The organism is Pseudoxanthomonas sp. UC19_8 (assembly GCF_042700505.1).
GTDB lineage: Bacteria > Pseudomonadota > Gammaproteobacteria > Xanthomonadales > Xanthomonadaceae > Pseudoxanthomonas_A > Pseudoxanthomonas_A winnipegensis.
In genome coordinates this window covers 981007-1095295 of record NZ_CP170559.1, presented here as the reverse complement: position 1 = coordinate 1095295, position 114289 = coordinate 981007, and the positions used below count along the sequence as shown (strand labels likewise).

Below are 114289 nucleotides of genomic sequence, written 5' to 3'. Positions count from 1 at the left end.
CTGCGATGCGACTTCATGCGCCATGCCGGAGTTGGCACGCCGCCTGCATGACTCCGGGCAGACCGGGCATCTCGCCCCGTCCACCTCCCCCGGAAACCCCATGCGCCTGTCCTCCTCCCGCCGTCTGCTGCTGCTCGTCATCCTGATCGCCGCCGCCCCGCTGCTGGCCTGACCCGCGCCAGGGCGCGATTTGCGCCCACCTGCGCCCGCCGGCTATAATCCGCCGGCTCTGAAAGGCCGCCTGGCCTTGTAGAGACCGCCCACGCCGGGCGTCACCGGCGAATACACACCTGCTGCCACAGCCCGTGCCGGGGTGCCTTCCTTACCAGGAGGGTTCGGCCACGGACGCCGCAGGGAGGCCCAACCCCGGAACCATCAGTGCCGCATCCCAAACGCGCGGCCGGTTCCACTGCCTTGGAGTTTTTCACGATGTCCCAGATCACCATGCGCCAGATGCTGGAAGCCGGCGTGCACTTCGGTCACCAGACCCGCTACTGGAACCCGAAGATGGCCCCGTACATTTTCGGTGCCCGCGGCAAGATCCACATCATCAACCTGGAAAAGACCCTGCCGCTGTTCGTTGACGCGATGAACTTCATCAGCGCCATCGCCCAGAAGCGCGGCACCATCCTGTTCGTCGGCACCAAGCGTTCGGCCCGCGAAGCCATCAAGGAAGAAGCCGAGCGTTGCGGCATGCCGTACATGACCCAGCGCTGGCTGGGCGGCTCGCTGACCAACTTCGCCACCGTGAAGAAGTCGGTCGCCCGCCTGAAGGAGCTGGAAGCGGCCGAGACCGACGGCACCTTCGAGAAGCTGGTCAAGCACGAAGTGCTGGGCCTGCGCCGCGAGCGCGACAAGCTGCAGGCCTCGCTGGGCGGCATCAAGGAGATGAACCGTCTGCCCGACGCCCTGTTCGTCATCGACATCGGCCATGAGGACATCGCCATCAAGGAAGCCAAGAAGCTCGGCATCCCGGTGGTCGCCGTGGTCGACTCGAACTACGACCCGGCCCTGGTGGACTACGCCATCCCGGGCAACGACGACGCCATCCGCGCCGTGCAGCTGTACGCCCGCGCCGCCGCCGACGCCGTGCTGGAAGGCAAGGCCGCCGCGCCGAACTCGGCCACCGTGCGCGAGGAAGAGTTCAGCGAAGGCAACGCCGAGGCCAAGCCGGCCCGTCGTGGCCGCAAGAGCGACGAAGCCGCCGCCTAAGGCGTCACGGCCGTGCAACGCCGGCGCGCCACTGTGCGCCGGCTCAGGGCGGCGGGGCGCAGGCTCCGCCGCTGTCGCTTCAAGGACCGGCGCTTGCGCCGTCCACCCCATTCCCAACTGAGGTCATCACCGTGGAAATCACCGCTTCCCTGGTCAAGGAACTGCGCGAGCGCACCGGCGCCGGCATGATGGAGTGCAAGAAGGCGCTCACCGAGAACGAAGGCAACATCGACACCGCCGCCGAGTGGCTGCGCAAGTCCGGCCTGGCCAAGGCCGACAAGAAGGCCGACCGCGTCACCGCCGAAGGCCGCATCGCCGCGGCGCAGGACGGCGGCAAGGCCGTGCTGGTCGAGATCAACTCCGAGACCGACTTCGTCGCCAAGGACAGCAACTTCGTCGCCTTCACCGACGCCGTCGCCCAGGCCGCCCTGGCCTCCGGCGCCGCCGATGTGGACGCGCTGAAGTCGGCCAAGCTGCCTTCCGGCGAGACCGTCGAGGAGTCCCGCGCCGCCGCCATCGCCAAGCTCGGCGAGAACATGCAGATCCGTCGCCTGGTCGCCGTCGACAGCGCCAACAACGTGGCCGCCTACGTCCACGGCGGCAAGATCGGCGTGTTGGTCGAGGTCAAGGGCGGCGACGCCGACCTGGCCCGTGGCCTGGCCATGCACGTGGCCGCGATGAACCCGCCGTACAACAAGGCCAGCGACGTGCCGGCCGACTTCGTGGCCAAGGAAAAGGAAATCGAGCTGGCCAAGATGTCCGAGAAGGACAAGTCCAAGCCGGCCGAGATCCTGGAAAAGATCATCAGCGGCAAGATCAACAAGATCGTCAGCGAAGTGACCCTGTACGGCCAGCCCTACGTGCTGGACACCAACCAGACCGTCGAGCAGGCCCTCAAGGCCGCCGGCGCCGAAGTGGTCGGCTTCAAGCGTCTGGCCGTGGGCGAAGGCATCGAGAAGGTGGTGGAAGACTACGCCGCCGAAGTGATGAAGCAGGCCGGCCTGGCCTGATCGCCTCACGCTCCAAAGCAACACCCGAAAGGCCGCGGACACCGCGGCCTTTCGCTTTTTTGGCCCCTGTAGAGCGGAGCTTGCTCCGCTGGGCCTTTCCCACGAACCGAACGAAGAGCAGCGGAGCAAGCTCCGCTCTACAAGGCGACCGCGACTGGGCCGGAAGAGACAGCTGCTTCAGCCAGGCAAGTTTCCGCTAGGCCGGATTTGCACCGGGCCGTCTCGCCTGTCCGGGAGCCTCAGCCCAGGCGAATCTTCAGCCGAACGCCGCCTCCAGCGCATCGGCGAGGCGTTCGACGGCGACGACTTCCATACCCTTGATCGCGCTGGACTTGGGTGCGTTGCCCTTGGGCACGATGGCACGCTTGAAGCCGTGGGTGGCGGCCTCGCGCAGGCGGTCCTCGCCGTTGGGCACCGGGCGGATCTCGCCGGACAGGCCGACCTCGCCGAAGGCGATCGTCTTCTCGGCCAGCGGCGTGTCGCGCAGGGACGAGAGCACCGCCAGCAGCGCCGGCAGGTCGGCCGCGGTCTCCTGCACGCGGATGCCGCCGACCACGTTGATGAAGACGTCCTGGTCGCCGACCATGATCCCGCCATGGCGATGCAGCACCGCCAGCAGCATCGCCAGGCGGTTGCCTTCCAGGCCCACGGCGACGCGGCGCGGGTTGGACAGCGGCGAGGCATCGACCAGCGCCTGCACTTCCACCAGCAGCGGACGGGTGCCCTCGCGGGTGACCATCACGCAGCTGCCGGGCTGGCGGGTGCTGCCGCCGGACAGGAAGATCGCCGACGGGTTGGGCACTTCCTTCAGGCCCTTGTCGCCCATGGCGAATACGCCCAGCTCGTTGACCGCGCCGAAGCGGTTCTTGAACGCGCGCAGCACGCGGAAACGGCTGCCCGATTCGCCCTCGAAGTACAGCACCGCATCGACCATGTGCTCGAGCACGCGCGGGCCGGCGATGCCGCCTTCCTTGGTGACGTGGCCGACCAGGAACACCGCCGTGCCGGTCTCCTTGGCATAGCGCACCAGGCGCGCGGCGCTCTCGCGCACCTGGCTGACCGAACCGGGCGCGGCGGTCAGCGATTCGGTCCACAGCGTCTGCACCGAGTCGGCCACGAACAGCTTCGGGCGCGCGGTGGAGGCGTGCTGGAGGATGGATTCGATCCCGGTCTCGGCCAGCGCGTGCAGGCCGTCCAGCGGCAGGTCCAGGCGCACCGCGCGGCCGGCGACCTGGGCCAGCGATTCCTCGCCGGTGACGTACAGCACCGGCAGGGTCGCGGCCATCCGCGCCAGCGCCTGCAGCAGCAGGGTCGACTTGCCGATGCCCGGATCGCCACCGACCAGCACCACCGCGCCTTCGACCAGGCCACCGCCGAGCACGCGGTCGAACTCACCGATGCCGGTGGACACGCGCACGTCCTCGCTGCTGCGCACGTCCTTGAGCGCGGTGATCTTTGGCGCCTCGGTCTTGCCAGCCCAGCCGGTGCGGCGCGCGGCGGCCGGCGCGGCGCCGGCGGCCGGCTCCAGCACGACCTGGCTCAGGCTGTTCCAGGCGTGGCATTCGGTGCACTGGCCCTGCCACTTGCTGTATTCGGCGCCGCATTCGCCGCAGACATAGGCGGTGCGGGCCTTGGAGGCGGCCTTGGCCATGGAGCGTTCCCTGGAGAAAAAACCGGGCGCCACTGTAGCCGGGCCGCGTCTCGGCCGACGAGACCGGCGCGGGCCGGCACGGCGCGCTTTCCACGTACCTTAGCCCGTGAAGCCTTCTCCAAGCCGCCCACCCGTGAGCCGTCTCCGCCTGCCCCGTGGCCCGCTGCGCACCCTGCTGCTCCTGCTGCCGCCGGTGCTGCTGGCGGTCTGCGGCTGCGTGTACGTCGCCCTGAGCCTGCCGCGGAACGCCAATCACGTGCTGGACCCGGATGCGTACTTCACCGGCCCGGGTCTGGCGCTGGCGCGGGCGGTGGACCACCTGGATACGCACCGCATCGACCAGCTGGTCCGCGAACAGGGCCTCGACCCGAACACCGTCTTTGACCGCAGCGGCCGTCCGCTGCTGGCCTGGCCGGTGCTCACCGCCAACCCGAAGGGCCTGAAGCTGCTGCTCGACGCCGGCGCCTCGCCGAATGTGCGCGGCCAGGCCGGCACGGCCGCGGCGTTCGAGTCGGCGCTGGTGCCGGCGGCAGAACGGTCCGATCCCGACTACCTGACCGAACTGCTGATGCGCGGCGGTGACCCCAACACGCGCAACGCCGAGGGCCAGCCGCTGCTGTACGTGGCCTTCAAACACGGCCGCTGGGCCAACGTGCAGCACCTGATCCTGTCCGGCGCCAACCAGGACACCGTCCTGGACGGCGCCGACCACTACGACACCGTGCTGAGCTGGTACGCGCGCAGCGGCCGCTTCGATCGGCTGTACTGGCTGCTGGAACACGGCGGCGACCCGACCATGCGCATGCACGACCTGGAGGGCGCGCGCCTGCTCGGCACCGCGCAGTCCAACGACGGGCGCATGCCCATCGTGGAGGACGCCTTCTACCGCGACGTACCCGAGGCGATGCGCGACTGGCAGCGCGCCTGCCAGGCCTGGTTGCTGGACAAGGGCATCGGCCGCCCGCCGATACCACCGACCCTGCGCCCGCGCCAGCGCGATCCGCTGCCTTCCGACCAGGAAGCGGGACCGGGCAGCATCGCGCTGTAGCCCGCATCGCGCGCCTTGCCTGCGGACGGCGCGCGATCGACGGACCGGCGCATGCCGCACTCGATGCGCCAGCCGCTGCGCCGCGACCGCAGGTGGTCCGCGCGTCGCCGCGACGCACCCTGCGTGGCACCATCCCCGGATGGCCTCACCGACCGACCTGCTGGCCGCCCTGCCCGCCACCACGCCCGAGGCCGCGCTGTGGGTGGCGCTGAGCGGCGGCCTGGATTCCACCGCACTGCTGCACGCGCTGGCCGCCACTTGGCCCGGCCGCGTGCGCGCCGTCCATGTGCATCACGGCCTGCATGCCGACGCCGATGCCTGGGAAGTCCACTGCGCAGCGCTGTGCGCACGGCTGCAGCTGCCGCTGCGGGTCGAACGCGTCGTCGTCGAACTTGCCGGCAAGGGACTGGAAGCCGCCGCACGCCGCGCGCGCCACGCGGCCTTCGCCCGCGTCCTGCGACCTGGCGACCTGCTGGTCGCCGCCCATCACCGCGACGATCAGGCCGAGACCTTTCTACTGCGCGCGCTACGCGCTTCGGGACCCGAAGGCCTGGCGGCGATGCGGCCGCTGCGCCCGTTCGCGCAAGGCCAACTGTGGCGGCCCTGGCTGGACCTGCCGCGCAGCGCGATCCTGGCCTACGCCCAGGCCCACGACCTGCGCTGGGTCGAAGATCCCAGCAATGCCGATGCCGCGCTGGACCGCAACTTCCTGCGCCACCACGTGCTGCCGCTGCTGCGCCAGCGCTGGCCGCACGCCGACGCCGCCCTGGCGCGCAGCGCCGCGCTGAGCGCGCAGGCCGACGCACTGTTGCTGCAGCTGGACCAGGACGCGCTGGACCGCGCGCGCACCGACGATGCGCAGCTGCTGTCGGTCCCCGCGCTGCGGGCGCTGTCGCCGGAACTGCGCGCGCGCGTCGTGCGCCGCTGGATCGCCACGCTGGGCCTGCCACCGCTGCCTGCGCAGGGCATCGTCCAGCTGGAGACCAGCCTGCTCGATGCCGGGCACGATGCGCAGGCGCGCTTCGACTGGGGCGAGGCTCGTCTGCAGCGCTGGCGCGACCTGCTGCACGCCGGGCGTGCAACGCCGCCACTGCCCCGCGCATGGCGCACGCACTGGCGCGGCGATGCGCCGCTGGCGTTGCCCTGCGGCGGCGAACTCCGGCTGCACGGCGCGGCGTTCGAGGTCCCGGTGCAGGTCGGCGCACGCCAGGGCGGCGAACGCATCCAGTTGCCTGGGCGGACCCATTCGCACGCGCTCAAGCATGCGCTGCAGGCGGCCGGCATTCCGCCGTGGCAGCGCGCGCAGCTGCCGCTGCTGCGCGACGCCGAGGGCCGCGTGCTGGCGATGGGCGACCGCCTCCTGTCCGGCCCGTTCCAGGCCTGGCTTGAGGCCCAAAACGCACGATTGCACTGGACACCGCCGGGCCGCGTTTGATTGACCCTTCGCAGCATGGCCCCCACACTTTGCCCATGGCTAACAAACCCACCGCCGACGCCTCGCCCGTGGCGCATTTCGAGCAATCGCTGGACGAGCTGGAGCAGCTGGTCGCGCGCATGGAACAGGGCGACCTGAGCCTGGAAGAGTCCCTGGCCGCCTACGAACGCGGCGTCGGCCTGTACCGCAGCTGCCGCACCGCGCTGGAGCAGGCCGAACTGCGCGTGCGCCTGCTCACCGACCCGGACCGCCCCGAGACCGCCGAGCCCTTCGCGCCGCTGCCCGATGGGCAGTGAGACCGCGTTCGCGCGCTGGGCACAGCGCGTCGAAGCGGCGCTGGAGGCCGCGCTGCCCGCGCCCGACCTGTCCCCACAGCGCCTGCACGCGGCGATGCGTCACGCCGTGCTCGGCGGCGGCAAGCGCATGCGCCCGCTGCTGGTGTATGGGGCGGGCACGCTGACCGGCGCCGATGAAGCCGCGCTCGATGCGCCCGCCGCGGCGGTGGAACTGATCCACGCCTATTCCCTGGTGCACGACGACCTGCCGGCGATGGACGACGACGCGATGCGCCGCGGCCGCCCGACCGTCCACGTGGCCTTCGACGAAGCCACCGCGATCCTGGCCGGCGACGCGCTGCAGACGCGTGCATTCGAAGTGCTCGCCGACGCGCACGCCGACCCCGCGCTGCGCGTGGCCTGGCTGCAGACCCTGGCCCATGCCAGCGGCGTGGCCGGCATGTGCGGCGGCCAGGCGCTGGACATCGACGCCACCGGCCAGCAGCAGGCGCTGTCCGCGCTGCAGCGCATGCACGCGCTCAAGACCGGCGCCCTGATCCGCGCCAGCGTGCGGCTGGGCGCGCTGGCCGGCGGCGCGGACGCGACCACGCTGCAGCGCCTGGACCGCTTCGCCGACGCGCTCGGCCTGGCCTTCCAGGTGCGCGACGACATCCTCGACGTCGAAGCCAGCTCCGAGACCCTCGGCAAGACCGCCGGCAAGGACGCTGCCCAGGACAAGTCCACCTACCCCGCCCTGCTCGGCATGGACGGCGCCAAGGCCAGGCTGGACGACCTGGCCGCGCAGATGCGCGACCTGCTCGCCCCCTTCGACGAACGCGCCGACGCGCTCGCCGCGCTGGGCGAGCTGACGGTGCGGCGCGCGCATTGAGTCTTTCCTGAGCATCCTGGCTCACGCCGCGTAGCGACCGTCTTCATCTCTCCCCCCGCCCGCCGCTCACGCGGTCAAAGCGACCACGCGTCAAGGCGAGCGCTGCCCCGGGCATGAGATGAAGCAGGCGGCACCTGCTCATGCCGCCTGCTTCGTGTTGTTGGACTCAGGGCTAAGCCGGGCGAGCCGAACTCAGTCGAACTTCTCGCCCTTGCGCGGTCGGCGGCAGATGCCGGGCGGGTCGACCCAGACGCCGATGACCTTGCCACGCTCGTCGAGGATGGCAGTCTTCATGTTGTTGGGGAAGACCTTGACGCACTTGACCTTCACCTTCTCCCGCTTCTCGCCGTACAGCACATCCAGGACATGTTCGGCGTGCGCGAGCACGTCCGCCTCGATGCGCTTTCCGACCTTGTGGACGCGCTCGTAATGCTCGTCCGCAAGCTTGATCTCGATCTCCTCGTTCACCGTTACGCTCCGTTCGCCGACCAAGTGTCGACGCACGGTCTCTGCGTAAAACCGGCTTCGTTGAGGACACACTACCGCCCCGCCCCTCGAGGGTGCCGCGGGTGGCGTCAGGCCAGCAATCCCTCCATCCCGCGCACACTGCCGCTGCCGGGAAACACAACGGTCTCCAGCTTGCCCTGGTCCACGCGCAGGTGACCGGCCAGCACCGCCTTGAACAGGGCGCGCATGTCGGTGGTGACGCGCAGGTCGCGGCCTTCGTTGAGGGCGCGCTGGGACAGGCCGGGCCAGTCGCCGGCGATGCGGCCGCCGCGCACGGCACCGCCAGCCAGCAGGGCCAGGCCGCCCGTGCCATGGTCGGTGCCGCCGGTGCCGTTGACCTTGGCGGTGCGGCCAAATTCGGTCACCACCACCACGACGGTCCTGGCCCAGATGTCCGGGGCGCCGTCGTGGAAGGCGCGCAATCCGTTGTCCAGTTCGGACAGCTTGTTCTTCAGGATCGCTGCCTCGGCGGCGTGGGTGTCCCAGCCGGAATCCTCGACGAAGCCGATGCGCGGCCCGGCGGGCTGGGACATGAAGCGTGCCGCTGCGGCAGTGGCCGCCGCCATGCGCCCCTTGCCGGCGCCTTCACCGCCGCCTTCGCCTGCGCCCTGGGTCGCCACCGCGCGCTGGAAACTGTCGGCCAGCGCGGGATCGCGCGCGTACAGGTCCTGCAGCCGCTGCAGCAGGATGGGATTGACCTGCTCGGGCAGCGGCGGCGACCAGGTGGACGCATCGCCGGGGCCGCGCATGATCAGCGGCATCACGCTGGTGATCGAAAGCGCCTCGGTGCCGGCCATCGCGCCGGCGCAGCGGTTGAGCCAGCCGGTGTTGGCGCCGCTGGGTCGGGCGCTGCCGTTCTCCAGGCAGTCCTGCGCCTCGAAATGCGAGCGCTGCTGGTAAGGCGGTGCGATCGCCACTACCGGCAGCAGCTGCCGCTGCCCGTAGAGCTGGTGCGCGAAGGCCATTGAAGGGTGCAGCCCGAACTGGCCGTCCAGCTTCAGCGTATCGCCCGGCGCCATGTCGCCGCGCAGGCTGCGATAGCTGGGGTCGTCGCTGGGCACCAGCGCATGCAGGCCGTCCAGCCCGCCGCGCAGCAGCACCACCAGCAGACGCGTGTCATAGGCGCGCTGCGCGGCCAGGCCGATGGACGGCCACAGCGTCAGCGTGGTCATCGCGCCAGCGGCGCCAAGGAAGGCGCGTCGGGTGAGTTTCATGCGTGGCCTCTCAGCAGGATCGTGGTGCTCGGGGTTGGTGGCAGGTCCGACCTCGACGTCCATGGATTCCCGCTTGCGCGGGAATGACGATCGGACCTTTCGCGGAAAACAGTTCAGGCATACACGCCGAAGGGCGAGATCAGGCCTAGGCCCGCCACTGGAAAGCGGGGCTGGCGAACAGCAGCGCCAGACCGTCGCGCGGCGACTCGGCGCGCCTGAGCGTGGTCACGGTGTCGGCGTCGAGCGTGTCGGCGAAGACGGTCTGCGCGGTGCGCAGCGGATCGAGCTGTTCCTCAGGCACGGCCTCGGCCAGCGCCTGCGCGCTCTGCACGCGCTTCCACAGGGCGTCCGGGCCGCTCCACTGCGCCGCGTCGTCCTCGAAGCCGGCGGGCGAGCGCGGGGTGAAGGGCGGCTGCCCCATGCGACCGAGCAGCGTGGCCAGCGCCTGCGGCCGGCGATCGTCCAGCGCGCCGCCGGCGCGCAGCGCCGAGACCAGGTAGTCGTCGGGCGTCTTGAACTTGCGCGCCTGCGCATCCCAGGCCGCCGGGTGGCGGATCAGCGCGGTGTACACGGCCGCCAGATCGCCGTCGGTCCGGGCCCAGGCCTGGCACATCGCCTCGATCACCGCCGGCGGCGGCGTGTCGCGGATCAGATGCCGGGCGATCTTGCCCGACACGTGCCGCGCCGTGGCCGGATGCACGGCCAGATCGGCCAGGATCGCGCGGCCCTGGGCCATGCCCGGCTGCGCATAGCGCTTGCCCATCACCATGCGCGCGCCCTGCGCGTGTGCGGCAGGTCGGAACACGAACGCACCCTCCACGCCGCCGCCGCGGAAGTCCTGCGGGCCCGGCACGCCCCAGCCGGTGATGGCCTTGGCGAACTCGGTCACATCGGCCTGCGTATAGCCGCCGTTGGCACCGACGGTGTGCAGCTCGAGGATCTCGCGGGCCAGGTTCTCGTTGAGGCCGGGCGTCTTGTCCGGGTCGCGCCGGCGCACCCGCTGAGCCAGCATCGAATCCGCACCGACCGACCTGCCGTTGTCCAGGAAGCGCAGCATCGCCGGGTGCGTCTCCACCGCCAGCAGCAGCTGGCCGAACTGGCCGGTGACGTGCGGGCGGATGGCCTCGCGCTCCATCGGCGCGGCATAGGGCGCGGCCACGCGCTTGTCCACCGACACGGCGAAGTGGTTGGACCAGAAGCGCACCATGCGCTCGACGAAGCTGGCCTGGCTGTCCACCGCCACCTGGTAGCGCGCCGTCAGTTCGCGCAGCTGGCCCTGACGCAGCGCCTTGGCCAGCGCCTTGGGCGCGTCGCCGCCCTCGCGCTTGGCCACACGCCGGGCCTGCTGCAAAGCGATGTCCTGCTGCAGGTAATCGATGCTGCCCGGCAGCGCGGCCAGGGCCGCGGGCACGGGCGCCGGGCGCAGCTGGGCCAGCAGCCAGCCCTGCGGATCATCGAGGCCGGCCAGTTCGCCCGGGCGGGCGCCCAGGCCGAAACGGTTGGCCGCACTGACAGCGTGTTCGAGGGTCATCGGCAGCGCGCTCGTGGCGAAGGTCAAGCAGGACAACGCCCCAGCTCGGTCCCGGTTGACCGTCGCGCCAGCCGATTTAGCGACCGCTGGGTCGCTGCCTGGCGATGGTCCGTCCCCTCCCTCAAGGTGTGCGCCGGTGTAAGGGGGAAGCCAGGCGGTCGATGCGATCACTGCGGAGTGAGTAGGCAAGCGGACTTCGCCGACCAGCGTCGACCCGATGGCATTGAGCAAGCGCTCTGCCCCCTCCCTTTCGCCGTAGCGAAGGGGAGGGCCGGGGTGGGGTGCTTTTGCTTTTGCTTTTGCTTTTGCTCTTGCTTCGGTGGCTTGCCCGGGAAAGCCCCGACCCCTCCCCATCCCTCCCCTGCGCTGCGCGCAAGGGAGGGGGCCTCAAGTCGATCATTTCCCGTCACTGGTCGCGTTGTGCGCGAGGAGGGGTTTGAACGCCCGCAGACCGAAGCCTCGTGACCTGACGCGCGAGGCAGCGGGCCGGCGGGCGGTGGCCGCGACGAGCGAGGCAGGATGCCGAGCGCCCGAGTCGGGGCAGGATGCCCCGACCGAGGGAAGAGCGGCAGCCGCCCGCCGGACCGCTGCCCCTCCGAAGCCAGAACGCTCAGCTGCAACGCGATCATGGAAGCGCGAGAAGCACCTCTTCTTGGTGCTCCGAGCGAAAGTCCCTGGGTTCCCGCTTTCGCGGGAACGACGATAGGGAAAGGCAGGACAGATGCCACGACCGAGGGAGAGCGACCAACGCCCGTCGGATTGCGCTCCCGCCGAACTCCAGACACGCCCCTAAGCCGCATCCCAAATCAGCAAAAAGCCAAGAAAAAAGCCCGGCCAGAGCCGGGCTTTTTTAGTTCACCGCAAGCGCGCGCCTACTTGATGAAGCGGAACGCGAACGGATACCGATAGGCCTCGCCGTTATTGGACTTGATCGCGGCAATGATGATGAACACCAGCGCGGCGATGCCCACCAGCAGCATCAGCGGGCCGGTGACGATGAAGCCGATGCCCAGCGTGATCAGACCGATGAGGGTCAGCACCAGCATGATGATCGCCACGGTGATGTTGAAGTTCAGCGCCTCCTTGGCCTGGTCGGCGGCGAAGGGCAGCGTGTCCTTCTTGATCTGCCAGATGATCAGCGGGCCGATCACGCAGCCCAGACTGGCCAGCCAGCCGGAGGTCAGCAGGCCGCCGAGCAGCGCCGAGAGATGGGCGAACAGCGCCCACTGCCGGTCCTCGGCCGAGGGAGTGCCCGGCGGGGGCGGCGGCGGTGCGGTGACGTTCTCGAATTCGTTCATGCGCGTTTCTCGCAGGTCCAGGGTGGAAGGAAGCCGGCCGGCGATGTGCGCCGGTACCTGCGCAGCTTACGTGGCCTGAGGCCGGGTGCGGCCATCCAGGCCGGCCAGCGTGTCGTCCCAGTCCCCGTCCGACGCATCGTCCTCGTCGCGATAGCGCGCGGCGATCTGCAGCACCTCGGCCTCGATCTCAAAGAACGCGTCCAGCACCACCGGGTCGAAGGTCGTACCGCGCAGCTCGAGCATCATGGCCTTGGCGCGCTCGTGCGGGAACGGATCCTTGTAGCAGCGCCGGCTGATCAGCGCGTCGTAGATGTCGGCCACGGCCATGATCCGGCCCGACAGCGGGATCTCCTGACCCTTCAGTCCGGCCGGATAGCCGCTGCCGTCCCATTTCTCGTGGTGGGTGGCGGCGATGTCGCCGGCGATCTGCAGGAAGTTGTCGCCCTCGATCCGCCCGGACGTGCTCAGGATGATCTGGCGGCCGTATTCGGCGTGGCGGCGCATGATCACCAGCTCCTCCGGCGTCAGCGCGCCGGGCTTGAGCAGGATGTGGTCGGGCACACCGACCTTGCCGATGTCGTGCAGCGGCGCGGACAGGAACAGCAGGTCGATGTACTCGCGCGTCAGGATCTCGGTGTAGTGGCCGCTGCGCTGCAGGTGCCGGGCCACGGCGCGCACGTAGTGCTGGGTGCGCTTGATGTGCGCGCCGGTCTCCGGGTCGCGCGTCTCGGCCACCGCGGCCATCGATTCGATCGTGACCTGGCGAGCGTTCTCCAGCTGCCGGCGCCAGCGCTGCGCGCGGCGATGCTGGGTCACCAGACGCACGCCGCAACACAGCGCCAGCAGCAGGCCCAGGGTCAGCAGCGCCGCGCCGGTCGGCAGGTACACCCCGGTGCGCGCGAACACCGCCGCCGCCAACCCCAGCAGGCCCGCGGCTAGCAGCGCGGCCAGCGCCGCCAGCAGCGCCAGCCCGCGTCCGGCGGCGAACAGCCAGGCCAGCAACAATGCGCCCAGCACGCTGCTCAGCAGCGCCGCGCCCGTGCCCCAGCCCGGCACGCGCACTGCATTGCCGTCCATCAAATTCTGCGCCAGCACCGCCTGCAGCTTGACGCCGGAGAAGTCGCGATCCAGCGCGGTGCGATGCAGATCGTTGAGCCCGACGGCGGAGGAGCCGATGAACACGATCCGGCCGCGCAGGTCCTGGCCGCGCGCGCGTCCGGCCAGCACGTCCACCGCCGGAATGCTGGCGTACTGGGCCGGACCGCCGTTGAAGCGCAGCCGCGCCTGGCCGGCCGCATCGATCGGCACGCGGTGCGTGCCCAGCCGCAGCGACAGGCCGTCGCGATCCTGTTCGATCTGGCCGCTGCGCACGCCTAGCGCCTGCATGGTCGCAGCCAGCGCCAGGCTGGCGTGCACCACGCCACGATGGGCGATCAGCAGCGGCGCGCGCCGCAGCTGGCCATCGTCGTCGGCGCGGATGTTGACGAAGCCCGCCGTGCGCGTGCGCGCGGCGATCGGCGCCACGTTGTCCAGCACGCCAGGCGCCTGCGGCAACTGCAGCCGGTCCAGGCGCCCCTCGAAGCCCACCCCGGGCCGCACCGGCCCGGCGCCCTCGGTGGCATGGTCGAAATAGAAATAGCGCGCGCCGATCACCGCGTGCTGCGCCATCACCTGGGCCAGGTAGCCATCGTTGTCCAGCAGCCCGGCCGGGACGCCGGCGAAGGACACGTCCAGGTCGAAGTCGCGCTTGAAGGTCTGCTGGATGTCGGTAAGCGAGGTGCGATCGGGCTCGGGCAGCAGGATGTCCAGCGCGATCGCCGACGGGTGCTCGGCCGCGACGCGCTCGATCAGGGTGGCCAGGCGATAGCGCGGCCACGGCCACTGCCCCACCGCCGCCAGGCTGACCTCGTCGATGTCCACCACCACCGTGTCCGGCGCCTGCACACCGGAGGCGGCATGGACCAGCAGCCCGTCCAGCAGCGCGCGGTCCAGCCGCGCCGCCGGCGCGTCCTTCCACAGGCCGCTGGCGACCACCAGCACCGCCACCAGCACGGCCAGCAGCAAGAACCCCAGCCGCCGACGGGGCGAGGATTCGGTCAGGGCGGGCGCGAGCTGCATGGTCGGGCGCGCGTCTAGAGAACGAAGATCTCGGCGCGCCGGTTGCGCTGTTCCGGCACCCCCGGCCGGGTCGGCACCAGCGGCACCTTGTCGCCGAACCAGCGCACTTCCACCGGCAGGTCCGGATCGATCTGCTTGAGCAGCCTGGCCACGGCGCGGGCGCGCTGCTCGGACAGGTCCATGTTGTACTTGGCCGAGCCGGCCGAGTCTGCATAGCCGAACACCGTGACCTCGGTCGGCAAGCGTCCGCGCACCACCTCCAGCACGCCGGGCAGCTGCTTCTTCGATTCCGGCGTCAGCTCCATGCTGTCGAACCTGAAGTTCAGCACGAAGCTGCGCGGCGGCGTGGGCTGGGCGTCCAGCAGCGCGCGATGGGCCTGCTCGAACGCCGCCTGGTCCTGGCCGCGCGGCGCGCCCGGCCGGGCCTTGGCATCGCCGACGCTGACCGTGGCGTAGGCCTGCTCGATGCGCTGCTGGCCCTGTGCGGTGGACACCACCAGTGCACCGACTTTGCCGTCGTGGTCCGGCAGCAACGTCACCCGGGTCGGCGTGGACGCACAGGCGCCCAGACCGAGGGCGGCACACAGCACGGCGACCCGCATCCAGGCGTGGCGCATCGAACACGTCATGGCGTTCAGTTCGCCTCGATCAGCAGGCGGGTGCCGCGCACGCCGACCGTCGCGGTAGGCGTGTCGATCTTGACCGCCTCCGGCTTGAGCTTGCCGATCTTGCCGGACTCGTAGATCGCCGAGCCCTTGTTCAGATAGAGCGAGAAGGAGAACGCGTCGTCCTTGGGCTCGAACAGGTAGTCGCGCACCAGCACGTCGGCGCCCGAGCCCAGCGTGAGCAGCGTGCCGTCGCGGAAGACGATCGAGGCCGTCGCGCCGGGCGCGGCGATCAGGCGGTCGGACACCAGCAGCTGCGTGCCGCCGCTCGCCTCGACGCTACCGGAGGCGCGCACGACTTTGACACTGCCTTCCACGCGCTTGACCAGCGCCACGTGCGCATCGGCGGCCAGCGCAGTCGTCGAAAGGCCTAGCAGCCAGCCGAAGGCCAGCAGGCAGAGAAGTCGCTTCATGTTGTCCCCCTGTCCGGGCCGACCAGGTGCGGTCGAAGCCTCGGTCACGCCGATCCGGCGTTGGCGACATTGCACGTCAGCGATGTGATGGGCAAGTGATTTCTGGCGATCCGGCCAGGATCGCCCTGTTCACGTGCGAATGCGGTGCTTACTGGCTCCCGGCGACCGTCATTCTGCCCACCAGCAGCGAGCCCATCGCGATGTGCGAACGCGGGTCGATGTCGCTGCCGACCGCCTCGATGGCGGCGAAGATGTCCTTGAGGTTGCCGGCCACGGTCACGTTGTCGACCGGGTAGGCGATCTGACCGTTCTCGATCCAGAACCCGCCGGCGCCGCGCGAGTAATCGCCGGTGACGCCGTTGACGCCCTGCCCCATCAGCTCGGTCACCAGCAGGCCGGTGCCCATCTCGCGCAGCAGGGACGGCAGGTCGTCGGCATTGCTGGACACGATGAGGTTGTGCACGCCGCCGGCGTTGCCGGTGCTGCTCAGGCCCAACTTGCGCGCCGAATAGCTGCCCAGCACGTAACGCTGCAGCACCCCATTGGCGACCAGCGGCGAATCGACCGTGGCCACGCCCTCGGCATCGAAGCTGCCCGACCGCAGGCCGCCGCGCAGCAGCGGCCGCTCCTCGATCGAGAACCAGTCCGGGAACACCTGCGTGCCGGCGCGATCGAGCAGGAAGCTGGCCTTGCGATACAGCGCGCCGCCGCTGACAGCGCCGAGCAGATGCCCGATCAGCGAGCGCGCGACCTCGGCGCTGTACAGCACCGGATACTGGCCGGTGGCCAGGTCGCGCGGCGCCAGGCGCGCCACGGTGCGCTGCGCGGCGCGCAGGCCGACGGCCTCCGGCGCCTGCAGCCGCTCGCGCGCCAGCGCGGTGGTGTACCAGCCGTCGCGCTGCATGCCTTCGCCGGTGCCGACGATCAGGGCGCAGCTGATCGAATGATGCGTGCCGCGCTCGCGCCCGATGAAGCCGTGCGAATTGGCGTACACCGACAGCCCGTAGCCGCTGCCCACCGAGGCGCCATCGGAATTGCTGATGCGCGCATCGGCCTGCCGCCCGGCCGCCTCGCAGGCCAGCGCCAGGTCGATGGCCGTATCGGCGTCCAGTTCCCACGGATGCCAGGTGTCCAGGTCCGGGAAGGCCGTGGCCATGCGCGCGGCGTCGGCCAGGCCGGCGGCCGCATCGTCCTCGGTGTAGCGCGCGATGGCGCAGGCCTGCTCGACCGTGGCGGCCAGGCTGTCCTCGCGCAGGTCGGCGGTGCTGGCGCTGCCCTTGCGCTGGCCGAAGTAGACGGTCACCCCGATGGCGCGGTCCTGGGTGGATTCGACCGTCTCCACCTCGCCCAGGCGCACGTTGACGTTCAGGCCGCGATCCTCGCTGCAGCTGACCTCGGCCTGGCTGGCGCCGCGCGCGCGGGCCATGTCCAGCAGGCGCTCGGACAGGCGCGCCAGATGGTCCAGGCGCGCGTTGCTGTCGTCATGCACGGGGGAAGCGATGGCGTTCAATGGCTTATCCTATTGATTGGATTTCGATTGATCCGGCGCGCTGCGCGCGCCGACTCGTGGAGAAGTGTGAGATGCGCGGACGCGATCCGGAAACCGGCGAGTTCTACGGCCCCAGCCGCACCCAGCAGCGGCAGGACGCGCTGGAGGTGCGCGCCCTGGCCGAACAACTGGTGGCGCTGCCGGCCGCGCGCCTGGCCCAGCTGCCGATGAGCGAGGAGCTGGCCGACCACGTGCGCGACACGCAGAAGGTCACCTCGCACATCGCGCACAAGCGCCAGCTGCAGTACCTGGCCAAGCAGATGCGCAAGGAGGACGATGCGACGCTGGAAGCGATCCGCGATGCGCTGGACGCCGGCGGCGACGCCGCGCGCCGTGAGACCGGCCTGATGCACCAGGCCGAAAGCTGGCGCGAGCGCCTGCTGGACGACCCCGACGCGCTGACCCAGCTGGTCGATGCCTTCCCCGACGCGGACCGCCAGCGCCTGCGCCAGCTGGTGCGCAACGTGGCCGAAGAGCGCAAGAAGAACAAGCCGCCGGCGTCCTACCGCGAGCTGTATCGCGAGATCCGCGGCCTGATCGATGCGGCCGACGCGAACGGTGCCGACGCGCTCGACGCGCACGAAGACTAGCCCCGCTCCCCCAGGGAGAGGGGTCGGGGTGAGGGCCCGGCGCGCGCGCAGTGCCTGAAGCAAGTCCGGCGCCCTCATCCGCGCTGCGGACACCTGTTCCTCAGACAGCCCACCGTCGCGGTGGGAGAAGGGAAGCAAGCCGCTCCCCTCACGCCTGCGTGCCGCCCACGGTCAACCCGTCGATCAGCAGGGACGGCTGGCCCACGCCCACCGGCACGCTCTGGCCATCCTTGCCGCACACGCCCACGCCGGCGTCCAGCGCCAGGTCGTTGCCGACCATGCGCACCTTCTGCATCGTCTCCGGGCCATTGCCGATCAGCGTGGCGCCCTTGACCGGCGCGGTGATCTTGCCGTCCTCGATCAGGTAGGCCTCGGTCGCAGAGAACACGTACTTGCCGCTGGTGATGTCGACCTGGCCGCCGCCGAAGTTGACCGCATACAGGCCCTTCTTGACCGAGCGGATCATCTCCTCCGGCTCGTGCTGGCCGGCGAGCATGTAGGTGTTGGTCATGCGCGGCATCGGCAGATGGGCGAAGGATTCGCGGCGGCCGTTGCCGGTCGGCGCCATGCCCATCAGGCGCGCGTTGAGGCTGTCCTGCATGTAGCCGACCAGCACGCCATCCTCGATCAGCGTGGTGCACTGGGTCGGCTGGCCCTCGTCGTCGATGTTGAGCGAGCCGCGCCGGCCCTCCAGCGTGCCGTCGTCGACGATGGTCACGCCGCGCGAGGCGACCTGCTGGCCGATGCGTCCGGCGTAGACGCTGGTGCCCTTGCGGTTGAAGTCGCCTTCCAGGCCGTGGCCGACGGCCTCGTGCAGCAGCACGCCCGGCCAGCCCGAGGCCAGCACCACCGGCATCACCCCGGCCGGCGCGTCGACCGCCTCGAGGTTGACGAGCGCCTGGCGCAGCGCCTCGCGCGCGAACTCCTCCGGCTTGCCGTCGGCCAGCAGCTGCGCATAGGAATAGCGCCCGCCATAGCCGGCATAGCCGGACTCGCGGCGGCCGTTCTGCTCGACGATCACCTGGATGTTCAGCCGCACCAGCGGGCGCACGTCCGAGGCGAGCACGCCGTCGCTGCGTGCCACCAGCACCGTGTCCACGCCGCCGGACAAGCTCACGCTGACCTGCTGCACGCGCGGATCGGCCGCGCGCAGCAGCCGGTCGACCGCACGCAGCGCGGCGACCTTGGCGTCGTTGTCCATCGCATCGACCGGATCCTCCGGCGCGTACAGCGCCCGGCCGGTGCCGCGCACCAGGGCGCGCGGGGCATGGCTGGCGCCGTCGCGCGCGATCGCCCGCGCCGAGCCGGCGGCGGTCAGCAGCGCGGCCGCGTTGATGTCGTCCGAATAGGCGAAGCCGGTCTTCTCGCCGGAGATCGCGCGCACCCCGACGCCCTGCTCGATCGAATGCGCACCGTCCTTGACGATGCCGTCCTCCACCGTCCAGCTCTCGCGCCGGCTGTGCTGGAAATACAGGTCGCCGAAGTCGATGCCCGGTCCGAGCAGCGTGCCGAAGGCACGGTCCAGTCCTGTCTGGTCCAGGCCTGCGGGCAGCAGCAGGCGCGATTCGGCGAGGGCGATGGCAGATGAGGTCATGGCAGCAATGATCGGGGTGTGGGGGGCGATTGCAAGCCGCGCGCTTACGGCGTGGGCGTGGGCGCCGGTGGTGTGGTCGCCGGCGCGGGCGCGGGCGCGGCTTCGTTGTGTTCGGTGACCTGTACGTCCGGGTCCTTCCAGGGGCCGGTGACGTGGTAGGTCTTGGCGCCGACCTCGCTCAGCGGCTTGCGCAGGACGGCGTTGGCGGCTGCACCCACCGCCGCGCCGACCGGGCCGCCGGCGACGGCGCCGACCACGGTGAGCAGGTTGCCCGAACGCGGCAGCACGTGGATGGTCTGGTCGAAGGTCTGCGCCTTCAGGTCGGTGCTGCCGGTGATGCGGATCTCGGCCGCCGAGCCGTTGATGACCGTGTCGTCGGTCGCCGGCCTGGCCGCCGCCCAGATCCACTTCGCCCTTGACCTGGTTGAAGGCCAGCCCCTTGGAGAAGAAGTCGCGGAAATCCAGCATCAGCCGCTTGGGCAGCTGGGTCAGGCTGAACAAGGACAGCACGCGGCCGGCGCCGGGCTCGACCTCCAGCAGCGCGCCGTCGTGGATGTCGAAGCGCGCACTGCCATCCAGCCCGGCCAGGGTGAAGCCCGCCGGGCTCGAGGGCCAGGCCAGATCCAGGCCGACCTTGCCGTGACCGCCGCGCACCCGGCCGGTGAACCCCAGCCCGTCCATCAGGGTGCCGACATCGTCGCTGTCGACCTGCACCTGCAGGTGCGTGCGTGCGCTGCGCCCGCGCCCGGTCCAGTCGCCGGTAACGTCGATCTTCTGCTGCGGCGCGCGCATCTGCAGAGTGTCGATGCGCAGGCCGGCCGGCAGCTTGCGCGTGCGCAGCGTGGTCTGGCCCAGCTTGGCATCGCCGAAGCGCAGATCGCCGATCTGCAGCGACAGCGGCGGCAGCGCGGTGGGATCCAGGTCGTCCTCGACCGGGGTCGAGCCGTCGGGTGAGGTCGCCGGCCGGGTCGCCGCAGTGGCCGGGTCCGGCGCTGGCGTGGCCGAGGTCCAGTACAGCCGGTCGAGCTGGCCTTCGATCGTGGCATTGGCGTCGTCGGGCACGTGCACATGGCCGGCCAGCGCATCGCCGGAGAGCCTGACGTCCAGCGCGGCGCGGGCCGGGCCGAGCTGCACGCGGGTGTTGGGGAAGGCGGCGCCGATCAGCAGCAGCTTCTGCGCGGTCAGGTCGATGCCACGCAGCGCCAGCGGCTGGCTGTTCGCCGCCGGCGGCGGCGGCGCGCCGGCCTGCGGGCTGGTCAGCGGCGCGGCGGCCGCGCCGGCCTTGACCAGCGGATCGTCGGCCGGCGCGCTGCCCGAGGCGCGCGCCACCGCGATCCAGCCGGCCGCATCCAGCACCGGCGCGGTGCCGCCTACGCTCAGGCCACTGGCCGGGACCGGCTGGGAAATGCTCGCGCGGCCCAGGTCCACGCGCACGCCGGTGGCACCCGCGCGCGGCTGCGCGCGCAGCGCCATCAGCCGGCCGAAGCTCACGTCCACCCGGCCCTGCTCCAGCGGCATCTGCACCGCCACGGTGGCCGGCAGCGCGCGCGCGGCCGGCTTGTCCAGCGGCGCTGGCAGCTTGAGCGCGGTGCCGGTCAGGTCGGACTGCGCGGTGACGGTCACCGGCGGATCGCCGCCGCCCTGCGCGGGCGCCCCCACGCCGACGTCGATGGTCCACGGCGAGCGGCCCTGCATGTAACTGTTCAACCAGTTCAGCTCGGGCACGCGGGCGAGCAGCTCGGCCGCGGTCAGTGGCGCGGCCAGGCGCGCCTCGAACACATGCGCCGCGTCCTGCACTGCATCGCCGGCACGCAGCGCCAGCTGCGCCGGCGCGCCGGCGCGCACCGCGTCCAGCTGCGGCGCGTCGAAGCCGCCCTGCGAGAACGTCGCCGTCCCGCGCACCTCGGTGAAGGCCAGGTCGTAGGTGCTGTCGGCCACCTGCGCGCGGTCCAGCTGCACCTGGCCCTTGACCTCCGGCTGCGCGCCGCCGCGCAGCGGCAGGGTCATGCCGAACTGCACCTTGGCCGGGCCGGACACGCTCAGGCCCTTCATCGCCTCGCCGTAGCGCTGCTGCAGCGGGCTGTGGCGCAGCAGCGAGAGCAGGCGCGCGGCATCGTCGCCACCCTCGGCCTCGATCTTGAGCACGCTCTCATGCCAGTCGGCGATACCGCCCTGCAGGCGCGAGACCGGCACCTCGCCCAGGCGGCCCTTGCCCTCCAGCGAGAACCCATTGCCGAGGAAGCGCACGTGCGCGTCCAGCTCGGTCATGTCCGGCCAGTCGGGCTGGAAGCGGATGCGCCCCTGCTCGATGTCGGCCTGCGCATCGAAGATGCCCTGCTGATGCACGAACGGCCAGTCGTCCAGATCGCCGCCGACCAGGCCGGTGCCGTTGCGCACCATGCCGCCCTGCATCGCCCGATCCAGCCATTCCAGCGCCGGCTTGGACATCAGGTGGCGCACCCAGAAGCCGCGCGCGGCCGGCACCGGCGTGTCGTGCACCTGCGCGGCAACGTTGAGCCAGGGCCGCGTACCATCATTCTGGAACCACACCTCACCGCGCGCGGTCACGCCGAAATCCGGCCCGTCCACCACCAGCGACGGCGTGCCGGCCTTCCAGCCCTCGCCCTCGCGCCAGGCCGCCAGCGTGCCGTGCAGCGTGGCCGGATGGACCACGCCGAAGCCGGCCGGCCAGTCGAACTTGAACGGCAGCTTCGGGTCCAGCACCAGCGCCAGGCCCTGCGCATCGCCGGTGAGCGACCCGCCCAGGCCCGACAGCCCCGGCGCATGCCCGACCGGCGCGAACGCCAGGCCATCGACCCGCGCCTGCAGCCGCAGCGGCCCCTGCAGGGTGCCGGCGACGCTGACCTGGGACAGGCCGACCTGCGGGCGGGCCTGGCGCAGCCACTCGCGCAGGCCGGGCGCGATGCGATCGTGCAGCGCCAGCACCTGCAGCAGCGGCTCGGCCTGCAGCGCGTCGACCAGCAGCGCCGAGCGCGCACCGCCGGCCAACGTCAGCCCGCGCACGCCCTGCCCGGCGCCGACCTTGCCCAGCATGAGCTGCGGCACGTCCAGTCGCCAGCCGTCCGGCTGCACCTGCACGCGCGCCAGCCCGCGCACCTGGTCGAAGGCCACCTCGCCACGACGGTCATTCGCGCCCAGCCGGACCTGGCGCAGGTCCAGGTCGAACTGCGCCTGCTGCAGGCGCTTGGCCTTCAGGCGCGCCCAGGCCCGCACCTCGCCCTGGCCGCCCTGCAGGCGCAGGCCGGCCAGGTTGGACAGCGCCGGCCAGTCGGCCAGGCGCAAGGCCCTGGCCTCCAGATAGGCGCGCCCGTCGCCGCGCTCGCGGTCGAACAGCAGGGCCAGGTCGATCGGGGTGCCGCCCACGCGCTCGCGCAGCCGCGCCCCGGCGTGCACGTCGCGGCCCTGCACGCGCAGGCGCAGGTCCACGTGCGGCAGCTGCAGGTCCAGGCCCAGCGACGGCGCGATCACCCGCAGACGGCCATCGACCACCTGCAGCTCGCCCAGGCCGTTGAGCGCATCGAAGGGATCGCCTCGGGTCTGCTGTCCCGGAAAGCCGCGGATCGACCAGCTGCCGTCGTCGGCGCGCTCGGCCTCCAGCGCCAGATTGCGCAGACGCAGCTCGGTGAAGGCCCGGCCCGGCAGCAGGCCGGCATACAGCGAGACAAGCAGCTCGGCCTGGCCGATATCCACGCCCTCGCCCGGCCCCTTGGGCCCCACATGCAGCCCGTCGAACTGCAGCAACGGGCCGCGCCGCGTCCAGGCTGTGTGCAGCGCATCGAAACTGATCGGCCGGCCGGCCTGCTGGCTCAGCCAGGCCGCCACCTGATCGGGATGCCGCTGCGCCAGCGGCAGCAGCTGACTGAGCACGCCCAGCACCAGCGCGACCAGCACCAGCCCACCGGCCAGCGCATACCACGCCAACCGGCGCAGCACGCGCAGGCGATGGTGAAAGGCAAGCGGCATCAGGGGGAAGCCGGGATCAGGGAAGACGGGAGGCAACCACAGACACGCCGGGACGCGGTACCCACGAACGGAAGGATCGAGCGCGCGCGCGCCCGAACCCGCGAGCCCATGCCGGACGCCGGCCGAACCCGCAACTCCCTCTGGCCCAACCTGCTCTGCCTGGTCCCGGCGACCCGATCCCGGGTCCCGCCCTCAGAGCAGCACGACATCAAACTGTTCCTGCAGATACTCGGCATCGGCCTGAAGCCGGATCGACTTGCCCAGGAATTCCTCCAGTTCGGCCACCGCCTGGGACTCTTCGTCGGTGATGCGTGCGACCACCTTGGGCGAAGCGATCACCAGCAGGCGCGCGGCCTCGAACTGGCGCGTGGCACGGGTGATCTCACGGAAGATCTCGTAGGTCACCGTCTCGGCCGTCTTGACCATGCCGCGGCCGCCACAGGCGCCGCAGGGCTCGGACAGCTGGCGCGCCAGGCTGTCGACGGTGCGCTTGCGCGTCATCTCCACCAGGCCCAGCGGGGAGAAGTCGTACACCGTGGTCTTGGCGTGGTCGCGCGCCAGGCCCTTCTCCAGCGTGCGCAGCACCTGGCGCTTGTGCTCGGCATCGGACATGTCGATGAAGTCGATGATGATGATGCCGCCGAGGTTGCGCAGCCGCAGCTGCCGGGCCACCGCCTGCGCCGCCTCCAGATTGGTGCGGTAGACGGTCTCCTCCAGATTGCGCTGGCCCAGGAACGAGCCGGTGTTGACGTCGATGGTCGTCATCGCCTCGGTCTGGTCGATGACGAGATAGCCGCCGGACTTCAGCGGCACCTGCTTGTCCAGGGCGCGGCCGATCTCGTCCTCGACCCCGTACAGGTCGAAGATCGGTCGGTCGCCCGAGTACAGCTCCAGCTTCTCCGCCAGCGGCGGCATGTACTTGGCCACGAACGCCTGCAGGCGCTCGTAGGTCTCGCGCGAGTCCACCTTGACCCGCTCCACGTCCTTGCGGATCAGGTCGCGGACCGCGCGCAGCGGCAGGCTGAGGTCTTCATAGAGCAGCGCGCGCGGAGCCATCTCGCCGACCCGGCGGTTGATCACGTTCCACACGCGCGACAGATAGGCCACGTCCTCGGCCAGCGCCTCGGCCGGCTGGCCCTCGGCGTTGGTGCGCACGATGTAGCCCATGTGGCCGTGCTGGGCGGCCAGATCGCTCACCAGGCCCTTGAGCCGGGCGCGCTCGGCCTCGTCCTCGATCCGCGCCGACACCCCGATCACCTTGGACTGCGGCATCAGCACCAGATAGCGCGACGGGATCGAAATCTGCGTGGTCAGGCGCGCGCCCTTGGTGCCGATGGGGTCCTTGACCACCTGCACCACCACGTCCTGGCCGTCGCGCACCAGCTCGTGGATCGCCGCCGGCGCGGCCGGCGGCAGCGGCACCTCTTCGCCCGCCGCCACCGCGGCCGGCGGCGCCGCGCGCACGATGTCGCTGGCGTGCAGGAAGGCCGCACGGTCGTGGCCGATCTCGACGAAGGCGGCCTGCATGCCCGGCATCACCCGCTGGATCTGGCCCTTGTAGATGTTGCCGACGATCCCGCGGCGCCAGCCACGCTCGATGTGCAGCTCCTGCAGCATCCCGTTTTCGATCACCGCCACCCGCGTTTCCCGCGGGGTGACGTTGACCAGGATCTCCTCCGACATCAAAGCACTCCGAATTGCGTGAGCAGGTTCGCCGTCGCATGCAGCGGCAATCCCATTACACCCGAATGACTGCCGGAAAGGTGGGCGATGAAGGCCTCGCCGCGCCCCTGGATCGCGTAGGCGCCGGCCTTGCCCATCGGCTCGCCGCTGCGCACGTAGTCGGCAATGGCCGGCGCGCTCAGCGCGGCGAAGCGCACCTCCGACAGGTCCAGCACCTGCGCCTGACGCCGCGCCGTCATCACCGCCACCGCGCTGGCCACCGTATGGGTGCGCCCGGACAGCCGCGCCAGCATCGCCTCGGCATCGGCCGCATCGGCCGGCTTGCCGAACACCACATCGTCCAGGATCACCTCGGTATCGGCGCCCAGGACGATCGCATCCTCGCGCTCACGCACCAGTTCCAGGCCGGTCCGGGCCTTCTCCAGGGCCACGCGACGCACATAGTCCAGCGCGGCCTCGCCAGGCTGGCGCTGTTCGGGAATGTCCAGGGACAAGGGCTCGAATGCCAGCCCGAGGCGGGCCAGCAGCTCGGCGCGCCGCGGGGATTGGGAGGCGAGGAACAGCATCGCCCAAGGATAACCCGCGCCTCGAAACTGAACGGGAGGCCGCACCCCTCCGGCGCCCGCAAACCCCACCGTGGCCGACGGCCCGTTCATCTTCCCGCAACGACACTCCACCCACTTTCATCGAGGAACCACAACGATGCGCACCCACCGCCTCCGCCCGCTGCTGATCGCACTGGCCTTCGCCCTTGGAGCTCCCGCCATGACCGCTTCCGCGCAGACCGCCGCTGCCGGCTACGCCCTGCCCGCCGACGGCACGCTGCTGTCGATCTCCTCCAGGCCGAAGCCAGCCGCGCGCCCGACATCGCCACGATCTCGGCCGGCGTGGTGACCCAGGCCGCCGATGGCAACACCGCCATGCGCCAGAACGCCACCCAGATGACCCAGGTCATGGCCGCCATCCGCAAGGCGGGCATCGCCGAGCGCGACATCCAGACCAGCGGCGTGATGCTCAACCCCCAGTACAACTACCGCGACAACGAAGCGCCCAAGATCACCGGCTACCAGGCCACCAACACGGTCAGCCTGAAGGTGCGCAAGATCGCCGACCTGGGCCAGGTGCTGGACGCGCTGGCCGCCCAGGGCGCCAACGAGATCAACGGACCGACCTTCGAGATCGATCAGCCCGAACCGGTCTACGACCAGGCCCGCCTGGACGCGCTGAAGAAGGCCCAGGCCCGCGCCGAGACCTATGCCAAGGGCCTGGGCCTGAAGGTACGCCGCATCGTCAGCATCTCCGAATCCGGCAGCGGCGGCGCGCCCCGCCCGGTGATGATGATGGCCCGCGCCGCCAAGGCCGACGCCACGCCCGTCTCGCCCGGCGAAACCACGCTCAGCGTGAGCATCGAGGTGGTGTTCGAGCTGGGGCGCTAGAAGTCTCCGGCCAGGAAAGACTCGGCTGCGCGCCGCACCGCAGTTCATTTAACTGAACAAACGCTTGACCACGGGATTAATTCTTGATCCGATTGGCAATTAATTAATTTTTCGTGACTTCGTGCGAGAAGGTCGCTAAATTCCGGTTAACCGTTCGGCCACTTGCCATCGTGTGCCGAACGGGAACCAATATTTCGTACGTAGTCAGGAGAGAGACTGTGGCACTTCACCCCAGCACCAAGCGCGCGATGCACCGCAGCGCGCTAAGCGTCGCCCTTGCAATGGCTTTCAGCTCGGGCGCGCTCGCGCAGAGTACGACCGGCAGCGTCTATGGCTCGGTTCCGGCAGAAGCCGGTCTCACGGTTCAAGTCCAAGGCGACACGGGCATTACCCGCACTGCGACGGTCGATTCCTCAGGTCGTTACAACATCGGCTCGTTGCCGGTGGGCACCTATACCATCACGCTGCGCCGCGGCGATGAGGTGGTCGATCAGCGCAAGAACGTCCTGATCAAGGTCAGCTCCGGTACGGATGTCTCCTTCTCCGGCGGTGGATCCGGCGCTGGCGGCGCCACGGATCTGGGAACGGTCGTGGTGACCGGTACCAGCGCGCCCAAGATCGACGTCACCTCGGTCGACTCGCGCACCGTGTTCACCACGCAGGATCTGCAGCGCCTGCCGATCGGTCGCAGCGCCGAAGCCATCGCCCTGCTGTCGCCCGGCACGGTTGGGGGCAGCGGCTACTTCGGCCAGGGCAATACCGTGTCCTTCGGTGGCGCCGGCGTTTCCGAAAATGCCTACTACATCAACGGCTTCAGCACTGGTAACCCGCTGAGCAACATCGGCGGCGTGGGCCTGCCCTACGGCGTCATCGATCAGCAGGAAATGTATCTGGGCGGTTATAGCGCCCGCTACGGCCGTTCGAACGGCGGCGTCATCAGCCAGGTCGGCAAGAGCGGCACCAACGAGTGGCACTTCGGCGGCGCGGTGATCTATCAGCCCAAGTCGCTCGGCGCTGCGCCCAAGAGCACCTACTATCCCAACAGGACGCTGCCCACCCAGGCCGGCACCGGGACGCCGTACGAATGGGAAGACGCGACGGTCCCCGGCACCATCTATCGCGAGCGTCGCGATGACGAGACCGGCGTCAACACTTACAGCCTGTACGCCGGCGGTCCGCTGATCCAGGATCGACTGTTCATTTTCCTGGCGGGCGAGCAGGAGAAGACCGAAGGGGTCTCGACGCGGAACGTCACCGTCGCCGGCGCGGATGGCAACGGCTACCAGACCCATTACGACTACAGCAATCCCAAGGTCTACGGGAAAATCAACTGGAATATCACCGATAACCACACGCTCGAATATACGTACATCAAGAATAACGATCGTACGAGCGGAACGAACTATACCTACGACTACAGCACGCTGGAGGCCGGCGGCCCCAACGGCTCGTTCGCGGATACCACCAAGATCGATTATCGGTACGACATTTTCAAATACACCGGTTATCTCTCCGATAACCTGACGCTCAACGCACTGTGGGGCCGCAGCCGCCGGACCAACCAGACCTATAATCAGAGCAATTTGAAGTCACTGCCGCTGATTACAACCCCCAATCTGCAGAATCCGGCCCTCAATGGCGGAAATCCTATCGGCAACCAGAACGTGTCCTCCGCCGCCGTTGACGGCAAGGACAGGACGCGTGGCCTGCGCGCCGACCTGGAATGGCGCATCGGCGACCACACGCTGACCGCCGGCGTGGACAACATGAACTTCGTGGCCGAGAACGAAGGCCAGACGATGGACGGTAACGGCGAGCGCTGGATCTACGGCAAGGCGGCCAACGGCGGCAGCGCCGTCAATGGCGGCCTTGGCGTCGGCCCGGCCGGCGGCAACGGTTACTTCGTCCAGCGCTACATTCTGGTCACCGCCACCGACATGACCGTCGACCAGAAGGCCTACTTCCTGGAAGACCGCTGGCAGGTCACCGACAACTGGCTGCTGTCCCTGGGTGTCCGCAACGACAAGTTCACCAACAAGAACAGCGCTGGCGAGAACTATGTCGACAGCGGCAACCAGTGGGCGCCCCGCCTGGGCGCGAGCTGGGATGTCTTCGGCGATTCCTCGCTCAAGATTTACGCCAATCTGGGCCGTTACTACCTCGCCCTGCCGAACAGCGTCGCCATCCGCGGTGCTTCCTCGTCCCTGTTCACCCGCGAGTACTACACCTATACCGGCATCAACGCCGACGGCGTTCCGACCGGCCTGACGCCGGTCCCGCTGACCAACACCAATCGCGTCTGCCCGGGCACGAGCTTCACGGTTTCGTCGAACCTTGAGTGCGGCCAGGCACCGGACGCGCAGGCCTTCGCTGCGGGCGATCTGCGCTCGATGTATCAGGATGAGCTGATCCTGGGCTTCGACAAGACCCTCGGCGACAGCTGGGCTGCTGGTGCCAAGGTGATGTACCGCAAGCTGCAGACCGCGATCGACGACATCTGCGATCCGGCCCGCATGGAGACCAAGCTGGAAGCCAATGGCGTGGATCCGGACTCGGTGATCATCCCGGGCTGCGTGATGTTCAACCCCGGCTACAGCAACGACTTCAGCCTGGCCAACGTCGACGGCGGCCGTACCGAGCTCACGATGAGCAAGGAAGACTGGGGCTTCAACAAGAAGGCCAAGCGCAACTACTTCGCCGTCAACATGTATCTGGAGCATCCGTTCGACGGCAAGTGGCAGGGACGTGTCGATTACACCTGGTCGCGCAACTTCGGTAACACCGAAGGCCAGCTGAAGTCCGACATCGGCCAGACCGACGTCTCCAAGACCCAGGACTGGGATGCGGCCGCGATCATGGCCTATGCCGGTGGTTACCTCGCCAACGACCGTCGCCACCAGCTGAAGGCCTTCGGCGCCTACCAGATCGCACCGGAATGGATGGCTTCGGCCACCCTGCGCGTGTCTTCCGGCACGCCCAAGTCCTGCTTGGGCCTGTTCAGCGCGAACGGCGTGGTCGAAGGTACCGATGCCTCCGATCCGATCGGTTACGGCGCCTCGTACCACACCTGCGCCGGCGAGCCCTCGCCTCCGGGCAAGGCTGGCCGCACGCCGTGGACCGAGATCCTGGATCTGGGCCTGCAGTATCGTCCGGGCTTCAGCGACGGCAAGCTGGCCTTCGCGGTGCAGGTCTTCAATGTCCTGAACCAGCAGCGCGCGATCCAGACCGACGCCACGTTCGGAACGGACTCGGCCTACACCGTGTCCAACACCTGGGACATGCCGCTGTTCTACCAGCAGCCGCGCTACGTCCAGTTCTCCGCGTCCTACGACTTCTAAGCGCGGAAAACCGACTGGTAAGCTTGTAACGTTATAGAAGTCCGCAGTACCGGCGCCCCGGCCTCCGAAAGGAGCCGGGGCGCTTCTTTTTGGCGTGGCCCCGATGAGCGGCCGAGGCATTGCATGCAGCACGCCCGAAAGCGCACAGTCGAGGGCGGGCGCCATGGCAGAGGAGGCCAACCCCATTCCAGCGCCCCGCGCGTTCTAAGTGAAGCATGTCCCCGACAACGGAGGTGGTCCATGGTTCGTACGCTCCCTTATGGCCCGGAAGGGCGAGTCAATGTGGCGCGCATCAGCGGCATCGCCGCGGCGATGCTGGTGCACGCGCTGGCCTTCATGCTGCTGCTGATCCCGGCCACGCTGCCGCCGCTGGCGCGGACGGTGCAAGAGACGAAGCCGGATTTCGAGTTGATCCACAAGCCTGTGGAGGCCACGGTGGCGCCGCCGCCCAAGCCCACGCCCGCGCGTCCCGCGCCGACCCAGCGCACCACGCCGGCCCCGACGCCGATCACGGTGTCACGGCCGGTCGACGTGCCCGTCGCGGCCACGCAGACCATGGCCGATCCTGCGCCGGCCACGGTAGCCAAGCCGGCCACGGTGGACACCGGCGCGACCCAGGCGCCCTCCGGCCCGCTGGCCTCGGCCACGCTGTCCTACGTGCATGCGCCGGCGCCGGCCTACCCGCGCAGCGCGATCGCCAGCCACGCGGAGGGCACCGTGATCCTGCGCGTGCTGGTCGACGTGGATGGCACGCCGCTGGAGGCGACCATCGAGACCAGCAGCGGCAATCGCGACCTGGACCGGGCCGCGCGGATGCAGGTGCTAAAGGCGTGGAAGTTCCAGCCGGCCATGCAGGACGGCCACGCGGTGCAGGCCTACGGCCGGGTTCCGGTGGACTTCAGCCTGCGCTGATCGTCCGTGCGGCATCCGCCGCTTGCCACGGCGCCGGCGATCTTCGCCGGCGCCTGTCGGCCCACCACCGGCAAGCCGGATCAGGCGCGGTGGTAGGGATGGTTGGCCAGCATGGCCGCAGCGCGATAGAGCTGCTCGGCGACGAGCAGTCTGGCCAGCATGTGCGGCAGGGTCAGCGGGCCGAGCGACCAGGTCTCGTGCGCGGCGGCGAGCACGTCCGGCGAATGCCCTTCCGGGCCGCCGATCAGGAAGGCCAGGTCACGCCCCTGCCCGCGCCAGTGCTCCAGGCGCTGGGCCAGCTGCTCGGAAGAATGCTGTTTCCCCGTCACTTCCAGCGCGACGATGTGCGCGCCCTTGGGCAGAGCGGCCAGCACGCGCTGGCCTTCGTCCTCGATGGCGCGCTGGGCGTCGCGATGCTTGCCGCGCAGCCCGGGCGCGACCTCGACCAGTTCGAACGGCAGCCAGTGCGACAGGCGCTTCTGGTATTCGGCGAATCCCTGCGCCACCCAGGCGGGCGCGCGCTCACCGGTGGCGATCAGGCGGGCCTTCATGGTTCGGGCGAGCTGTGAATGGAGAGGAGTGGGAAGTGAGCGAAGACGGAAGCAGGGTCGAGCAGCTTCATTCGCTCCTGCTCATCCTTCCGCGCTCACTCCTGCTCTTCAGGCGGCTGATCGCCGACGGTCCACAGGCGCTCCAGCGCGTAGAACTCGCGCACGCGCGGCAGCATGACGTGGACGATCACATCGCCCAGGTCCACCAGCACCCATTCGGCCTCGCGCTCGCCTTCCACGCCCAGCGGCATCACGTCGAGCTTCTTGGCGAACTTCACCACTTCGTCGGCGATTGACTTCACGTGCCGGGTCGAGGTGCCCGAGGCGATGATCAGGAAGTCGGCGACGCTGGACTTGCCACGCACGTCGATCTCGACGACATCCTTGGCCTTGAGCTCGTTGACGGCATCGTGGACGGTGGCGAGCAGCACCGGCAGGGCCGGGGGCGGGCTGGGCAGACGGGTCTTGATGACTTGGGCTTGGCTGGACAAAAGAAGCACTTGGAGGGGCCGGACAGGCCGCGATTATAGCCCCGCCACCCCGTACAGGCCGTGGGCACGGATGAACGCGGCGACGGGCGGCGGCACCAGCGCCTGCCAGTCGCCGCCCGCGGCGATCCGGCGCCGGACCTCGCTGGCCGACTCCAGCTGCAGCGGCTGGTGCAGGCGCAGGACCTGACCGGCCGGCGCGGCGTGCAGCGCCGCCGGGTCCTGCACCCAGCGCGCCTGCACCTGCGCCGCAAGCGCGGCCGGCAGTTCGCCCAGCCCGCTGCCGGCGCGTTCGGCGACCACCAGGTGGGCCAGGGCGAACAGCTCCTGCCAGCGATGCCAGCCCGGCAGGCCCAGGAAGCTGTCGGCGCCGAGCAGCAGGACCAGAGGCGCCTGCGGGCCCAGCTCGTCGCGCAGGCTGCGCAAGGTGTCGACGGTGTAGGAATGCCCGGGCCGATCCAGCTCGCGCCGGTCCACGCGCAGCGCGGGCAGGCCGGCGACCGCCGCCTGCAGCATGGCCAGACGCTGCGGCGCGTTGGCGCCAGGCGGCGGGCGATGCGGCGGATCGGCCGCCGGCACCAGCGTCACCGGCGCCGCCAGCGCGGCCGCGGCCAGCTGGGCGATGGCCAGATGGCCGTTGTGGAAGGGGTCGAAGGTGCCGCCGTAGATGACATGGAGCGGGGATTCGGGAGTCGGGATTCGGGATTCGGGAAAAGCAGACGCATCCGCGTAGCTCGCGCGCTGCTGCTTTGGCGAAGCACTGGGCACCGCAGATCCAAGCGACCCACGCTCTTCCCGATTCCCCATTCCCGAATCCCGAATCCCGGCCTTACTCACGCCACCAACCGCACCGCCGCCGCGTCGGCGATCGCCAGCAGCAGGCGCTCCAGGGCGACCCAGGCGTCGCCGTCGCCGCGGCCCTTGGCGATGCGGTCGATGCGCGAGGCCTGCGCGACGAAGCGCTCCCAGCGCGCGGCGCTGGCATGGCGCTGCAGGGCGCGCTTGAACGGCGCCTGCCGGCTCTCCCAGATGCCCTGCCCCTTCATCTCGGCGGCCAGGTTGCCGCCGCGCTCGGCGACCTTGGCCAGCTGCGCGGTGCTGAGCAGGTTGCGGATGATCATCGGCATCAGCGCGGCCACGGCCTCGCCCTCGGCGCGCAGGCCGGCGAGCATGCGCGAGGCCTGGGCGGCATGGCCAGAAAGGGTGGTCTCGATCAGGCGGAAGACGTCGAAGCGCGCCGCGTCGGCCACCAGCGATTCCATCGTCGCCAGGTCCAGCGTGCGCCCGGCGGCCAGCAGGACCAGCTTGTCGATCTCCTGCGCGGCGGCCAGCAGATTGCCTTCCACGCGCTCGACCAGCAGGGCGATGGCGTCGCGCTCGGCGCGCAGGCCGCGCGCGCGCAGCCGCGCCTGCACCCAGCCGGACAGCTCGTGCGGCTTGATCGCCCAGGCCACCGACAGCACGCCGATGCGCTCGATCGCGTCGGCCCACTTGCCGCGATGGGCTTTGCTCCACTCGCCGGCGGTGACCAGCAGGATCACATCGCTTGGCAGCCGCGCGCAGAAGGCGCTGATGACCTCGGCGCCCTCCTTGCCCGGCTTGCCGGTCGGCAGGCGCACCTCGACGATGCGGCGGGCGCTGAACAGGCTGGGCGCGTCGAAGCTGGCCTGCAGGCCGGCCCAGTCGATGTCGCGGCCTTCCACGTCGAAGACTTCGCGCTCGGCGATGCCCAGCGCGCGCGCGCGCTGGCGCACCGCGTCGGCGGCCTCCAGCACCAGCAGGGGTTCCGGGCCGGCGATCAGGTAGGCCGGCGCCAGCTCGCCCTCGGCGCTCTGGGCGACCAACCGGTCCGGCGCCAGTTCCATCAGGGTGCGGGCGGGACCGGCGAGCGCACCGTTGCGCCACCGGGGCGGCCGACGCCGCGCACCACGCTGTCGATGCGGCGCAGGATCGAGGCGGACATGTCGCGGCGCAGCTCGTCGGCGAGGATCTCGCGCTCGGAGGTGGCGCCGGTCAGGTTGGTCGCCTCGGCCACGTAGTCGCGCGAGAGCTCGACCACTTGCTGCGGCACCAGCTCGCTGCCGTCGGCACGCAGGAAGCGGAACACGACCGCGTAGCGCAGGCTGTATTCCTGGGCGCGGCCCTGCTCGTCCAGCGCGATCGGGCGGTCGCCCCAGCGCTCGGACATGATGTCCAGGGTGGCGACCTTGGCCTTGGGATCGTCGGCCGGGATGGCGCCGGCGGCCTTCAGGCCGACCGAGAGATCGCGCGCCAGCGGGCTGTACTGGTCGGTGGCCGAGACCTTCACCGGGCCCAGGTCGGAGGGCAGCGCGATCTTGCTGCGCAGGTGGAAACCGCAGGCGCTCAGCACGGACACGAGCAGGGACAGGGCCAGCAGGCGCAGCATCGGGGTCACATTCATGGACGGAAGTCTGGACGAGGCGCGCGCAGGCGGCAACCGGACGGGCGAGCCTGCACGATCGCGCGTGAACAGCGCTTGAGACCTCATCCCACCACCAGGTTGACGATCTTGCCCGGCACCACGATCACCTTGCGCAGGGTCGTGCCCTCCAGGAACTTGGCGGTATTGGGCTCGGCCTTGGCCAGCGCCTCGATCTGGTCGCGCGGCGCGTCGGCCGCCACCTCGATCGTGCCGCGCAGCTTGCCGTTGACCTGCACGGCCAGGGTCACCGAGTCGCGCACCATGGCCGCCGCGTCGGCCTGCGGGAAGGCGAGGTCCTCCAGCAGGGTCTCGCCATGGCCCAGCAGCTGCCACAGCGCGTGGCTGGAATGCGGAGTGATCGGGTTGAGCAGCAGCACCGCGGCCTCCAGCGCCTCCTGGCGCACGGCGCGGCCCGGGTCGCTGGCATCGTCGAACTTGGACAGGGCGTTGGACAGCTCCATCACCGCAGCGATGGCGGTATTGAAGCCGTGGCGCTTGCCGTAGTCGTCGCCGACCTTGGCGATGGTCTCGTGGGTCTTGCGGCGCAGCGCCTTCTGCTCGGCGTTCAGCGCGGCCACGTCCAGCGCCGGCGCCGTGCCGGCGTCGGCATGGCGCTGCACCTGGGTCCACAGGCGGCGCAGGAAGCGCGACATGCCTTCCACGCCGGCCTCGTTCCATTCCAGCGACTGCTCGGGCGGGGCGGCGAACATCGAGAACAGGCGCACCGTGTCGGCGCCGAACTTGTCCACCATCGCCTGCGGGTCCACGCCGTTGTTCTTCGACTTGGACATCTTCTCCACGCCGCCGATCTGCACCGGCAGGCCGTCGGCGGCGAGCGTGGCGCCGACGATGCGGCCGCGCTCGTCGCGCTGCACGTCCACTAGGGCCGGGTTGATCCAGTCCTTCGAGCCGTCCGGGTTCTCGCGGTAGTAGGTCTCGGCGATCACCATGCCCTGGGTCAGCAGGTTGGTGGCCGGCTCATCGCTGTCGACCATGCGCGCGTCGCGCATGAGCTTGTGATAGAAGCGGAAATACATCAGGTGCAGGATCGCGTGCTCGATGCCGCCGACGTACATGTCCGCCGGCATCCAGTAGTTGGCGCGCTTGTCCACCATCGTGGCCGCGCCCGGGCTGGTGTAGCGGGCCACGTACCAGCTGGACTCCATGAAGGTGTCGAAGGTGTCGGTCTCGCGCTCGGCCGCCCCGCCGCAGTCCGGGCAGGTGGTCTTGCGCCATTTCGGGTCGGCCTTCAGCGGCGACTTCACCCCGTCCAGGGTCACGTTCTCCGGCAGCAGCACCGGCAGCTGGTCGTCGGGCACCGGCACCGCGCCGCAGCGCGGGCAGTGGATCACCGGGATCGGGCAGCCCCAGTAGCGCTGGCGGCTCACGCCCCAGTCGCGCAGCCGGTAGTTGATCCGGCGCTGGCCCTGGCCCTTGCGCTCGAAGCGCTCGGCCAGCGCCTCGAAGGCGCCGCGGAAATCCAGGCCGTCGAACTCGGCCGAGTTGATCAGCTGGAACTCGCGGGTCTTGTCCGAGTACCAGTCGCGCCATTCGGTGGGGTCGTAGCTGGCCTCGGCCTCGTTGCGCGGCTCCTTCAGCTCGATCACCTGCACGATCGGCAGGCCGTACTTGGTGGCGAACTCGAAATCGCGCTGGTCGTGGCCGGGCACGGCCATCACCGCGCCGGTGCCGTAGCCCATCAGCACGAAGTTGGCCACCCACACCGGCACGGTCTGGCCGGTGATCGGATGGACCGCCTTCAGGCCGGTGTCCATGCCACGCTTTTCCTGCGTCTCCAGCTCGGCCTCGGACACGCCGCCCAGCTTGAGCTGCTCCAGGAACGCGGCCAGCTCGGGGTTGTCCGCCGCGGCCTTGAGCGCCAGCGGATGCTCGCCGGCGATGGACACGAAGGTCACGCCCATCAGCGTGTCCGGACGCGTGGTGAACACCGTCAGCGGCTCATGGCCGCCCTCGACGTTGAACTGGATCTCCAGGCCTTCCGAGCGCCCGATCCAGTTGCGCTGCATGGTCTTGACCGACTCGGGCCAGCCTTCCAGCGTGTCCAGGCCGTCCAGCAGCTCCTGGGCGTAGTCGGTGATGCGCAGGAACCATTGCGGGATCTCGCGCTTCTCCACCAGCGCGCCGGAGCGCCAGCCGCGGCCGTCGATGACCTGCTCGTTGGCCAGCACGGTCTGGTCCACCGGGTCCCAGTTCACCACCGAGGCCTTGCGATAGGCCAGGCCCTTGCGCAGCAGGCGGGTGAACATGCGCTGCTCGTGCACGTAGTACTCCGGCGCGCAGGTGGCGAACTCGCGCGTCCAGTCGATGGCATAGCCCAGCGACTTGAGCTGCTCGCGCATGTGCGCGATGTTGGCGTAGGTCCACTTGGCCGGCGCGGTCTTGTTCTTGATCGCGGCGTTCTCGGCCGGCAGGCCGAACGCGTCCCAGCCCATCGGCTGCAGCACGTTGTGCCCGGTCATGCGCTTGTAGCGGCTGATGACGTCGGAGATAGTGTAGTTGCGCACGTGGCCCATGTGCAGCGCGCCGGACGGATACGGCAGCATGGACAGGCAGTAATACTTGGGCTTGTCGGACGTCTCGTTGACCTCGAACGCCCTGGTCGCATTCCAGAACTGTTGCGCGGAGGTTTTCGACCCGCTTGGGGTCGTAGGCGTGGGTTTCGGGAACGGCGGACATGGTCGGGAACGTGGCGGCGAGCGGCTGCAAAGCCGCAAAGCCTACCGCAGCGCACCACCGGGCGCACCCGCGCGGTACGCCGGCGGCGCGGCGCTCAGCCGCGCAGTGTCGCGGTCAGCGGCCGATCCGGGCCGCTGACGGCCGCCAGGCCGCACCAGCCCAGCCAGGCCAGGATCGCCACGCGTTGGGACAGGCCATCGGGCAGCACCGCCGGCAGCACCAGCGCGAACAGCACCGCAAGCCCGGCCAGCGGCGGCCCGCCCCGCACCAGCCCGCGCCAGGCCGGATCGCCGCGCAATCCGCCGGCCAGCAGCAGCGCCGAGGCCAACGCCGTAGACCACCACAGGCCCCAGGCGGTGGCATGCAGCAGGGTCTGCGTGCCCTCCAGCCGCACCGGGTCGAGCCGGAACACGCCCATCGCCACGAAGCCCAGCGTGGAGAGGAACATTAGCTGCGCGCCGATGCGCTGCCTCCAGCCGGCGTGCAGCGGCAGGCGCAGGCGCAGCGCCACGGCGGCCACCGCGCACAAGGCGCCGGGCAACACGAAACCGAACAGGTTGAACGCCGCCGCGCCGGCAATCCCCTGCGCGCCCAGCAGCGCCACCGGATGGACCGACTGCACATAGCCCGGCAGCGCCGCGCCGAAGCCCAGCAGTGCGCCGACCCACAGCGCGGCCGCGGCCGGCACGCACCCGCGCCACCAGCGTCGCCGGACCCGGGCGATCACGCGGCGGCGCACTTGGCCGCGTCGAAGGCGGCAGGAAGGCAGGAAGGTGCAGACATGCGCCGGCAAGGCTAGCGGCCGTGCCGCCCCTGTCAATGGCGGCCGGCCGCGCCTTGTATCCTCCCCGCCCCGGCTCCATCTGTGCCCCCATTGCCGTCGCAAGGAATCTCCATGTCCGCCCAGCCGCACGTTTTCGACGCCACCACCGACACCTTCGAGGCCGACGTCCTGCAGCAATCGCTGCAGGTGCCGATCATCGTCGACTTCTGGGCGACCTGGTGCGGCCCGTGCAAGACGCTGGGGCCGATCCTGGAAAAGCTCGCCGCCGAGTACAACGGCGCCTTCAAGGTGGCCAAGGTCGATGTCGACCAGGAGCAGCAGCTGGCCGCCATGTTCCAGGTGCGCTCGGTGCCGACCATGGTCGTGTTCAAGGAAGGCCAGGTGCTGGGCGCCATCCCCGGCGCGCTGCCCGAGGGCGAGCTGCGCAAGGTGCTCGAGCAGATCGGCGTGCAGCCGGCCGCCAACGAAGAGGCCGAGCAGGCCGAAGCCGCGCCGCTGTCGCCGGCCGAACAGGTCGCCGCACTGCGTGAGGCGATCGCCGCCGAGCCCGACAAGGACGAGCTCAAGCTGGATCTGGCGCTGGCCCTGCTGAGCACCGGCGAGGCGGCCGAGGCCGAGACCCTGCTCGATGCGCTGCCGGCCAACCTGTCCACCGACGAGCGCGCGGTCAAGGCGCGGGCGCGGCTGGGCTTCGCCGCCCAGCTCAAGGACGCGCCGGCCCCGCAGGCGCTCGAAGCGGCCCTGTCCCAGGACGAGGGCGACCTGCACGCGCGCCACCTGCTGGGCGTGCACAAGCTGGTGGCCGGCGACGCCGAGGGCGCGCTGGAGCAGTTCATCGAACTGCTGCGCCGCGACCGCGCCTGGGAGGATGGGCTGGCGAAGAAGTCGCTGATCGATGCCTTCCGCGTGATCGAGGACGAGGACCTAGTCGGCCGCTACCGCCGCAAGATGTCGGCGCTGCTGTTCTGATCGGCGGCGGCCCTGGGGCGGATCGCCGGGGTCGGGCTCAGAAGAATCGGGGTGGGAGCCGCCATGGCGGCCCACCTGTAGAGCGGAGCTTGCTCCGCTGCTTTTCGTTCGGATCGTGGGGAAGGCCCCAGCGGAGCAAGCTCCGCTCTACAGGTGAGCGCTAAGACTTGAGGAGACAGTTGCTCCCACCTCGGTTTTCACTTCGCCTTGCGTCGGGTCGCGCTCCATACCAATCCGTATGTTAGCCTCGCCTCCCGCTCCGATCCCGCTGCCCGGCTGTCATGAAACCGTCCACGCTGCGCCATGGCCTGAACCTGTGGCCGCCGTTCCTGTTCACCGGCATCCACGTGGCCGCGATCGCGCCGGACTGGCGCCAGGCGCGGGTCGAGCTGCGCATGCGGCCGTGGAACCGCAACTACGTCGGCTCCCATTTCGGCGGCAGCCTGTTCGCCATGACCGACCCGTTCTGGATGCTGCTGATGATGCATGCGCTGGGGCGCGACTATTACGTGTGGGACAAGGCCGGGGAGATCGAGTTCGTCAAACCGGGGCGCGGCAAGGTTACGGCGCAGTTCCGCATCACCGATGAGGCGCTGGCCCAGGTGCGCGCGGCCACCGCGGGCGGGCAGAAGTCGCTGCCCTGGTTCGAGGTCGATGTGACCGATGCGGACGGCGAGGTCGTGGCGCGCGTGCGCAAGCAGCTCTATGTGCGGCTCAAGCCGGCCGCACGCCCGCCCGCCGCCCCTGCTGCCGACTGACGCGAACGCCCGGCCGGGCGGGGGGTAAGCGGCGCTGCACCGTTACAATGCGCGCATGTCGACCCCCGCCCCCCGCCCTTCCCTGCAGAGCCTGTTCCTGACCGGCCTGCTCACCCTGCTGCCGATCTGGCTGACCTGGGTGGTGATCAAGTTCGTTTTCGTGCTGTTGTCCGATGCCAGCCGGCCGCTGATCGAGCCCCTGGCCCAGCAGATCGCCCGCGACTTCCCGGTGGCCGCACCCTGGTTCACCGGCGCCTGGGTCCGGCCGTGATCGCCCTGGTCGCCACCGTCCTGCTGATCCTGCTGGTCGGCGTACTGACCCGCCGCGTGATCGGGCAGAAGCTGCTGCAGTGGTTCGAGGCGCTGATCCGGCGCGTGCCGCTGGCCAGCACGATCTACACCGGCGCGCGCCAGCTGCTGGACATGCTGCAGACCAAACCGGGCAGCACCCAGCGCGTGGTGCTGATCGACTTCCCGCACCGGGACATGAAGACCGTCGGGCTGGTGACGCGGGTCATGCGCGAGGAAGGCACCGGCCGCGAGCTGGCGGCCGTCTATGTGCCGACCACGCCCAATCCCACCGGCGGCTATCTGGAGATCGTCCCGGTGGACCAGCTCACTCCCACCGACTGGACGGTCGACCAGGCCATGAGCTTCATCATCTCCGGTGGCGCGATCGCACCGGACTCGATGCCGTTCACCCGGCGCGGCGATCGCCTGGCGTGAGTGCGCCGCCGCGCACGCTGGATGACCGCGCGGTGCGGCTGTTCATCGGGCTGGCGGCCTTCCTGTGCGTCAACGCGGTGCTGGCCGAGTTCATCGGGGTCAAGATCTTCGCGCTGGAGGACACGCTCGGCATCGCGCCGCTGCAGTGGAATCTGTTCGGTCAGACCGGCTCGCTGAGTTTCACCGTCGGCACGCTGCTGTGGCCGTTCGTGTTCGTGCTGACCGATACCATCAACGAGTTCTTCGGCACCCGTGGCGTGCGCTTCGTCTCGTGGGTGGCGGTGGCGCTGATCGTGTACGGCTTCCTGTTCGCCTACGCCGCCATCCAGGTCGCGCCCGCCGGCTGGTGGGTGGGCGCCGCGCAGGCCCAGGGCGTGCCGGACTATCAGGCGGCCTTCGCCGCGATCTTCGGCCAGGGGCTGTGGTCGATCGGCGGCTCGATCGTGGCCTTCCTGCTGGGCCAGGTGATCGACGTGGCGGTGTTCCACCACATCCGCCGCCGCACCGGCGAAAAATACGTCTGGCTGCGCGCCACTGGCTCGACCGCCGTCTCGCAGCTGGTCGACAGCTTCGTGGTGCTCTACATCGCCTTCGTGCTGGGCCCCCAGCACTGGCCCATGTCCCGCTTCCTGGCCATCAGCACCGTCAACTACGGCTACAAGATGCTCGCCGCCGTGGCAATGATCCCGCTGCTGTACCTGATGCGCCACGCCATCCGGGCCTATCTGGGCCATGCCCTGGAAGAGCGCCTGCGGCTGGAAGCCGTCAGCAACTAGCCGCTCGCTCGGCTCCCGCTTTAGCGGTAAATGTTTGAAAGCTAACGATTATTGCGACGCCTGACATTTGTTGCAGGGGTCGCACACTTTCATGAAATTTCGGTTAATCTCAGTTAACAGTTGCGTCAGAAAGCAGCTGTTCAGCTTGGCCGCGCGTGGGGGAACACTCGCCGGCCATTCCTTCAGACAATCTTGAGAGAGAGCCAGATGAGCAACATAAGGGGAATTCGCCCGCTTTCGCGGACGATCAAGCGCAGCGCGTTGAGCATTGCACTGGGCATGTGCGTCGCCGGCGGGGTCCAGGCGCAGAGCACCAGCGGCAGCATCTATGGCAAGGCTGACAGCGGCCAGACCATCACCATCGTCAGCGACACCGGTCTGACCCGGACCGTCACTGCCGAAGCGAACGGCAGCTTCTCCATCGCCTCCCTTCCCGCGGGCGCCTACAAGGTCACCTCGGGCGGCCAGACCCGCGACGTCCTTGTCAAGGTCAACTCCGGCGCACAGGTGGATTTCACCGCAGCGCAGAACCTGGACAAGGTGACCGTGGTCGGGCGCGCCCCGATCAACGAAATCGACGTGTCCCAGACCGACACACGCACCGTGTTCACGGCACAGGAGCTGCAGCGCATCTCGGTGGGCCGCGACATCAACAGCGTCGCGCTGCTCGCCCCCGGCGTCATCAACTCGACCTCCTACAACAGCACGTCGTCCAACGTGGGCAGCTTCGGCGGCGCCGCGGCCTCGGAGAACGCGTACTACATCAACGGTTTTCCGGTCACCAACCCGCTGACCGCGATCGGTTCGACGCAGCTTCCGTTTGACGCCATCGCGCAGCAGCAGGTGCTGACCGGCGGCTACGGTGCGGAATATGGTCGCAGCACCGGCGGCGTGATCAGCATCATCACCAAGCGCGGCACCAATGAATGGCATGGCGGTGTCTATGCGATCTACACGCCGCAGTCCCTGCGCGCCAAGGCCAAGGACATCTACTACCCGGACACGGGCTACTGGAGCGCCGAGAACCACTACCCGGCGTACAACACCACGCCGCAGAACTGGACCGACGGCAAGCTCTACAAGCTCAACAGCAAGAACACGTCGAACAACTTCACCTACGGCATCTGGGCAGGCGGCCCGCTGATCAAGGATCGGCTGTTCATCTATGCCGATGCCGAACGCACCGAGATCGACAGCGCGTCTTCCCGCATCACCGGCAACCTGCAGGGCAAGACCGCGTCGGGTGCCTCGGCCATCTCTGCGTCCAATCGCGCCCAGGGCTGGGGAGAGTACGAGTACACCTACCCGCGCTGGGTGACCAAGATCGACTGGAACATCACGGACAACCACATCCTCGAGTTGACCGGTGTCCAGGACAACAGCAAGACCGACGCCAGCTACTACGGGTATGACTACGACAAGCTGCAGCACGATGATGTGCTGTACGCCACCAGCAAGCCCGAGACCAAGACCCGGCTGTATGTCGGCAAGTACACCGGCTACCTGACCGATGCCCTGAGCGTGTCGGCGATGTATGGCGAGCAGCACATCGACATCTATCCCAATCCGATGGCCGGCTACGATCCGAGCGTGATCTACGCCGATCTGTCGTCCTCGGTTGTGCCCGCGCAGTACGCCTCGATCTCCAACCCGCAGAAGTACGGTCCGACCTACGACTATGTCGGTGCGGACGACACCAAGGCCTATCGCTTCGACGTGAACTACACGCTGGGCGACCACGAACTGCGCGCGGGCTACGATTACTTCGAAGCCGTCTCCTTCCGTGGCGACAATGTGGTGGGCCCGAGCGGCTACTACTGGACCTACAGCCGGTCCAACAACCCGGCCGCTGCCATCGACGCCAGCCACTACGTGGGCTCGCCTGCTTCCGGCGGCGGTTTCGGCACCACCGGCTACTACGTCGGCAAGAGCTACTACGCTCACGGCGGCGAGACGACGGTCAAGCAGAAGGCCTACTACCTGGAAGACCGCTGGCACGTCACCGAGAACCTGCTGCTGTCGCTGGGCCTGCGCAACGACGGCTTCACCAACTACAACGGCGATGGCGAGCCCTACCTGAAGCAGGAGAACAACTGGGCTCCGCGCATCGGCTTCAGCTGGGATGTCAACGGGGACTCCACGTTCAAGATCTACGGCAACGCTGGCCGCTACCACCTGGCCGTGCCGAACAACGTCTCGGTGCGCGGCTCCAACCCCTCGCTGAGCTCGACCCAGTACTACACCTACACCGGGATCGCGGCCGACGGCACCCCGACGGGTCTGCGGGCCATCCCGTATACCCGCGCCAACAGCCCGTACAACTGCCCGGATGGCAGCTTCTCTTCCAACGTCGAATGCGGCGAGAAGAAGGATCCGCGGACCATCGCGGCAGTGGGCCTGAAGGCGCACTACCAGGACGAGTACATCCTCGGCTTCGATCGCCAGGAAGACGAGACCTTCTCCTGGGGCCTGAAGGGCACCTACCGCGAGCTGAAGAGCGCCATCGACGACATCTGCCCGGACGCCTGCTACATCTTCAACGCCGGCAACAACTCGGCCACCTTCTACGTGGACGACGGCACGGGCAATCTGGTCAAGCAGAAGACCGACTTCGTCGAGGTGTTCGGCACGCCGTTCCCGAGGCTCAAGCGCAAGTACGGCGCGCTGGATTCCTACGTCCAGTGGCAGGGTGACAACTACTTCGCCCGCCTGACCTACACCCTGTCGCACAACTGGGGCAACGCGGAAGGACAGCTGAACTCGTCCACCGACACCGGCAACGGTGGCCAGGCGGACGTGTCGGTGACCCAGGACTGGGACCTGCCGGAGCTGATGGTCGGCAAGAACGGCAGCCTGCCGAACAACCGCACCCACCAGCTGAAGGTGATCGGCTCGTACAGCTTCAACGACGAGTGGAGCGCGGGTGGTTCCATCGTGATCCAGAGCGGTCGCCCGAAGAGCTGCACCAGCTACTGGCCCTATGCGAAGACCGGTCTGTACAACGGTGCCTACTACGCTTATTGCGGCGTCCCGGGTGCCACCTCCGCGTCGAACAATCCCGCCAATGCGGCACCGATGAGCGACAGCTACTACTTCTCGCCGCGTGGCGCGGCTGGCGAGACGCCCTGGACGTCGAGCTTTAACGTCAATGTGGCCTACACGCCGCGCTGGCTGGAAGGCCTGACCCTGCAGGCTGATGTGCTTAATCTGTTCAACACGCAGGATGCCTCCGCGTACTACGAGCGCTCGGCAAGCAGCCGCACGACCGCGCACCCGCAGTACGGCCGCGTGCTGTACTACACCAGCCCGCGCGCCGTTCGCCTCACCGCCCGCTACGATTTCTGATCACTGGCAGGCAACAGAGCGTCACGTAACGGACCGGCCCCGCAAGGGGCCGGTTTTTTTTGGCCCTTTAGTTCACAAGGTGGCTATCTGCGCGCCGGCGGCACCTGACGGTGAGCCTGTTGAATAACCCAAACGCCCCGAGCCCTATGCCACCGCCAGGCGCATCGCGCGGCTGGATCCGGAGCCCGCGCCCCCCAGTCAGGAAGGCGCCGCCGTGGCTCGCTAGAATGCCCGCCATGAAGCCTGTCCTGATTCCGGCGCTGGTGGCGCTGGTCACTGCGCTGCCCGGTGCCGCGCATTCGCCCACCATCGCCTCGCCCCGCGGGGCCTCATCGGCCCTGCCGGCACCCGCCCTTCCTGCCGCCCCCGACGCGCCGCCCTCGCTGGCTGCGCTGGCGCCGGATGCCGATCCGCAGGTGCTGGCGCTGGGCCTGTCGGCGATGCAGTGCGCCCAGGCCCACGGCATCGGGGTGAATGCGCAGCGGCTGGCGGTGATCGACTACAGCCGCTCGTCGCTGACGCCGCGGCTGTGGGTGTTCGATCTGGCCAGGCACAAGCTGCTGTACAAGGAGCTGGTGGCGCACGGTCAGGGCTCGGGCGGCGATGTGCCGACCACCTTCTCCAACGCCGACGGCACGCACGCCTCAAGCCTGGGACTGTTCGTCACGCGCGACACCTACCAGGGCAAGAACGGCTATTCCCTGCGCATGCAGGGCCTGGACGCGGGCTTCAACGACGCGGCCATGAGCCGCGCGATCGTGATGCACGGCGCGCCCTACGTCAGCGCCGAGGCCGGCAGGAAGCTGGGCCGCCTGGGCCGCAGCTGGGGCTGCCCGGCGGTGCGCGCGGCGATGGCCAAGCCGATCATCGATGTGATGAAGGACGGCCAGTTCGTGTTCTCCTACTACCCGCAGCAGGCCTGGCTGACCCGCTCGTCGCTGGCCCAGTGCGCGATGGCGCGCCTGCAGCGCGCGCCCAAGGCCGATCACGGCACCGCGATCGCCGCGCGCTAGGCTGATCGCCACTTCGGATGGCCAGGAGGCCACGATGCGGCGCTATGCCAAGGTGTTGGGTCTGATCGCGCTGGTGCCGCTGCTGGCGCTGGCGGCGGTGCCGTTCTGGGGAGACAGACAGTCGCGTCCGATCGATACGGCCGCGGCCGATCTCAAGCCTGGGCAATGGGTGTGGGCCGGCGATGACAAGAGCGCCGGGCCGATGGCGGTGATCGTCAGCCTGACCGAACAGCGCGCCTATGTGTATCGCAACGGCATCCTGATGGCCTGGAGCACGGTGAGCACCGGCAAGGCCGGCTACGAGACGCCGACCGGTGTGTTCACCATCCTGCAGAAGGACAAGGACCACCGCTCCAACAAGTACAACAGCGCGCCGATGCCCTACCAGCAGCGGCTGACCTGGGACGGGGTGGCGCTGCACGCCGGTGGCCTGCCCGGCTATCCCGAATCGCACGGCTGCGTGCATCTGCCGACCGGCTTCGCGCAGAAGCTGTTCGACGCCTCGACCATGGGCATGGTCGTGGTCGTGGCCGAAGCGGGACATTCGGCCGCCGATCTGGTCCACCCCGGCGCGCTCAGCCCGATCGACCCGTCCACCGGCAAGGACGTGGACATGCCCCTGCTGGAGGACGGCCAGCCCTGGCGCTGGGACCCGTCGCGGGCGAGCAAGGGCCCGCTGTCGGTGGTGCTCAGCCGCACCGACCGGATCCTGTTCGTCTACCGCGACGGGGTGGAGATCGGACGCACGCGCATCAAGCTGGGCGGCCCGGACCTGCGCAGCGGCACGCACGCCTATGTGGTCAAGGCCGGCTACGTGCCGCCGGCCGCCGGCAGCGTGACGCCGACGACGCCGATGCCCGAATGGATCGGCATCGGCGTGCCCGGCAGCGAGGACGACGCCGGCGCGCCGCTGCCCGAGGACCTGGCCCGACAGGTGGTGATCCCCGAGGCGTTCAAGGCCCAGGTGCTGCCGCTGGTGCAGCCGGGCACCGTGCTGGTGGCCACCGATGCCAGCGTGCTGCCGCGCACCACCGGCGTGCATCTGCAGGTGATCGACGCCGATCCGCCGGAACGCTGATGCGGGCGACGGGCTTCGCGTCGAAACGCAAGGCCCACGGCAGGCACTAATGCGATGCGGGCTTGAGCCGCGCCTCGCACAGCCCCTTGGGCGTCCAGTCCTGGACCACGGTCGTGGCCGGCTGCGTGGCGTCGTGCAGGATCAGCACCAGCCCGCGGCGCAGCCGATCGCCGGTGGCCATCAGCGCCATCGGCGGGCCGCCCGGAATGATCCGTCCGGTGTCGCCCGGCCGGTCCAGCACGATGCCTTGCGGCGTCTCCAGGCAGGTCTCGCCGCTGAGCGTGAACCAGGCTTCCGGCCCGGAGTGCACATGGGTGCGCGAGACCATGCCGGGCGTGAACACCGCCTCCATGTACTGCGCCGCATAGGCGTGGCGCGGATCGACCGGCAGCGGCCCGATGCTGGCGCGATGCGTCGCCCCGGCCGGCGGCGTCCAGTCCTTGCCGGCGATGGTCATCAGCCAGACCTCGCCCAGCGATTCGAGCACCAGACCGTTGGGCGAGCGCGCTGCCTCGGCGCTGGCGCGGTCGGGGAAGCGGTCGATCTGCCAGTACGGCGGCTGCGGCAGGGGGGCGACCGGTTGCTCGCCGATGATCCAGCACCCGACCTCACCGGTGCGCTCGGCCACGGGCCGGCAGCCCTGCGGCGTCATGGGATGCGCCATGGGGGTTGGCGCGGCGGCCGGGGCTGGCATGCTCACCGCCAGCCAGACCACCAGCGCGGCGCCGATGCCTGTCACTCGCATGCGCTGCCTCGTCTCATCAAAGGTCTCCTACGACAACGCGCGGGACCGTCAGGCCAGGCCAGCGCGCGCGATCAAACCCGCAGTCCGCCGTAGCGCGCCATGCCGGCGGCCAGCACGAAGATCAGCGCGATCAGCCCCAGCTGGAAACGGATCGCCCCGCGCACCCGGGCGGTCTCGGCCGGCGACGGCAGGAAGGCGGCATCGCCGGTCAGCGCGCGTCGCCAGCGCAGGAAGCGCAGCGTCGGCCACAGCGACACCAGCGCGGCCAGGACGAAGCAGCCCAGCTTGGCGTGGAACCAGGGGTTGTGGAGATAGAAGTCGGCGCCCTTGATGCCGCCGAACACCCGCCAAAGGCCGGCGCCCAGCAGCAGCCCGGCCGTCAGCCCATAGCCCCGATCCAGCCGCAGCAGCCGGCCGACGCCGGACGCGTCCAGCGGCCGCGACAGCAGCACCGATTCGGCCACGAGCATGGCGATCAGGCCGAACAGCAGCAGGTGATGCAGGGCGGCGAGCGCGAAGTCCATCCACATGGCGGCAGCTTCCGGAGGAGTCGGCCGATACTGGACGCCGCCGGCCGTCCCAGGCAGTGCCGGTTGTCACCAAATGCACGCATCGCGGCGCCCGCGGCAGGTCAGCGCAGGTCGCCGATGACCACCTGGGCGGCATTGTGGCCGGGCGCGCCGGTGACCCCGCCGCCGGGATGGGTGCCGGCACCGCAGAGATAAAGACCTGGGATCGCGCCGCGATAGTCCGCCTGCCCCAGCGCCGGGCGCGCGGCGAACAGCTGGTTGAGCGTCAGCGCGCCATGGAAGATGTCGCCGCCGATCAGGCCGAAGTCGCGCTCCAGATCCAGCGGGCTCTTGATCTGCCGGCCCAGGACCGAGGCGGCGAAGCCCGGCGCATAGCGCTCGACCGTGGCGATCATCAGGTCGGCCACTTCCTCGCGATGGTCGTCCCAGCTGCGGCCGTCGGGCAGCTGCGGGGCGACGTGCTGGCAGAACAGGCTGGCCACGTGCTGGCCGGGCGGTGCCAGCGCGTCGTCCAGGGTCGAGGGAATCAGCAGTTCGACGATGGGCGCGCGCGCCCAGCCGTGCGCCCGCGCGTCGAGGTAGGCGCGGTCCATGTAGTCCAGCGACGGCGCCAGGATGATGCCGGCGGTGAGGTGGTCGCCCTCGCCGGGCAGCGCGCTGAAGGACGGCAGCCGCGCCAGGGCGACATTCATGCGGAAGGTGCCCGAGCCGCAGCGCCAGTGCGCCATGCGCTCGGCGGTGGCCGGCGGCACATGCTCGGCGCGCAGCAGGCGCTGGTAGAGCAGCTTCGGGTTGACGTTGGCCACCACGCAGCGCGCGCGCAGCGCCTCACCGGTGTGCAGCCGCACGCCGACCGCGCGGCCGCCTTCGACCAGGACCTCCTCGACGCCGGCGTCGGTACGGATCGTGGCGCCGGCCGCGCGCGCGGCGGCGGCCATGGCCTGGGTGATCGCGCCCATGCCCCCGATGGCGTGGCCCCAGGCGCCTTTGACGCCCTCGACCTCGCCGAACACGTGGTGCAGCAGCACATAGGCGGTGCCCGGCGTGTACGGGCTGGCGTAGTGGCCGACCACGCCGTCGAAGCCGAGCAGCGCCTTGATCGGCGCGCTCTCGAACCAGCGGTCCAGGTACTCGGCCGCCGAGAGCGTGAACAGGTCCAGCAGCTCCTGGCGCAGCGTCGCATCCAGCGTCATCAGCCGGCGCCCGAGCCGGGCGCCGCGCAGCAGTTCGGGCAGCGCCTTCCACCAGCCCGCGTCGGTGACGTTGGGCGGGGGCTGCAGCGCCAGCGCGCGCAGCACGTCGGCGATGGCCTCCAGCCGTGCCTCGTACGCCGGCAGGGCCTGCGCGTCGCGCGCGGAGAACTTGGCCACCTGCGCCTGGGTCTGGCCGGCGCCGGTGAGCAGGTACCGGCCATCGGGCAGCGGCAGGAAATTGCCGCGCCGGCGCGGGACGATGCGCAGGCCGTGACCGCGCAGGTCGAGGTCCTCGATCACGCGCGGCTGCAGCAGCGAAACGGTGTAGGACGCCACCGAGTTGCGGAAGCCCGGATGGAATTCCTCGGTCACCGCCGCGCCGCCGACCACGCCGCGCCGCTCCAGCACGGTGACCCGCAGCCCTGCGCGGGCCAGATAGGCCGCGCAGGTCAGGCCGTTGTGGCCGCCGCCGACCAGCAGCACGTCGCAGGGCGGCGGGCTCACGCGCCGCGATTTTCGTGACGGCTTGTACGGTTTGTGGCTGGCCTGCATACACTCGTGCCGATCGTGGGACACCCCGCGCGAGGCCCCGGACATGCCGATCCCCAACGGAAGATCCAGCGTAGCGTGAACACGCGCTCCGTCCCAAGCCGTGGCGCGCGGCGGTGGCTGGCCGGTCGCGCCGGGGTCGGCGCGCGCCTGCTCACGGCGCTGGGCGCCGCCGCGCTGGTGGTCCTGCTGACCGTCTCGCAGGTCACCGCACCGCTGGATGCCGCACTGTTCGACACCCTGGCCGCCGGGCGCGTGCGGCCGGCCGATGCGCGGGTGGTGGTGATCGCCATCGATGCGGACAGCGAGCGCCAGCTCGGCCCGTGGCCCTGGCCGCGGCGCGAACTGGCCGCGCTGGTGGACCGGCTCTCGGCCGCCGGCACCCGCGCGGTCGGGCTGCAGCTGCTGCTGGCCCAGCCGAGCCTGTTCGATCCGCAGGGCGATGCGCTGCTGGCCGAGGCGATCGCCCGCAACGGCGCGGTCGTGCTGCCGGTGGTGCCGGACCTGCCGCCGGCGCCGCAGCCGGCGACCGCGCTGCTGCCGGCCGGCGAACTGATCCAGGCCGCCGCCGGGCTGGGCCATGTGGACGTCGAGGTCGACCGCGACGGCATCGCCCGGCGCCTGCCGCTGCGCGCCGGCCTGGGCAGCGCGCGCTGGCCCGCCTTCGCCAGCGCGCTCGCGGCCTTGGCCGGGCGCGATGCCCGCACGCCGGCCGCTTCCAGCCCATCGACCACCGCGCCGGCTGCCGCTTGGCCAGCACAGGCGCACTGGGTGCGCAGCCAGACCGTGCTGCTGCCCTACCCCGATGCGCAGACGCGGATCGCCCGCGTCTCGGCGGCCGGCGTGCTGGAGGGCCGCGTGGGCGCCGACGCGCTGGCCGGACGCGTGGCGCTGGTCGGCCGGCTTGACGCGCCCACCGAGCGCCTGCGCGCGCCCGGCGGGCGCACCCTGCCCGCGCTCGACGTCCAGGCCAATGCGCTGGCCCGCTTGCTGGAAGGCAACGCCATCTGGCCCATGCCGGTCGGCGCGCAGGCGCTGCTGTCGATCATGCTGGTCACCCTGCCCTTGCTGCTGCTGGGCCTGCCCGGCCTGCGGCGGCTGTGGGCGCCCATGTTCGTGGCCGTGGGTGTGACCGCGCTGCTGTGCTGGGCGCTGCTGCTGGCCGGGGCGTGGTTTCCACCGATGCCGGCGCTGCTGGTGCTGGCCGTCGGCCTGGTCGCGGGTGGCGTGCGCGCCTGGCGTCGCGTGCGCCAGCGCGGCCTGACCGATCCGCAGACCGGCCTGGCCAACCGCGCCGGCTTCGACCTGCGCCTGGAGCAGGCGGTGCGCCGCGCGCGCCGCCAGCGTGCGCCCCTGTCGCTATTGCTGGTCGAGATCCGTCCCGGCGCGTCCTCGGCCCAGGACAACGGCGAACTGGCCGCCGCCGTGGCCGGCGCCCTGCGCCTGCGCGCGCAGGGCCCGCACGACCTGGCCGCGCGCTTGGACGCCGGGCGCTTCGCCGCGCTGCTGGGCGGCGCGCAGGCGCATGTGGCCGCGCTGGTCGCCACCGCGCTGCAGGCCGACCTGGAGGGCCGCCCGGGCCGCGCCGGCCCGGCCACCGCCGGCCAGCCCCTGCGCATGGGCCTGGCCAGCCTGCAGGCCGAGGACCTGCAGGGCGCCGACCTGCTGCTGCGCGCCACCCGCGACCTGGTGGCCGTGCGCGAGCCCTTCGCACGCTGAAGCGGCGGCGCGGGCCATGACCTTCGACACCCCGCGCCTCCCCGACCGGCGAGCTACAGTCGCCCCCTTGCCCGCCCCCGTGGGGGCCACCGGCATCGTCAGTCCCGAACGGAAGCCCCAGTGAACCTGTCCCCGAAGACCCCGCTCCTGCTGTCCCTGTCCATCGCCGCCGCCCTGGCCGGCTGCAACAAGGCGCCGCCCGCGGCGCCTGCCACCGAGGCCGCCGCGCCCGCCGCCGCAGCGGCGCCGGCCACCCCGCCGGCCCTGGCCGTGGATGTCTCCAAGCTGCCGGCGTTCAACGCCTTCCAGCCCACCGACCTGGGCCCGGCCGATGCGGCGTGCAAGGACCTCAACGCCTACGCCAACGCCAAGTGGCTGGCCGCCAACCCGGTGCCAGCCGACCGCACCAGCTGGGGCAGCTTCGAGGTGCTGAGCGAGCGCTCGGAAGCGGTGCAGCAGCAGCTGGCCGAACAGGCCGCCGCCGGCACCGACGCCACGGGCGTGACCAAGATCGTCGGCGACTTCTGGGCCACCGGCATGGACCGGGCCAAGATCGATGCGCAGGGCCTGGACCCGCTCAAGGACACGCTGGCCGCCATCGACGGGCTGAGCGACACCGCGCGCATCACCGACTACCTGCGCAGCGAAGCGGCGGCCGGGCGCAACCCGCTGTTCGGCTTCGGCGCCAGCCCGGACTTCAAGGACTCCAGCGTCAATATCGCCTACGCCTTCCAGGGCGGCCTGGGCCTGCCCGATCCGGAGTACTACACCAAGGCCGACAACAAGGCCAAGCTGCAGGCCTACCAGGCGCACATCGCCCGCACGCTGGAGCTGGCCGGCGTCCCGGCGCAGGCCGCGGCCACGCAGGCCGGCGAGGTCATCGCCTTCGAGACGCGCCTGGCCAAGGTCTCCAAGACCAGCACCGAGCTCTCGCGCGACGCCAAGCTGTCCTACAACCCGGTCACGCTGGAGCAGGCCGACAAGCTCACCCCCAACTGGTCCTGGAGCGCGTTCTTCAAGTCCCAGGGTGTGGCCGCGCCGAAGCAGTTCTCGCTGGCCATCCCGGCCTTCCACCAGGAGGTCTCGGCGATGCTGGGCGATACCGCCCCGGCGACCTGGCAGGCCTACCTGCGCTTCCACGCCATCGACGACGCGAGCCCGTACCTGAGCCAGCCCTTCGTCGATGAACACTTCGCCTTCTGGAACAAGACCCTGCGCGGCCAGCAGCAGATCCGTCCGCTGCCCAAGCGCGTGCTGGCCACGCTCAACCGCCAGGCCGGCGAGACCCTGGGCCAGCTGTACGTCAAGGCCGCCTTCCCGGCCGAGGCCAAGGCGCAGATGGAAACGCTGGTGGGCAACCTGCGCACCGCGCTGAAGGCGCGCATCGAGAAGCTCGACTGGATGAGCGAGGCGACCAAGGCCAAGGCCATCGAGAAGTGGAACACCTTCACGCCCAAGATCGGCTACCCGGACAAGTGGCGCGACTGGTCCGGCCTGCACACCGGCCGCGACAGCTACATCGGCAACGTGCTGGCCGCGCAGGCGTTCAACTACCGCTACGAGTTGTCCAAGATCGGCAAGCCGGTGGACCGCACCGAGTGGGGCATGACGCCGCAGACGATCAACGCCTACTACAACCCGCAGCAGAACGAGATCGTGTTCCCGGCCGCGATCCTGCAGCCGCCGTTCTTCGATCCCAAGGCCGACGCGGCGCTCAACTACGGCGGCATCGGCGCGGTGATCGGCCACGAGATGACCCACGGCTACGACGACCAGGGCAGCCGCTTCGGGCCGTCGGGCGACTTCATCGACGATCCGGGCTGGTGGACGCAGCAGGATTTCCAGGCCTTCAAGGCGCGCGCCGCCGCGCTGATCGCCCAGTTCGACGGCTACACCACGCCGCAGGGCAAGGTCAGCGGCCAGCTGACCCTGGGCGAGAACATCGCCGACCTGGGCGGCCTGAACACCGCCTTCGACGCGATGCAGGCGGCCAACGCCGGCAAGGAGGATCCCAAGATCGATGGCCTGACGCAGGACCAGCGGTTCTTCCTCAACTGGGCCACGGTGTGGCGTCGCAACTTCAAGCCGGAGGAGCTGGCGGTGCGCCTGAAGACCGACCCGCACGCCCCGGCCCAGTTCCGCGCCATCGGCGCGCCGTCGAACATGCCGGCGTACGCCGCCGCGTTCGCCTGCAAGCCCGGCGATGCGATGGTCCGCGACGACGCGCACCGCGTGGTGATCTGGTAGCCCCTTCCCTCACGGCCAGGCGCGCAGGCGCCTCGCTTCTTCGCCCTCTTCGTGCCCAAGCGGCACCTTCCAATGCCCCTTGCGGGCTGTGAGTCCAACGACGTGAACGCACCGAAACTGATCGCCCTGTCCCTGGCCGTCGCTACGGCCCTGTCCGCCTGCAAGCAGGACAAGCCCGCCGAGCCGGCCGCCTCCGCGCCGCCGCCGGCCACGGCCGCCGCCGCGCCGGCCACTCCGTCCTTCGACGTGTCCGAGCTGGACAAGAACATCGACGCCTGCAACGACTTCAACGGCTTCGTCAACGCCAAGTGGGTCAAGGCCAACCCGATCCCCGACGACCGCACCAGCTGGGGCGCGTTCAACGCGCTGGCCGAGACCAGCCTCAACACCCAGCACGAGCTGGTCGAGGCCGCGGCCAAGAACACCAGCGCGGCCAGCGACAGCGTCGAGCACAAGATCGGCGCGCTGTACGCGGCGGGCATGGACGAGGCCACCATCGACAAGCTGGGCTATACCCCGATCCAGCCGACCCTGGACGCCATCGCCGGGCTGAAGACCAACCAGGACGTGGCCAAGTACATCGTCGAGCGCTACGCGCAGGGCGACGGCCAGGTGTTCGAGTTCGGCGCCGGCGCCGACTTCCAGCACGCCGACAAGCAGATCGCCTACGCCAACGAGGGCGGCCTGGGCCTGCCGACCAAGGACTACTACACCGATCCGAAGTACGCCGATATTCGCGAGGCCTACCAGGCCTATATCGCCAAGTCCTTCGAGCTGACCGGCACGCCGGCCGATGCGGCCAAGGCGCAGGCCCAGCAGGTGTTCGACCTGGAGAAGTCGCTGGCCGCCGCCACGCTCTCGCCGGTGGATGCACGCGACCCGAAGAACCAGTACCACTTCGTCACCGTGGCGCAGGCCGACAAGGTCACCCCGCACTTCTCCTGGGAGAACTTCTTCAACGCCCAGGGCGTGAGCATCGACCAGGGCTTCTCGCTGTCCCAGCCCAAGTTCTTCGCCCAGTTTGACAAGCTGCTGGTCAGCGCGCCGACCGCGCAGTGGCAGGCCTACCTGCGCTTCCACGCCATCGACGGCGCCGCCAACGCGCTGAGCAAGCCGTTCGCCGACGCCAGCTTCGACTTCTGGGGCAAGACCCTGTCCGGCCAGCCGCAGCAGAAGCCGCGCTGGAAGCGCGTGCTGGGCTCGGTCAACCACGCCATGGGCGAGGGCCTGGGCCAGCTGTACGTGGCCAAGGTGTTCACCCCGGAAGCCAAGGCCCGCGCCACCGAGCTGGTGGACAACGTGCGCAACGCGCTCAAGGCGCGCATCGAGAACCTGGACTGGATGAGCGCCGAGACCAAGGCCAAGGCGATCGCCAAGTGGGATACCTTCCTGCCCAAGATCGGCTATCCGGACACCTGGCGCGACTGGGCCGGGCTGCAGATCAAGGGCGGTGACTACTACGGCGACCTGCAGGCCGCGCAGAAGTTCAACTACCAGTACGACATCGCCAAGATCGGCAAGCCGACCGACCGCAAGGAATGGGGCATGACCCCGCAGACGGTCAACGCGTACTACAACCCGACCGACAACACGATCAACTTCCCGGCCGCGATCCTGCAGCCGCCGTTCTTCGACGCCAAGGCCGACGACGCGCTCAACTACGGCGGCATCGGTGCGGTCATCGGCCACGAGGCCAGCCACGGCTTCGACGACGAAGGCAGCCAGTTCGACGGCGCCGGCAACAACGTCAACTGGTGGACCAAGGAAGACCGCACCAAGTTCGAGGAGCGCACCAAGAAGCTGGTGGACCAGTTCAACGCCTACTCCCCGATCGAAGGCAAGCCGGACCTGCATGTCAACGGCCAGCTGACCCTGGGCGAGAACATCGCCGACCTGGGCGGCGTGAACGTGGCCTACGACGCGCTGCAGACCGCGCTGAAGCAGCACCCGGAAGAGGCCGGCAAGCAGATCGACGGCTACACCCCGGACCAGCGCTTCTTCCTCAACTGGGCCCGCGTGTGGCGCGGCGCGGTGCGCGAGAAGCAGGCCATCGTCTACCTCAACGCCGATCCGCACGCGCCGATGTCCCTGCGCGCCATCGCCGCCCCGTCCAACATGCCGGCCTTCGCCAGCGCCTTCCAGTGCAAGGCCGGCGATGCGATGGTCCGCCCGGACGACAAGCGCGTGGTGATCTGGTAAGCCTGCGTCACCGCTTCAACGCTGTACCGAAGGCCCGGCTCGTCCGGGCCTTCGCTTTGCTGGGCCCGCGCTTCTCCAGGCGCCCCAGCCGGGACGCATCACAGTGCTTCTTGGAGGCTCCTGTGCCACGCGAAGATGCGGCCGGCGCGGAACAGGTCCGCCACGATGAAATGGTCGCCCTCCACCAGCATCAGATGGCTGTTGCCGCCCTGAGCGAGCACCGCTTCATGCATCCGACGCACCTGCGCGGCAGGTGTCTTGGGATCCGAAAGCCCGTGACAGAACAGGAGCGGCCGGTGGGTCAGGCGAGCGAGCAGCTCGGTGACCTCCGGTCCGGCAATGCTGGCGACGCTGCGGACGCGCTCTGGATGGGCCGCGGCGAAGGCCAGTGCCCCGCGCCCGCCGCGGCTGTATCCCACCACGTCATACCCTTGCGATGGCCGGCCGTGCGCGGCCTCCAGGTCTTCCAGGAAACGGCACAGCACAGCGAGTTCCCACTGCGTGCCCAGATGGCAACTCGGGATCACGACGCGGGCATCGATCTCGAGCCCATCGCGCAGCAGGCTCGGCAGATCGGGATGCTCGAACAGCCCGGCCAGCCCGCTGCCGAAGCCGCCGGCCCCGTGCAGATAGAGCAGTGTCCGCGTGGGCGTCGGTCCGGAGGACGGCACCCAGACCAGGGCCTCCATCGCGGACGTGCTGGAGGTGAAGACCGACTGCCGCATGAACATGCTCGCCTGGCGCTGCCGACAGATTATCCGAGCTCCATGCCGGTGGGATCGGGTCGCCGAGCGCTGAAATGGAGGGCTCCATGAACCCAACCGCATCTTTCACCGTAGCGCCGGGCGGCGCATTGCTAGAATCCGCGCCTTCGACCACCTAGAAGTCTCAAGATGACGCCTTTGCGCCACGCCCGTACGCCCTCCCTGCTCGCCCTGGCCCTGCTCGTCGCGCTGGGCAGCGGCGATGCCTTCGCCCAGAAGAAGTCGAAAAAGGCGCCCGCCAAGAAGGCACCGGCGGTCAGCGCCGAGTGCACCGATTTCTACGCCGCCGCCAACGCCGACTGGCTCAAGGCCAACCCGCTGCCGGCCGGCGTGGGCGCCATCTCCGCGCTGGGCAACATGCGCGACTACAGCCTGCAGCAGCAGAAGGCGCTGCTGGACGGCGCCATGCAGTCCCCGCAGGGCAACGTGCAGAAGCTGCTGGGCGACTTCTGGGCCAGCGGCCTGGACGAGGCGGCCGTCGAGGCCGACGGCGCCAAGCCCATCGCGCCGCTGCTGGACCGCATCAACGGCATCAAGAAGAACAAGGACGTGCCGGCCGCCATCGCCGCCCTGCACCAGGTCGGCATCCCGGTGGCGTTCAACTTCAGCCCGGACGTGGATCTGAAGGCACTGGACCGCCACATCGGCTACTTCATGCAGGGCGGCCTGGGCCTGCCCGACCCGGCCTACTACACCCGCGGCGACGCGCCCACGCGCGAGCTGCTGGGCCGCTACCGCGCTTACGTCAAGCAGATCCTGGCCTTGACCGGCACTCCGGCCGACCAGCTCGACGCGCAGTCCGCCCAGGTCATCGACCTGGAGACCCGCCTGGCCACCGCCTCGCGCCCGCTGGAGCAGCTGGCCAACCCGTTCAACAACTACGCGCCGGTCCCGGTCGCCGACCTGAAGAAGCAGTACAAGGCGCTGCAGCTGGCCGACTTCCTGCAGGCCCAGGGCGTGAAGGACGACACCGTCTCGCTGGCCGACCCCAACCTGTTCGCGCAGCTGGACACGCTGGTCAAGAGCCTGCCGCCGGAGCAGTGGAAGGCCTACCTGCGCTGGCGCGTGGGCGATGCCATGGCGCCGTACCTGGCCAAGTCCTGGCGCGATGCGTCCTACAACTTCCGCGGCCGCGTGCTGGAAGGAAAGACCCAGCCCGACGAGCGCTGGGTGTCGGTCCTGGAGGCGATCAACACCGCCGCCGGCCCGATGCTGGGCCGCGAATACACCGCGCGCTACCTGCCGCAGACCACCCGCGAGCAGGCCGATGCCATCGCCAAGGGCGTGCGCGACGCGCTCGACCGCGCCCTGGACCGCAACGCCTGGATGAGCCCGCAGGCCAAGACCGAGGCCAAGGCCAAGCTGGCCAAGCTGGATATCGAGATCGGCGCGCCCAAGCGCGATCTGGACTACACCGTGCAGCCGATGGGCCGAGGCAGCTTCGGCGGCAACATGCTCATCGCCAGCACCTGGCGCCACCGCGAGGAGATGAAGCGCATCGGCCGCGGTAACGCCGAGCGCCGCTGGAACGTGCTGCCGCAGCAGCCGGCGCTGGCCTACGACCTGGCCCAGAACCGCCTGATCGTCACCGCCGCGGTGCTGCAGCCGCCGGTGTTCGACGCCAAGCGCGATGTGTCGGCGCTGTACGGCGCGTTCGGTTCGCTGGTCGGGCACGAGATGACCCGTGGCTTCGACGCCAAGGGCCGCATGATCGACGCCAGCGGCCAGCTGCGCGACTGGTGGACTCCGGCCGATGCGACCGCCTGGACTGCCCTGGGCGCGCGGGTGACCAGCCAGTACAACGGCTATGCCTACCCGGGCCTGACCGCCACCAAGGTCAACGGCACGCTGACCCGAGACGAAGACCTGGCCGACCTGTCCGGCGTGGAGCTGGCCTGGGACGCCTTCAGCGCCGCCCAGCCGGCCGCCAACCCGGGCGCCAAGCAGACCTTCTTCCGCAGCTGGTCGCAGCTGTGGGCCCAGCAGGTCGCCCCGCAGGAAGCCACGCTGCGCCAGGCCAGCGACACCCATGCCCCCGGCCCCGTGCGTAGCGATGCCACGCTGCAGAACCAGCCGGAGTTCGGTGCGACCTTCGAGTGCAAGGCGGGCAATCCGATGGTGCGCCCGGCGGCCGAGCAGATCGGCATCTGGCGCTGAGCGGCTTCGCTTCCTGAGCAATGAAAAACGCGGCCCTCGGGCCGCGTTTTTCTTTTGCATCTACGCCTGGCGCTATCGCACCACGCGGAAGCGCGAGTTGCCGCCGCGCCCACCGCCGCGCTTGAACGGCGGCTGCCCGCGCCAGTAGCGGATCAGCAGCCAGCCGAACAGCATGCCGCCCAGGTGCACGAAATGCGCCACGCCCGGCTGGCGCCCGGTGTAGGCGAAGAACAGCTCCGCCGCGCCGTAGATGATCACCAGCGTGCGCGCCTTGATCTCCATCGGGATGGGAAACACGATCATGCGCTGGTTGGGGAACAGCATCCCGTAGCCCAGCAGCAGCGCGAAGACCGCGCCCGACGCGCCCAGCACCGGCACCGGCGGCTGGCTCTGCATCAGCAGCAGCGTGCCGACGATCACCTGCAGCACGTTGGCGCCGACCAAGCTGACCAGGTAGTAGGTGTAGAAGCGCTTCTGCCCCCACACCATCTCCAGCGCCGAGCCGAACATCCACAGCGCCAGCATATTGAAGAACAGATGCGGCAGCCCGGCATGCATGAAGCCGGCGGTGACCAGCTGCCAGGGCATGAAGCCGGCCCCGTCGTAGAACTGGCCCGCCCCGATCGGCCACAGCAGCAGCCGCGCGGTGAGCGCATCGGGCATCACCATCTGCAGCAGGAACATCGCCACATTGGCGATCAGGAGCGCCTGGGTCGCAGGCTGCAGTCGCGGAAACATCGAAGGCCTCGAAGCGGGAGTGGGAAGCGGGACGCATGATACGTGCGGCCGGCTGAGCGCTCGCGCAAGCCTGTGGGGTGCCAAGGCTGGGCCGAACCATCGGTTGGGCACGTGTCGCGCCGGTGGTCGGCGCCCTTCACAACGGCGGCTTGAGGCGCGCGGTGCGTCCTTTGCACGCGACGGCCAGCCCCCCGTAAGACGAGGTCAGCCAGGACTGCCGGGCGGCCGGGAAAAAGGCGCGGCGCCTGGACTCAGCCGATGCCCCAGATCTGCTTGTCCACGCTGGCCGCGGCCTGCTGGCCGACCACCTTGCCCTTGACCACGCGCACGCCTTCGGCGCGCAGCCGTTGGCTCTGCTCGCGCCAGCCGCGGCTGCCTTCCTCGAAGGCGATGGAGCCGTCCGAGCGCAGGATGCGATGCCAGGGCAGGTCCGGCGCGCCGTGCTTGCGCAGCACCTGCGCGACCAGCCGCGCCCGGCCCGGCAGCCCGGCCCGCCGCGCGATTTCGCCGTAGCCCGCCACCTGGCCTGCCGGCACGGCGCGGATGGCCTTGAGGATGGCGGTGGCGCGGGCTTCGGGGGTGGAGAGGTCGGGGGGCATGGGCTGGAGTTTAGCCCTGCCCCGCAGCTGGGTTTAGGTGTTACGGCGTACGCTTTCCTGAAAGCAAAAGCTTTCGTGCGGCTTCGCCGCCCGACCTACCTTTCTTTGCTTGTGCAAAGAAGAGCTTCTCCACAGCCGAATGGCTGGTCAAGGTAGGCCAAAGAAAACACACCCTGGCGGTCGGCTTTTCGCTGCGCGAAAAGTCCGCTCCGGCCGCCGGGAATTTTTGGAAGGGACATCCATGTCCCTTCCAAAAACGACGCGCGTCCTGCGCGTCGCCCTTCGGGTTTGACCCGTCGTCCTCCGCCCGACCTCAAGTGAGGGGGTAGAGCAACAGCAGAAGCAAAAACCAAAGCACGACGGCTTCGGCTGTTGCGGTTGCTTCTGCTTTGGACTTTCAGATCCCCGTGAGGCACGGCGGAGGGGCGAGGACAAGACCCGCAGGGCGCCGCACAGGGATGTGCGGCGTTTTCCGAGGGGACAGGATGTCCCCTTGGAAAATCCCTCGCCCCGGAGCGGACCTGCGCGCAGCGCAGGCGTGCCGTCTCGGGGCGTGTTTCTTTGCCTACCTTTCTTTGCACGAGCAAAGAAAGTAGGTCGGGCCGCGAAGCGGCACGAAAGCCTTTGCCGTTGCGATTGCCTTCCCAAAAAAGAAAACGGGAAGCTAGAAAGCTTCCCGTCACCGGTGCACAAAGCCAGCAGGCTTACGCCCAACCCACCCGCTGCAACCCCCACAGCAACCCATAGGCGATCGCCCCGGCGGCCGGGATGGTCAGGATCCAGGCCCACACGATGCGCTCGATCACCCCGATCTTCAGCGCCTTCGGATTCTTGGCGAAGCCCACGCCCATGATCGCGGTGGAGATGCTGTGCGTGGTCGACACCGGCATGCCGAAATGCGCCGCCACGGTGAGGATCGTGGCCGAGCTGGTCTCGGCCGCGAAGCCGTGGATCGGGTGCAGCTTGACCATCTTGTGGCCGAGGGTCTTGATGATCTTCCAGCCGCCCGAGGCGGTGCCCGCGGCCATCACCACCGCGCAGGTCAGCACGATCCACAGCGCCACATCGGCGCTGCCGGCGCCCGCCTGCGGATGCAGGAAGGCCAGCCACGGCGGCAGATCGTCCAGCGCGCCGGTCTGCTGGGCGCCCATCAGGGTCAGGGCGATGATGCCCATGGTCTTCTGCGCGTCGTTGTGGCCGTGCGCATAGCCCATGTAGGCGGCCGAGGCGATCTGCGCCTTGCCGAAGAACGCATTGACCCAGCGCGGGCGCGCCAGGCGGCGCAGCGTGCCGCCGGCGCGCGCCATGCCGGCGATGATCGCCCACAGCAGCAGCATCACCAGCACGCCCAGCACGAAGCCGGCGATCGGCGAGGTCACCATCGGCACGAACACCTTCCACAGCAGGCCCTTGTTCTTGACCCAGGTGCCGGCGCTCTCCGACCAGATCAGCGCGTCCCAGTTGTTGTGCGCGGCGGCCAGGGCCGCGCCGCAGAGGCCGCCGATCAGCGCGTGCGAGGACGAGGACGGCAGGCCCTTCCACCAGGTGATCAGGTTCCAGACGATGCCGCCCAGCAGCGCGCACAGGATCACCTGCGAGGACGCGGCGACCACGTTGGTGTCGATCAGGCCGGTGGCGATGGTGGCCGCCACCGCGGTGCCGGTCAGCGCGCCGATCAGGTTGGTCACCGCCGCCAGGGCCACGGCCCAGCCCGGGGCCAGCACCTTGGTGGAGACCACCGTGGCGATGGAGTTGGCCGTGTCGTGGAAGCCGTTGATGAACTCGAAGATCAGCGCGGCCAGGATCACCACCAGCACCAGGGTCAGCATGGCGCGCGCTCCCCTGCCGGGGCATTCAATGGGCGATGCAGGCGCGAGCCGGCGAGGCCGGCGTGCGAAGTCCCGGAGCCGGGCGACATGGCGTTCGAGCGCATGGGATCAGGAGTTCTTCAGCACGATCTGATAGACCACCGCGCCGGCTTCCTGGCAGCGGTCGATGGCCTTCTCCAGGATCTCGAAGAACTCCTTGAGCAGGAACATCTGCAGGTAGTCCAGGCGGCCGGAGTAGATGTCCCGGTACAGTTCCAGCATCAGCCGGTCGGCCTCGTTCTCCAGCGCGCGCAGCTTCTCGTACAGCGCCGTGGTGCGATCCAGGTTCATCTTGGGCAGCACGTCGACCATGTCCTTCACCACGCCGGCGGCCTGCTCGAGCATGGCCGCGCGCGGGGCGAAATCGATCTGCTCCAGGTGCTTGATCGCCAGCGAATAGCGGTCGGCGAACTTCTCCACCTGCTTGGGGATCTTGTGCAGCGCCGAGCCGAGCGCCTCGATGTCCTCGCGCTCGATCGGGGTGATGAAGCTGTCCACCAGCGCCTGGCCGATCTTGTCCGAGGCCGCGCGCTCGCGCTGGCGGGCGAGCTTGAAGGCGTTGAGCGCCGGCTGGCGGTCGCTGCTCTTCATCATCGCGTGCAGCGCCTGGGTGCTTTCGTGGGCCGCGTCGGCCGCCTCGTCGAGCAGGGTATAGAACTGCTGGCCGGAACCGAAAATCGTCTGCAGGGAAAACATGCGTCGCTCGCACCCACCGTCGCGGGAGGGACGGCCATCAGGGCGCGATTATGACAATTTCGTTTCGGCCGGGCAGCAACAAGCTTGTCAGCTGGGCGCAAGTCGTTGATCCGATTGCCTTACCGGCGTTATTGGCACTCACGTCGGGTTTGCTAGACTGCGCCGGCGCCCTGTACGGGGCGCATCTTATGGACGACGACCCTTATCCCCCCGCCGCCCGCGCGGCCATCCGCCGGACACGTTCCGCCCTGTCACCTGATGTGGAGGGCAAGCCGTGCTCGAGCTGCTGACCGTCCTGTTCCTGATCGCCCTCAACGCCTTCTTCGCCCTGTCGGAGATGGCGCTGATGACCTCGCGCAAGCTGCGCCTCAAGCAGCAGGCCATCGAAAGCCGCGGCGCGCGCGCGGCGCTGGCCCTGGCCGAGCATCCCGACAACCTGCTGTCCACCGTGCAGATCGGCATCAACCTGATCGGCATCCTGGGCGGCGTGTTCGGCGGCGATGCCATCGGCGCGATCATCGCCGGCTGGCTGGACGGCTGGTTCCCGGGCCTGGCGCAGTACAACGCCCGCATCGGCGTGGCCACCGCGGTCACCCTGATCACCGCCGGCTATGTGATCTTCGGTGAGCTGATCCCCAAGCGCCTGGCGCTGACCAATCCCGAGAAGATCGCCGCGGTCGTGGCCCTGCCGCTGACCGGGCTGCTGCGCATCTCCAAGCCGATCGTGGCCCTGCTCGGCGCGATCAACCGCGCCGTGCTGCGCCTGCTGGGCATCAAGGATGACGCGCGCCAGGCGGTCACCGAAGAAGAGATCCGCATGCTGGTGAGCGAGAGCCACGAGCAGGGCGTGATCGACGACGACGAACGCAACATGGTCAACCGCGTGCTGCGCCTGGGCGACCGCACCGCCGACAGCCTGATGACCCCGCGCAAGCGCATCGTGTGGCTGGACATCGCCGCGCCCTACGAGCAGAACCTGCAGACCATGCGGCAATCGCAGTACTCGCGCTTCCCGGTCTACCGCCACAACGACCAGGACGTGGTCGGCGTGCTGGAGGTCAAGTCGCTGCTGGACCGCATCGCCGACCACTCGCCGGAGCTGTTCACCGACCTGCGCAAGGCGCTGTTCGTGTCCGAGTCCACGCATGCCATGAAGCTGCTGGAGATCCTGCGCGAGGAGCAGCAGTCCCTGGCGCTGGTGGTGGACGAGTACGGCGAGATCCAGGGCATGGTGACCCTGAGCGACCTGATGAACGCGGTGGTCGGCCGCCACCACCAGATGGCCGAGAACCCCGATCCCAAGGCCCTGGTCACCACCCGCGACGATGGCTCGCTGCTGATCGACGGCTCGCTGTCCACCGACGACCTGCGCGAACTGCTCGGCGGCGTGGCCCTGCCCGACGAGCAGGAAGAGGACTACTACACCGCCGCGGGCATGGTGATCGAGCACTTCGGCCGCATCCCGCACGTGGGCGAGCACTTCGAATGGGCCGGCTGGCGCATCGAGGTGGTGGACCTGGACGGCGCGCGCGTGGACAAGCTGCTGCTGCAGAAGCTGGACGATGCCGACGATGACGACATCGTCGGCTGAGTCGGGGGCCGCCACCACGCGCAGTCTGCTGGACGAGATGGCCCGCGGCGATCCGAACGAACGGCTGCGCCTGGTGGACCTGCTGGCCGATCTTCAGCAGAGCGCGTTCGGCATGCTGCTGTTCATCGGCGTGCTGCCCTCCTTCATCCCCATCCCCGGCGTGGCCGGGGGCCTGAGCGGTCCGCTGGTGATGCTGGTCGGCGCGCAGCTGCTGCTATGCCTGCGCAAGCCGTGGCTGCCGCGCTTCATCGCCATCCGCGGCCCGATGCGGCACTCGGTGGTGCGCTTCCGCGACGCGCTGGCCAAGCCGCTGCGCTGGCTGGAGAAGGTCGTCCGCCCACGCTGGCCCGGCATGCTCGACAGCCGCCTGGCCAGTGCCTTCACCGGCCTGCTGCTGTTGCTGCTGGGCGTGCTGCTGGCGCTGCCGATCCCGTTCACCAACTACCTGTTCGGCCTGCTCCTGCTGCTCTACGTCTTCGCCCTGCTCGAGCGCGACGGCATGCTGCTGCTGGCCGCCTGGGTGATGGGCGCGGTGGCGATCGCGGTGTTCGGCGTGGCCTCGGGCAACCTGGCGCACATGGTGATCCATCAGGTGCAGCGGCTGTTCTAGCCCCGCTGAGCGGGATCCCGGAACGCTCAGGCCAGCAGCTGCACGAACTCGCTTTCGTTGAGCGGGTAGCCCAGCCAGTAGCCCTGCGCCAGGTCGCAGCCGCGCTCGCGCAGCAGGTCGAACTGGCCCTGCTTCTCCACGCCCTCGGCCACCACCGCGATGCCCAGCGAATGGGCCATGGCGATGATCGCGCTGGTCAGCGCCAGATCGTCGTGGTTGCGCTGCAGGTCGGCCACGAAGCTGCGGTCGATCTTGACCCCGTCCACCGGCACGCGGCGCAGGTGGCTCAGGCCCGAGAACCCGGTGCCGAAGTCGTCCAGCCACACCTTGACCCCGGCGCGATGCAGCTTGGCCAGCATCTTGCTGGCATGGGCCTCATCGCCGATCACCGCGGTCTCGGTCAGCTCCAGGTGCAGGCGGCCGGCGGCCAGACCGGTCTCGCGCAGCACCTCGGCCACCAGTTCGGGCAGATCGCCGCTGCGCAGCTGGCGCGGGGAGACGTTGACCGACACGAACGGCGCCTCGCCGCTGGCGATGCCGTTCCAGCGCGCCGCCGCCGCGCAGGCCGCGCGCAGCGCGCGCGGGCCGATCTGTTCGATCAGCCCGCTCTGCTCGGCCACGTCGATGAAGACCATCGGCGAGACCGCGCCCAGCTCGGGGTGGTGCCAGCGCAGCAGCGCCTCGGCGCCGACGATGCGGTTGTCGGCCAGCCGGTAGATCGGCTGGTAGACCAGGCTCAGCTCGTCGCGGTCCCAGGCGCCACGCAGCTCGGATTCCATGCGCACGCGCCGCTCCACCGCCTGGTCCATGGCGCGGCTGTAGAAGCGGTAGCAGTTCTTGCCGGCCATCTTGGCCTGGTACATGGCCACATCGCCGTTCTTCATCAGCGCCGTGGCGCCGGCCGCATCCTCTGGGAACAAGGTGATGCCCACCGAGGTGCCCAGGAACACCTGACGGCCCTGCACCATCAGCGGCTCGCCCAGCGACTGCACCATCGCCTCGGCCAGCGCGGCGGCCACCGCGCGCACGTCGCCGTGCTGGATCAGGATCACGAACTCGTCGCCGCCGAAGCGCGCCACCATCGCCTCGTCGCCGCCCAGGCGCTCGACCACCTCGCGGATGCGCGTGGCGAAGTGCACCAGCACCTCGTCGCCCGCCTCGTGGCCGAGCGAATCGTTGACCCGCTTGAAGTCGTCGATGTCGGCGAACAGCAGCGCCAGCTGGCGGCCACCGCCGCGCACCAGCAGCATGCGCTGGTCCAGGCTCTCGCGGAACGCCAGCCGGTTGGCCAGCCCGGTCAGCGCATCGGTATAGGCCATGCGCCGCACGTCCTTGTCGTGCCGGGAGATGCTGTCGCTCATCTCCGAGAACGCGCGCACCAGTTCGCCGACCTCGTCCTCGCGCGCGCTGACCGGGCGCGGCACGTCGTAGTCGCCCACGCCGATCGCGCGCGCCGACTGCGCCAGCGCGCGGATCGGCCGCACCAGCGTGCGCTGCACGTACCAGGCCATGCCCACGCCGACCAGCAGCAGCGCGCCGAGCAGCATCACGATCCAGCCGGCATGGCGCCGGCCCAACGCCTCCAATCGCTCGCGCAGCAGCTTGGAGGCGCGCTCCTCGCTGGCACGCACCGAATCGAGCGAGTAGCCGATGCGCACGCCGCCCAGGCGCGAATCGCCCAGTTCGACGACCCGCGAGATCTCCACCACCTTCTCGGTCCACTGGGTCAGCGGCGCGCGGCTGGCCAGGGCGCGCGCGGCCAGCGGGTCGCGCATCGGCTGGCCGTAGGAGGCCATGTCCCAGGAGCCGTCGTTGACCACGTTGCCGGCCTCGTCGAAGACCAGCACATAGGCCACGTCCGGCTGCAGGGTGGCCTCGCGCACCAGCACGCCGATGGCGTCCAGGTCCGAGTAGTACATCGGGTTGGCCAGCGAATCGGCCAGCTGCTCGGCCATCGCGCTGCCGCGGCGGGTCAGGCCTTCGGCGGCCATCGACTGCACCGCCTGGCGGCCCAGCGCATCGACCTCCTGCTGCATGGCGTGCTGGCGCTGCAGCAGCACCGCCAGCAGCAGCACGATCATCAGCAGCGTCACGCCCATCGCCAGCGAAAGCTGGGTCTGCAGGCCGAAGCGGGTGCGCCGGCTCAGGTTCACTCGACCTGCTCGCGCACGCGGGCGCCGGCCTGGCGCACATGCTCGAGCGCCTTGAGCGCCGGAGCATCCAGTTCGAGGAAGCGCGTGGTGCCGAAGAAGCGCTTCAGGGCATCGCGCGCCTGCGGATCCTGCGCGGCCTGCAGCAGCACCTGGCGCAGGCGCTCGCGCACCGCCGGGGCCAGGCCCGGCCGGACCATCTCCAGCGCGCGCGGGAAGTCGGGGGACTGCGCCAGCACGCGCATGTTGCGGCGGAAGGCCAGCGGCATGCGCCGCTCGTCCTTCCAGTCCAGATCGTTCAGCGCCCCGGCCTCGACCATGCCCTTGTCGACCCAGGCGGCGATGTTGAACTCCGAGCGCGCGAACACGTAGCCGACCGACTGCGCGTCGGGCCGGTCGCGCGGGGAGAGCAGGATTTCCAGCGGCAGATGCGCATCGAGCAGCATCGAGGCCGGCACGATGTAGGAGCTGGTCGAGCCCACGCCCTGCAGCGCGATCGACTTGCCGCGCAGATCGTCCAGCGAGGTCAGGCCCGAGTCGGCCCGGGCGAAGATCAGCGTGTGATAGAGGCTGGCGCCGCCGCGCTCGGTCAGCAGCAGCGGCTGCGCGCCGGTGCGGCGCTGCAGCTCCACGCCGGTGCCCGAGGTCTCGGTGACCCAGTCCACCCGGCCGCGGCGCAGGTAGCTGCTCATCTGCCGTGCGTCGCGCGCCATCAGGATGCGGCCGCTAGTGATGCCGACGTCGCCCATGCGCGCCACCACGTAGTCCAGCAGCGGCTTGAGCTGGGCGTAATGGGCCTTGGGATTGTCGCTGATGCGTCCCAGCACCAGCACGTGCGGATCGTCCTCACCCGGTGCCGGGGCGGCCCGCAGGGGCATCGCCATCGCCGCACACACCAGCAGCACGCCAAGGAGCCAGTAGCGCAAACGGGGACTTCCGCAATGGAGACGCGCCAGCCTAGCTGACTTTGACATCACCGGACAATCACGCGGCTCCTGCCTGGCCGGCCAGGCGCGCCATGCGCTGGCAGTCGGCCAGGATGCCGCGCAGCAGGCGCACTTCCTTTTCGTCCAGGCCCGCGCGCAGGTACAGGCGGCGCAGCTTGCGCATGGCCGATTCGGGCGCGCGGCCCTTGTGGAAGTCGACCTGGTCCAGCGTGTCCGCCAGCTGGGCGAAGAAGCCTTCGAGCTGGGCGTGCGTGGCCGGGGCCGCGCCGGGATCGGCCTGGTCCGCCTCCGCCGGCGGGCTGGCGTCCTGGGCTTCGCGCAGCGCCAGGCGCGTCTCGTAGGCCAGCACCTGCACCGCGGCGGCCAGGTTGAGCGAGCTGTAATCGGGGTTGGCATCGATATGCACGGCCGCGTGGCACAGCTGCAGCTCCTCGTTGGTCAGCCCCGTGCGCTCGCGGCCGAACAGCAGCGCCACCGGCGCCTGCCGCGCGACCCGCGCCAGCTGTGCGGCCGCCTGGCGCGGGCTGTGCTCCTCCAGCTGCACCCGGCGGCTGCGCGCGGTGCAGCCCAGCACCAGCTGACAGTCGGCGAGCGCGGCGGCCAGGTCGTCGGTGACCAGCGCATCGGCCAGCAGGTCGTCCGCGCCGGCGGCGCGGCGGAAGGCCTCCTCGTGCGGGTACTTCTCCGGCTGCACCAGGACCAGCTGGGCCAGGCCCATGGTCTTGAGCGCGCGCGCGGCCGCGCCGATGTTGCCGGGATGCTGGGTGCCGACCAGCACGAAGCGGATGCGCGCGGCGGCGCTGGAATCGATGGTGTCCATGCCGCGATTTTAGGTGTTCGCGCCCTCATCCGTCCTCCCCGCACACCCCAGGACAGGGCCCGCGGCCGAGGGCGGTGCTAGAATGCGCGGTCCGGCCGCCGCGCCGGCCTGCTCTTTCCATCTGCCGCGTACCACACGCCCCGCCTGACCGAGGTCGCTTCGCATGCTCAATCCCGTCGTCACCGTCATGACCAAGGCCGCGCGCGTCGGGGGCAATGTGCTGCTGCGGAGCATGAACAAGCTCGAGAGCCTCAATGTGGTCCAGAAGGACCGCATGGACTACGCCAGCGAAGTCGATGCCGACGCCGAGAAGGCGATCATCAAGGAACTGCGCCGCGCCTACCCCGAGTACGGCGTGATCGGCGAGGAAGGCGGCGTGCTGCCCGGCAAGAACCCGCGCTACCACTGGGTCATCGATCCGCTGGACGGCACCAGCAACTACCTGCATGGCTTTCCGCATTTCTGCGTCTCCATCGCGCTGGTGGACAACGGCGAACCGAGCGATGCGGTGATCTTCGACCCGCTGCGCAACGAGCTGTTCACCGCCAGCCGCGGCGCCGGCGCGCAGCTCAACGAGCGCAAGATCCGCGTGTCGGACCGCAAGGAGCTGGCCGGCGCGATGCTGCACACCGGCTTCCCGCCGCGCGAGCGCGCCCGCGTCGGTGCCCAGCTCGAATGCGTGCGCGAGCTGCTCAACCACGCCGAGGACATCCGGCGCACCGGCTCGGCCGCGCTGGACCTGGCCTATGTGGCCTGCGGCCGCGCCGACGCCTACTTCGAGGCCGGCGTGAAGGCCTGGGACATCGCCGCCGGCGTGCTGCTGGTGCGCGAGGCCGGCGGCAAGGCCAGCGACTTCAAGGGCGCCGCGCTGGCGCGCATGGACGACGGCACCAAGGCCGAAGGTCGGCAGGTCATCGCCGGCAACCTGCGGGTGGCCGATGCGGTGCAGAAGGTGGTGGCGCAGTCGGGGTATGCGGCGGCCTTTGCTTGATGGGATGTGCGGCCTTGGTGTTTCAAGGCTTCAATCAGGCGCTTTGAAGCGAGAGCTTTGAAGCGAGAGCTTTGAAGCGAGAGCTTTGAAGCGAGAGCTTTGAAGCCAAGGCTTTGAAGCAGGAGCAAAGCTTTCGCGCCTGCGGGCGCGAGCTACTTTTGTCTTGTCAAAAGTAGCCAAAACCGCTTCTCGCCGGGACGCGAGCCGCCGCTGCGCGGCGGTCCCCTGCGCTTCTCGGAAGTCAGGGCATTTATCCCCTTTTAGGGACGTCGCCCAAACTCGCTTCGCTCAAACAGGGCGACTCTTCGGCCCTGACTTCCTGCGATGCTCGGCTCGCTTTACGGCTCAGACAGGTAAAGCAACGGCAACAACAACGACCACGGCAACAGCAGTAGCAACGACAACGGCAACGGCAAGGGCAACGGCAACGGCAACGGCCGAAGCAGCTCTCTCAGATCGTCATTCCCGCGAAAGCGGGAATCCAGGGACTTTGCTCTTTGCGGTTGCTGTCGCTCTCAATCACGTCGTAAAGCAAAGCGGAGAGGCAGGAGCCGCTACCGTAAGGCCAGCCTGAAAAGCGTTCGGCCATGCAAGCATCTCTTGTACAAGCAAGAAAGTAGATCTTTTCGCGGAGCGGCACGAAAGCGCTCGGCTTACAGCGTAAAGGCCCCGGCGATCTCACCTCAGCTCACGCGCACACTGCGCGCAAGCCCTCAAGCAATCCCTAACCCCGGTATCGCCACGATCGCCTCGGGATCGAACCCCGCGATCCGCGCGAAATCCTTGCCGCGTTCGACATAGTCGCGATACATGCCGAAACTCGGCGCGCCCGGCGACAGCAGCACGAGGCCCTGCCCCTCCAGCATCGCCTCGGCCTGGTGCACCGCGGAAGACAGGTCAGGCGCGGCGGCCAACCCGAAGCCGCCCTCGCCCGCCACCGCCTCCAGCAGCGCATGGATGCGCGGGCCGTTGGCCCCCAGGGTCACGATGCCCAGCGGCGCGTGCTGGCGCATGGCCTGGGCGAAGTCGTGCCAGTCCAGGCCACGGTCGTGCCCGCCTACCAGCAGCGCGATGCGCTGCCCGGCGAAGCAGTCCAGCGCCGCCAGCGTGGCGTGCGGGGTGGTGGCGATCGAATCGTTGACGTAGGTCAGGCCGCCGCGCGTGCCGAGGGTCTGCAGGCGGTTGGGCAACGGGCGGAAGTCCAGCGCGGCCGGCGCCAGCGGCGCGGCGTCCAGCCCCAGCGCCTCGATCGCCGCCAGCACCGCGCACAGGTTGCCGCGGTTGTGGCGACCAGGCAACGGCACCGCGCGCGTGTCGAACACCTGTACATCGCCGCGATACAGCAGCTCGCCGCGCAGGTGCCAGCCGTCCTCGCGGTTGAACCAGACGATGCGGCTGTCCGGCAGCGCCAGCTGCGAGAGCACCGGATCGCGCGCATTGAGCACGGCGGTGCGCGGCGCGGCGCGGGTGACCAGCGCGAGCTTGTCCTCGATATAGCGCTGCTCGCTGCCGTGCCAGTCTAGGTGCTCGGGGAACAGGTTCAGCACCACCGCCACCTCGGGGCGCACGCCGCTGTCGGCGACCGCGCCGGTCTGGTAGCTGGACAGCTCGATCGCCCACAGCTCCGGCGCGGGTTGCGGGTCCATCACCTCCAGCAGCGGCAGGCCGATATTGCCGGCCAGCGCGGTGCGATGGCCGCCGGCGCGCAGCAGGTGGGCCAACAGCGCGGTGGTGGTGCTCTTGCCCTTGGTGCCGGTCACGCACACGGTGCGCGCGTCGGGGTGTTCGGCGAACCACAGCGCCGTGCCACCGAGCAGACGCGCGCCGGCGGCCTGCGCTTCCAGCGCCTCGGGCGAATACGGGCTGATACCCGGCGACTTGATCACCACCTCGAAGCGGCCCAGCGCCGCGCCGGTGACCTCGACCTGCGGAAACAGCAGCGGATCGCCCAGCGTCGCGGCCTGCGCCGCCTCGGCCTTGCTGCAGAACAGGGTCAGCGCCTGTCCCGGCAGCCGGCTGCGCAGCAGGGCGTGGGCGGCGCGCCCCTCGCGCCCCCAACCCCACAGCGCGACGCGCCGACCCTCAAGCTGCGAAATTCGCACGCAGCTGCTCCCACAGGGCGGGCGGGATGCGGTGCTCGCCCTCGGGCTGCAGCAGGGGTGCGATCTGCAGGTCGGCCGCGTCCAGCTGCGGGGCGATCTCGCGGTTGAAGCGCGCCACCAGCGCGTCCTCGCGCCACTCCGGGCGCTGGCCCAGCGCGGCCATCGCCGCGCGCGACTCGCGCCCCTCGCCCACGCATTCGAACGGCTTGTGGTCCTGGTACTCCAGCAGCGCATCGAAGCCGGCGGTCTGCGCGGCATCGTCCAGCAGGTTGCGGCCGAAGATGTTCAGCAGGCGCGGCTTGGGCATGAAGTTGCTCAGCGCCAGGAACACGAAATGGCACTTGGGACACTGCCCGCACCAGCGGTTGACCGGACGCTCGCCCAGGATGTGGAAGTTGCGGTTGCAGCTGGAAAAGTGCGCGTCGTAGTGGTCGGTCTTGGCGAACTGCCGCGCCACGGCCAGCTCGGACAGCGGCCGCAGCAGCGAGTAGTAGTGCAGGTCGGCGGCGACGAAGCGCTGCACGTGCGCGCCGAATAGCGACTCGAACGCCCAGCCCTTGGACCACTGGTGGTTCACCTCGCCGGTGCCGGGGATCAGGCTGCCGTAGCTGGCCGAGCGCTCGTTGGAGAACACCACCTGGTCCACCCCGCGCAGCAGCGCGGCCACCACCAGGATGGCCGAGTTGATTGCGGTCACCGGGATATGGCCGTTGTAGGCGCCCTGGCGGTTGAGTTCGAACAGCGCCGGCGCCAGCGCGCGGCCGATGTTGAGCGTGGGCAGGCCGGTGCGCGCCGCGCAGGCGGCGATCAGCTGCGAGCCGCCGATCCAGCTCACCGTCTGCGCCACGCCGGCCTGGCGCAGCGCCTCGATGGACACCAGCGAATCCTTGCCGCCGCCGATGGCCACCAGCGCGTGCGGCGCCAGGCCCAGCGTCGGCGCCGGCGCGGCATCGGCCGCCTCGCTGGCGGGGAAGCGGATGCGCCCGTGCAGGTCCAGGCCATTGCGATAGGCGAACTCGCCCAGACCGTGGGTGTAGAGGTCCTCCATCAGTGCGGCGGTGTCCGCATCGATGGGCTCGCCCTCGATCACCAGTTCGGGCGGCACGGCCGCCTTGTAGTAGCTCACGCCGGCGATCAGGTGCAGCAGGCGCAGCGCGCGCCGCAGCGCGTGTTCGCGCGCGGGGTCCAGTGCGAACGGCGCGCCGGGGAAGCTCACCGTCTCCACCAGTTCCGGGCCCTGGTCGAAGGCATAGCGCAGGCGCGCCACGCCGGTGGCCGGGTCGAAGTCGCAGCCGCTGAAACGGAACTGCTTGACCGTCTCGCGCTGGAACGTCCAGTCAGACATCGAGGATCGTCTCCTTGGGCAGCGCACGCTGGTTGTAGGTGCTGGCCATGCTGTAGCCATAGGCGCCGGCGTCGGCGATCAGCATGACGTCGCCCGGCGCGCTCGCCGCCGGCAGCGCGCGGCGGCGGCCGAACACGTCGGAGGATTCGCAGATCGGGCCGACCACGTCGAAGCTGGCCGTGTCCGCGTCGTCCAGGCGGCTGAGGTTGGCGATGTCGTGCCAGGCGTCGTACAGCGCCGGGCGGATCAGGGTGTTCATGCCCGCGTCCAGGCCCACGCGCAGCACGCCGTCCTTCTCGATCACCTGGGTGGCGTGGGCCAGCAGCACGCCGGCCTCGGCCACCAGGTAGCGGCCCGGCTCGATGGCCAGGCGGAAGGCGGGATGCACGGCCTTGACCTCCTCCAGCCCGCGCGACCAAGCGTCCAGGTCGAAGGGCTCGTCATCGGCGTGATAGGGAATGGGCAGGCCGCCGCCGATGTCGATCACCTCGATGGTGCCGATGCGGCGGGCGAAGCCGGCCAGCTCGTCGCACATCAGGCGCCAGTGGCCCTCGGCCTCCACGCCGCTGCCCAGGTGCGCGTGCAGCCCGGTCAGGGTGATGTTGAGGCTGCGCGCCAGCGCGACGAACTCGTCCACGCGCGCGGCCGACAGCCCGAACTTGGACGCCTTGCCGCCGGTGTTGACCTTCTCGTGATGGCCATCGCCGTGGCCCAGGTCCACGCGCAGCCACAGGGTGCGGCCCTTGAAGACCTCCGGCCAGCGCTGCAGCGCCTCGACGCTGTCGATGGTGACGTTGACGCCGAGCGCCAGCGCCGCCTCGTACTCGTGCCGGGGCGCGAAGCTCGGGGTGAACAGCACCCGGCGCGGCTCCAGCTGCGGCAGCGTGGCGAAGACGTGCTCCAGCTCGCCCAGCGACACGCATTCCAGGCCGAAGCCCTCCTCCACCAGCGTGCGCAGGATGGCCGGATGCGAGTTGGCCTTGATCGCGTAGAAGCGCTGGTCGATCTGCTTGATCGCGGCCAGCGCGCGGGCGCGCTCGCGCACGGTCGGCAGGTGATAGGCGTAGACCGGCGTGCCGGCCTGGGCCAGGTCGAGCAGCTGTGCGCGCCGGGCCTGCCACCACGGCGTGGGGCGCGGGCGCAGCGCGCCGTTGAGTTCGCGCCAGCGCGGGCCGAACACGCTGGTCTCCTCCACCGGCATGGCGCCCGAGTCGATCAGTTCGCCGTGCAGGATCGGCAGCAGGCCGTCGGCGTCGGCCTCGTCGATGACGAAGGTCAGGTTCAGGTCGTTGGACGACTGCGAGATCAGGTGCACGCGCTCCTTGCCGAAGGTCGCCCACACATCCGACAGCTTGTGCAGCAGCGAGCGCATGCCGCGGCCGACCAGGGTGATGGCCGCGCATGGCGCGATCACCTTGACCCGGCAGATCTCGGCCAGGTCCGAGGACAGCGCGGCCAGCACGTCGGTGCTGACCAGGTTCTCGGACGGATCCAGCGACACGGTGACGTTGGTCTCCGACGAACCGATCAGGTCCACCGACAGGCCGTGCTTCTTGAAGCGCGCGAACACATCGGCCAGGAAGCCGACCTGCTGCCACATGCCGATGCCTTCCATCGACACCAGCACGATGCCGTTGCGGCGACTGATCGCCTTGACCCCGGGAATGGTGACCGCGTTGCCGTCGATGCTGGTGCCCGGCAGCTCGGGGCGCTCGGTGTCCAGGATCGCCATCGGCACGCCGGCGTCGCGGCAGGGCTTGATCGAACGCGGGTGCAGCACCTTGGCGCCGGTGGTGGCGATTTCCTGCGCCTCGAAGTAGTCCAGGCGCGTGAGCAGCCGCGCGTCCGGCACTTCCTTCGGGTTGGCGCTGAACATGCCGGGCACGTCGGTCCAGATCTCCACGCGCTGGGCCTTGAGCAGCGCGCCGAAGTACGCCGCCGAGGTGTCCGAGCCGCCGCGGCCCAGGATCGCGGTGCCGCCGTCGCCGTGGCGGGCGATGAAGCCCTGGCTGATCAGCACGCGCGTGGGCTGGGTGCGGAAGCGCGCGCGCCAGTCGTCGCTGCCGCGCGGATCGCACGACACCGACAGGCGCTGCGCCCAGGCGCTCTGGTTGGGGATGGTCATCGCATCGAGCCACTCGCGCGCATCGCACCAGCCGATGTCCAGGCCGTTCGCGGCCAGGTAGGCCGCGCCGATGGTGGAGGACAGCAGCTCGCCCTGGCCCAGCACCTCGGCCTGCCAGTCCAGCGCGCGGGTGGCCGCGCGCGGGTCGGTGGCCAGCGCGCGCAGCGCGGCCAGGCGCTGGCCGAGCACGGCCTGCGCGTCCAGTTCCAGCTCTGCCACGAACTCGCGGTGGCGCAGCTCCAGCGCGGCCACGCGGGCCTCGGCATCCTGGGCGCCGTCGGCGATCGCGGTCAGCTCGTTGGTGACGCCCGACAGCGCCGAGACCACCACCAGCACGCGCGCGTCGTGTTCCTCGGCGCGTTTTTTGGCCAGCTTCCCGATGGTGTCCCAGCGATGACGACGCGACACCGAGGTGCCGCCGAACTTGAGCACGATCCAGCGATCGTTCGGGGGGGAAGCGGACATGGGGACTTTGCGGTCTACGATGGGGAGGAAAAACCCGATCACGCGGGCGGAACCTGCAATTCTAATGGAACACGCCCAGCCAAGCCCCCGCGGCCCCAGGACCCGACCATGATCCAGCGCCGCTACCTGCAACTCGACGTCTTCGCCGACCGCCCCGGCGCGGGCAACCCGCTGGGCGTGGTGGTCGATGCGCATGCGCTGGACACCGCGGCCATGCAGGCGCTGGCCGCCTGGCTGAACCTGTCCGAGACGGTCTTCTTCCAGCCGCTGGGCGGCTACGGCGCGGACTACCACGTGCGCATCTTCTCGCCGAGAACCGAGCTGTCCTTCGCCGGTCACCCCAGCGTGGGCGCCGCCTGGGCTGCGCTGTCGCTGGGTCTGGTGCGGTCCGAGCACCTGCACGCGCAGGCCGCGGGCGAGGTCGACCTGATCCAGCAGTGCGCCGCCGGGATGCTGCCGGTGCGGGTGCGCCAGGCCGACAGCGGGCGCCGGATCTCGGTGCGCACGCCGCGCGCCGTGCACCGTTTCGACGTGCCGCCGCCGGCCTGGCTGCTGGCGCCGCAAGTGTTCGGCGCGGCCCGCGGCCCGCTGCCGCCGGCGCTGTACAACAACGGCCCGGACTGGTGGCTGCTGGAACTGGCCGACGAGGCCGCGCTGCGCGCCTGGCAGCCGGATCTGGGGCAGATCGCCCTGTTGCCGGGCAAGGGCAAGCTGGCCGCCTTCGCCCGCAGCCACGGCGGCCCCCATGACCTGGTGGTGCGCGCCTTCGCCCCGGCCAGCGGCGTCCCGGAGGACCCGGTCACCGGCAGCGCCAACGGCCTGATCGCCGCCTGGCTGCACGCGCGCCAGGCCCTGCCCGGCGGCGAAGGCCGCTACCGGGTCAGCCAGGGCCGCGAACTGGGCCGCGACGGCCTGATCGAGGTGGAAGTGGATGCCGAGGGCGAGGTCTGGATCGGCGGCCTGGTGCAGCCGGTCATCCAGGGCCAGATCACCTGGTGAGCGCGCCGGGCCGGCGCTACCTGCAGCTGGACGTGTTCGCCGCGCGTCCGGGCTGCGGCAATCCGCTCGGCGTGATCCTCGACAGCGACGGCCTGGACAGCGACGCGATGCAGGCGCTGGCCGCCTGGCTGGGGCTGCCCGAGACCGTGTTCTTCGTGCCTGCCGCCGAAGGCGCCGACTACCACGTGCGCATCTTCACGCCCGACTGCGAGCTGCCCTTCGCCGGCCATCCCAGCGTTGGCGCGGCCTGGGCCGCCGTCGCGCGGGGCCTGGCGAGCCCGCGCGATGGCCGGCTGACCCAGCAATGCGCGGCCGGCCTGCTGCCCGCCCAGGTGCGGCAGGTCGATGGCGTGCTGCACGCCCGGATCCGCGCGCCTCGCGCGCGGGCGCTGCCCACCGCGCCCCACGCCCAGGTCCTGCTGGACGCCGCGCACCGCGGCTGGGCCCTGGCCGCGGCGCCGGCGCTGTGGAACAACGGCCCGGGCTGGTGGCTGCTGGAACTGGCCGACGCCCAGGCGGTGCGCCGCGCGCGCCCGGACTTCGGCGCGATCGCCGCGCTGGCCCGCGCCTCGGCCAGCCTCGGCGTCGCGCTCTTCGCCGCGGAAGCCGCCGACGGCCACGACCTGGTCGTGCGCGCGTTCTGCCCCGCCGATGCGCCCAACACGCCCGAAGACCCGGTCACCGGCAGCGCCAACGCCTGCATCGCGGCGTGGCTGCACGCACAGGGCCGGCTGCCGGGCATCGGCGGCGCCTGCGTCGCCAGCCAGGGCCGCGAGGTCGGCCGCGACGGCCGTGTGCACCTCCAGGTGGACGCCGACGGGGAGGTCTGGATCGGCGGGCAGGTCCAGGGTGTGGTCGAGGGCACGCTGCACTGGTGAGGCCGCGGCGCGCTGCTACCCTGCACGCCCGTTTCCAGCCCCCCGGTGCCCATGCAATCGCGTCGTTTCCTGCAGGTCGATGTTTTCTCCGCACGCGCGGGCAACGGCAATCCGCTGGCGGTGGTCCTGGATGCGCAGGGGCTGGACGAGGCCGCCATGCAGGCCATCGCGCGCTGGACCAAGCTGCCGGAGACGACCTTCGTCTTCCCGGCCCAGGACGAAGGCGCCAGCTACCGGCTGCGCATGTTCGCTCCGGAGAAGGAGGTGCCCTTCGCCGGCCACCCCAGCGTGGGCACCGCGCACGCGGTGCTGGCCGCGGGCCTGGCCGTGCCGCGCGACGACGTGCTGATCCAGGACGGCATCGCCGGGCGCCTGCCGCTGCGGGTGGAGACCATCGACGGACGCCAGCGCATCGCCATCCGCGTGCCGCGCGCCTCGCTGGCCGAGGTGGTCGACCCGGCCGATGCACGCCTGGCGCCGGCCATCGCCGGCTGGCCACTGGGCGCGCTGCCGCCGGCGCTGATGGACGGCGGCCGCAAGTGGTGGGTGGTGGAACTGGCCGACGAGGCCGCGTTGCGCGGCCTGACGCCGGACTGGGACGCGATCGCCACCCTGGCGAAAGGCTCCGGCGCGATGGGCGTGTTCGCCTATGCCCGCGCGGCCGGCCAGCCCGACTACCAGCTGGCGGTGCGCGCCTTCGTCGGCAACGGCCGCCGCTTCGAGGACGCGGCCTCCGGCGCGGCCAACGCGGTGCTGGCGGCCTGGCTGGACCAGCGCGGCGCCCTGCCCGGAAGCGGCGGGCGCTATGTCGCAAGCCAGGGCCGCGAGGTCGGCTTCGACGCCCTGCTGGAACTGGCCATCGACGCCGCCGGCGAGGTGTGGTCCGGCGGCCAGGTGCAGACCGTGGTGCGCGGCACGCTGGACTGGTGAGGCCCACCTTGCGCAGCGGACGGACCGATCCACCGGCGCACTCCCCGCCCCGGCCCGGTTTGCCGGACAATGCGCCGCGCGCGGCCCGCCCCGGCCGCGGCATCTTCACTGCCCCACATCGGCCAGCGGGCCAGGATGACCGGCGACATGAGTGAGAACACGCGCAAGGCGACCGGCACCATCGAACGCGCGCTGGATGTCCTCGAGGCGATCGGCACCTCGCCCAAGGGCGTGACCTTCGCCGAGATCGCCCAGCAGGTGCAGCTGCCGCGCACCACCGCCTACCGCATGCTCAGCGGCCTGATCGAGCGCAACCTGGTCCGGCGCGAGTCCACCCGCCGCGCCTACCGGCTGGGTTTCGGCGCGCTGCAGCTGAGCCGCGAATCGCATCCGGCGCCGCAGCTGGTCGTGGCCGCCAACATCGAGCTGAACTACCTGCGCGCCATCACCGGCGAGACCACCAGCCTGTGGGTGCGCGACGGCCTGGAAGTCATCGCGCTGGAACGCGCGCGCGGCGCGCACCGCTCGCAGGGCGACACCCACGTCGGCCAGGGCCGGCTGCTGCACGTCACCGCGGCCGGCAAGGCGCTGCTGGCGGCCATGCGCACCGGCGAGCGCAATCCGCTGCTGTCTCGGCTGCCGATGACGCCGTTCACGCCCAACAGCGCGACCAGCCGCGAGCAGGTCAACGCCATGATCGCCACGGTCAAGGAGCGCGGCTACGCCATCGACGACGAGGAAAGCCGCCTGGGCGCGCGCTGCGTGGCCGCGGTGATCCGCGACATGCAGGGCGTGGTCCGCGGCGCGCTGAGCCTGTCCGGGGCCACCGAGCGCTTCACGCCCGAGCGCATGGCCGCCTTCGGCACCGAGCTGACCGAGGCGGCCCAGCGCATCGGCGAACGCCTGGCCGGCGCCGTCGAGGTCACCCATGACGACCAGGTCGGCACGCGTGCCCGGCCCGCCCGCCACTGGCGGCGATTTCGCCACCTGGTCGGCCGCGCGCAACGCCTGGTACTGGATCGACACCGCCACGGCCACCCTGCACCGCGCCACTCAGGAAGAGGACCAGCGCATCGCCACGCTGACGGTGGCCGCGCGCGGCCTGCACGCCACGCCGATGGGCCTGGAAGTGGTGCATGCCGAGGGCATCCTGCGGCTGGATTTCGACGGCCAGCCGGCGGCACGACAGCTCGACCGGCGCGGCCAGCCCGCGCCGATCGCGGCCTGCGTGCAGCCCGACGGTCGCGAGTGGCAGGTCACGCCGGATCCGGCCGGCGGCTATCGCATCGCGACCTGGCTGCACACCGGCATTGCCGTGCCGGGCTGGCGCATCGACGACCGCATCGACGCGCTGTGCTGGAACCCGGCCGGCACGCGCCTGTTCGCCGCCAGCGCCACCACCGGCACGCTCTACGAGATGCGCCCAGGCGATGCGCGCATCCGCCGCCTGGCCGTGGTACCCAAGGCCTCTGGCGAGGTGCGCAGCCTGGCGGCCGACGCGCAGGGCGATGTCTGGGTCGCCCTGCACGGCGGCTGGGCGGTAGCGCGCGTCTCGGCCGAAGGCGGATGATGCAGGAGGTGGTCGGGCTGCCCCTGGCGTGGCCGACCAGCGTTGCCGTGGGCGGCAGCGATGGCCAGCAGCTGGCGATCACGATCGCCGCCGGCCCCGATGCTGCCGAGCCGCACGCCGATGCTCCGGAAACCGGGCTCTACCTGCTAGAACGGCCGGCGCCGGCGAAGTAATCGCGCACCGCGCGGCGCATCCACCAGCAGTGTTCTTCGCCGGAGTGCGGTGGATGCGGACCTGTTGACGTCATGCGCTGCGTGGTGAGCACCACTTCGCCGCCCAGCCTCGATCCGGTCGGGCGCGGCTCCTCGGCTCGGTCCGCCATCCATGGCGGACTCGCCGCCGCGGACGATCCCTGGCCCGCTCTCCGCGCACCCGACCGGGTCGAGGCTCCGCGAGCGTAACGATCAGGACTTCTTCCAACCCTAAGGCCTCGGGCAGCGCTCTGCCCCCTCCCTTTCGCCGCAGGCGAAGGGGAGGGCCGGGGTGGGGTGCTTTTTGCTGTTGCTCTTGCTTCGGTGGCTTGACCGGTAAAGCCCTGACCCCTCCCCATCCCTCCCCTGCGCTTGGCGCAAGGGAGGGGACCTCAAGTCGATGCCTTCCCGTGACTGATCGCATTTGGCGCAAGGAAGAAAGTTCGAACGACCGCGCAAACCGAAGCGCCATGACCTGACGCGCGCAGCAGCGGGCCGGCGGGCGGGGGCCGCGACGAGCGAGGCAGGACGCCGAGCGCCCGAGTCAGGGCAGGATGCCCTGATCGAGGGAAAAGCGGCCCCCGCCCGCCGGACCGCTGCCCTCCGAAGCCAAAGCACACACACGCCTCAGTCATTCCAGCGCCCAGTCCAAAAAACAAAAGGGGCCACAAGGGCCCCTTTCGCCTGCAGATGTCGATGCAGCGTTTTCAGTTCTGCGCGGCCACCACATCCACACGCACGCGAATGCGATCGCCCGGGTTATAGGCAGTGCGGGTCTGATAGGTCCGGCCGGCATATTCGTAGGTGACGTTGTAACCCTCCACCTCGCCTTCGTAACGCTGGTCGGACACCGGCTCGCAGACGCGCACCGTGCCGCGCTCGGTGTGCGAGTTGTCGTAGACCGACTGACCGGCCGCGGTGCCGGCGGCGGTGCCCACCGCGGTGCCGATCACCCGGCCCGTCCCGCCGCCAAAGCGACTGCCGACCACGGCACCGAGCACACCACCGGCGATGGTCGCCGCGATGCGTCCGCCCGGAGTGGCCTGGCGCTGGCCATTGCCATCGTAGTAATCGCCGCCGCGCGCATAGGCATCGTCGGCATCGCGGTAATAGCACCTGCTGCTGCGGAGGAGGCGGCGCGGCGATGATCGGATCGACCCGCACCACGCGCGCATAGTCGTAATTGCCGCTGTCGCGGCCGTCGTAATAGTCGCGGCTGTTGGAGGCGTAGCCATCGCCATAGCGCTGCGCGTAGTAGTCCGCATAGCGCGACTGGCCGGACGCCGGCGCGATGCAGGTCACACCGATCAGGAACAGGCCGAGCGTGGAGCGGATCATATGGGCGGTCTCCGGCGCCGGATCGGCGCACGCGCATCGTCGAGCCGCCGCGGTGAGCCGGTCCTGAACCCGGCCGGCGGCCTGCCGCGCGTTCAACCGCGCGACAGGCCCTTTTCTGGAACGCCAGACAGACTCAGCCGGCGAACTCGGTCTCCAGGCTCACCGGCACCGCCTTGAGCGCCTTGGACACCGGACAGTTCTCCTTGGCGTTCTCGGCGATCTCCTTGAACTTGGCCGCGTCGATGCCCGGCACCACGCCCTTGACCTTCAGGCGGATGTGCGAGAGCGCGGGGCCGCCTTCCATGGACAGGTCCACTTCGGCGCGCGTGTCCAGCGAGGTCGGCGGCGAGCCGGCCTCGGTCAGCAGATTGGACAGGGCCATGGTGAAGCAGCCGGCGTGCGCGGCGGCGATCAGTTCCTCGGGATTGGTGCCCTTCTCGGTACCGAAGCGGCTGTTGAAACCGTAAGGCGTGTCGGACAGCAGCCCGCTCTGCGGCGTGGACAGCTTGCCCTTGCCAGACTTCAGGTCGCCTTCCCAGTGTGCGGTGGCCGGACGCGAGATACCCATGCGATGTGCTCCTGTGTGCTTGAAAGTGACCCGCAGCCTAAGCGCCACGATGTAAGCGCACCGTGCCGGCCGCGCACAGGCCATCGCGCAGTGCGGCAAAAACACGCGAGACGTTGTTTCCCCCCTGACCTCCGATCGCTTTTTTGTGGGAGCCGCCATGGCGGCGATGGGCTTTATCGGCAAGGCCACATCGCCGCCATGGCGGCTCCTACACTGGGGCTCGACACCTTCAGAAGCGTCACCGGGAGCTCGCCCACGCGCCTTTGGTCGAGAAAACACGAAAAAACCGCGAAAAAAGCCGAATTCCTCTTGGCTGGGCCCGCGCCTTGCCCTACATTCCGCAGGCCGACCGTTCGGCCAGTACATCCACCAACACGGTACACAGGACACATATGGCAAAGACCACCAAGAAGGTAGCGCCGAAGAAGGCCGCCAAGACCGCCGCCAAACCGGCTGCTCCCAAGCCGATCAAGGAGGCCCTGACCAAGTCCGGTCTGGTCGCCCACATCGCCGAATCCAGTGGCGTGGCTCCGAAGGACGTGCGCGCTGTCATGGCTGCGCTGCAGTCGGCCATCCAGGGCTCGGTGAGCAAGAAGGGCGCGGGCACGTTCACCCTGCCGGGCCTGCTGAAGATCAAGACCGTCAGCGTGCCGGCCAAGCCGAAGCGCAAGGGCATCAACCCCTTCACCAAGGAAGAGCAGTGGTTCGCCGCCAAGCCGGCTTCGACCAAGCTCAAGGCCACCTTCATGAAGACGCTGAAGGATTCGGCGGCCGCCTGATTCCTGAAGGCGCCACCGGTTTCACTGCTCGGGACGGCCTTGGCCGTCCCGAGTCGTTTCCGGGCTTCCCGCATCGCGGACAAGGCGCAGCCCGAACGACCGTCTCGCATCGCGCGCCTTGACCGCAGGCTCATCGGCGGCACGCCACGCTTAAGGCACATGCACGCACCTTCCGCCACCACGCCCGCTCGCCGCCTGCGCCGCGCCCTGCTCTGGCTGGTCGCGCTGGCGCTGCTGGCCTGGGCCGCGGGCTGGGCCTGGAACCAGCCCTTCATGCAGACCCCGCGCATGCTCTGGCGCGTGACGCGCATGCCGCCGGCGCAGGCGCTGCCGGTCCCGGTCGAAGGCGTGCGCGCCACGCGCATCGCCGCCACCTTCGGCGCGCCGCGCGGGCGCGACCGCACCCACGCCGGCGTGGACATCTTCGCCGCCCGCGGCACGCCGGTGCGCAGCGCCACACCGGGCGTGATCGTCTCGATTCGCGATGGCGGCCTGGGCGGGCGCCAGGTGTGGGTGCTCGGACCAGGACGCGAGCGCTACTACTACGCGCACCTGGACGACTGGGCGCCCGGATTGCGTGAAGGACGCAGCGTCCTGCCCGGCGACCTGCTCGGTTTCATCGGCACCACCGGCAACGCGCGCGGCACGCCGCCACACCTGCACTACGGCATCTACGGCGCCGATGGCGCGCGCGATCCGCTGCCGGCATTGCGCGCCTGGCGCCCGCCGGAACACTGAGTCGCGCCCCACCGGCTCGCGCGACGGCGCGCGGATACCTACCTTGGCCACTCGCACTTCGCCTCGTGACCGCCATGCAGGACCCTCGCCCGCACCGCTATCGCATCACCATCACGCCAGTCGAAGACGACGGCTACCCGTGCCGCGACCGCTGCAGCATCGAATTCGAGCATCGCGCCAGCCAGGACTGGCTGCGGCTGATGCACCAGTCGCAGCGTCACCGTCAGCTCAGCGCGGACGAGCGCGCCGCCACCCTGGTGGCCAGCCGCGTGCTGCGCGATCTGGCCCATCGCCATCGCGATGCGCAGGAGGACCCGTTCGCGCCGCTGGAGCCGGCGCTGGACCGCTTCATCGCCGGGATCGACCCCAACCGCTAGCGCAGGCCGCGCGTACACTGCGCGCCACCGCCACTGCCCGATCCCGCCATGCGCCTGCTGCTGCCCTTGCTGCTGTGTCTGCTGCTGGGCAACTGTTCCTGCAGCCGCAAGCCCGAGCCGCAGGCCGAGCTGGCCACGACCGCCGCGCTGCCGCAGGCCGGCACGCGCACGGACGATCAGGCCGCGCTGGCCAGGCGCCAGGCGCTGGACGCGCAGCAGCAGGCCCACCTGCTCGAAGCCGCCGGTGTGCTCCACGCCTACCTGGCCGACATCGCCTCGGGCCGGCTGGACCAGGCCGATGCGCAATGGACCGGCGGCAAGCCGGCGCCGGTGCCCGACGATGCCGCGCTGCGCGCGCTCGGCCCGCGCACCATGCGCATCAACAGCGACGCGCCCAAGCCGCTGGACCCGGACCAATACCCCTCGCGCAGTCTGGAAATCCCCGTGCATCTGCAGGTCGCCGATGCGCAGGGCCGTGTGCAGCGGTGGGACGGCTGGTACCGCCTGCGTCGCAAGATCGGCAACGACGGCTGGACGCTGTCCAGCGCCTCGATCCGCCCACAGCTCGATTGAGGCCCGGTTCACCCGATGTGCTTAAGGTGTGCCTGGCCTCCAGCCGCCTCTCTCGGACGTTTCCATGCAGGCTCTCTTCGCCCACCGCATGCGCGCCGCCCTCGTCGCCACGGCCCTGGTGATCGCACCGATCACGGCCGCGTCGTGGGCCCAGGCGCAGTCCTCCAGCCAAGCGCCTTCCAACGAGCTGTCCGTCAGCGCGACACAGGTGCAGGGCTTTCTCGAGCATGAGTTCCCGCGCGATTTCCAGGCGCTGGGCGGCCTGCGTCTCGATGACCGCCAGCAATCCGCAGCTGCGCATTCCGCCGGGCAGCGACCGGGTCCAGATGCAGTTCGACGCCAGCGCCAGCGGCAATCCGCTGGGCCGGGTCTGGCTGAGCAGCGGCCTGCGCTACGACCCGCAGGCGATGACGCTGTACCTGGACGCGCCCACCGTGGATCGCGTCGCGGCCACCAACGGCGGCGAACTGCACGAACGCGATCGGCAGCTGGTCAGCCTGTTCCTGCAGGACTACGCGCGCAGCGAACCGCTGTACCGCCTGGATCCCAAGCTGTTGGCCAGCCTGGGCGACGTGCGTGTGCAGTCCGCGCGCGTGCGCAATGGCCGCATCGTGGTCCAGTTCGACCAGCCCGTGGGCATGCCGGATCTGAGCGATGCGCCCTGACCCGATGCGTCTGCGCATGCTGATGCTCGGCCTGCTCGCGGCCGGAATCGCGACGCTGGCCGCCTGCGATCCGGGCAAGGATCGGCAGGCGCGTTCTGGCGACGCCCCTCCCGCGACCAGCGCGCCGACGCCCGCCACGCCGCCGGCGTCGGTGCCGAGCGATTCGCAGACCGAAGACGCGCTGGCCGAACCGCCGCCGATGCAGGCCGCAGAAGCCGCTACACCTGGAGAACCAACCGCCGAAAGCGCGCAAGACACCGTGCGTCGCTACTACGCGGCGATCAACGCGGGCGACTACGCAGCCGCCTATGCGCTCTGGAGCCGGGACGGCGCGGCCAGCCGGCAGCCCTTCGACGTCTTCGCCAAAGGCTATGCCAAGACCCGCCAGGTCGATGCGCGTGTCGGCCAGGCCTTCGATGCGGAGGGCGCGGCTGGTTCGCGCTATATCCAGGTGCCGGTCGACCTGGCCGCATTGCAGGCCGATGGCAGTACGCGGCACTACAGGGGCAGCTTTACCCTGCGTGCCGTGATGGCAGACGGCGCGCCGGCGAAGGACCGGACCTGGCATCTGGATTCAGCGGATCTGGAAGGATACGAGCCTTCGGCACGAGGCGACGAACGCTGATCGCCTCATCGTGCGAGTAGCTATCTTCTTTAATTAAGTCGTGACCTCGTTGTAGAGCGGAGCTTGCTCCGCTGCATTTCGGCCGGATCTTGGGAAAGCCCCAGCGGAGCGAGCTCCGCTCTACAGACGGGCGCGCGACCCGAAGGCCGCGCCCCGTTTTCTTCTCGATTTCGAGCTGTCAGTTCGCCAGCGCTTCCGCGATCGCCTTGCTGAAGGCCGGGATATCGTCGGGATTGCGGCTGGTGATGATGTTGCCGTCGACCACCACCTCGCGGTCTTCCCAGGTGCTGCCCGCATTGGACAGGTCGGTCTTGAGCGAACTCCACGAAGTCAGCTTGCGTCCCTTGGCCAGGCCCGTTTCCGCCAGCAGCCAGGGGCCATGGCAGATCGCCGCCACCGGCTTGTCGTCGGCGGCCACGGCCTTGATGAAGTCCAGCGCGGACGACTCGCGGCGCAGCGTGTCGGGGTTGATCACACCGCCCGGCAGCACCAGCGCGTCGTAATCGGACGGCTTGGCCTGGTCGAGCTGCTTGTCGACCTTGACCGAGTCGCCCCAGTCCTTCTGGTCCCAGCCGCGGATGCTGTCCTTGCCCTTGAGCGAGATCACCTCGACCTTGGCGCCCATTTCCTCCAGGCGACGCTTGGGCTCGGTGAGTTCGGACTGTTCGAATCCATCGGTGGCGAGCACGGCGATGGTCTTGCCAGTGAGCGTGGTCATGAGCGAAGGCTCCGTTGAAGAAAGGAACCCCATCTTCGGCGCCGCGCCGTTCGAGGCCTGTCGTTTCCTGGTGGCGATGTCTCGACGCGACGCGAACACGCGCCGCATTCAGCTCATATGCCAGCCATGGCTGACCAGGAAGCTCTGCCCGGTCAGCGCGTTGCTCGGGTATTCGCACAGGAACTTCACCATCGCGGCCACGTCCTCGACCGTGGTGAAGGTGGCATCGACCGTATTGCCCAGCATCACGCGCTTGATCACTTCTTCCTCGCTGATGCCGAGGCTGGCGGCCTGCTCCGGGATCTGCTTCTCCACCAGCGGCGTGCGCACGAATCCCGGGCAGATCACATGGCTGCGCACCCCATGCGGCCCGCCCTCCTTGGCCAGCGTGCGCGACAGGCCGAGCAGGCCATGCTTGGCGGTCACATAGGCCGACTTCAGCGGCGAGGCCTCGTGCGAATGGGCCGAGCCCATGTAGATCACCGTGCCGCGCTTGCGCGCATACATGCCCGGCAGTACGGCCTTGGTGGTGAGGAAGGCGCCGTCCAGATGGATGGCCAGCAGCTTCTTCCAGTCCGCGAAGGGAAAATCCTGGATCGGATGCACGATCTGCACGCCGGCATTGGCGACGCAGGATGTCCACGGGACCCAGTTCCTGCACGACCCGGTCGATGCCGGCATCGACCGCCGCTTCGTCGGTGACGTCCATCGCCACGCCCAGCGCCTGGCCGCCCTCGGCCTGGATCTGCGCGGCGGTGGCCTGCGCACCTGCCTGGTTGAGGTCGGCGATGGCCACGCGCGCCCCGGCCCGGGCCAGGGTCTGCGCCAGGGCCTTGCCGATGCCGCTGGCCGCGCCGGTGATGACGGCCACCTGGCCTTGGAGGGACTGGGTCACGGGGCAACCTCGCAGGGAACGGGCCGCCAGTGTGCCGCAGGCGCGGGCCCTTCAGCGTTGGTCGAAAGGGCAATTCCTCCGGGCCTGCCTCATGGCTACAGCGTGAAGCGGTAGCTGAACTTCACCAGCAGCTGCTCGTCCTCGCGCAGGCGCAGCGCATCGCCCAGCAGGCGGCCGACCGGATCGCTGCGGTCGGTCTCCTGGTAGCCGCCGCGCGCGTAGACAATGTACAAGTCCGACATCGGTGCGACCTCGTAGCGGTAGCGCACCTGGAAGCCCAGGTTGCGCACGCTGAAGTCCGGCACGGCCTCGTCGGTGCGCAGCGGCTGGGTGTTGGCCAGCACGCGGTAAGCGCCCTTGGCCTGCGCCTCGATGGCCAGCGCCTGCAGCTTCACGCGCAGCTCCTGGCGGTTGGCCAGGTTCCAGGTCAGGCCGGCGTTGAGATGCCATTCGCGGCCGTTGTACAGGCCGACCAGGTTGTCGCGCTGCCAGATCGACCAGGCCGGCGAATGATCCGCATAGCCGCCCAGGTAGAGGCTGAAGTCGTCGTTGACGAAATAGGTCGCCGTGTAGTCCGCGCTGTAGTTGAGCGCGCCTGCGTCGGTGATGCTGCCGCGCCGCGCCCACAGCTCCACCTCGTGCGCCCAGCGTCCCTTGCGCGGGCGGCTGTATTCGTAGACCAGCTGGGTATTGAAGGGCTGCTGCACCGAACCATGGCCGCGCGTGAGCAGGTCGTCCACGCCGGCATCGTTGAAGTTGACCTGGATGAACTCCTCGCTGCCATCGCGCACCTCGCCCTGGCGGCTGATCCGCAGCTGCCGGTCGAGCATCTCGCCGTGGTCGTTGTTGACCTGGCTGATGCGCCAGCGCCAGTCCTTGGAGGCATAGCGCGACTGCGCCGGCTGCTCGGGGAAGCGCTTGCGCACTTCCCAATGGCCGTAGTTGAGGCTGTTCTGCGACAGGTAGCCGGCGTCGTTGAGCTGCAGATCGCTGCCGAAGTGCATGGCGATCCACTGCTGGCGCCAGCCGTGGTCCATCTCGTAGTCGGCCCACAGCGTGCCGCCGCCATCGCGCGTGGTCTGGCCGGCCTGTCTGATCTGGCTGCCGAGCAGGCGCGTGCGCACGTTCCAGCGCGCGTTGGGGCGCCAGTTGTGGTCCACGCCCAGCACGGTCGCCTCGCGATCCAGCCATGGGCGCTCGACCTGGGTCAGCATCAGGCCCAGGTTCTGCGTGCTGAAGTCGCGCACCAGCCGCAGCGCGCGGAAGCTGCGCCCGGCCTCGCCGTCCTCCTCGGCCACGAACACGCCGTACTTGGTCGCGCCCAGGCTGCCGTTGACCTTCACCGCGGCGTTGATGTCGGCCGCGCCGCGCCCGTCGTCGGAAGGCCCGCCGATGCGCCGGGTATACAGCAGCTGGCTGAAATCGGACGGCGTGGTGAACTCGAACAGCCCCTGGTTCTCGGTGAAGAACGGGCGCTTGTCGCTGACATAGGTCTCGGTGGCGTCGAAGTTGACCACCAGGTCGTCGCTCTCGACCTGGCCGAAGTCCGGGTTGAGGGTGGCGGTCATCTGGAACTGGCCGCTGGGCTTCCAGAACACGTCCACCCCGCCCTGTACATCGGTGCCGCCGTGCACGTTGTCGTACAGGCCCGAGATGTACGGGGTCACGGCCAGCAGCGACTGCTGGTAGTCGGTGACCTCCACGACCGCGAAGTCGGACAGGAAGCGCGGCCGCTCGAAGCTGGCCACCGGCCAGGCGGCGCGCTCGCCGGTGGCACCGATCACGCGGTCCAGGTAGAGCTTCATCCGCCGCTTGCCGCCGCTGGCCTTGTGCATCGGCGCGATGTACCAGGGGATCAGCATCTCCACCGACCAGCTCTGCTCGTCCGCGCTGACCGCGTGCTGCCAGTGGCCATCCCAGTCGGTGTTGAAGTGGTTCTCGTTGGTGACCACCGCATCGTTGATGCCGTCGGTGGAGGACACCACGAAGTTGTAGCCGGTGCGCCCGTCGCCGTCGAAGTCCACCATCAGGTTGATCCGGTCGACCTGGTCCTTGAAGTCGCGCCGCACCTTCTGCAGGGTGCGCGGCACACCGGGCGGCTGCACCGCACGCACCGCCACCGCCAGGCCCTCGGGAGTGGCCAGGATCCAGGCCTCGGTAGGCTGGCTGCCCGGTGCGCCGGTCAGCGGCTGCACCTGGCGGAAGTCGGTGATGTGCTGGGCGCCGGCCCATTCCGCCGGATCGATCCGGCCATCGATCTGCACCGCGCCGGCGGGCGCCGCCAACGCCATCGACACGCTTGCCGCCAATACCGAGCCACGCATGGTCCTGCTTCCTTCTGAGCCTGAGGGGCCGATGGCCGCCTTCGGGTGCGTATGTTGGGAAGCTTGTCAGCGCGTGCCGACTGGCATTGGTCATTGCAACCTTTTGTCCGCCGCGTGCATCCACGGCCATGGCGCGTTGCATGCGCCGCTCCGCGCGCGGCCGCTTGCAGCCCGCGCGCGGACTGCCTCAGCGCTTGGGCTGGAGCATGGTCCCGGTGCAGTTCTTCGAGCCGCAGCGGCAGGCCCAGATCTTCTTCAGCCGCGGCGTGTGCCGCTCGGCCAGGGTGATGCCGTAGTTGTAGGTCAGCTCTTCGCCGGGCTTGATGGCGCGGATGGCCTCGATGAATACCTTGTCCTTGGTGCGGTCGTCGCCCTCGGCCTCTTCGATCAGGGCCTCGCAGTTGGGATTGCAGCTGTGGTTGATCCAGCGGGCGCTGTTGCCGCCGCGGGCGCCGTCGATGACGTATTCATCATTAAGTGTGAACAGGAAGGTATGGCCGCTCTCGACATCGCCGCCTTCGTCGGCATCCACCTGCGCGTGCGTGCGCAGTTCGCCGCGGTATTCGATCAGCCGCTCCCCCTTCTTGATCGGGGCCACGGCGAACATGCCGTTGCCATGGATGGCGGACTTGCGGGTGGCGATCTTGCGCGGCATCGAGGCATCCATGAAGAGGGTCGTCCCGCATTGTCGCCTCGCGCCGCAGTTCGTGCCACTGCATGTCGAGCGTCTGCGCAGCAGCGCTGCTCGGGATGGCCTTCACCCGTCGGTGCGAGGCCCTTACAAGCGTCGTCGCCGAGCCCAAGCTCGTCGTTCCAGCGAACGCGGGAACCCAGCGACTTTCTCGCGGACGGCACAGGGCACGGAGGTCCGTGCGTCGCTGCAATGGGCAGCTGTTGCTTTGGCTCTTCTTCCGATCACAGGCGGCGGCGTGTAAGTGCGCCTGCTGCAGTGGAGTGAGTGAGCCTGCTTCGGAAGGGCAGCGGTCCGGCGGGCAGCGGCCGCTTTTCCCTCAATCAGGGCATCCTGCCCTGATTCGGGCGCTCGGCGTCCTGCCTCGCTAGTCGCGGCCGCTGCCCGCCGGCCCGCTGCCGCGCGCGTCACGTCACAAGGCTTCGGTTTGCGCGGTCGTTCGAGACCGTTGCCCATGCGCAGAGCGCGATCAGTGACGGGACGGCTTCGACTTGAGGCCCCCTCCCTTTCGCCATAGGCGAGGGGGAGGGATGGGGAGGGGTCGTGGCTTTCCCGGTCAAGCCACAGAAGCAAGAGCAAAAGCACCCCACCCCGGCCCTCCCCTTCGCCTGCGGCGAAAGGGAGGGGGCAAGGCGCTGCTTGATGCCTTCGAGTAGGAAGAAGTCCTGATCCATCCGCCGCAAGGCGCCGCCTTGCGCTGGGGCTCCGGCATCGACGGTGCCGCGGTCCCGGACCACTCGGCTTCCATGGTGCAGCCAAGCTGTACGCGCCCATTGTTTCACGCGGTCTGGGGTTTGAGTCGCGCGGCGGGAAAGCGTACAATTTCGGTCCAATTTCATCCGTCGCCCCTGCGTGGGCGCCCCGCCACCATGCTGCGCGTCACCAAGCTCACCGATTACGCCACCGTCCTGTTGACCGTCCTGGCCAACCGCAGCGGCGAAGTGCTCAGCGCCACGGAGCTGGCCGAGGCCTCGGGCCTGGAGGCCACCACCGTCAGCAAGGTGCTCAAGCCGCTGGCCCAGGCCGGGCTGGTAGAAGGCCTGCGCGGCGTGCACGGTGGCTACCGGCTGGCCCATGCGGCCGGCGACATCAGCCTGGTGCAGATCATCGAGGCCATGGAAGGGCCGCTGGCGATCACCGAATGCAGCCAGCACGACAGTCAGTGCGGCATCGCCCAGCGCTGCGGTGTGCGCGCCAACTGGCGGCTGATCAACGACGTGGTGGCCGACGCGCTGCGCGGCATGACGCTGGCGCAGATGCTGCAGCCGGCCGCCCCCTCCCCCACTCCCGATACGCGCCGCCGCCCCATCGCCGTGCGCGTGGACAACTGAACTGTAGGCAGCCCCCATGGCCACCGAAGCAACCCAGGTTCCCGCCGCCCCCGTCCGCAACGCCGAGATCGTCGAACAGCTCGGCCGCCGCTACGAGGCCGGCTTCATCACCGAGATCGAGTCCGACTCGCTGCCGCCCGGCCTGAGCGAGGACATCGTCCGCGCGCTGTCGGCCAAGAAGGACGAGCCGCAGTGGATGACCGACTGGCGGCTGGCCGCCTATCGCCACTGGCTGACCATGCCGGTGCCGCACTGGGCCAAGCTGAAGATCGCGCCGATCGACTTCCAGGCGCTGAGCTATTACTCCGCGCCCAAGGGCCCCAAGTACAAGTCGCTGGACGAGGTGCCCCAGGAGCTGCTGGACACCTACGACAAGCTGGGCGTGCCGCTGCATGAGCGCGCCAAGCTGGCCGGCGTGGCGGTGGACGCGGTGTTCGACTCGGTCTCGGTCGGCACCACCTTCCGCAAGGAGCTGGCCGAGAAGGGCATCATCTTCTGTTCGATGTCCGAAGCCATCAAGGAGCATCCGGAGCTGGTCAAGCAGTACCTGGGCTCGGTCGTGCCGGTCGGCGACAACTACTTCGCCGCGCTGAACTCGGCGGTGTTCTCCGATGGCAGCTTCGTGTTCATCCCCAAGGGCGTGCGCTGCCCGATGGAGCTGAGCACCTATTTCCGCATCAACGCCGGCCACACCGGCCAGTTCGAGCGCACCCTGATCGTGTGCGAGGACAAGGCCTACGTCTCCTACCTGGAAGGCTGCACCGCGCCGATGCGCGATGAGAACCAGCTGCACGCCGCGGTGGTCGAGCTGGTCGCGCTGGAAGATGCCGAGATCAAGTATTCGACCGTGCAGAACTGGTACCCGGGCGACGAGCAGGGCCGCGGCGGCATCTACAACTTCGTGACCAAGCGCGCCGAGTGCCGGGGCGCGCGCAGCAAGGTGACCTGGACCCAGGTGGAGACCGGTTCGGCCATCACCTGGAAGTACCCCTCCTGCGTGCTGCTGGGCGACGACTCGGTGGGCGAGTTCCACTCGGTCGCGCTGACCCACCATCGCCAGCAGGCCGACACCGGCACCAAGATGATCCACGTGGGCCGCAACACCAAGTCCAAGATCGTCTCCAAGGGCATCAGCGCCGGCCGCGGCCAGAACACCTACCGCGGCCTGGTGCGCGTGGACCGCTCGGCCGAGGGCGCGCGCAACTACACCCAGTGCGACAGCCTGCTGATCGGCAAGCAATGCGGCGCCCACACCTTCCCCTATATCGAGGTGAAGAACCCGGGCGCGACCGTCGAGCACGAGGCCACCACCTCCAAGATCAGCGACGACCAGCTGTTCTACTGCCGCGCCCGCGGCATCAGTGAGGAAGACGCCGTGTCGATGATCGTCGACGGCTTCTGCAAGCAGGTCTTCCGCGAGCTGCCCATGGAATTCGCCGTGGAAGCCAAGAAGCTGCTGGAAGTGTCGCTGGAAGGCTCGGTGGGCTGACGCCCTTGGGGGCCGGGAATCGGGAATGGGGAATCGGGAATCGGTTCTCGCCCGGTGCCTAGCCGCGACGCCTCTGCTTTTACCTATTCCCTATTCTCAATTCCCCATTCCCATGCTCAAGATCGACAACCTCCACGCCGCCGTTGCCGGCAAGGACATCCTCAAAGGCCTCTCGCTGGAGGTGAAGCCGGGCCAGGTGCACGCCATCATGGGCCCGAACGGCGCGGGCAAGTCCACGCTGGGCAACATCCTGGCCGGCCGCGAGGGCTATGAAGTCACCGAAGGCAGCGTGCGGTTCGAAGGCGCCGACCTGCTGGCGCTGGAACCGGAAGAGCGCGCCGCGGCCGGCGTGTTCTTGGCCTTCCAGTATCCGGTCGAGATCCCGGGCGTGAACAACACCTACTTCCTGCGCGCCGCGCTCAACGCCCAGCGCAAGGCGCGCGGCGAATCCGAGCTGGATTCGATGCAGTTCCTCAAGCTGGTGCGCGAGAAGCTGGCCGTGCTGCACCTGAAGGACGAGCTGCTGCATCGCGGCGTCAACGAGGGCTTCTCCGGCGGTGAGAAGAAGCGCAACGAGATCTTCCAGCTCGCCGTGCTGGAGCCGAAGCTGGCGATCCTGACGAGACCGACTCGGGCCTGGACATCGACGCGCTCAAGGCCGTGGCCGAGGGCGTCAACGCGCTGCGCAGCGCCGGGCGCTCGTTCCTGGTCATCACCCACTACCAGCGTCTGCTGGACTACATCAAGCCGGATGTGGTGCACGTGCTGGCCGACGGCAGGATCGTGCAGACCGGCGGGCCGGAGCTGGCGCTGGAGCTGGAAGCCCACGGCTACGCATGGCTGAAGGACCGCGTGGCGCCGGAAGCGGCGGCATGAGCACGCTGCTGGACTCCCTGGCGTCCGCCTTCAGCGGCGATGCCACGCGCCGCGCGGTGCTGGACGACGCCCTGGCCGCCGGCCTGCCGAGCCAGCGCGACGAGGCCTGGAAGTACACCTCGCTGCGGGCGCTGGAGCGCCGCCGCTTCGCGCCGGTGGACGCCGCACCGCAGGTCGATGCCGCGCTGCTGGCGCATATCCCCGCCCCGCGCCTGGTGTTCGTCAACGGCCGCCATGCCCAGGCGCTGTCCGATCTGTCGGGTCTGGACGAAGGGGTCAGCGTGCAGCGCCTGTCCGAGGCGCTGGCCGAGGGCAGCGATGCCGCGCGCTTCCTGGCACGCCGCTTCGAACGCAACGACGAGGTCTTCGCCCGGCTCAACGCCGCGCTGGCCAGCGAAGGCGTGCTGCTGCGCGTCGAGGCCGGCGTGCAGGCGGACACGGCGCTGCAGCTGGTCTTCATCGGCGCGGCGGAATTGGACAGCCCGAACCTGGACGTGGGTGCGCCTGCGCGGGACGCGCATGTCGACCGCGCCTGGCATCTGCGCAACCTGATCGAACTGCGCGCCGGCGCGCGCCTGCGCGTGGTCGAACACCATCTCGGCGCCGGCGAGCACGCACACCTGGCCAATGCGCTCACCCATGTCCATCTGGCGCAGGGTGCACGGCTGGTCCACGCCCGTGCCCAGCACGAATCGGACAAGGCCACCAGCCTGCTGCGCACCGACGCGGTGCTGGCGCGCGATGCGCGCTACACGCGCGTGGACCTGGAGCTGGGCGCCGCGCTGTCGCGGCACGAGCTCAACGTGCGCCTGGAAGGCGAGCACGCGCGCCTGGACGCCAACGGCGTGCTGCTCGCCGGCGGGCGCCGCCACGTCGATACGCGACTGGGCATCGACCATATCGCGCGCGACACCAGCTGCGGCCTGACCTGGCGCGGGCTGGGCGCCGGCCGCGGCCGGGCCGTGTTCCATGGCGGCATCCTGATCCGCGAGGGCGCCGACGGCACCGACGCGCGCCTGTCCAACAAGAATCTGCTGCTGTCCGACACCGCCGAGATCGACACCCAGCCGGTGCTGGAAATCCATGCCGACGAAGTGCAGGCCGCGCACGGCGCCACCGTGGGCCGGCTCGACGCCAATGCGCTGTTCTACCTGCGCTCGCGCGGCCTGCCGCAGGCCGACGCGCAGCGCCTGCTGACCGCCGCCTTCTGCCGCGAGCCGCTGGCCGTGCTCGAGGACGACGCGCTGATCGGCCAGCTGACCGCGATCCTCGACCTGGCGCTGCGCCAGGCGGGCGCCGCATGAGCAAGCACGAGAACAGCGGCAGCGCCGGCGTGCGTCCGGAAGAGTCCGGCCAGGCCCAGGGCGTGGACTGGGACCGCATCCGCATGGACTTCCCGCTGCTGACGCGGGCGGTCAACGACAAGCCGCTGATCTACTTCGACAACGCCAACACCGCGCAGAAGCCGGTGGAAGTGATCGCCGCGGTGGACGGCTTCTACCGCCGCCAGAACGCCAACGTCAGCCGCGCCGTGCACGCGCTGGGCACCGAGGCGACCGACGCCTACGAGGGCGCGCGCAAGACGCTGGCGCGCTTCCTGGGTGTGCGCGGCGACGAGCTGATCCTGTGCAGCGGCACCACCTTCGCGCTCAACCTGGTGGCGTATTCCTGGGCGTTGCCCACGCTCAAGGCCGGCGATGTGATCCTGGTCTCGCGCATGGAGCACCACGCCAACATCGTGCCGTGGCAGCTGATCGCCCAGCGCACCGGCGCGACGATCCAGGTGGCCGAGATCCTGCCCGATGGACAGCTGGACCTGGACGCACTGTACAAGGCCATGACCCCGCAGGTGAAGCTGCTGGCGGTGGCCCACGTGTCCAACGTGCTGGGCACGGTCAACCCGGTGCGCGAGATCTGCAAGGCCGCGCGCAAGGCCGGCATCGTCACGGTGGTGGACGGCTCGCAGGCCGCGCCGCACATGCCGCTGGATGTGGCCTCGATCGGCTGCGATTTCTACGCGGTCACCGGCCACAAGATCTGCGGGCCCACCGGCACCGGCGCGCTGTGGGCGCGCCGGGCGCTGCTGGAGGCCATGCCGCCCTTCATCGGCGGCGGCGAGATGATCAAGGAGGTCAGATTCGAGAAGACCACCTTCAACGAGGTGCCGCACAAGTTCGAGGCCGGCACGCCCAACATCGCCGGCTTCGTCGGCCTGGGCGCGGCGCTGGACTATCTCGACGGCGTCGGCATGGCCGCGATCCGCGCGCGCGAGGCGCAGCTGCTGGCGCATCTGACCGAGGAACTGCAGCGCATCGAAGGCCTGCGCATCTTCGGCACCGCGCCGGACAAGGCCGCGGTGGTGTCGTTCCTGATCGACGGCGCCCACGCGCACGACCTGGCCACGCTGCTGGACCTGGAAGGCGTCGCCGTGCGCTCGGGCCAGCACTGCGCCCATCCGCTGCTGCAGTACTTCGGCGTCGCGGCCACGCTGCGCGCCTCGCTGGCCTTCTACAACACCCATGAGGAGATCGAAGCCTTCGTGGCCGCGCTGAAGAAGGCCCGCACGCTGCTGGGGTGAATGTGGGTGGGAGCAACTGTCTTCTCAAGTCCCGCAGCGGCCTGCCTGTAGAGCGGAGCTTGCTCCGCTGGGGCCTTCCCACGAACCGACCGAAGAGCAGCGGAGCAAGCTCCGCTCTACCGGTGGGAGCCGCCATGGCGGCGAGTGGGTCTACCGGTAAAGCCCCATCGCCGCCATGGCGGCTCCCACGAAGCCGCCGGCCTTTTACAATGGGCCGATGACCACACTGACCTTCCGCAACGCCACCCTGGACGACATCGAGGCGATCACCGCACTGGTGACCTCGGCCTATCGCGGGCAGGCCAGCCGCGCCGGCTGGACCACCGAGGCCGACCTGCTCGACGGCCAGCGCATCGATCGCGAAGTGCTGGCCGGCGACCTCTGCCGCGCCGACAGCCGCGTGCTGCTGGCCTATCGCGACGACGCGCTGGTCGCCTGCGCGCACGTGGCGCGCGAGGGCGATGCCGGCTATTTCGGCATGTTCTCGGTGCGCCCCACCCTGCAGGGCGCCGGCATCGGCAAGGACGTGATGGTCGAGGCCGAGCGCATCGCCCGCGAGGAACTGGGCGTGGAGGTGATGCGCATGAGCGTGATCGATGTGCGCCAGAGCCTGATCGCCTTCTACGAGCGCCGCGGCTACGTGCGCACCGGCACCTTCAAGCCCTTCCCGTACGGCGATGCGCGCTTCGGCACGCCGCTGCGCGACGACCTGCGCTTCGAGGTGCTGGAGAAAGCCCTTGTCTAGGAGCCGGCCGTGAGCGAGACCTGGACCTTCGTCTGCGCCACCGAGGAGCTGCTGCCGGGCGAGATGCGCAGCGGCTTCGACGAGGTCACCGGCGCGCCGATCGTGGTGTTCAACCTGGACGGCGACCTTTACGCGCTGGAGGACCGCTGCAGCCATGCCGAATTCGAGCTTTCGGCGGCGGGCTCCTTCGACGCCGAGACCGGCAGCATCGAGTGCGTGCTGCACGGCGCGCGCTTCGATATCCGCGAAGGCGTGCCGCTGTGCGGGCCCGCCTATGCGCCGGTGCCCAAGTTCCCGGTCAAGGTGGAACACGGCGGCGTGTGGTCGCGCGACGACCGCGACTGACCGCTCCAGGGTTCTGCACCGTACCGGACCGGCCATGCGCCGGCCTTTTCATTTCACCGTGATGCTGGCCCCGCGTTTCGCCGGCCTGCACCGAAGCCGATCACCGCTCCCGCAAACGCGCGACCACCGCCACCATGAGGATCGCCACGACGGTGATGCCGGTGGCGACATAGCCGATGCTGGCCAGTCCCCATTGCGGGATCACCAGGCCGCCGATGACCGCGCCCAGCCCGGTCCCGGCGTTGGCGGCCGAGACGTTCAAGGTGCCGGCCAGCGCCTGCGCATGCGACGCGGACTGCATCACCCGCACCTGGCAGATGGGGAATAGCGCGGTGTAGGCGATGCCCCACAGCGCGAGCGCGCCCGCCAGCGGCCCAGCGGAGCCCGCCAGCGGCACGCTGGCCGCCATGCCCACGCCGAGCAGCAGCGCGAAGGCCGCGGTCGCGCCCAGCGGACTGCGATCGACCAGGCGCCCGCCCAGCCAGTTGCCGAGCAGGCCGATCGCGCCGAAGCCCATCAGCCACCAGCCCACATGCGCCGGCGCCACCCCGGCGATGCGCTCCAGCAGGTCGGCCAGATAGGTGTAGGCGGCGAACATCGCCGTGAACACGACGACCGACAGCACGACGTTGGCGACGAAGAACGGGTCCTTGAGGATGCGGGTCTGCTCGGCCAGGCGCAGCCGTTCGGGCCTGGCCACCCTCGGCATGAAGACGGTCAGGGCCAAGGCCATCAGCAGCGACAGCCCGGCCAGGATCCAGAAGGTGCCGCGCCAGCCGATCGCATCGGCGGCAAGCGTGCCCAGCGGAATCCCGAACAGCAGCGCGGCGGAGATGCCCAGATACACCTGCGACACGGCACGGCCCGCGCGTTGCGGCCCGACGATCTGTCCGGCCGTCTCGCTGGCCGTGCCCCAGAACACCGGCAGCGCCAGCGCCGGAATGAACCGCGCCACCGCCAGCACCCACACGTTGGGCGCGACCGCCGCCAGGGCGTTGGACGCCGCGAAGATCAGCAGGATGACGACGAACAGCCGCTTGCGTTCGACATGCGAGAGCAGCGCGGTCAGCACCGGGCCGAACAGCATCACCGTGAAGGCGAACAGCGTCACGAGCTGACCAGCGGCGGAAATCGAGATCTCCAGGTCGCGGGCGAGCCCCGGCAGCAGCCCGACGATCAGGTACTCGGTGGTGACGATGACGAAGGCGGCCACCGCGAGGATGACGATCGACAGACTGCCGCGACCCGCCGGAACGGCCGCGTTCGGAGGGGAAAGGGAAGACATGGAGATGAGGCTCCGGGTACCAGATGTGGTCCTGCCAGCTTATTGGCGAACCAGATTCCAATCCCGGATCATTTTTCAACCTAATATGGACTCAATTTCCATAATCCGGGCACGGCAGATGATTCCTTCCGAGCGCCTCAAGGGCATCGAAGCCTTCGTTGCGACCGCCGACGCAGGCAGCTTCACCGCAGCCGCCGAGCGTTTGAACCTGACCAATTCGGCCGTCAGCAAGAGCGTGGCGCGCCTGGAAGACCGGCTGGGCAGCCGCCTGTTCGAGCGCACCACGCGCCGGCTGGCGCTGACGGACGCCGGCACGGCGTTCTATCGCACCTGCGTGCGCGTGCTCGCCGACCTGGAGGAGGCAGAAGCCGTCCTGGCGGCCCAGCGCCATGAGCCGGTGGGCCGCCTGCGGCTGGATGCGCCGGCGGCGTTCGGCCGGCTGCAGGTCTGGCCGCTGCTGCTGCGGTTCGCGCAGCAGCATCCGCACCTGCGCCCGCATGTCTCGTTGACTGACCGCTTCGTCGACCTGCTGGAGGAAGGCATCGACGTCGCCGTCCGCATCGGCGGTCCGGATCACTGGCCGGCGTCGCTGGGGCACCGCTACCTCGGCAGCGAGCGCCTGATCTTCTGCGCCTCGCCCGAGTACCTGGCGCGCAGCGGGGCGCCGGCGTCGCTGGCGGACCTGTCCCGCCACGACACGGTGCTGTACGGCAAGGCCGACGGCTCCACCAGCCCCTGGCTGATTGCGCACGACGCCGGCGCGGTCGAGCGACGGACCATGGAGGGCCGGATCGTCGTGGGCAGCGGCGAGGCCCAGGTCGCCGCGGTCAAGGCCGGCTGCGGCATCGCGCAGCTGGCGACCTGGCTGGTGCGCAAGGACCTGGCCTCCGGTGCGCTGGTGCCGATCCTGCCGGACCACACGACCGACGGCCTGCCGCTGAATCTGGTCTGGCCCGTCGGCCGGCAGTTGTTGCCCAAGGTCCACACCATCCTGGACGTGCTCGCCTCGGAACTGCGGATCGCCTAGTCGCGCGCTGCGTCTCGACGGCCGCACGCGGGGGATGCAGCTCACATCGCACGACGAGCCGAGCTGAACGGTTGTGAATACAAATCGTTCTCATTACAATCACGGCCCGTTAAGGAATGCGCGCCAGGCCTGGCCCGGGCCGCCTTCCGCCTCACGCGATGCCGTCGCTCCCCGGTTGGTCTTGGGGCCTGGTCGCGTGTGGCCCCGCACTCCCGTCAGCCGTCGCCAATGGGGGAACCAATCTTCACTTCATTGGAAGCACCGCTGACATGTCGCACATCCGTTCCCGCAAGCACCTTCCGGGCGCCCGCCCGCTGACCGCCGCCGCCCTGGCCACCTCGCTGGCGCTGGCCCTGCCGGGCACCGCCCTGGCGACCGACGGGATCGACGCGCCGGGCGCGTCCGCCGACCAGCAGCGCGACCACGACCGGGACGAGCACGATGGCCAGCGCCATCACCGCGGCGACGCGCGCACCCTGGACAAGATCGACGTGCACGGCTCGCGCATCCAGGCCAAGGCCGTGGCCTCGCCCAAGTTCACCCAGCCGCTGCAGGACACGCCCCAGACCATCCAGGTGATCACCAGCGACCTGTTCAACCAGCAGGGCGCCACCACCCTGACCGAGGCGCTGCGCAACTCGCCCGGCGTGGGCGCGTTCTATGCCGGCGAAAACGGCAGCACCAACACCGGCGACGCCATCTACATGCGCGGCTTCGACAGCTCCAGCAGCATCTTCGTCGACGGCGTGCGCGACCTGGGTTCGATTTCGCGCGATGTGTTCAACATCGATCAGATCGAGGTCGAGAAAGGACCGGCGGGCACCGACAACGGCCGCAGCGCGCCGACCGGCGCGATCAATATGGTCAGCAAGCGCGCCACCCTGCACGACGCGGTCTCCGGCACGCTCTCCGGCGGCACCGATGATCAGCGCCGCGGCACGGCCGACTGGAGCCAGACGCTGGCCGGCGGCCTGGCGCTGCGCCTCAACGCGATGTGGCAGGACAGCGATGTGCCCGGCCGCGACCACGTGGAGAACAAGCGCTGGGGCCTGGCGCCCTCGCTGGGCTTCAACCTGGACGGCGCCACGCGCGCATGGTTGAACCTGTACTACGTCAAGCAGGAGAACGTGCCGGACGGCTTCGTGCCGACCATCGGCCTGCCGGGCTGGACGCCGCAGCCGGGCCTGGCGCAGCTGGCCGGCCACCCGGTCGATCCGGAGAACTTCTACGGCACGCGTCTGGACCACGACGATGTGGAAGCCAAGCAGGCGACGTTCATCCTCGAGCACGACTTCTCCGACACGCTCAAGCTGACCAATACCGCGCGCTGGGGCGAGACGACGCAGGACTACCTACTCAGCGCCTTCATGACCACCGGCGGCACGGCGGCCAATCCCCTGGCCGGCAACATCAAGTGGACCAATCCGGGCGACCTGTCCACCTACACGGTCGCGCGCAGCCTGCCGACCTTCAAGGACCAGCGCAACAAGATCATCACCGACCAGCTCAACCTGCGCGCGGACTTCGCCACCGGCGCGGTCGTGCACAACCTGAGCACCGGCCTGGAGCTGACCCGCGAGGAGCAGTTCAACCGCAACTTCGGCACCACCGGCAGCCTGCCGGCGGCCAACCTCTACAACCCGGACTGGAATGCCGTCGGCACGCTGGCCTGGTACCACAACGGCACCGGCAGCTACGGCAAGACCGACACCGCCTCGGTGTACGCCTTCGACACGCTGAAGTTCGGCGAGAACTTCCTGCTGACCGGCGGCGTGCGCTTGGACCATTACAAGACCGAGTACCAGGCCAGCGCCATCTGCAACAACGGCACCGGCCGCAACGCGGTGCCGTGCAACGGCGCGCCGGTCGGCAGCGGCGTGACCACGGTGGACACCGACACTAGCGATACGCTGTTCAACTGGAAGCTCGGCGCGGTCTACAAGGCCGGCGATGCGGTCAGCCTGTACGCCAACTGGGCGCTGTCGCAGCAGCCGCCGGGCGGGGCCAACTTCGCCCTGGCCGCGGCCGACGGCGCGGCCAACAGCATCAATGCCGATCCGCAGAAGGCCAGGACTTTCGAGGTCGGCACCAAGTGGGCCGTGCTGGACAACCTGGCGCTGAACCTGGCGCTGTTCCAGACCGATGTGACCAACGAGATCAACGCCAACGTGCTGGACGAGTTCGGGCATCCGACCCAGACCGGCGAGAAGAAGGTCAAGGGCGTGGAGCTCTCGGCGGTGGGCAACATCACCGACAACTGGAGCGTCTCGGCCGGCTATACCTCCATGTCGACCAAGGTCACCGAGGGCCCGTCGATCAGCGCCGACGGCACGCCCAACCTGAGCTACACCCCGGACGACGCCTTCACCAGCTGGACCAGCTATCGCTTCCCGTTTGGCCTCACCATCGGCGGCGGCGTGCGCTACTCGGGCCAGATGCACCGCGGCAGCGACGGCGCGGTGGGCACGCCCAAGTACGCCAAGTCCTACACGGTGTACGACGCGGTGGTGTCCTACGACCTCTCGCGCAACTTCAGCCTGCGCCTGAACGGCTACAACCTGTTCGACAAGGACTACGTGGCGGCGATCAACAAGAGCGGCTACCGCTACACTCCGGGCACGCCGCGCACCTTCCTGCTCAGCGCGGACTTCCGCTTCTGACGGGCCAGGCCTGACGCCGCTGGTCTGATGGCACAGGACCGCCGGGCGACCGGCACTCCAGCACGGGAAGGCACGCCTTCCCGTGCGTCGTTGTAGGGAATCCTTCCATGCTGCTGCATATCCCACAGATCCTCGATGCGGACCAGGTCCGCCACATGCGGCAGGCGCTGGAAACGGCCGAGTGGACCGACGGCCGCGAGACCGTCGGCGCGCAGGGCGCGAAGGTCAAACGCAACCAGCAGCTGCCCGACGCCTCGCCGCTGCGCGAGCAGCTGGGCCAGCAGGTGCTGGCCGCGCTGGAGCGCAACGCGCTGTACTTCGCCGCCGCCCTGCCCCTGCGCACGCTGCCGCCGCGCTTCAACCGCTACACCGGTGGCGGGGAGTACGGCTTCCACGTCGATGGTTCGGTGATGGCCGTGGATCGCCCGGGGCAGCCGCGCCAGCAGGTGCGCTCGGACCTGTCGTGCACGCTGTTCCTGTGCGAGCCGGACGAATACGACGGCGGCGAGCTGATCATCAGCGACACCTACGGCGAACACGAGGTCAAGCTGCCGGCCGGCGACCTGATCCTGTATCCCTCCAGCAGTCTGCACAAGGTCACCCCGGTCACGCGCGGCGCGCGGCTGGCCTCGTTCTTCTGGGTGCAGAGCATGGTCCGCGACGAAGGCCGGCGCCGGCTGCTGCTGGAGATGGACACCGCCATCCAGCGGCTGACCGCCAGCGGCGGCGATGCGCAGGCGATCGTCCAGCTGACCGGCGTGTATCACAACCTGCTGCGCGGCTGGGCCGAGGTCTGAGTGGACTGCACGCTGGCCGGAAGGTCATCGGCGCGGCGCGGGATTTAATTGAGACCGATTCTCATTCGTGGTGTAATGCCGCGCGCATTTCGCCTCTCCCGCTGCAACGGAACATCCCCACTTGGCCCAGGCCGCCGACCCGCTCTCCACGCAGCAACGCCGCGGCTTCTGGCTGCGCACGCTGCATCAGTGGCACTGGATCAGTTCGGCGATCTGCCTGATCGGCATGCTGCTGTTCGCCGCCACCGGCATCACGCTCAACCACGCGGCCAGCATCGAGGCCAAGCCGCAGATCGTGCATCGCAACGCCACCCTGCCGCCGGCGCTGCGCCAGGCCCTGGGCACGCGCGAGGGCGGCAATGCGCCGCTGCCGCGCGTGGTCGGCGACTGGATCGAAGGCGAGCTGGACATCAGCCTGTCCGGGCGGCAGGGCGAGTGGTCGGCCGATGAGGTCTATGTCTCCCTGCCGCGTCCCGGCGGCGATGCCTGGCTCAGCCTGGACCGCGCCAGCGGCGCGATCGAATACGAATCCACGCGCCGCGGCTGGATCTCGCTGTTCAACGACCTGCACAAGGGCCGCAACGCGGGCACGGCCTGGAGCTGGTTCCTGGATCTGTTCGCGGTGGCCTGCCTGGTGTTCTGCATCACCGGCCTGCTGTTGCTGCAACTGCATGCCGGCCAGCGCCGCATGACCTGGCCGATGGTCGGCTTAGGGCTGCTGGTGCCGCTGCTGCTGGCACTGATCTTCATTCACTGACCTTCCCCACAGGACTTGCGTGCCATGACCAAGACCGTCCCGATCACCCTGACCTTCGCGCTCAGCGGCCTGCTGACCGTGCCGGCGTCCGCCGCCACCATGCAGGTCAAGGTCGAGATCCCCAAGCTCAACGTCGCCGAGTACCACCGCCCCTATGTGGCGGTGTACGTGGAAGGCGCCGACGGCAAGGCCGCGTCCAACCTGGCGGTCTGGTACCAGAACACCGACACCAAGGAAGGCCACGGCACCAAGTGGCTGCCCGACCTGCGCCAGTGGTGGCGCAAGTCCGGCCGCAGCCTGGACCTGCCGATCGACGGCGTGACCGGCCCGACCCGCCCGGCCGGCGTGCAGACGCTGGACTTCGCCGGCAACAGCCCGCAGCTGTCCGGCCTCGCTCCGGGCAGCTACACGCTGGTGGTCGAGGCCGCACGCGAAGTCGGCGGCCGCGAGCTGCTCAAGATCCCCTTCACCTGGCCGGCCACCGCCGCGCAGTCGGGCAAGGCGCAGGGCGCCTCCGAACTGGGCGCGGTGTCGCTGACGATCAAGCCCTGATCCCCGATCCGCCGTCGTTCTTCGCACACGCAACCGGAGCATCCCGCATGAAGCGTTCCCTGACCCTGGCGCTGGCCCTGGCCGCCGCCGTCACCTCCTTCTCCGCCGCCGCGCACAAGCAGTGGCTGCTGCCCTCGGGCACGACCTTCTCGGGCAGCGATCCGTGGGTGAGCGTGGATGCGGCGGTGTCCAACGACCTGTTCTATTTCGAGCACGTGCCGATGCGCCTGGACGATCTGGTGATCACCGCGCCGGACGGCTCGACCGTCAAGCCGGAGAACGCCTCCACCGGCAAGTACCGCAGCGTCTTCGACGTGGAGCTCAAGCAGGAAGGCACCTACCGCATCGCCTCGGTCAGCAGCGGGCTGTTCGCCAGCTACGAGACCGCCGATGGCGAGCGCAAGCGCTGGCGCGGCGACGCGGCCAAGTTCGCCGCCGAGGTGCCGAAGAACGCCAAGAACCTGCAGGTGTCGCAGATGGCCTCGCGCGTGGAGACCTTCGTCACCCACGGCGCCCCCACCGCCACCGCGCTCAAGCCCAGCGGCGTAGGCCTGGAACTGGTGCCGGTAACCGCGCCCAGCGACCTGGTCGCCGGCGAGGCGGCCAACTTCAAGCTGGTGCTGGACGGCAAGCCGGCGCCGAACGTGGAGGTCACCGTGATCCGCGGCGGCACCCGCTATCGCAACGCGCAGGAAGAGATCAAGGCCAAGACCGACGCGCAGGGCGCCTTCTCCGTGACCTGGCCGGACGCGGGCATGTACTGGCTCAACGCCAGCAGCGAGGACGACAAGACCTCGCTGCCGCAGGCCAAGCAGCGCCGTCTCAATTACGTGGCCACGCTGGAAGTAATGCCGCAGTAAGCCTCTATGGGGCACATGGCGCGGATGCGCCTGCGCCCTGTCTGTCCCGAGCCCGCTCCTTCGCATGGTTGCCGCCGTCGCCACTCCCCTCGAACTGGCCCGCCTGGATGGACAGACCATGGGCACAACCTGGTCTGCGCGCGTGGTGGTCGCGGCCGGCGCCGACCTGCATCGCCTGCACGATGCGCTGCAGGCGCAGCTGGACCGCGTGGTCGCGCAGATGAGCACCTGGGAGACGGGCTCGGACCTGAGCCGCTTCAACCGCGCCGCGGCCGGGACCTGGCATACGCTGCCGGCCGAGTTCGCCACGGTGATGGAGGCGGCGCTGCGCATCGCGCGCGCCAGCGATGGCGCCTTCGATCCGGCCTGCGGCGCGCTGGTCCAGGCCTGGGGGGTTCGGCGCCGGAGCGGGCCTGCCTGGCCGCCCCGCCGATCACGCCCTGCAGCAAGTGCGCCAGCGCCCCGGCTGGCGCGACCTGGAATGGCGCGCGCAGGGGGCGCAGCTGCTGCAGCCCGGCGGCGCGCAGCTGGACCTGTCGGCCATCGCCAAGGGCTACGCGGCCGATCTGCTGCTGGACACACTGCACGCGCGCGGCCTGCGCGATGCGCTGGTGGAAGTCGGCGGCGAGCTGGCCGGCCGCGGTCGCAAGCCCGATGGCACGCCCTGGCGCGTGCTGGTCGAGACCGGTGCCGACGAGGACGGCGGCCTGCAGCCGCGCGTGCTGGCGCTCAAGGCCTGCGCGGTGGCGACCTCGGGCGATCGCTGGCACCGCTTCGAACAGGACGGCACGCGCTATTCGCACACCCTCGACCCGCGCCGCGGCCGCCCGGTCGAACAGGCCGCGGCCGCGGTCAGCGTGCTGGCCGCCACGGCGATGGAGGCCGACGCCTGGGCCACCGCGCTGACGGTGATGGGATGGGAGGCAGGACTGGCGTTCGCGCGTGCGCATGGGTTGGCGGCGCGCTTCGTGGTGCGCGGCGCGCAGGGCGCCAGCGAGCACATGACGCCGCAGTTCGAGGCCGCGCTGGCGGCATGAGCGCACTGCTGCGTCCTGCGATCCCGCGCGCCGCCTGGGGCAATGCCCTGGTGTTCGCGCTGCTGGCGGCGCTGGCGGCGGCGCTGTTCGCCTGGCAGCCAGGCACGTGGTGGCCGGGCGCGCCGCGTCCGTCGCGCTGGCTCTGGGCCGGTGCCAGCCTGGCGGCGTACGCCGGCTTCACCGGCTGGATCCTGTGGCGCACGCGGCGCACGCCGGCCGCACCGGCCAGCGCCATCGGCACCGACACGGTGCTCGTCGCATATGCGAGTCAGACAGGCTTCGCGCTGCAGCTGGCGCAGCGCACCGCGCAGTCGCTGGAGCAGGCCGGCACGCCGGTGCACCTGCTCGACCTGGCCGAGCTGGATGGCGCGCGGCTGGCCCGCTACCGGCGCGCGCTGTTCGTGGTCAGCACCACCGGCGAAGGCGATCCGCCGGAGCCGGCGCTGGGCTTCGTGCGCGACGTGCTGGCGCGGCCGGCCGCCCTGGCGGACCTGCAGTACGCCGTGCTGGCGTTGGGCGATGCGACCTATGCGCAGTTCTGCGCCTTCGGCCGGCAGCTGGATGCATGGCTGCGCACGCATGGCGCGCAGCCGCTGTTCGACCGGGTCGAGGTCGACAACGCCGACCAGGCGGCGCTGCGCCATTGGCAGCATCACCTCTCGCTGGTGACCGGCGATGCCGACCTGCGCGACTGGAGCGCGCCGCGTTACCAGGCCTGGACCCTGGCTGAGCGCGCGTTGCGCAACCCCGGCAGCGTCGGCGGGCCGGTCTACCACCTGGCCCTGACGCCGCCGGAGGCGATGCCGGACTGGCAGGCCGGCGACCTGGTCGAGATCGGCCCGCGCCATGCACCGGCGACGGTCGCGGCCTGGCTGCAGGCACACGGCGTGGACGGCGGCGCGAAGGTGCGCGTGGACGATCAGGACACCGCCTTGGCCGACGTGCTCGCCTCGCGCCAGCTGCCCGACAGTGTGCAGGCCGGAACCGGCCCACAGGCGCTGATCGCGGCGCTGGCACCGCTGCCGCACCGCGAGTACTCCATCGCCTCGCTGCCCGCCGACGGCGCGTTGCACCTGCTGCTGCGCCGCATGCAGCGCCCCGACGGCAGCCCGGGCCTGGCCAGCGGCTGGCTATGCGATCACGCCCCGATCGGCGCACCGATCGCGCTGCGGCTGCGCGCCAATCCCAACTTCCATCCACCCGCGGCGGACGTGCCGCTGATCCTGATCGGCAACGGCACGGGCATCGCCGGCCTGCGCGCGCTGCTCAAGGCCCGCATCGCGCGGGGCGCGCGCCGCAACTGGCTGCTGTTCGGCGAGCGCCAGCGCGACCACGACCTGCATTACCGCGAGGATCTGGTGGTCTGGCAGGACGATGGCTGGCTCGAGCGGATGGACCTGGCGTTCTCGCGCGACCCGGGCGGACACCATTACGTGCAGGACGCGCTGCGCGCCGCGGGGGAGCCCCTGCAGGCCTGGATGCGCGACGGCGCGGCGCTCTACGTCTGCGGCAGCCTGGACGGCATGGCCCCGGGCGTGGATGCGGTGCTGCGGGAGGTGCTCGGCGATGAGACGGTCGAGTCGCTGCGCCTGCAGGGACGCTATCGCCGCGACGTCTACTGAGGACCGTCGGACGCGTCGCGCGTGGTGAACTTCACCGCGATCAGCTCGCCGCCGCCCTCCAGCGCATAGCGCGTGCGGCCCGGCGCGCCATACAGCAGCGCGCTGTCGCCGCTCCACAGCGGCGGCAGGCCGCTGGCCGCGTCGAAGCGCGCCTGCCCACCGATCAGGTGGATCGCCCAGTGCGTGCGCGCATCGGCGAAGAACAGCATCGGCCCGACCAGCGGCCGCAGCAGCAGCTCGGCCTGCAGCACCTCCGGGCGCCACATCAGGTTGAAGTCGTGCGTGGGTCCGTCCAGCAGCTCGCCACGCACGCCGCGTGCGCCGCTGAAGCGCAGCCGGTCGTGCGGCGGATGCAGGGTGACCTGCTCACCGTCCTCGAAGCACAGCCGCAGCCCCTGACCACGCAGCAGCACCAGCTCGCGTTCAATGCCGGGAAACGGCGAGAACGGCGCGTCGCGCTCGATCTCGGCGATGGACAGGCGCCAGTCCCAGTCCTGGTCGTCGCGCCCGCCGGTGGCGATCTGGCGCGTCCAGCCGAGCTGGTTGCGCCAGCGTTCGCGGCGGTACTCATTGGCGGGAATGACACGACTGGTCGGCATGGCCGCAGGGAGCGTGGACGGGGGCGCCAGTCTAGAGCGTGCGCTGCCTTCGGGCCGCAGCCACTGGGCATTCTCGGCACGCAGAAAAGGAAACCGCCCGGGTGCGTGCGGCGCACCCGGGCGGCGGTACATCCCTGTCGGCATCGTGCCCAGCTTGCTGGCGTCCTGCCCTGCCCTCGTCAACGGGCTACGTCCTTGTCGGCGTCCATGCCTGTCACGCAGCGTCCTGCCCGTCAGACCGAAGCGATGCATCCGGCACCGCTTCGCCCCGTGACCATGCTTGCCTTCTAGCGGCGGGTGACCGGCTTGGCCGGTGCAGCCGCGGCGGAAGGCCTCTTCGGTGCGGCCGCCGAGCGACCCACCTCGATCCGATCGCGATTCTTCTCCACTGTCTTCAGGCCGATGCCCTTGACCATCGCCAGCTCCTCGGCGCTCTTGAACGGGCCGTTGGCCTTGCGGTAGTCGACGATGGCCTGCGCCTTGCTGGCGCCCACGTTCAACAGCGTGGCGTCCAGGGCGGCCGCATCGGCCGTGTTGATGTTGACGCGGCTCTCGGCGGCGAAGGCGCCGGCCGACAAGGCCAGCGACAGGATCAGCGATTTGATCAGGATCGAAACGGGTTTCATGGCGACACTCCTTGTGCGATGAGGATGGTTGTGCCGGGGCGGTTCCCTACGCCTTCCGGTGCAGCCAGTCTCCTCCCTCCTCGCACCGCCACGATATCGGCGCAGCGCCTCCACGGCTGCCGGGCAACACCCCGTTCGCGTGTAGGAAAAGTCCTACCCCCAGGCCGGCCCGATCGGGCGCCGGGAGCGGCGGGGGTACCATAGGCGTTCATTTCAAAGTTTGAGCGCCATGGATACCGCACGCCTTGATCGTTTCGTCGGGCAGCTGTGGGACGCACAGATCGTCCCGCAGCTGGTCGAATACATCCGCATTCCCAACAAGTCGCCGATGTTCGACGCCGACTGGGTCGCCAACGGCCACATGGCCAGGGCGGTGACGCTGATGGAAACCTGGGCGCGGGCGCAGCCCATCGCCGGCCTGCAGGTGGAGGTGATCCAGCTGGAAGGCCGCACGCCGCTGATCTTCCTGGACATCCCGGCCAGCGGCGCGGGGACCGGCGAGGACTGCGTGCTGCTGTACGGCCACCTGGACAAGCAGCCGGAGATGACCGGCTGGGACGAAGACCTGGGCCCCTGGAAGCCGGTGCTCAAGGGCGACAAGCTCTTCGGCCGCGGCGGCGCCGACGACGGCTACGCGATCTACGGCTCGCTGGCGGCGATCATGGCGCTGCAGGAACAGGGCCTGCCGCACGCGCGCTGCGTGATCCTGATCGAGGCCTGCGAGGAGTCGGGCAGCTATGACCTGCCCGCCTACGTCGACCACCTGGCCGAGCGCATCGGCCGGCCCTCGCTGGTGGTGTGCCTGGATTCGGGCTGCGGCAACTACGAGCAGCTGTGGTGCACGACCTCGCTGCGCGGCATGGCCGGCGGCAACTTCGCCGTCGAGGTGCTCAGCGAAGGCGTGCACTCGGGCGATGCCTCGGGCATCGTGCCGTCCAGCTTCCGACTGCTGCGCCAGCTGCTCTCGCGCCTGGAGGACGAAGCCACCGGCAGGATCCGCGTGGAGGAACTGTTCGTGGAGATCCCGCCCGAGCGTCTGGAGCAGGCCGGCAAGGTGGCCCAGGTACTGGGCGATGAGGTCTACGACAAGTTCCCGTTCCTGGACGGCATGACGCCGATGTCCGACGATCTGACCGAGCTGGTGCTCAACCGCACCTGGCGCCCGGCGCTGTCGATCACCGGCGCCGACGGCCTGCCGCCGCTGGCCTCGGCCGGCAACGTGCTGCGCCCGCAGACCTCGGTGAAGATCTCCCTGCGCCTGCCGCCCACGCTGGACGGCAAGCGCGCAGGCGAGATCCTGGACGAGGTGCTGCTGCGCGATCCGCCCAACGGCGCCCATGTCGAGCTGAAGCTGGAGAAGTCTTCCACCGGCTGGAACGCGCCGCCGCAGTCGCCGTGGCTGACCCAGGCCATCGAGGACGCCTCACAGGCGGCCTTCGGCAAGCCGGCGATGTACATGGGCGAAGGCGGCACCATCCCGTTCATGGGCATGCTGGGCGAGAAGTTCCCCGGCGCGCAGTTCATGATCACCGGCGTGCTGGGGCCGCATTCCAATGCGCACGGGCCCAACGAGTTCCTGCACATCCCGATGGGCAAGCGGGTGACGGCCTGCGTGTCGCATGTGCTGGCCGCGCACCACGCCGCCAGCGTGGCCGGCCTGACCAGCGGCACCGCGGCGGTGGCCGGCGGCGAGGCGCACGGCGAGCACGGCTGCTGCTGAGGCGAGGCATGAACGCGGAGGAACGCGCGTCGGCAGCCTGCCCTCCGCCGCCATTTTTCGTCCCAAGTGGCGGTGCTAGGCTGCGCCGATCATCCCCGAGGGCATGCGCATGAGCGGACTGTTCGGCAGCGAGAGCTGGCTCTACATCATCCTGGTCGGCTTCGTGGTCGGCCTGCTGGCACGGCTGATCACGCCCCACAGCGCGCGCATGGGCTGCCTGCTGACCATTGGCCTCGGCATCGTCGGCGCGGTGCTGGCCGGCTGGTTCGGCCGGCAGATGGGCTGGTATGCGGCCGGCGAACCCGCCGGCTTCTTCGGCGCCCTGCTCGGCGCGGTGGTGATCCTGGGACTGACCAGCCTGTTCACCCGCCGCTGAGTCCACGGCGCAGCAGGCCCTGGAAACCAGGAAGGCCATCCTCGCGGATGGCCTTCCTTTTTTCTTCTCAGTCTGTCGCGATCAGCGCTTGCCGTGGCGCGCGTGCATCGCGTACTCGTGGTCGAGCCAGTTCTCGCCCTTGTTCTTCAGGAAGAAGATGTACACCAGCAGCGAGATGAACATCACCACCGTGGCGTAGATGATGAAGGCGTCCATCTGCTTGGCGCCCTTGGCCCACTGGTACAGCATCGGCGCGGTGCCGCCGAAGACCGAGTTGGCCAGCGCGTATCCCAGGCCCACGCCCAGGGCGCGGATGTAGGTCGGGAACAGTTCGGCCTTCACCACCGCGTTGATCGAGGTATAGCCGGTGAGGATCACGAAGCCGATCACCAGGATGGCGAAGGCCGCGCCGAACGTGGTCTGCTGCGGCAGCGCGGTGATCAAGTACCAGGTGTAGCAGACGCTGCCCACGCCGAAGAACACCAGCAGACTCTTGCGGCCGATGCGGTCGGACAGCCAGCCGCCGAGCGGCTGCAGCAGCATCAGCACCGTCAGCGCCGCCAGGTTGAGCGTGGTGCCCTTCATGATGTCGTCGCCGGCGAAGGCGGTCTGGATCATCTTCGGGCCGGTCACCGAATAGGTGTAGAAGGCCAGCGTGCCGCCCGCCGTGATCAGGAAGCACAGCAGCAGCGGGCGCCACTGGTTGACGAACAGTTCGCGCAGCGAGCCGGACTTGCGCGCCGCGCCGGACTTGGCGTCCTCGATGGCGGCGCTGGACAGCGACTCGTCCATCGTGCGGCGCAGCCAGAACACCACGATCGCCGACACGCCACCGATGGCGAAGCCCACGCGCCAGCCCCACTCCACCACGTGCTCGCGGGTGAAGAAGGTCAGCAGCAGGAACAGCGTCAGCTGGGCCAGCACATGGCCACCCACCAGGGTGACGTAGTGGAACGAGGACAACAGGCCGCGATGCCCCGGCACGGCGGCCTCGGACATGTAGGTGGCGCTGGCCCCGTACTCACCGCCGGTGGCAAAGCCCTGCAGCAGGCGCGCCAGCACCAGGAACACCGCCGCCCACACGCCGATGGTCGCGGCGGTCGGCACGATGGCGATGCCGAACGAACAGATCGCCATCAGCGTCACCGACAGCGTCAGCGAGGCACGGCGACCGTGGCGGTCGGCGAAGCGGCCGAAGAACCAGGCGCCGATCGGACGCATCAGGAAGGTCACCGCGAAGATCGCCCACACGTACAGCGTGGCGTTCTTGTCGCCGGCGGAGAAGAACTTGGATTCGAAGTAGGTCGCGAAGACCGAATAGACGTAGACGTCGTACCACTCGACCAGGTTGCCGGCCGAGCCTTTGAGCGTGTTGGAGATCGAGCGTTTGAGGCTGTGGTGGCTCTGCGCCATCGGATCGGCGGTGGTGGCGGTCGGTACGCTCATGCGGGCCTCGCTGTGATGAGGGGGGAATGGATCGCCTTCGCGCCTTGGCGCCGGACAGCTTGGGCCATGCTGACGGCCTGGGCCGTGAGCGCAGCGCGAGGGCAGTCGAACGTTATAAACGCCGAAGGCCCGCCTGTGGGGCGGGCCTTCGACTTATTGGCTATGCCGCAGCGGCGGCTCAGGTGCGGCCGTACTGGTCCTCGAAGCGGACGATGTCGTCCTCGCCCAGGTAGCTGCCGGACTGGACCTCGATCAGCTCCAGCGGCAGGCGGCCGGGATTCTTCAGCCGGTGGGTGACGCCCAGCGGGATGTAGGTGCTCTGGTTCTCGGTGAGCAGGATCACCTCGTCCCCGCGCGTGACCTCGGCCGTGCCGCTCACCACGATCCAGTGCTCGGCGCGGTGGTGATGCATCTGCAGGCTCAGCGTCGCGCCTGGGTTGACGGTGATGCGCTTGACCTGGAAGCGCGCGCCCATGTCGATCGAGTCGTACGCACCCCAGGGGCGATAGACCTTGCGATGCAGGAGCGCCTGGCTGCGCTCGTCGTGCTTGAGCTGGGCCACGACCTTCTTGACGTCCTGCACGCGGTCCTTCTTGGCCACAAGAATCGAATCGTCGGTCTCCACCACCACCACATCGTCCAGGCCGACCAGCGCGACCAGGCTTTCGGCGTAAACGTAGCTGTTGCGCGTGTCCACGGTGATGACGTCGCCCTCGACCGCATTGCCGTTGGCGTCCTTCTCGGTCACGTCCCACAGCGCCGACCACGAGCCGACGTCGTTCCAGCCCACGTCCAGCGGCAGCACCTTGGCGTCGGCGGTCTTCTCCATCACCGCGTAGTCGATCGAATCGGATGGCGAGGCGGTGAAGGCGTCTTTGTCCAGGCGGATGAAGTCGCCGTCACGCTTGGCCTTGGCCAGCGACTCGCGCACCGCCGAGACCATCTGCGGGTTGAACTTCTCCAGCTCCTCGACATAGCGGCTGGCCTTGAACAGGAACATGCCGCTGTTCCAATAGTAGCCACCCTCGGCCAGATACTGGGCCGCGGTGTCCGCGTCGGGCTTCTCGACGAAGCGCAGCACCGGCTGCACGCCCTGACCGCCGCCGGCCTGGATATAGCCGAAGCCGGTCTCGGCATGGCTGGGCACCACGCCGAAGGTCACCAGCGCCCCGGCCTCGGCGGCCGGGCTGGCCTGCTCGACCGCGTTGCGGAAGGCTTCGGGGTTGGTGATCACATGATCGGAGGGCAGCACCAGCAGCAGCGGGTCCTGCCCGTCCTCCAGCGCGCACAGCGCCGCGGCGGCGATGGCCGGCGCGGTATTGCGCGCGACCGGCTCGAGCAGGATGCGCGGCTGCGGCGCGCGGATCTCGCGCAGCTGTTCGGCCACCAGGAACCGGTGCCCTTCGTTGGCCACCACCAGCGGCGGCAGCGAGGTCAGCGGTTCGACCCGCAGCCAGGTCGCCTGCACCATTGTTTTTTCGTTTCCCAGCGGCAGGAACTGCTTGGGATAGGCTTCTCGCGATAGCGGCCACAGGCGTGTGCCGGAGCCGCCCGACAACAGGACGGGTTGCA

The 114289-nt window shown here is 69.7% G+C and carries 93 protein-coding genes and 9 pseudogenes (1 of these 102 cut by a window edge); 54 read left to right on the top strand and 48 right to left on the bottom strand.

The genetic code is table 11. The features are described 5' to 3' along the window. Positions 1–22: 22 nt before the first annotated feature. From ACFJIT_RS04705 to tsf, 3 genes are all read left to right on the top strand, one after another. On the top strand, positions 23–172 hold the full coding sequence (locus tag ACFJIT_RS04705; RefSeq protein WP_165424264.1) for a hypothetical protein: 150 nt from the start codon (positions 23–25) through the stop codon (positions 170–172). A 257-nt stretch (positions 173–429) separates the two neighbouring features. Next, positions 430–1212 carry a 30S ribosomal protein S2 gene (rpsB, locus tag ACFJIT_RS04700; protein ID WP_130521317.1) on the top strand — a complete coding sequence of 261 codons (783 nt, stop codon included), beginning with the start codon at positions 430–432 and terminating at the stop codon, positions 1210–1212. 131 nt (positions 1213–1343) lie between these two features. Next, a complete protein-coding gene (gene tsf, locus ACFJIT_RS04695) occupies positions 1344–2222 on the top strand; it encodes a translation elongation factor Ts (protein ID WP_130521315.1) in 879 nt (292 codons plus the stop codon). Positions 2223–2478: 256 nt separating this feature from the next. Here the strand turns inward: tsf and radA are convergent, their stop codons facing one another. Further along, entirely contained in the window at positions 2479–3873 is a 1395-nt protein-coding gene (gene radA, locus ACFJIT_RS04690) for a DNA repair protein RadA (RefSeq protein WP_379655192.1), read from the bottom strand. Between the two features lie 133 nt (positions 3874–4006). Here radA and ACFJIT_RS04685 point away from each other — a divergent pair, with 133 nt between their 5' ends. From ACFJIT_RS04685 to ACFJIT_RS04670, 4 genes are all read left to right on the top strand, one after another. Next, a complete protein-coding gene (locus ACFJIT_RS04685; RefSeq protein ID WP_379655191.1) occupies positions 4007–4921 on the top strand; it encodes an ankyrin repeat domain-containing protein in 915 nt (304 codons plus the stop codon). A 139-nt stretch (positions 4922–5060) separates the two neighbouring features. After that, positions 5061–6356 carry a tRNA lysidine(34) synthetase TilS gene (tilS, locus tag ACFJIT_RS04680; RefSeq protein ID WP_379655190.1) on the top strand — a complete coding sequence of 432 codons (1296 nt, stop codon included), beginning with the start codon at positions 5061–5063 and terminating at the stop codon, positions 6354–6356. Positions 6357–6391: 35 nt separating this feature from the next. Continuing rightward, complete coding sequence (locus ACFJIT_RS04675) at positions 6392–6652, top strand: exodeoxyribonuclease VII small subunit (protein WP_130521307.1); 261 nt, start codon at positions 6392–6394, stop codon at positions 6650–6652. Continuing rightward, positions 6642–7520 carry a polyprenyl synthetase family protein gene (locus ACFJIT_RS04670; protein WP_379655189.1) on the top strand — a complete coding sequence of 293 codons (879 nt, stop codon included), beginning with the start codon at positions 6642–6644 and terminating at the stop codon, positions 7518–7520. The genes ACFJIT_RS04675 and ACFJIT_RS04670 overlap by 11 nt, the downstream gene beginning before the upstream one ends. A 192-nt stretch (positions 7521–7712) precedes the next feature. On the opposite strand, the gene ACFJIT_RS04665 is transcribed toward ACFJIT_RS04670, so the two are convergent. The 8 genes from ACFJIT_RS04665 to pmbA all read right to left on the bottom strand — a co-directional run bounded on the left by ACFJIT_RS04665 (position 7713) and on the right by pmbA (position 16776). Next, the gene (locus tag ACFJIT_RS04665) at positions 7713–7988 is read right to left on the bottom strand and encodes a hypothetical protein (protein ID WP_130552690.1); all 276 of its coding nucleotides are present in this window, start codon (positions 7986–7988) and stop codon (positions 7713–7715) included. A gap of 107 nt (positions 7989–8095) precedes the next feature. Continuing rightward, the gene (locus ACFJIT_RS04660; RefSeq protein ID WP_379655188.1) at positions 8096–9241 is read right to left on the bottom strand and encodes a DUF1501 domain-containing protein; all 1146 of its coding nucleotides are present in this window, start codon (positions 9239–9241) and stop codon (positions 8096–8098) included. A 145-nt stretch (positions 9242–9386) separates the two neighbouring features. Beyond that, positions 9387–10772, bottom strand: coding sequence for a DUF1800 family protein (locus tag ACFJIT_RS04655; RefSeq protein ID WP_379655187.1), 1386 nt, complete (start codon positions 10770–10772; stop codon positions 9387–9389). Between the two features lie 872 nt (positions 10773–11644). Further along, complete coding sequence (locus tag ACFJIT_RS04650) at positions 11645–12070, bottom strand: DUF4870 domain-containing protein (RefSeq protein WP_130522914.1); 426 nt, start codon at positions 12068–12070, stop codon at positions 11645–11647. A gap of 66 nt (positions 12071–12136) precedes the next feature. Further along, complete coding sequence (locus ACFJIT_RS04645) at positions 12137–14188, bottom strand: CHASE2 domain-containing protein (protein WP_379655186.1); 2052 nt, start codon at positions 14186–14188, stop codon at positions 12137–12139. A 14-nt stretch (positions 14189–14202) separates the two neighbouring features. After that, positions 14203–14817, bottom strand: a complete 615-nt coding sequence (locus tag ACFJIT_RS04640; RefSeq protein ID WP_130531699.1) for an OmpA family protein — start codon at positions 14815–14817, stop codon at positions 14203–14205. Positions 14818–14822: 5 nt separating this feature from the next. Next, the gene (locus tag ACFJIT_RS04635; protein WP_130531700.1) at positions 14823–15266 is read right to left on the bottom strand and encodes a FecR domain-containing protein; all 444 of its coding nucleotides are present in this window, start codon (positions 15264–15266) and stop codon (positions 14823–14825) included. Between the two features lie 148 nt (positions 15267–15414). Then, complete coding sequence (gene pmbA, locus ACFJIT_RS04630; RefSeq protein WP_379655185.1) at positions 15415–16776, bottom strand: metalloprotease PmbA; 1362 nt, start codon at positions 16774–16776, stop codon at positions 15415–15417. Between the two features lie 71 nt (positions 16777–16847). Here pmbA and yjgA point away from each other — a divergent pair, with 71 nt between their 5' ends. Continuing rightward, the gene (yjgA, locus tag ACFJIT_RS04625) at positions 16848–17405 is read left to right on the top strand and encodes a ribosome biogenesis factor YjgA (RefSeq protein WP_379655184.1); all 558 of its coding nucleotides are present in this window, start codon (positions 16848–16850) and stop codon (positions 17403–17405) included. 148 nt (positions 17406–17553) lie between these two features. Here yjgA and tldD read toward each other — a convergent pair whose 3' ends face one another. From tldD to ACFJIT_RS04600, 5 genes and pseudogenes are all read right to left on the bottom strand, one after another. Continuing rightward, positions 17554–18999 (bottom strand): metalloprotease TldD, encoded by a 1446-nt coding sequence (gene tldD, locus ACFJIT_RS04620; protein WP_379655713.1) that lies wholly within the window; start codon positions 18997–18999, stop codon positions 17554–17556. Between the two features lie 44 nt (positions 19000–19043). Beyond that, positions 19044–19319 carry an AsmA-like C-terminal region-containing protein gene (locus ACFJIT_RS04615; RefSeq protein ID WP_379655712.1) on the bottom strand — a complete coding sequence of 92 codons (276 nt, stop codon included), beginning with the start codon at positions 19317–19319 and terminating at the stop codon, positions 19044–19046. Positions 19320–19446: 127 nt separating this feature from the next. After that, a pseudogene (locus tag ACFJIT_RS04610) lies at positions 19447–22983 on the bottom strand (YhdP family protein); the annotation flags it as partial. Between the two features lie 192 nt (positions 22984–23175). Next, positions 23176–24666 (bottom strand): ribonuclease G, encoded by a 1491-nt coding sequence (gene rng, locus ACFJIT_RS04605; RefSeq protein ID WP_130521287.1) that lies wholly within the window; start codon positions 24664–24666, stop codon positions 23176–23178. Further along, positions 24666–25232, bottom strand: coding sequence for a Maf family protein (locus ACFJIT_RS04600; RefSeq protein ID WP_379655183.1), 567 nt, complete (start codon positions 25230–25232; stop codon positions 24666–24668). Before ACFJIT_RS04600 ends, rng begins: the two co-directional genes overlap by 1 nt. 136 nt (positions 25233–25368) lie before the next feature. On the opposite strand from ACFJIT_RS04600, the pseudogene ACFJIT_RS04595 reads away from it, so the two are divergent. The 3 genes and pseudogenes from ACFJIT_RS04595 to ACFJIT_RS04585 all read left to right on the top strand — a co-directional run bounded on the left by ACFJIT_RS04595 (position 25369) and on the right by ACFJIT_RS04585 (position 30352). Then, positions 25369–26102 (top strand): annotated as a pseudogene (locus ACFJIT_RS04595) (SIMPL domain-containing protein). A gap of 248 nt (positions 26103–26350) precedes the next feature. After that, positions 26351–29440, top strand: a complete 3090-nt coding sequence (locus ACFJIT_RS04590; RefSeq protein WP_286577733.1) for a TonB-dependent receptor domain-containing protein — start codon at positions 26351–26353, stop codon at positions 29438–29440. Positions 29441–29680: 240 nt separating this feature from the next. Next, positions 29681–30352: a TonB family protein gene (locus tag ACFJIT_RS04585; RefSeq protein ID WP_379655182.1), complete on the top strand. Its 672-nt coding sequence runs from the start codon at positions 29681–29683 to the stop codon at positions 30350–30352. Between the two features lie 80 nt (positions 30353–30432). Here ACFJIT_RS04585 and rlmH read toward each other — a convergent pair whose 3' ends face one another. From rlmH to ACFJIT_RS04550, 7 genes and pseudogenes are all read right to left on the bottom strand, one after another. Continuing rightward, positions 30433–30903, bottom strand: a complete 471-nt coding sequence (gene rlmH / locus ACFJIT_RS04580) for a 23S rRNA (pseudouridine(1915)-N(3))-methyltransferase RlmH (RefSeq protein ID WP_130521280.1) — start codon at positions 30901–30903, stop codon at positions 30433–30435. Positions 30904–30998: 95 nt separating this feature from the next. Beyond that, the gene (gene rsfS / locus ACFJIT_RS04575) at positions 30999–31394 is read right to left on the bottom strand and encodes a ribosome silencing factor (protein WP_130521277.1); all 396 of its coding nucleotides are present in this window, start codon (positions 31392–31394) and stop codon (positions 30999–31001) included. Positions 31395–31427: 33 nt separating this feature from the next. Beyond that, complete coding sequence (nadD, locus tag ACFJIT_RS04570) at positions 31428–32198, bottom strand: nicotinate-nucleotide adenylyltransferase (protein WP_379655181.1); 771 nt, start codon at positions 32196–32198, stop codon at positions 31428–31430. Between the two features lie 26 nt (positions 32199–32224). Beyond that, complete coding sequence (gene holA / locus ACFJIT_RS04565; protein ID WP_379655180.1) at positions 32225–33256, bottom strand: DNA polymerase III subunit delta; 1032 nt, start codon at positions 33254–33256, stop codon at positions 32225–32227. Then, the gene (lptE, locus tag ACFJIT_RS04560) at positions 33256–33798 is read right to left on the bottom strand and encodes an LPS assembly lipoprotein LptE (RefSeq protein ID WP_130521457.1); all 543 of its coding nucleotides are present in this window, start codon (positions 33796–33798) and stop codon (positions 33256–33258) included. The genes holA and lptE overlap by 1 nt, the downstream gene beginning before the upstream one ends. 98 nt (positions 33799–33896) lie before the next feature. Beyond that, positions 33897–36531, bottom strand: a pseudogene (gene leuS / locus ACFJIT_RS04555) (leucine--tRNA ligase). Between the two features lie 94 nt (positions 36532–36625). Further along, on the bottom strand, positions 36626–37258 hold the full coding sequence (locus ACFJIT_RS04550) for a DUF998 domain-containing protein (protein WP_379655179.1): 633 nt from the start codon (positions 37256–37258) through the stop codon (positions 36626–36628). A gap of 168 nt (positions 37259–37426) precedes the next feature. Between ACFJIT_RS04550 and trxA the strand changes: the two genes are divergently transcribed. From trxA to ACFJIT_RS04515, 7 genes and pseudogenes are all read left to right on the top strand, one after another. Next, the gene (trxA, locus tag ACFJIT_RS04545) at positions 37427–38284 is read left to right on the top strand and encodes a thioredoxin (protein WP_379655178.1); all 858 of its coding nucleotides are present in this window, start codon (positions 37427–37429) and stop codon (positions 38282–38284) included. A gap of 281 nt (positions 38285–38565) precedes the next feature. Continuing rightward, entirely contained in the window at positions 38566–39042 is a 477-nt protein-coding gene (locus ACFJIT_RS04540) for a DUF4442 domain-containing protein (RefSeq protein WP_286574860.1), read from the top strand. Positions 39043–39097: 55 nt separating this feature from the next. Then, positions 39098–39768, top strand: a pseudogene (locus ACFJIT_RS04535) (DUF502 domain-containing protein). Further along, a complete protein-coding gene (locus ACFJIT_RS04530) occupies positions 39765–40544 on the top strand; it encodes a queuosine precursor transporter (RefSeq protein ID WP_379655177.1) in 780 nt (259 codons plus the stop codon). Before ACFJIT_RS04535 ends, ACFJIT_RS04530 begins: the two are co-directional and overlap by 4 nt. A gap of 261 nt (positions 40545–40805) precedes the next feature. Next, entirely contained in the window at positions 40806–43889 is a 3084-nt protein-coding gene (locus tag ACFJIT_RS04525) for a TonB-dependent receptor plug domain-containing protein (RefSeq protein ID WP_379655176.1), read from the top strand. Positions 43890–44137: 248 nt separating this feature from the next. Continuing rightward, positions 44138–44902: a murein L,D-transpeptidase catalytic domain family protein gene (locus ACFJIT_RS04520; protein WP_379655711.1), complete on the top strand. Its 765-nt coding sequence runs from the start codon at positions 44138–44140 to the stop codon at positions 44900–44902. 34 nt (positions 44903–44936) lie between these two features. Then, entirely contained in the window at positions 44937–45980 is a 1044-nt protein-coding gene (locus tag ACFJIT_RS04515) for a L,D-transpeptidase (RefSeq protein ID WP_307183967.1), read from the top strand. Positions 45981–46026: 46 nt separating this feature from the next. On the opposite strand, the gene ACFJIT_RS04510 is transcribed toward ACFJIT_RS04515, so the two are convergent. From ACFJIT_RS04510 to ACFJIT_RS04500, 3 genes are all read right to left on the bottom strand, one after another. Further along, complete coding sequence (locus ACFJIT_RS04510; RefSeq protein WP_379655175.1) at positions 46027–46725, bottom strand: hypothetical protein; 699 nt, start codon at positions 46723–46725, stop codon at positions 46027–46029. Positions 46726–46796: 71 nt separating this feature from the next. Then, positions 46797–47255 carry a DUF2214 family protein gene (locus tag ACFJIT_RS04505; protein ID WP_205956135.1) on the bottom strand — a complete coding sequence of 153 codons (459 nt, stop codon included), beginning with the start codon at positions 47253–47255 and terminating at the stop codon, positions 46797–46799. Between the two features lie 101 nt (positions 47256–47356). Beyond that, positions 47357–48952, bottom strand: coding sequence for a phytoene desaturase family protein (locus tag ACFJIT_RS04500; protein WP_379655174.1), 1596 nt, complete (start codon positions 48950–48952; stop codon positions 47357–47359). 123 nt (positions 48953–49075) lie between these two features. Between ACFJIT_RS04500 and ACFJIT_RS04495 the strand changes: the two genes are divergently transcribed. From ACFJIT_RS04495 to ACFJIT_RS04485, 3 genes are all read left to right on the top strand, one after another. Continuing rightward, entirely contained in the window at positions 49076–50716 is a 1641-nt protein-coding gene (locus ACFJIT_RS04495; RefSeq protein WP_379655173.1) for a CHASE2 domain-containing protein, read from the top strand. Between the two features lie 120 nt (positions 50717–50836). Next, on the top strand, positions 50837–52963 hold the full coding sequence (locus ACFJIT_RS04490; RefSeq protein WP_379655172.1) for a M13 family metallopeptidase: 2127 nt from the start codon (positions 50837–50839) through the stop codon (positions 52961–52963). Positions 52964–53035: 72 nt separating this feature from the next. Continuing rightward, positions 53036–55162, top strand: coding sequence for a M13 family metallopeptidase (locus ACFJIT_RS04485; protein WP_130522941.1), 2127 nt, complete (start codon positions 53036–53038; stop codon positions 55160–55162). 98 nt (positions 55163–55260) lie between these two features. On the opposite strand, the gene ACFJIT_RS04480 is transcribed toward ACFJIT_RS04485, so the two are convergent. Next, positions 55261–55887, bottom strand: coding sequence for an alpha/beta fold hydrolase (locus ACFJIT_RS04480; protein ID WP_379655171.1), 627 nt, complete (start codon positions 55885–55887; stop codon positions 55261–55263). A gap of 168 nt (positions 55888–56055) precedes the next feature. On the opposite strand from ACFJIT_RS04480, the gene ACFJIT_RS04475 reads away from it, so the two are divergent. After that, on the top strand, positions 56056–58083 hold the full coding sequence (locus tag ACFJIT_RS04475) for a M13 family metallopeptidase (protein WP_379655170.1): 2028 nt from the start codon (positions 56056–56058) through the stop codon (positions 58081–58083). Positions 58084–58155: 72 nt separating this feature from the next. Here the strand turns inward: ACFJIT_RS04475 and ACFJIT_RS04470 are convergent, their stop codons facing one another. From ACFJIT_RS04470 to ACFJIT_RS04455, 4 genes are all read right to left on the bottom strand, one after another. Continuing rightward, positions 58156–58821: a rhomboid family intramembrane serine protease gene (locus ACFJIT_RS04470; protein WP_379655169.1), complete on the bottom strand. Its 666-nt coding sequence runs from the start codon at positions 58819–58821 to the stop codon at positions 58156–58158. Between the two features lie 251 nt (positions 58822–59072). Further along, on the bottom strand, positions 59073–59420 hold the full coding sequence (locus ACFJIT_RS04465) for an MGMT family protein (protein WP_379655168.1): 348 nt from the start codon (positions 59418–59420) through the stop codon (positions 59073–59075). A gap of 704 nt (positions 59421–60124) precedes the next feature. Further along, positions 60125–61249, bottom strand: coding sequence for an inorganic phosphate transporter (locus ACFJIT_RS04460; protein ID WP_130521234.1), 1125 nt, complete (start codon positions 61247–61249; stop codon positions 60125–60127). A gap of 108 nt (positions 61250–61357) precedes the next feature. Continuing rightward, positions 61358–61984 (bottom strand): DUF47 domain-containing protein, encoded by a 627-nt coding sequence (locus ACFJIT_RS04455; RefSeq protein ID WP_130521232.1) that lies wholly within the window; start codon positions 61982–61984, stop codon positions 61358–61360. A 274-nt stretch (positions 61985–62258) separates the two neighbouring features. Between ACFJIT_RS04455 and ACFJIT_RS04450 the strand changes: the two genes are divergently transcribed. Further along, positions 62259–63575, top strand: a complete 1317-nt coding sequence (locus tag ACFJIT_RS04450; protein WP_130521230.1) for a hemolysin family protein — start codon at positions 62259–62261, stop codon at positions 63573–63575. Then, positions 63556–64185 carry an exopolysaccharide biosynthesis protein gene (locus tag ACFJIT_RS04445; protein WP_379655167.1) on the top strand — a complete coding sequence of 210 codons (630 nt, stop codon included), beginning with the start codon at positions 63556–63558 and terminating at the stop codon, positions 64183–64185. The genes ACFJIT_RS04450 and ACFJIT_RS04445 overlap by 20 nt, the downstream gene beginning before the upstream one ends. Positions 64186–64211: 26 nt before the next feature. On the opposite strand, the gene ACFJIT_RS04440 is transcribed toward ACFJIT_RS04445, so the two are convergent. From ACFJIT_RS04440 to ACFJIT_RS04430, 3 genes are all read right to left on the bottom strand, one after another. Then, on the bottom strand, positions 64212–66284 hold the full coding sequence (locus ACFJIT_RS04440) for a putative bifunctional diguanylate cyclase/phosphodiesterase (protein WP_379655710.1): 2073 nt from the start codon (positions 66282–66284) through the stop codon (positions 64212–64214). 50 nt (positions 66285–66334) lie between these two features. Next, positions 66335–67219: a phosphate/phosphite/phosphonate ABC transporter substrate-binding protein gene (locus ACFJIT_RS04435; protein WP_379655709.1), complete on the bottom strand. Its 885-nt coding sequence runs from the start codon at positions 67217–67219 to the stop codon at positions 66335–66337. A gap of 100 nt (positions 67220–67319) precedes the next feature. Further along, positions 67320–68102, bottom strand: coding sequence for an RNA methyltransferase (locus ACFJIT_RS04430; RefSeq protein ID WP_130522946.1), 783 nt, complete (start codon positions 68100–68102; stop codon positions 67320–67322). Positions 68103–68265: 163 nt separating this feature from the next. On the opposite strand from ACFJIT_RS04430, the gene ACFJIT_RS04425 reads away from it, so the two are divergent. After that, positions 68266–69093 carry an inositol monophosphatase family protein gene (locus tag ACFJIT_RS04425; protein WP_130535887.1) on the top strand — a complete coding sequence of 276 codons (828 nt, stop codon included), beginning with the start codon at positions 68266–68268 and terminating at the stop codon, positions 69091–69093. Positions 69094–69544: 451 nt separating this feature from the next. Here ACFJIT_RS04425 and ACFJIT_RS04420 read toward each other — a convergent pair whose 3' ends face one another. The 4 genes from ACFJIT_RS04420 to ACFJIT_RS04405 all read right to left on the bottom strand — a co-directional run bounded on the left by ACFJIT_RS04420 (position 69545) and on the right by ACFJIT_RS04405 (position 75130). Beyond that, positions 69545–69682 (bottom strand): hypothetical protein, encoded by a 138-nt coding sequence (locus ACFJIT_RS04420; RefSeq protein ID WP_379655166.1) that lies wholly within the window; start codon positions 69680–69682, stop codon positions 69545–69547. Between the two features lie 124 nt (positions 69683–69806). Then, positions 69807–71195, bottom strand: a complete 1389-nt coding sequence (gene murD / locus ACFJIT_RS04415; protein ID WP_379655165.1) for a UDP-N-acetylmuramoyl-L-alanine--D-glutamate ligase — start codon at positions 71193–71195, stop codon at positions 69807–69809. Next, positions 71176–72540 (bottom strand): UDP-N-acetyl-alpha-D-muramoyl-L-alanyl-L-glutamate epimerase, encoded by a 1365-nt coding sequence (murL, locus tag ACFJIT_RS04410; RefSeq protein ID WP_130521221.1) that lies wholly within the window; start codon positions 72538–72540, stop codon positions 71176–71178. Before murL ends, murD begins: the two co-directional genes overlap by 20 nt. Continuing rightward, positions 72533–75130: a bifunctional aspartate kinase/diaminopimelate decarboxylase gene (locus ACFJIT_RS04405; RefSeq protein WP_379655164.1), complete on the bottom strand. Its 2598-nt coding sequence runs from the start codon at positions 75128–75130 to the stop codon at positions 72533–72535. The genes murL and ACFJIT_RS04405 overlap by 8 nt, the downstream gene beginning before the upstream one ends. A gap of 108 nt (positions 75131–75238) precedes the next feature. On the opposite strand from ACFJIT_RS04405, the gene ACFJIT_RS04400 reads away from it, so the two are divergent. The 6 genes and pseudogenes from ACFJIT_RS04400 to ACFJIT_RS04375 all read left to right on the top strand — a co-directional run bounded on the left by ACFJIT_RS04400 (position 75239) and on the right by ACFJIT_RS04375 (position 79680). Then, positions 75239–76129 (top strand): PhzF family phenazine biosynthesis protein, encoded by an 891-nt coding sequence (locus ACFJIT_RS04400; protein WP_379655163.1) that lies wholly within the window; start codon positions 75239–75241, stop codon positions 76127–76129. Continuing rightward, positions 76126–77007, top strand: coding sequence for a PhzF family phenazine biosynthesis protein (locus ACFJIT_RS04395; RefSeq protein WP_379655162.1), 882 nt, complete (start codon positions 76126–76128; stop codon positions 77005–77007). The genes ACFJIT_RS04400 and ACFJIT_RS04395 overlap by 4 nt, the downstream gene beginning before the upstream one ends. A 51-nt stretch (positions 77008–77058) precedes the next feature. Beyond that, positions 77059–77937, top strand: a complete 879-nt coding sequence (locus tag ACFJIT_RS04390; RefSeq protein ID WP_379655161.1) for a PhzF family phenazine biosynthesis protein — start codon at positions 77059–77061, stop codon at positions 77935–77937. Between the two features lie 69 nt (positions 77938–78006). Next, positions 78007–78771: pseudogene (locus ACFJIT_RS04385) on the top strand (IclR family transcriptional regulator); the annotation flags it as partial. 94 nt (positions 78772–78865) lie between these two features. Next, positions 78866–79507: an SMP-30/gluconolactonase/LRE family protein gene (locus tag ACFJIT_RS04380; protein WP_379655160.1), complete on the top strand. Its 642-nt coding sequence runs from the start codon at positions 78866–78868 to the stop codon at positions 79505–79507. Then, positions 79507–79680, top strand: a complete 174-nt coding sequence (locus ACFJIT_RS04375) for a hypothetical protein (protein WP_379655811.1) — start codon at positions 79507–79509, stop codon at positions 79678–79680. The genes ACFJIT_RS04380 and ACFJIT_RS04375 overlap by 1 nt, the downstream gene beginning before the upstream one ends. Before the next feature lie 725 nt (positions 79681–80405). On the opposite strand, the pseudogene ACFJIT_RS04370 reads toward ACFJIT_RS04375, so the two are convergent. Then, a pseudogene (locus tag ACFJIT_RS04370) lies at positions 80406–81036 on the bottom strand (glycine zipper 2TM domain-containing protein). Between the two features lie 133 nt (positions 81037–81169). Beyond that, positions 81170–81604: an OsmC family protein gene (locus ACFJIT_RS04365; protein ID WP_379655159.1), complete on the bottom strand. Its 435-nt coding sequence runs from the start codon at positions 81602–81604 to the stop codon at positions 81170–81172. A 392-nt stretch (positions 81605–81996) separates the two neighbouring features. Between ACFJIT_RS04365 and ACFJIT_RS04360 the strand changes: the two genes are divergently transcribed. The 6 genes from ACFJIT_RS04360 (at position 81997) to ACFJIT_RS04335 (ending at position 85361) form a co-directional block, all read left to right on the top strand. After that, positions 81997–82383: an HU family DNA-binding protein gene (locus tag ACFJIT_RS04360; RefSeq protein WP_130520907.1), complete on the top strand. Its 387-nt coding sequence runs from the start codon at positions 81997–81999 to the stop codon at positions 82381–82383. Positions 82384–82542: 159 nt separating this feature from the next. Further along, a complete protein-coding gene (locus ACFJIT_RS04355; RefSeq protein ID WP_379655158.1) occupies positions 82543–83121 on the top strand; it encodes a M23 family metallopeptidase in 579 nt (192 codons plus the stop codon). A 74-nt stretch (positions 83122–83195) separates the two neighbouring features. Beyond that, a complete protein-coding gene (locus ACFJIT_RS04350) occupies positions 83196–83498 on the top strand; it encodes a DUF3861 family protein (RefSeq protein ID WP_228257949.1) in 303 nt (100 codons plus the stop codon). A gap of 48 nt (positions 83499–83546) precedes the next feature. Next, positions 83547–84071: a hypothetical protein gene (locus ACFJIT_RS04345; RefSeq protein WP_379655157.1), complete on the top strand. Its 525-nt coding sequence runs from the start codon at positions 83547–83549 to the stop codon at positions 84069–84071. 227 nt (positions 84072–84298) lie between these two features. After that, the gene (locus ACFJIT_RS04340; RefSeq protein ID WP_379655156.1) at positions 84299–84736 is read left to right on the top strand and encodes a hypothetical protein; all 438 of its coding nucleotides are present in this window, start codon (positions 84299–84301) and stop codon (positions 84734–84736) included. Then, entirely contained in the window at positions 84726–85361 is a 636-nt protein-coding gene (locus tag ACFJIT_RS04335; RefSeq protein ID WP_379655155.1) for a hypothetical protein, read from the top strand. The genes ACFJIT_RS04340 and ACFJIT_RS04335 overlap by 11 nt, the downstream gene beginning before the upstream one ends. Positions 85362–85539: 178 nt before the next feature. On the opposite strand, the gene ACFJIT_RS04330 is transcribed toward ACFJIT_RS04335, so the two are convergent. The 5 genes and pseudogenes from ACFJIT_RS04330 to ACFJIT_RS04310 all read right to left on the bottom strand — a co-directional run bounded on the left by ACFJIT_RS04330 (position 85540) and on the right by ACFJIT_RS04310 (position 89953). Continuing rightward, on the bottom strand, positions 85540–86079 hold the full coding sequence (locus ACFJIT_RS04330) for a type 1 glutamine amidotransferase domain-containing protein (RefSeq protein ID WP_130520916.1): 540 nt from the start codon (positions 86077–86079) through the stop codon (positions 85540–85542). Between the two features lie 108 nt (positions 86080–86187). Continuing rightward, positions 86188–86694, bottom strand: coding sequence for an SDR family oxidoreductase (locus tag ACFJIT_RS04325; RefSeq protein WP_379655154.1), 507 nt, complete (start codon positions 86692–86694; stop codon positions 86188–86190). Between the two features lie 76 nt (positions 86695–86770). Continuing rightward, positions 86771–86950, bottom strand: a pseudogene (locus ACFJIT_RS04320) (SDR family NAD(P)-dependent oxidoreductase); the annotation flags it as partial. A 119-nt stretch (positions 86951–87069) separates the two neighbouring features. Next, positions 87070–89298, bottom strand: a complete 2229-nt coding sequence (locus ACFJIT_RS04315) for a DUF5916 domain-containing protein (protein WP_379655153.1) — start codon at positions 89296–89298, stop codon at positions 87070–87072. 187 nt (positions 89299–89485) lie between these two features. After that, positions 89486–89953, bottom strand: coding sequence for an SET domain-containing protein (locus tag ACFJIT_RS04310; RefSeq protein WP_130520923.1), 468 nt, complete (start codon positions 89951–89953; stop codon positions 89486–89488). A 905-nt stretch (positions 89954–90858) separates the two neighbouring features. On the opposite strand from ACFJIT_RS04310, the gene ACFJIT_RS04305 reads away from it, so the two are divergent. The 7 genes and pseudogenes from ACFJIT_RS04305 (at position 90859) to ACFJIT_RS04275 (ending at position 97353) form a co-directional block, all read left to right on the top strand. Further along, positions 90859–91320 carry an SUF system Fe-S cluster assembly regulator gene (locus ACFJIT_RS04305; RefSeq protein WP_130521192.1) on the top strand — a complete coding sequence of 154 codons (462 nt, stop codon included), beginning with the start codon at positions 90859–90861 and terminating at the stop codon, positions 91318–91320. A gap of 16 nt (positions 91321–91336) precedes the next feature. Further along, positions 91337–92809, top strand: a complete 1473-nt coding sequence (gene sufB / locus ACFJIT_RS04300; protein WP_340649121.1) for a Fe-S cluster assembly protein SufB — start codon at positions 91337–91339, stop codon at positions 92807–92809. A 112-nt stretch (positions 92810–92921) separates the two neighbouring features. After that, positions 92922–93685: pseudogene (sufC, locus tag ACFJIT_RS04295) on the top strand (Fe-S cluster assembly ATPase SufC). Further along, entirely contained in the window at positions 93682–94989 is a 1308-nt protein-coding gene (sufD, locus tag ACFJIT_RS04290; protein ID WP_379655152.1) for a Fe-S cluster assembly protein SufD, read from the top strand. The pseudogene sufC and the gene sufD overlap by 4 nt, the downstream one beginning before the upstream one ends. Positions 94990–95072: 83 nt before the next feature. Further along, positions 95073–96263, top strand: a complete 1191-nt coding sequence (locus tag ACFJIT_RS04285; RefSeq protein WP_379655708.1) for a cysteine desulfurase — start codon at positions 95073–95075, stop codon at positions 96261–96263. A gap of 217 nt (positions 96264–96480) precedes the next feature. Continuing rightward, on the top strand, positions 96481–97008 hold the full coding sequence (locus ACFJIT_RS04280) for a GNAT family N-acetyltransferase (protein WP_379655151.1): 528 nt from the start codon (positions 96481–96483) through the stop codon (positions 97006–97008). Positions 97009–97017: 9 nt separating this feature from the next. Then, positions 97018–97353: a non-heme iron oxygenase ferredoxin subunit gene (locus tag ACFJIT_RS04275; protein ID WP_379655150.1), complete on the top strand. Its 336-nt coding sequence runs from the start codon at positions 97018–97020 to the stop codon at positions 97351–97353. 100 nt (positions 97354–97453) lie between these two features. Here the strand turns inward: ACFJIT_RS04275 and ACFJIT_RS04270 are convergent, their stop codons facing one another. Beyond that, a complete protein-coding gene (locus ACFJIT_RS04270; RefSeq protein WP_379655149.1) occupies positions 97454–98638 on the bottom strand; it encodes an MFS transporter in 1185 nt (394 codons plus the stop codon). 118 nt (positions 98639–98756) lie between these two features. On the opposite strand from ACFJIT_RS04270, the gene ACFJIT_RS04265 reads away from it, so the two are divergent. From ACFJIT_RS04265 to ACFJIT_RS04230, 8 genes and pseudogenes are all read left to right on the top strand, one after another. Then, a complete protein-coding gene (locus tag ACFJIT_RS04265; protein ID WP_379655148.1) occupies positions 98757–99665 on the top strand; it encodes a LysR substrate-binding domain-containing protein in 909 nt (302 codons plus the stop codon). A gap of 269 nt (positions 99666–99934) precedes the next feature. Further along, on the top strand, positions 99935–102325 hold the full coding sequence (locus ACFJIT_RS04260) for a catecholate siderophore receptor Fiu (protein ID WP_379655147.1): 2391 nt from the start codon (positions 99935–99937) through the stop codon (positions 102323–102325). A gap of 107 nt (positions 102326–102432) precedes the next feature. Further along, a complete protein-coding gene (locus ACFJIT_RS04255) occupies positions 102433–103122 on the top strand; it encodes a Fe2+-dependent dioxygenase (protein ID WP_337054805.1) in 690 nt (229 codons plus the stop codon). 121 nt (positions 103123–103243) lie between these two features. Then, positions 103244–103879, top strand: a complete 636-nt coding sequence (locus tag ACFJIT_RS04250; RefSeq protein WP_379655146.1) for a PepSY-associated TM helix domain-containing protein — start codon at positions 103244–103246, stop codon at positions 103877–103879. Positions 103880–103903: 24 nt separating this feature from the next. Next, the gene (locus tag ACFJIT_RS04245) at positions 103904–104431 is read left to right on the top strand and encodes a DUF2271 domain-containing protein (RefSeq protein ID WP_130531751.1); all 528 of its coding nucleotides are present in this window, start codon (positions 103904–103906) and stop codon (positions 104429–104431) included. A 47-nt stretch (positions 104432–104478) separates the two neighbouring features. Next, positions 104479–105291: a DUF4198 domain-containing protein gene (locus ACFJIT_RS04240; protein WP_379655145.1), complete on the top strand. Its 813-nt coding sequence runs from the start codon at positions 104479–104481 to the stop codon at positions 105289–105291. Between the two features lie 64 nt (positions 105292–105355). Then, a pseudogene (locus ACFJIT_RS04235) lies at positions 105356–106328 on the top strand (FAD:protein FMN transferase). Beyond that, entirely contained in the window at positions 106325–107950 is a 1626-nt protein-coding gene (locus tag ACFJIT_RS04230) for a flavodoxin domain-containing protein (protein ID WP_379655144.1), read from the top strand. Before ACFJIT_RS04235 ends, ACFJIT_RS04230 begins: the two are co-directional and overlap by 4 nt. On the opposite strand, the gene ACFJIT_RS04225 is transcribed toward ACFJIT_RS04230, so the two are convergent. Then, positions 107944–108549 (bottom strand): HutD family protein, encoded by a 606-nt coding sequence (locus ACFJIT_RS04225; protein WP_379655143.1) that lies wholly within the window; start codon positions 108547–108549, stop codon positions 107944–107946. The two genes, ACFJIT_RS04230 and ACFJIT_RS04225, sit on opposite strands and share 7 nt — an antisense overlap. 287 nt (positions 108550–108836) lie before the next feature. Further along, a complete protein-coding gene (locus ACFJIT_RS04220; RefSeq protein ID WP_130522970.1) occupies positions 108837–109175 on the bottom strand; it encodes a helix-hairpin-helix domain-containing protein in 339 nt (112 codons plus the stop codon). A 229-nt stretch (positions 109176–109404) separates the two neighbouring features. Between ACFJIT_RS04220 and ACFJIT_RS04215 the strand changes: the two genes are divergently transcribed. Further along, on the top strand, positions 109405–110895 hold the full coding sequence (locus tag ACFJIT_RS04215; RefSeq protein WP_379655142.1) for a M20 family metallopeptidase: 1491 nt from the start codon (positions 109405–109407) through the stop codon (positions 110893–110895). Between the two features lie 109 nt (positions 110896–111004). After that, the gene (locus ACFJIT_RS04210; RefSeq protein WP_130520958.1) at positions 111005–111271 is read left to right on the top strand and encodes a GlsB/YeaQ/YmgE family stress response membrane protein; all 267 of its coding nucleotides are present in this window, start codon (positions 111005–111007) and stop codon (positions 111269–111271) included. Positions 111272–111352: 81 nt separating this feature from the next. Here ACFJIT_RS04210 and ACFJIT_RS04205 read toward each other — a convergent pair whose 3' ends face one another. Both ACFJIT_RS04205 and ACFJIT_RS04200 read right to left on the bottom strand, forming a co-directional pair. Then, the gene (locus ACFJIT_RS04205; RefSeq protein WP_379655141.1) at positions 111353–112717 is read right to left on the bottom strand and encodes an MFS transporter; all 1365 of its coding nucleotides are present in this window, start codon (positions 112715–112717) and stop codon (positions 111353–111355) included. Positions 112718–112895: 178 nt separating this feature from the next. After that, a protein-coding gene (locus ACFJIT_RS04200) for a mannose-1-phosphate guanylyltransferase/mannose-6-phosphate isomerase (protein ID WP_130531757.1) crosses the window boundary here: on the bottom strand, positions 112896–114289 show its 3' portion. 10 nt of this gene lie beyond the right edge of the window; 1394 of the gene's 1404 nt are visible here — the last part of the coding sequence; its start codon lies beyond the right edge, outside the window; the stop codon is at positions 112896–112898.

Excerpts from the sequence above, each read along its gene's own strand:
- ACFJIT_RS04470 (WP_379655169.1), bottom strand. The coding sequence starts at position 58,821 with ATGTTTCCGCGACTGCAGCCTGCGACCCAGGCGCTCCTGATCGCCAAT.
- ACFJIT_RS04310 (WP_130520923.1), bottom strand. The coding sequence starts at position 89,953 with ATGCCGCGCAAGATCGCCACCCGCAAGTCCGCCATCCATGGCAACGGC.
- ACFJIT_RS04585 (WP_379655182.1), top strand. The coding sequence starts at position 29,681 with ATGGTTCGTACGCTCCCTTATGGCCCGGAAGGGCGAGTCAATGTGGCG.
- ACFJIT_RS04350 (WP_228257949.1), top strand. The coding sequence starts at position 83,196 with ATGCAGGACCCTCGCCCGCACCGCTATCGCATCACCATCACGCCAGTC.
- ACFJIT_RS04675 (WP_130521307.1), top strand. The coding sequence starts at position 6,392 with ATGGCTAACAAACCCACCGCCGACGCCTCGCCCGTGGCGCATTTCGAG.
- ACFJIT_RS04305 (WP_130521192.1), top strand. The coding sequence starts at position 90,859 with ATGCTGCGCGTCACCAAGCTCACCGATTACGCCACCGTCCTGTTGACC.
- ACFJIT_RS04440 (WP_379655710.1), bottom strand. The coding sequence starts at position 66,284 with ATGGGCGTGACGCTGCTGATGATCGTGCTGCTGCTGGCGGTGCTGCTG.
- ACFJIT_RS04485 (WP_130522941.1), top strand. The coding sequence starts at position 53,036 with ATGCCCCTTGCGGGCTGTGAGTCCAACGACGTGAACGCACCGAAACTG.
- tldD (WP_379655713.1), bottom strand. The coding sequence starts at position 18,999 with ATGACCTCATCTGCCATCGCCCTCGCCGAATCGCGCCTGCTGCTGCCC.
- ACFJIT_RS04420 (WP_379655166.1), bottom strand. The coding sequence starts at position 69,682 with ATGGCCGAACGCTTTTCAGGCTGGCCTTACGGTAGCGGCTCCTGCCTC.
- ACFJIT_RS04340 (WP_379655156.1), top strand. The coding sequence starts at position 84,299 with ATGAGTTCCCGCGCGATTTCCAGGCGCTGGGCGGCCTGCGTCTCGATG.
- ACFJIT_RS04315 (WP_379655153.1), bottom strand. The coding sequence starts at position 89,298 with ATGCGTGGCTCGGTATTGGCGGCAAGCGTGTCGATGGCGTTGGCGGCG.
- ACFJIT_RS04590 (WP_286577733.1), top strand. The coding sequence starts at position 26,351 with ATGCACCGCAGCGCGCTAAGCGTCGCCCTTGCAATGGCTTTCAGCTCG.
- ACFJIT_RS04245 (WP_130531751.1), top strand. The coding sequence starts at position 103,904 with ATGACCAAGACCGTCCCGATCACCCTGACCTTCGCGCTCAGCGGCCTG.
- sufD (WP_379655152.1), top strand. The coding sequence starts at position 93,682 with ATGAGCACGCTGCTGGACTCCCTGGCGTCCGCCTTCAGCGGCGATGCC.
- murL (WP_130521221.1), bottom strand. The coding sequence starts at position 72,540 with ATGTCTGACTGGACGTTCCAGCGCGAGACGGTCAAGCAGTTCCGTTTC.
- ACFJIT_RS04205 (WP_379655141.1), bottom strand. The coding sequence starts at position 112,717 with ATGAGCGTACCGACCGCCACCACCGCCGATCCGATGGCGCAGAGCCAC.
- ACFJIT_RS04435 (WP_379655709.1), bottom strand. The coding sequence starts at position 67,219 with ATGGCGATGCCCCTGCGGGCCGCCCCGGCACCGGGTGAGGACGATCCG.
- ACFJIT_RS04475 (WP_379655170.1), top strand. The coding sequence starts at position 56,056 with ATGACGCCTTTGCGCCACGCCCGTACGCCCTCCCTGCTCGCCCTGGCC.
- ACFJIT_RS04515 (WP_307183967.1), top strand. The coding sequence starts at position 44,937 with ATGCGGCGCTATGCCAAGGTGTTGGGTCTGATCGCGCTGGTGCCGCTG.
- trxA (WP_379655178.1), top strand. The coding sequence starts at position 37,427 with ATGTCCGCCCAGCCGCACGTTTTCGACGCCACCACCGACACCTTCGAG.
- ACFJIT_RS04405 (WP_379655164.1), bottom strand. The coding sequence starts at position 75,130 with ATGTCCGCTTCCCCCCCGAACGATCGCTGGATCGTGCTCAAGTTCGGC.
- ACFJIT_RS04255 (WP_337054805.1), top strand. The coding sequence starts at position 102,433 with ATGCTGCTGCATATCCCACAGATCCTCGATGCGGACCAGGTCCGCCAC.
- ACFJIT_RS04480 (WP_379655171.1), bottom strand. The coding sequence starts at position 55,887 with ATGCGGCAGTCGGTCTTCACCTCCAGCACGTCCGCGATGGAGGCCCTG.
- ACFJIT_RS04365 (WP_379655159.1), bottom strand. The coding sequence starts at position 81,604 with ATGGGTATCTCGCGTCCGGCCACCGCACACTGGGAAGGCGACCTGAAG.
- rlmH (WP_130521280.1), bottom strand. The coding sequence starts at position 30,903 with ATGAAGGCCCGCCTGATCGCCACCGGTGAGCGCGCGCCCGCCTGGGTG.
- ACFJIT_RS04270 (WP_379655149.1), bottom strand. The coding sequence starts at position 98,638 with ATGTCTTCCCTTTCCCCTCCGAACGCGGCCGTTCCGGCGGGTCGCGGC.
- ACFJIT_RS04540 (WP_286574860.1), top strand. The coding sequence starts at position 38,566 with ATGAAACCGTCCACGCTGCGCCATGGCCTGAACCTGTGGCCGCCGTTC.
- ACFJIT_RS04425 (WP_130535887.1), top strand. The coding sequence starts at position 68,266 with ATGCTCAATCCCGTCGTCACCGTCATGACCAAGGCCGCGCGCGTCGGG.
- ACFJIT_RS04655 (WP_379655187.1), bottom strand. The coding sequence starts at position 10,772 with ATGACCCTCGAACACGCTGTCAGTGCGGCCAACCGTTTCGGCCTGGGC.
- ACFJIT_RS04345 (WP_379655157.1), top strand. The coding sequence starts at position 83,547 with ATGCGCCTGCTGCTGCCCTTGCTGCTGTGTCTGCTGCTGGGCAACTGT.
- ACFJIT_RS04280 (WP_379655151.1), top strand. The coding sequence starts at position 96,481 with ATGACCACACTGACCTTCCGCAACGCCACCCTGGACGACATCGAGGCG.
- ACFJIT_RS04640 (WP_130531699.1), bottom strand. The coding sequence starts at position 14,817 with ATGACGTGTTCGATGCGCCACGCCTGGATGCGGGTCGCCGTGCTGTGT.
- ACFJIT_RS04360 (WP_130520907.1), top strand. The coding sequence starts at position 81,997 with ATGGCAAAGACCACCAAGAAGGTAGCGCCGAAGAAGGCCGCCAAGACC.
- ACFJIT_RS04705 (WP_165424264.1), top strand. The coding sequence starts at position 23 with ATGCCGGAGTTGGCACGCCGCCTGCATGACTCCGGGCAGACCGGGCAT.
- ACFJIT_RS04660 (WP_379655188.1), bottom strand. The coding sequence starts at position 9,241 with ATGAAACTCACCCGACGCGCCTTCCTTGGCGCCGCTGGCGCGATGACC.
- tilS (WP_379655190.1), top strand. The coding sequence starts at position 5,061 with ATGGCCTCACCGACCGACCTGCTGGCCGCCCTGCCCGCCACCACGCCC.
- ACFJIT_RS04600 (WP_379655183.1), bottom strand. The coding sequence starts at position 25,232 with ATGCTGTTCCTCGCCTCCCAATCCCCGCGGCGCGCCGAGCTGCTGGCC.
- ACFJIT_RS04260 (WP_379655147.1), top strand. The coding sequence starts at position 99,935 with ATGTCGCACATCCGTTCCCGCAAGCACCTTCCGGGCGCCCGCCCGCTG.
- ACFJIT_RS04505 (WP_205956135.1), bottom strand. The coding sequence starts at position 47,255 with ATGTGGATGGACTTCGCGCTCGCCGCCCTGCATCACCTGCTGCTGTTC.
- ACFJIT_RS04455 (WP_130521232.1), bottom strand. The coding sequence starts at position 61,984 with ATGTTTTCCCTGCAGACGATTTTCGGTTCCGGCCAGCAGTTCTATACC.
- rng (WP_130521287.1), bottom strand. The coding sequence starts at position 24,666 with ATGTCGGAGGAGATCCTGGTCAACGTCACCCCGCGGGAAACGCGGGTG.
- lptE (WP_130521457.1), bottom strand. The coding sequence starts at position 33,798 with ATGCTGCGCCTGCTGGCCCTGTCCCTGCTCGTGTCCGTGCTGAGCGCC.
- nadD (WP_379655181.1), bottom strand. The coding sequence starts at position 32,198 with ATGGGGAATCGGGAAGAGCGTGGGTCGCTTGGATCTGCGGTGCCCAGT.
- radA (WP_379655192.1), bottom strand. The coding sequence starts at position 3,873 with ATGGCCAAGGCCGCCTCCAAGGCCCGCACCGCCTATGTCTGCGGCGAA.
- ACFJIT_RS04510 (WP_379655175.1), bottom strand. The coding sequence starts at position 46,725 with ATGCGAGTGACAGGCATCGGCGCCGCGCTGGTGGTCTGGCTGGCGGTG.
- ACFJIT_RS04220 (WP_130522970.1), bottom strand. The coding sequence starts at position 109,175 with ATGAAACCCGTTTCGATCCTGATCAAATCGCTGATCCTGTCGCTGGCC.
- ACFJIT_RS04375 (WP_379655811.1), top strand. The coding sequence starts at position 79,507 with ATGCAGGAGGTGGTCGGGCTGCCCCTGGCGTGGCCGACCAGCGTTGCC.
- rpsB (WP_130521317.1), top strand. The coding sequence starts at position 430 with ATGTCCCAGATCACCATGCGCCAGATGCTGGAAGCCGGCGTGCACTTC.
- ACFJIT_RS04430 (WP_130522946.1), bottom strand. The coding sequence starts at position 68,102 with ATGGACACCATCGATTCCAGCGCCGCCGCGCGCATCCGCTTCGTGCTG.
- ACFJIT_RS04465 (WP_379655168.1), bottom strand. The coding sequence starts at position 59,420 with ATGCCCCCCGACCTCTCCACCCCCGAAGCCCGCGCCACCGCCATCCTC.
- ACFJIT_RS04335 (WP_379655155.1), top strand. The coding sequence starts at position 84,726 with ATGCGCCCTGACCCGATGCGTCTGCGCATGCTGATGCTCGGCCTGCTC.
- sufB (WP_340649121.1), top strand. The coding sequence starts at position 91,337 with ATGGCCACCGAAGCAACCCAGGTTCCCGCCGCCCCCGTCCGCAACGCC.
- ACFJIT_RS04215 (WP_379655142.1), top strand. The coding sequence starts at position 109,405 with ATGGATACCGCACGCCTTGATCGTTTCGTCGGGCAGCTGTGGGACGCA.
- ACFJIT_RS04445 (WP_379655167.1), top strand. The coding sequence starts at position 63,556 with ATGACGACATCGTCGGCTGAGTCGGGGGCCGCCACCACGCGCAGTCTG.
- ACFJIT_RS04230 (WP_379655144.1), top strand. The coding sequence starts at position 106,325 with ATGAGCGCACTGCTGCGTCCTGCGATCCCGCGCGCCGCCTGGGGCAAT.
- ACFJIT_RS04225 (WP_379655143.1), bottom strand. The coding sequence starts at position 108,549 with ATGCCGACCAGTCGTGTCATTCCCGCCAATGAGTACCGCCGCGAACGC.
- ACFJIT_RS04210 (WP_130520958.1), top strand. The coding sequence starts at position 111,005 with ATGAGCGGACTGTTCGGCAGCGAGAGCTGGCTCTACATCATCCTGGTC.
- ACFJIT_RS04670 (WP_379655189.1), top strand. The coding sequence starts at position 6,642 with ATGGGCAGTGAGACCGCGTTCGCGCGCTGGGCACAGCGCGTCGAAGCG.
- yjgA (WP_379655184.1), top strand. The coding sequence starts at position 16,848 with ATGCGCGGACGCGATCCGGAAACCGGCGAGTTCTACGGCCCCAGCCGC.
- ACFJIT_RS04330 (WP_130520916.1), bottom strand. The coding sequence starts at position 86,079 with ATGACCACGCTCACTGGCAAGACCATCGCCGTGCTCGCCACCGATGGA.
- ACFJIT_RS04355 (WP_379655158.1), top strand. The coding sequence starts at position 82,543 with ATGCACGCACCTTCCGCCACCACGCCCGCTCGCCGCCTGCGCCGCGCC.
- ACFJIT_RS04390 (WP_379655161.1), top strand. The coding sequence starts at position 77,059 with ATGCAATCGCGTCGTTTCCTGCAGGTCGATGTTTTCTCCGCACGCGCG.
- ACFJIT_RS04635 (WP_130531700.1), bottom strand. The coding sequence starts at position 15,266 with ATGAAGCGACTTCTCTGCCTGCTGGCCTTCGGCTGGCTGCTAGGCCTT.
- holA (WP_379655180.1), bottom strand. The coding sequence starts at position 33,256 with ATGGAACTGGCGCCGGACCGGTTGGTCGCCCAGAGCGCCGAGGGCGAG.
- ACFJIT_RS04285 (WP_379655708.1), top strand. The coding sequence starts at position 95,073 with ATGGACTTCCCGCTGCTGACGCGGGCGGTCAACGACAAGCCGCTGATC.
- ACFJIT_RS04650 (WP_130522914.1), bottom strand. The coding sequence starts at position 12,070 with ATGAACGAATTCGAGAACGTCACCGCACCGCCGCCGCCCCCGCCGGGC.
- ACFJIT_RS04265 (WP_379655148.1), top strand. The coding sequence starts at position 98,757 with ATGATTCCTTCCGAGCGCCTCAAGGGCATCGAAGCCTTCGTTGCGACC.
- ACFJIT_RS04400 (WP_379655163.1), top strand. The coding sequence starts at position 75,239 with ATGATCCAGCGCCGCTACCTGCAACTCGACGTCTTCGCCGACCGCCCC.
- ACFJIT_RS04645 (WP_379655186.1), bottom strand. The coding sequence starts at position 14,188 with ATGCAGCTCGCGCCCGCCCTGACCGAATCCTCGCCCCGTCGGCGGCTG.
- ACFJIT_RS04240 (WP_379655145.1), top strand. The coding sequence starts at position 104,479 with ATGAAGCGTTCCCTGACCCTGGCGCTGGCCCTGGCCGCCGCCGTCACC.
- ACFJIT_RS04380 (WP_379655160.1), top strand. The coding sequence starts at position 78,866 with ATGACGACCAGGTCGGCACGCGTGCCCGGCCCGCCCGCCACTGGCGGC.
- ACFJIT_RS04460 (WP_130521234.1), bottom strand. The coding sequence starts at position 61,249 with ATGCTGACCCTGGTGCTGGTGGTGATCCTGGCCGCGCTGATCTTCGAG.